108 protein-coding genes and 1 pseudogene (2 of these 109 running past the window's edge) are annotated in these 113,609 nt (G+C 72.1%); 43 read left to right on the forward strand and 66 right to left on the reverse strand.

What is annotated here, in order from left to right:
- Window positions 1–1,222, reverse strand: partial view of a glycoside hydrolase family 13 protein gene (locus K1T35_RS26160; protein ID WP_220254415.1) — the 5' portion only. It extends 413 nt beyond the left edge of the window; 1,222 of the gene's 1,635 nt are visible here — the first part of the coding sequence; the start codon lies at window positions 1,220–1,222; the stop codon falls past the left edge of the window.
- A 159-nt stretch (window positions 1,223–1,381) separates the two neighbouring features.
- On the opposite strand from K1T35_RS26160, the gene K1T35_RS26165 reads away from it, so the two are divergent.
- Window positions 1,382–2,857, forward strand: coding sequence for a glutamate-cysteine ligase family protein (locus K1T35_RS26165; RefSeq protein ID WP_255620751.1), 1,476 nt, complete (start codon window positions 1,382–1,384; stop codon window positions 2,855–2,857).
- 39 nt (window positions 2,858–2,896) lie between these two features.
- Here K1T35_RS26165 and K1T35_RS26170 read toward each other — a convergent pair whose 3' ends face one another.
- From K1T35_RS26170 to K1T35_RS26180, 3 genes are read right to left on the reverse strand one after another with little or no spacing between them, the layout of a single operon-like run.
- Window positions 2,897–4,039: an alpha/beta hydrolase-fold protein gene (locus tag K1T35_RS26170; protein ID WP_220254417.1), complete on the reverse strand. Its 1,143-nt coding sequence runs from the start codon at window positions 4,037–4,039 to the stop codon at window positions 2,897–2,899.
- Entirely contained in the window at window positions 4,036–4,944 is a 909-nt protein-coding gene (locus tag K1T35_RS26175; RefSeq protein ID WP_220254418.1) for a hypothetical protein, read from the reverse strand. Before K1T35_RS26175 ends, K1T35_RS26170 begins: the two co-directional genes overlap by 4 nt.
- Window positions 4,941–6,164, reverse strand: coding sequence for an acetyl-CoA carboxylase biotin carboxylase subunit family protein (locus K1T35_RS26180; RefSeq protein WP_220254423.1), 1,224 nt, complete (start codon window positions 6,162–6,164; stop codon window positions 4,941–4,943). The genes K1T35_RS26175 and K1T35_RS26180 overlap by 4 nt, the downstream gene beginning before the upstream one ends.
- A 24-nt stretch (window positions 6,165–6,188) precedes the next feature.
- Here K1T35_RS26180 and K1T35_RS26185 point away from each other — a divergent pair, with 24 nt between their 5' ends.
- The gene (locus K1T35_RS26185) at window positions 6,189–7,418 is read left to right on the forward strand and encodes a hypothetical protein (protein ID WP_220254425.1); all 1,230 of its coding nucleotides are present in this window, start codon (window positions 6,189–6,191) and stop codon (window positions 7,416–7,418) included.
- A 30-nt stretch (window positions 7,419–7,448) separates the two neighbouring features.
- Window positions 7,449–8,666 carry an acetyl-CoA carboxylase biotin carboxylase subunit family protein gene (locus tag K1T35_RS26190; protein WP_220254427.1) on the forward strand — a complete coding sequence of 406 codons (1,218 nt, stop codon included), beginning with the start codon at window positions 7,449–7,451 and terminating at the stop codon, window positions 8,664–8,666.
- A gap of 83 nt (window positions 8,667–8,749) precedes the next feature.
- Here K1T35_RS26190 and K1T35_RS26195 read toward each other — a convergent pair whose 3' ends face one another.
- The 4 genes from K1T35_RS26195 to K1T35_RS26210 all read right to left on the reverse strand — a co-directional run bounded on the left by K1T35_RS26195 (window position 8,750) and on the right by K1T35_RS26210 (window position 12,948).
- The gene (locus K1T35_RS26195) at window positions 8,750–9,994 is read right to left on the reverse strand and encodes a RimK family alpha-L-glutamate ligase (protein ID WP_220254429.1); all 1,245 of its coding nucleotides are present in this window, start codon (window positions 9,992–9,994) and stop codon (window positions 8,750–8,752) included.
- 16 nt (window positions 9,995–10,010) lie between these two features.
- The gene (locus K1T35_RS26200; protein ID WP_220254434.1) at window positions 10,011–10,760 is read right to left on the reverse strand and encodes an esterase family protein; all 750 of its coding nucleotides are present in this window, start codon (window positions 10,758–10,760) and stop codon (window positions 10,011–10,013) included.
- Complete coding sequence (locus tag K1T35_RS26205; protein WP_220254435.1) at window positions 10,757–11,587, reverse strand: CPBP family intramembrane glutamic endopeptidase; 831 nt, start codon at window positions 11,585–11,587, stop codon at window positions 10,757–10,759. The genes K1T35_RS26200 and K1T35_RS26205 overlap by 4 nt, the downstream gene beginning before the upstream one ends.
- Before the next feature lie 710 nt (window positions 11,588–12,297).
- Entirely contained in the window at window positions 12,298–12,948 is a 651-nt protein-coding gene (locus tag K1T35_RS26210) for a response regulator (protein ID WP_370645135.1), read from the reverse strand.
- An 87-nt stretch (window positions 12,949–13,035) separates the two neighbouring features.
- Between K1T35_RS26210 and K1T35_RS26215 the strand changes: the two genes are divergently transcribed.
- Window positions 13,036–13,389 (forward strand): LytTR family DNA-binding domain-containing protein, encoded by a 354-nt coding sequence (locus K1T35_RS26215; protein WP_220254437.1) that lies wholly within the window; start codon window positions 13,036–13,038, stop codon window positions 13,387–13,389.
- Window positions 13,386–15,155 (forward strand): sensor histidine kinase, encoded by a 1,770-nt coding sequence (locus K1T35_RS26220; protein WP_220254438.1) that lies wholly within the window; start codon window positions 13,386–13,388, stop codon window positions 15,153–15,155. The genes K1T35_RS26215 and K1T35_RS26220 overlap by 4 nt, the downstream gene beginning before the upstream one ends.
- Before the next feature lie 3 nt (window positions 15,156–15,158).
- On the opposite strand, the gene K1T35_RS26225 is transcribed toward K1T35_RS26220, so the two are convergent.
- Window positions 15,159–15,755, reverse strand: a complete 597-nt coding sequence (locus K1T35_RS26225; protein WP_220254440.1) for a hypothetical protein — start codon at window positions 15,753–15,755, stop codon at window positions 15,159–15,161.
- Window positions 15,756–15,916: 161 nt separating this feature from the next.
- Here K1T35_RS26225 and K1T35_RS26230 point away from each other — a divergent pair, with 161 nt between their 5' ends.
- A complete protein-coding gene (locus K1T35_RS26230) occupies window positions 15,917–16,468 on the forward strand; it encodes a hypothetical protein (protein WP_220254441.1) in 552 nt (183 codons plus the stop codon).
- 162 nt (window positions 16,469–16,630) lie between these two features.
- Here K1T35_RS26230 and K1T35_RS26235 read toward each other — a convergent pair whose 3' ends face one another.
- The 4 genes from K1T35_RS26235 to K1T35_RS26250 all read right to left on the reverse strand — a co-directional run bounded on the left by K1T35_RS26235 (window position 16,631) and on the right by K1T35_RS26250 (window position 24,254).
- Window positions 16,631–19,360, reverse strand: a complete 2,730-nt coding sequence (locus K1T35_RS26235; RefSeq protein ID WP_220254443.1) for an AAA family ATPase — start codon at window positions 19,358–19,360, stop codon at window positions 16,631–16,633.
- A 71-nt stretch (window positions 19,361–19,431) separates the two neighbouring features.
- Window positions 19,432–22,413, reverse strand: a complete 2,982-nt coding sequence (locus K1T35_RS26240; RefSeq protein ID WP_220254445.1) for a hypothetical protein — start codon at window positions 22,411–22,413, stop codon at window positions 19,432–19,434.
- 124 nt (window positions 22,414–22,537) lie between these two features.
- Window positions 22,538–23,542 (reverse strand): hypothetical protein, encoded by a 1,005-nt coding sequence (locus tag K1T35_RS26245; protein WP_220254446.1) that lies wholly within the window; start codon window positions 23,540–23,542, stop codon window positions 22,538–22,540.
- A 304-nt stretch (window positions 23,543–23,846) separates the two neighbouring features.
- Window positions 23,847–24,254, reverse strand: coding sequence for a hypothetical protein (locus tag K1T35_RS26250; protein WP_220254448.1), 408 nt, complete (start codon window positions 24,252–24,254; stop codon window positions 23,847–23,849).
- A 368-nt stretch (window positions 24,255–24,622) separates the two neighbouring features.
- Between K1T35_RS26250 and K1T35_RS26255 the strand changes: the two genes are divergently transcribed.
- A complete protein-coding gene (locus K1T35_RS26255; protein WP_220254455.1) occupies window positions 24,623–25,864 on the forward strand; it encodes an NAD(P)/FAD-dependent oxidoreductase in 1,242 nt (413 codons plus the stop codon).
- Window position 25,865: 1 nt separating this feature from the next.
- Here the strand turns inward: K1T35_RS26255 and K1T35_RS26260 are convergent, their stop codons facing one another.
- Complete coding sequence (locus tag K1T35_RS26260) at window positions 25,866–26,903, reverse strand: LacI family DNA-binding transcriptional regulator (RefSeq protein WP_255620753.1); 1,038 nt, start codon at window positions 26,901–26,903, stop codon at window positions 25,866–25,868.
- A gap of 31 nt (window positions 26,904–26,934) precedes the next feature.
- On the opposite strand from K1T35_RS26260, the gene K1T35_RS26265 reads away from it, so the two are divergent.
- The 10 genes from K1T35_RS26265 to K1T35_RS26310 all read left to right on the forward strand — a co-directional run bounded on the left by K1T35_RS26265 (window position 26,935) and on the right by K1T35_RS26310 (window position 35,381).
- Window positions 26,935–28,128, forward strand: coding sequence for an MFS transporter (locus tag K1T35_RS26265; RefSeq protein ID WP_255620754.1), 1,194 nt, complete (start codon window positions 26,935–26,937; stop codon window positions 28,126–28,128).
- Window positions 28,125–29,681 (forward strand): alpha-amylase family glycosyl hydrolase, encoded by a 1,557-nt coding sequence (locus tag K1T35_RS26270; RefSeq protein WP_220254456.1) that lies wholly within the window; start codon window positions 28,125–28,127, stop codon window positions 29,679–29,681. The genes K1T35_RS26265 and K1T35_RS26270 overlap by 4 nt, the downstream gene beginning before the upstream one ends.
- A 54-nt stretch (window positions 29,682–29,735) precedes the next feature.
- Window positions 29,736–31,307 (forward strand): AMP-binding protein, encoded by a 1,572-nt coding sequence (locus K1T35_RS26275; protein ID WP_220254458.1) that lies wholly within the window; start codon window positions 29,736–29,738, stop codon window positions 31,305–31,307.
- A 113-nt stretch (window positions 31,308–31,420) separates the two neighbouring features.
- On the forward strand, window positions 31,421–31,789 hold the full coding sequence (locus K1T35_RS26280; RefSeq protein WP_255620755.1) for a VOC family protein: 369 nt from the start codon (window positions 31,421–31,423) through the stop codon (window positions 31,787–31,789).
- A gap of 64 nt (window positions 31,790–31,853) precedes the next feature.
- Complete coding sequence (locus K1T35_RS26285; protein WP_220254461.1) at window positions 31,854–32,471, forward strand: dihydrofolate reductase family protein; 618 nt, start codon at window positions 31,854–31,856, stop codon at window positions 32,469–32,471.
- Between the two features lie 135 nt (window positions 32,472–32,606).
- The gene (locus tag K1T35_RS26290; RefSeq protein WP_220254464.1) at window positions 32,607–32,996 is read left to right on the forward strand and encodes an ectoine synthase; all 390 of its coding nucleotides are present in this window, start codon (window positions 32,607–32,609) and stop codon (window positions 32,994–32,996) included.
- 103 nt (window positions 32,997–33,099) lie between these two features.
- Window positions 33,100–33,744, forward strand: a complete 645-nt coding sequence (locus K1T35_RS26295) for a maleylpyruvate isomerase N-terminal domain-containing protein (protein WP_220254467.1) — start codon at window positions 33,100–33,102, stop codon at window positions 33,742–33,744.
- 104 nt (window positions 33,745–33,848) lie between these two features.
- The gene (locus tag K1T35_RS26300) at window positions 33,849–34,211 is read left to right on the forward strand and encodes a helix-turn-helix transcriptional regulator (protein WP_220254476.1); all 363 of its coding nucleotides are present in this window, start codon (window positions 33,849–33,851) and stop codon (window positions 34,209–34,211) included.
- Complete coding sequence (locus K1T35_RS26305) at window positions 34,195–34,716, forward strand: SRPBCC family protein (RefSeq protein WP_220254483.1); 522 nt, start codon at window positions 34,195–34,197, stop codon at window positions 34,714–34,716. The genes K1T35_RS26300 and K1T35_RS26305 overlap by 17 nt, the downstream gene beginning before the upstream one ends.
- The gene (locus K1T35_RS26310) at window positions 34,716–35,381 is read left to right on the forward strand and encodes a dihydrofolate reductase family protein (protein ID WP_220254489.1); all 666 of its coding nucleotides are present in this window, start codon (window positions 34,716–34,718) and stop codon (window positions 35,379–35,381) included. The genes K1T35_RS26305 and K1T35_RS26310 overlap by 1 nt, the downstream gene beginning before the upstream one ends.
- A gap of 123 nt (window positions 35,382–35,504) precedes the next feature.
- Here the strand turns inward: K1T35_RS26310 and K1T35_RS26315 are convergent, their stop codons facing one another.
- Together K1T35_RS26315 and K1T35_RS26320 are read right to left on the reverse strand one after the other, a co-directional pair.
- Complete coding sequence (locus K1T35_RS26315) at window positions 35,505–36,068, reverse strand: dihydrofolate reductase family protein (protein ID WP_220254491.1); 564 nt, start codon at window positions 36,066–36,068, stop codon at window positions 35,505–35,507.
- Window positions 36,069–36,546: 478 nt separating this feature from the next.
- Window positions 36,547–36,939, reverse strand: a complete 393-nt coding sequence (locus K1T35_RS26320) for a hypothetical protein (RefSeq protein ID WP_220254497.1) — start codon at window positions 36,937–36,939, stop codon at window positions 36,547–36,549.
- A 112-nt stretch (window positions 36,940–37,051) separates the two neighbouring features.
- Between K1T35_RS26320 and K1T35_RS26325 the strand changes: the two genes are divergently transcribed.
- From K1T35_RS26325 to K1T35_RS26345, 5 genes are all read left to right on the forward strand, one after another.
- A complete protein-coding gene (locus tag K1T35_RS26325; protein WP_370645136.1) occupies window positions 37,052–37,276 on the forward strand; it encodes a DUF397 domain-containing protein in 225 nt (74 codons plus the stop codon).
- Between the two features lie 75 nt (window positions 37,277–37,351).
- Window positions 37,352–38,320 carry a helix-turn-helix transcriptional regulator gene (locus K1T35_RS26330; RefSeq protein ID WP_255620756.1) on the forward strand — a complete coding sequence of 323 codons (969 nt, stop codon included), beginning with the start codon at window positions 37,352–37,354 and terminating at the stop codon, window positions 38,318–38,320.
- A gap of 22 nt (window positions 38,321–38,342) precedes the next feature.
- Complete coding sequence (locus K1T35_RS26335; protein WP_220262872.1) at window positions 38,343–39,308, forward strand: pseudouridine synthase; 966 nt, start codon at window positions 38,343–38,345, stop codon at window positions 39,306–39,308.
- Window positions 39,305–40,747 (forward strand): GH1 family beta-glucosidase, encoded by a 1,443-nt coding sequence (locus K1T35_RS26340; protein WP_255620757.1) that lies wholly within the window; start codon window positions 39,305–39,307, stop codon window positions 40,745–40,747. The genes K1T35_RS26335 and K1T35_RS26340 overlap by 4 nt, the downstream gene beginning before the upstream one ends.
- Before the next feature lie 166 nt (window positions 40,748–40,913).
- Window positions 40,914–41,855 carry a hypothetical protein gene (locus K1T35_RS26345; RefSeq protein ID WP_220254503.1) on the forward strand — a complete coding sequence of 314 codons (942 nt, stop codon included), beginning with the start codon at window positions 40,914–40,916 and terminating at the stop codon, window positions 41,853–41,855.
- A 123-nt stretch (window positions 41,856–41,978) separates the two neighbouring features.
- On the opposite strand, the gene K1T35_RS26350 is transcribed toward K1T35_RS26345, so the two are convergent.
- On the reverse strand, window positions 41,979–42,266 hold the full coding sequence (locus K1T35_RS26350; protein ID WP_220254504.1) for a hypothetical protein: 288 nt from the start codon (window positions 42,264–42,266) through the stop codon (window positions 41,979–41,981).
- A gap of 187 nt (window positions 42,267–42,453) precedes the next feature.
- Here K1T35_RS26350 and K1T35_RS26355 point away from each other — a divergent pair, with 187 nt between their 5' ends.
- Window positions 42,454–43,050 (forward strand): hypothetical protein, encoded by a 597-nt coding sequence (locus K1T35_RS26355; RefSeq protein ID WP_220254505.1) that lies wholly within the window; start codon window positions 42,454–42,456, stop codon window positions 43,048–43,050.
- 55 nt (window positions 43,051–43,105) lie between these two features.
- Here the strand turns inward: K1T35_RS26355 and K1T35_RS26360 are convergent, their stop codons facing one another.
- The 8 genes from K1T35_RS26360 to K1T35_RS26395 form a co-directional block, all read right to left on the reverse strand.
- On the reverse strand, window positions 43,106–43,405 hold the full coding sequence (locus tag K1T35_RS26360; RefSeq protein ID WP_220254506.1) for a hypothetical protein: 300 nt from the start codon (window positions 43,403–43,405) through the stop codon (window positions 43,106–43,108).
- 12 nt (window positions 43,406–43,417) lie between these two features.
- A complete protein-coding gene (locus tag K1T35_RS26365) occupies window positions 43,418–44,416 on the reverse strand; it encodes an RNA polymerase subunit sigma-70 (protein WP_220254507.1) in 999 nt (332 codons plus the stop codon).
- 29 nt (window positions 44,417–44,445) lie between these two features.
- Entirely contained in the window at window positions 44,446–46,137 is a 1,692-nt protein-coding gene (locus tag K1T35_RS26370; protein WP_255620758.1) for a cation acetate symporter, read from the reverse strand.
- Window positions 46,107–46,481, reverse strand: coding sequence for a hypothetical protein (locus tag K1T35_RS26375; protein WP_220254509.1), 375 nt, complete (start codon window positions 46,479–46,481; stop codon window positions 46,107–46,109). Before K1T35_RS26375 ends, K1T35_RS26370 begins: the two co-directional genes overlap by 31 nt.
- Window positions 46,482–46,494: 13 nt before the next feature.
- A complete protein-coding gene (locus K1T35_RS26380) occupies window positions 46,495–47,271 on the reverse strand; it encodes a LytTR family DNA-binding domain-containing protein (RefSeq protein WP_220254510.1) in 777 nt (258 codons plus the stop codon).
- Window positions 47,271–48,269, reverse strand: a complete 999-nt coding sequence (locus K1T35_RS26385; RefSeq protein WP_255620759.1) for a sensor histidine kinase — start codon at window positions 48,267–48,269, stop codon at window positions 47,271–47,273. The genes K1T35_RS26380 and K1T35_RS26385 overlap by 1 nt, the downstream gene beginning before the upstream one ends.
- 196 nt (window positions 48,270–48,465) lie before the next feature.
- Window positions 48,466–49,275, reverse strand: coding sequence for a mycofactocin-coupled SDR family oxidoreductase (locus K1T35_RS26390; protein ID WP_220262873.1), 810 nt, complete (start codon window positions 49,273–49,275; stop codon window positions 48,466–48,468).
- A gap of 56 nt (window positions 49,276–49,331) precedes the next feature.
- Window positions 49,332–50,159, reverse strand: coding sequence for an SDR family oxidoreductase (locus tag K1T35_RS26395; RefSeq protein ID WP_220254512.1), 828 nt, complete (start codon window positions 50,157–50,159; stop codon window positions 49,332–49,334).
- A 152-nt stretch (window positions 50,160–50,311) separates the two neighbouring features.
- On the opposite strand from K1T35_RS26395, the gene K1T35_RS26400 reads away from it, so the two are divergent.
- Window positions 50,312–51,037: a GAF domain-containing protein gene (locus tag K1T35_RS26400; protein ID WP_220254513.1), complete on the forward strand. Its 726-nt coding sequence runs from the start codon at window positions 50,312–50,314 to the stop codon at window positions 51,035–51,037.
- 8 nt (window positions 51,038–51,045) lie between these two features.
- On the opposite strand, the gene K1T35_RS26405 is transcribed toward K1T35_RS26400, so the two are convergent.
- On the reverse strand, window positions 51,046–52,029 hold the full coding sequence (locus K1T35_RS26405) for an MBL fold metallo-hydrolase (RefSeq protein ID WP_220254514.1): 984 nt from the start codon (window positions 52,027–52,029) through the stop codon (window positions 51,046–51,048).
- A 74-nt stretch (window positions 52,030–52,103) separates the two neighbouring features.
- On the opposite strand from K1T35_RS26405, the gene K1T35_RS26410 reads away from it, so the two are divergent.
- Entirely contained in the window at window positions 52,104–53,015 is a 912-nt protein-coding gene (locus tag K1T35_RS26410; RefSeq protein WP_220254515.1) for a LysR family transcriptional regulator, read from the forward strand.
- A gap of 202 nt (window positions 53,016–53,217) precedes the next feature.
- Here K1T35_RS26410 and K1T35_RS26415 read toward each other — a convergent pair whose 3' ends face one another.
- From K1T35_RS26415 to K1T35_RS26445, 7 genes are all read right to left on the reverse strand, one after another.
- Window positions 53,218–54,429, reverse strand: coding sequence for a lipase (locus K1T35_RS26415; protein WP_220254516.1), 1,212 nt, complete (start codon window positions 54,427–54,429; stop codon window positions 53,218–53,220).
- Between the two features lie 193 nt (window positions 54,430–54,622).
- On the reverse strand, window positions 54,623–55,552 hold the full coding sequence (locus tag K1T35_RS26420) for a type IV toxin-antitoxin system AbiEi family antitoxin domain-containing protein (protein ID WP_220254517.1): 930 nt from the start codon (window positions 55,550–55,552) through the stop codon (window positions 54,623–54,625).
- Window positions 55,553–55,780: 228 nt separating this feature from the next.
- Window positions 55,781–56,788, reverse strand: a complete 1,008-nt coding sequence (locus tag K1T35_RS26425; RefSeq protein WP_220254518.1) for a sugar phosphate isomerase/epimerase — start codon at window positions 56,786–56,788, stop codon at window positions 55,781–55,783.
- Window positions 56,788–57,969 (reverse strand): Gfo/Idh/MocA family protein, encoded by a 1,182-nt coding sequence (locus tag K1T35_RS26430; RefSeq protein ID WP_220254519.1) that lies wholly within the window; start codon window positions 57,967–57,969, stop codon window positions 56,788–56,790. The genes K1T35_RS26425 and K1T35_RS26430 overlap by 1 nt, the downstream gene beginning before the upstream one ends.
- A gap of 34 nt (window positions 57,970–58,003) precedes the next feature.
- The gene (locus K1T35_RS26435) at window positions 58,004–59,068 is read right to left on the reverse strand and encodes a substrate-binding domain-containing protein (protein ID WP_220254520.1); all 1,065 of its coding nucleotides are present in this window, start codon (window positions 59,066–59,068) and stop codon (window positions 58,004–58,006) included.
- A 35-nt stretch (window positions 59,069–59,103) separates the two neighbouring features.
- Complete coding sequence (locus tag K1T35_RS26440) at window positions 59,104–60,045, reverse strand: ABC transporter permease (protein WP_255622682.1); 942 nt, start codon at window positions 60,043–60,045, stop codon at window positions 59,104–59,106.
- A 169-nt stretch (window positions 60,046–60,214) separates the two neighbouring features.
- Complete coding sequence (locus K1T35_RS26445) at window positions 60,215–61,693, reverse strand: sugar ABC transporter ATP-binding protein (RefSeq protein ID WP_220262875.1); 1,479 nt, start codon at window positions 61,691–61,693, stop codon at window positions 60,215–60,217.
- Between the two features lie 219 nt (window positions 61,694–61,912).
- On the opposite strand from K1T35_RS26445, the gene K1T35_RS26450 reads away from it, so the two are divergent.
- Window positions 61,913–63,055 (forward strand): ROK family protein, encoded by a 1,143-nt coding sequence (locus K1T35_RS26450; protein ID WP_220254521.1) that lies wholly within the window; start codon window positions 61,913–61,915, stop codon window positions 63,053–63,055.
- A gap of 138 nt (window positions 63,056–63,193) precedes the next feature.
- On the forward strand, window positions 63,194–65,641 hold the full coding sequence (locus tag K1T35_RS26455; RefSeq protein WP_220254522.1) for a bifunctional diguanylate cyclase/phosphodiesterase: 2,448 nt from the start codon (window positions 63,194–63,196) through the stop codon (window positions 65,639–65,641).
- Between the two features lie 150 nt (window positions 65,642–65,791).
- On the opposite strand, the gene gcl is transcribed toward K1T35_RS26455, so the two are convergent.
- Genes gcl through K1T35_RS26505 form a run of 10 tightly spaced genes read right to left on the reverse strand, consistent with a single transcriptional unit; the run spans window position 65,792 to window position 76,858 of the window.
- Complete coding sequence (gene gcl / locus K1T35_RS26460; protein WP_220254523.1) at window positions 65,792–67,558, reverse strand: glyoxylate carboligase; 1,767 nt, start codon at window positions 67,556–67,558, stop codon at window positions 65,792–65,794.
- Entirely contained in the window at window positions 67,558–68,442 is an 885-nt protein-coding gene (locus K1T35_RS26465) for a 2-hydroxy-3-oxopropionate reductase (protein WP_220254524.1), read from the reverse strand. The genes gcl and K1T35_RS26465 overlap by 1 nt, the downstream gene beginning before the upstream one ends.
- Window positions 68,439–69,218, reverse strand: a complete 780-nt coding sequence (locus K1T35_RS26470; RefSeq protein WP_220254525.1) for a hydroxypyruvate isomerase family protein — start codon at window positions 69,216–69,218, stop codon at window positions 68,439–68,441. The genes K1T35_RS26465 and K1T35_RS26470 overlap by 4 nt, the downstream gene beginning before the upstream one ends.
- Before the next feature lie 24 nt (window positions 69,219–69,242).
- A complete protein-coding gene (gene alc / locus K1T35_RS26475) occupies window positions 69,243–70,217 on the reverse strand; it encodes an allantoicase (RefSeq protein ID WP_220254526.1) in 975 nt (324 codons plus the stop codon).
- Window positions 70,217–71,521: an allantoinase AllB gene (gene allB, locus K1T35_RS26480; RefSeq protein ID WP_220254527.1), complete on the reverse strand. Its 1,305-nt coding sequence runs from the start codon at window positions 71,519–71,521 to the stop codon at window positions 70,217–70,219. Before allB ends, alc begins: the two co-directional genes overlap by 1 nt.
- The gene (locus K1T35_RS26485) at window positions 71,518–71,886 is read right to left on the reverse strand and encodes a gamma-glutamylcyclotransferase (RefSeq protein ID WP_370645138.1); all 369 of its coding nucleotides are present in this window, start codon (window positions 71,884–71,886) and stop codon (window positions 71,518–71,520) included. Before K1T35_RS26485 ends, allB begins: the two co-directional genes overlap by 4 nt.
- A gap of 11 nt (window positions 71,887–71,897) precedes the next feature.
- A complete protein-coding gene (gene pucD / locus K1T35_RS26490; RefSeq protein WP_220254529.1) occupies window positions 71,898–74,186 on the reverse strand; it encodes a xanthine dehydrogenase subunit D in 2,289 nt (762 codons plus the stop codon).
- Window positions 74,183–75,520: an 8-oxoguanine deaminase gene (locus K1T35_RS26495; protein WP_220254530.1), complete on the reverse strand. Its 1,338-nt coding sequence runs from the start codon at window positions 75,518–75,520 to the stop codon at window positions 74,183–74,185. The genes pucD and K1T35_RS26495 overlap by 4 nt, the downstream gene beginning before the upstream one ends.
- Window positions 75,517–75,984: a (2Fe-2S)-binding protein gene (locus tag K1T35_RS26500; RefSeq protein WP_220254531.1), complete on the reverse strand. Its 468-nt coding sequence runs from the start codon at window positions 75,982–75,984 to the stop codon at window positions 75,517–75,519. The genes K1T35_RS26495 and K1T35_RS26500 overlap by 4 nt, the downstream gene beginning before the upstream one ends.
- A gap of 1 nt (window position 75,985) precedes the next feature.
- Complete coding sequence (locus K1T35_RS26505) at window positions 75,986–76,858, reverse strand: xanthine dehydrogenase family protein subunit M (protein ID WP_220254532.1); 873 nt, start codon at window positions 76,856–76,858, stop codon at window positions 75,986–75,988.
- Between the two features lie 94 nt (window positions 76,859–76,952).
- On the opposite strand from K1T35_RS26505, the gene K1T35_RS26510 reads away from it, so the two are divergent.
- A complete protein-coding gene (locus K1T35_RS26510; RefSeq protein ID WP_220254533.1) occupies window positions 76,953–78,488 on the forward strand; it encodes a PucR family transcriptional regulator in 1,536 nt (511 codons plus the stop codon).
- Window positions 78,489–78,575: 87 nt separating this feature from the next.
- On the opposite strand, the gene K1T35_RS26515 is transcribed toward K1T35_RS26510, so the two are convergent.
- A complete protein-coding gene (locus K1T35_RS26515) occupies window positions 78,576–79,484 on the reverse strand; it encodes an NmrA family NAD(P)-binding protein (protein ID WP_220254534.1) in 909 nt (302 codons plus the stop codon).
- A 237-nt stretch (window positions 79,485–79,721) separates the two neighbouring features.
- Between K1T35_RS26515 and K1T35_RS26520 the strand changes: the two genes are divergently transcribed.
- The 6 genes from K1T35_RS26520 (at window position 79,722) to K1T35_RS26545 (ending at window position 84,691) form a co-directional block, all read left to right on the forward strand.
- Entirely contained in the window at window positions 79,722–80,069 is a 348-nt protein-coding gene (locus tag K1T35_RS26520; protein WP_220254535.1) for a YciI family protein, read from the forward strand.
- A 20-nt stretch (window positions 80,070–80,089) separates the two neighbouring features.
- Window positions 80,090–81,349, forward strand: a complete 1,260-nt coding sequence (locus K1T35_RS26525; protein ID WP_220262876.1) for an RNA polymerase sigma factor — start codon at window positions 80,090–80,092, stop codon at window positions 81,347–81,349.
- Between the two features lie 163 nt (window positions 81,350–81,512).
- A complete protein-coding gene (locus K1T35_RS26530) occupies window positions 81,513–82,403 on the forward strand; it encodes a DUF4394 domain-containing protein (protein ID WP_220254536.1) in 891 nt (296 codons plus the stop codon).
- A gap of 295 nt (window positions 82,404–82,698) precedes the next feature.
- A complete protein-coding gene (locus K1T35_RS26535) occupies window positions 82,699–83,280 on the forward strand; it encodes a TetR/AcrR family transcriptional regulator (protein ID WP_220254537.1) in 582 nt (193 codons plus the stop codon).
- Window positions 83,281–83,309: 29 nt separating this feature from the next.
- The gene (locus K1T35_RS26540) at window positions 83,310–84,173 is read left to right on the forward strand and encodes an alpha/beta fold hydrolase (protein ID WP_220254538.1); all 864 of its coding nucleotides are present in this window, start codon (window positions 83,310–83,312) and stop codon (window positions 84,171–84,173) included.
- Complete coding sequence (locus K1T35_RS26545) at window positions 84,170–84,691, forward strand: GNAT family N-acetyltransferase (protein ID WP_220254539.1); 522 nt, start codon at window positions 84,170–84,172, stop codon at window positions 84,689–84,691. Before K1T35_RS26540 ends, K1T35_RS26545 begins: the two co-directional genes overlap by 4 nt.
- A gap of 87 nt (window positions 84,692–84,778) precedes the next feature.
- Here K1T35_RS26545 and K1T35_RS26550 read toward each other — a convergent pair whose 3' ends face one another.
- The 7 genes from K1T35_RS26550 to K1T35_RS26580 form a co-directional block, all read right to left on the reverse strand.
- A complete protein-coding gene (locus K1T35_RS26550; protein ID WP_220254540.1) occupies window positions 84,779–84,979 on the reverse strand; it encodes a DUF397 domain-containing protein in 201 nt (66 codons plus the stop codon).
- A gap of 21 nt (window positions 84,980–85,000) precedes the next feature.
- Window positions 85,001–85,822, reverse strand: a complete 822-nt coding sequence (locus K1T35_RS26555; RefSeq protein WP_220254541.1) for a helix-turn-helix transcriptional regulator — start codon at window positions 85,820–85,822, stop codon at window positions 85,001–85,003.
- A gap of 110 nt (window positions 85,823–85,932) precedes the next feature.
- A complete protein-coding gene (pucL, locus tag K1T35_RS26560) occupies window positions 85,933–86,778 on the reverse strand; it encodes a factor-independent urate hydroxylase (RefSeq protein ID WP_220254542.1) in 846 nt (281 codons plus the stop codon).
- A 3-nt stretch (window positions 86,779–86,781) separates the two neighbouring features.
- On the reverse strand, window positions 86,782–87,102 hold the full coding sequence (gene uraH / locus K1T35_RS26565) for a hydroxyisourate hydrolase (RefSeq protein ID WP_220254543.1): 321 nt from the start codon (window positions 87,100–87,102) through the stop codon (window positions 86,782–86,784).
- A complete protein-coding gene (gene uraD, locus K1T35_RS26570; protein ID WP_220254544.1) occupies window positions 87,099–87,581 on the reverse strand; it encodes a 2-oxo-4-hydroxy-4-carboxy-5-ureidoimidazoline decarboxylase in 483 nt (160 codons plus the stop codon). The genes uraH and uraD (K1T35_RS26570) overlap by 4 nt, the downstream gene beginning before the upstream one ends.
- Window positions 87,578–89,476 carry a 2-oxo-4-hydroxy-4-carboxy-5-ureidoimidazoline decarboxylase gene (uraD, locus tag K1T35_RS26575; RefSeq protein WP_220254545.1) on the reverse strand — a complete coding sequence of 633 codons (1,899 nt, stop codon included), beginning with the start codon at window positions 89,474–89,476 and terminating at the stop codon, window positions 87,578–87,580. The genes uraD (K1T35_RS26570) and uraD (K1T35_RS26575) overlap by 4 nt, the downstream gene beginning before the upstream one ends.
- 239 nt (window positions 89,477–89,715) lie before the next feature.
- Entirely contained in the window at window positions 89,716–90,318 is a 603-nt protein-coding gene (locus tag K1T35_RS26580; protein WP_220254546.1) for a TetR/AcrR family transcriptional regulator, read from the reverse strand.
- 71 nt (window positions 90,319–90,389) lie between these two features.
- On the opposite strand from K1T35_RS26580, the gene K1T35_RS26585 reads away from it, so the two are divergent.
- Together K1T35_RS26585 and K1T35_RS26590 are read left to right on the forward strand one after the other, a co-directional pair.
- Entirely contained in the window at window positions 90,390–91,058 is a 669-nt protein-coding gene (locus K1T35_RS26585; RefSeq protein ID WP_220254547.1) for a hypothetical protein, read from the forward strand.
- Between the two features lie 29 nt (window positions 91,059–91,087).
- Window positions 91,088–91,732 carry a hypothetical protein gene (locus K1T35_RS26590; RefSeq protein ID WP_220254548.1) on the forward strand — a complete coding sequence of 215 codons (645 nt, stop codon included), beginning with the start codon at window positions 91,088–91,090 and terminating at the stop codon, window positions 91,730–91,732.
- 553 nt (window positions 91,733–92,285) lie between these two features.
- Here the strand turns inward: K1T35_RS26590 and K1T35_RS26595 are convergent.
- Together K1T35_RS26595 and K1T35_RS26600 are read right to left on the reverse strand one after the other, a co-directional pair.
- Window positions 92,286–92,549, reverse strand: coding sequence for a hypothetical protein (locus tag K1T35_RS26595; protein ID WP_220254549.1), 264 nt, complete (start codon window positions 92,547–92,549; stop codon window positions 92,286–92,288).
- A 155-nt stretch (window positions 92,550–92,704) separates the two neighbouring features.
- Window positions 92,705–93,151, reverse strand: a complete 447-nt coding sequence (locus K1T35_RS26600; RefSeq protein ID WP_220254550.1) for a hypothetical protein — start codon at window positions 93,149–93,151, stop codon at window positions 92,705–92,707.
- On the opposite strand from K1T35_RS26600, the gene K1T35_RS26605 reads away from it, so the two are divergent.
- Window positions 93,139–94,335, forward strand: coding sequence for a hypothetical protein (locus K1T35_RS26605; protein WP_220254551.1), 1,197 nt, complete (start codon window positions 93,139–93,141; stop codon window positions 94,333–94,335). The two genes, K1T35_RS26600 and K1T35_RS26605, sit on opposite strands and share 13 nt — an antisense overlap.
- Window positions 94,336–94,340: 5 nt before the next feature.
- Here the strand turns inward: K1T35_RS26605 and K1T35_RS26610 are convergent, their stop codons facing one another.
- Entirely contained in the window at window positions 94,341–95,945 is a 1,605-nt protein-coding gene (locus tag K1T35_RS26610) for a peptide chain release factor 3 (RefSeq protein ID WP_220254552.1), read from the reverse strand.
- A gap of 40 nt (window positions 95,946–95,985) precedes the next feature.
- Entirely contained in the window at window positions 95,986–97,557 is a 1,572-nt protein-coding gene (locus K1T35_RS26615; RefSeq protein WP_370645142.1) for an MFS transporter, read from the reverse strand.
- Here K1T35_RS26615 and K1T35_RS26620 point away from each other — a divergent pair.
- A complete protein-coding gene (locus K1T35_RS26620) occupies window positions 97,556–98,182 on the forward strand; it encodes a TetR/AcrR family transcriptional regulator (protein ID WP_220254554.1) in 627 nt (208 codons plus the stop codon). The two genes, K1T35_RS26615 and K1T35_RS26620, sit on opposite strands and share 2 nt — an antisense overlap.
- Window positions 98,183–98,189: 7 nt before the next feature.
- On the opposite strand, the gene K1T35_RS26625 is transcribed toward K1T35_RS26620, so the two are convergent.
- Window positions 98,190–98,990, reverse strand: coding sequence for an alpha/beta hydrolase family protein (locus K1T35_RS26625; protein ID WP_220254555.1), 801 nt, complete (start codon window positions 98,988–98,990; stop codon window positions 98,190–98,192).
- Between the two features lie 133 nt (window positions 98,991–99,123).
- On the opposite strand from K1T35_RS26625, the gene K1T35_RS26630 reads away from it, so the two are divergent.
- On the forward strand, window positions 99,124–100,557 hold the full coding sequence (locus tag K1T35_RS26630) for an Nramp family divalent metal transporter (RefSeq protein WP_220254556.1): 1,434 nt from the start codon (window positions 99,124–99,126) through the stop codon (window positions 100,555–100,557).
- Between the two features lie 136 nt (window positions 100,558–100,693).
- Here the strand turns inward: K1T35_RS26630 and K1T35_RS26635 are convergent, their stop codons facing one another.
- The 5 genes from K1T35_RS26635 to K1T35_RS26655 all read right to left on the reverse strand — a co-directional run bounded on the left by K1T35_RS26635 (window position 100,694) and on the right by K1T35_RS26655 (window position 105,331).
- On the reverse strand, window positions 100,694–101,635 hold the full coding sequence (locus K1T35_RS26635) for a helix-turn-helix domain-containing protein (protein ID WP_220254557.1): 942 nt from the start codon (window positions 101,633–101,635) through the stop codon (window positions 100,694–100,696).
- Between the two features lie 66 nt (window positions 101,636–101,701).
- Window positions 101,702–102,430, reverse strand: coding sequence for an SDR family NAD(P)-dependent oxidoreductase (locus K1T35_RS26640; RefSeq protein WP_220254558.1), 729 nt, complete (start codon window positions 102,428–102,430; stop codon window positions 101,702–101,704).
- Window positions 102,424–103,464, reverse strand: coding sequence for an alcohol dehydrogenase catalytic domain-containing protein (locus K1T35_RS26645; protein WP_220254559.1), 1,041 nt, complete (start codon window positions 103,462–103,464; stop codon window positions 102,424–102,426). The genes K1T35_RS26640 and K1T35_RS26645 overlap by 7 nt, the downstream gene beginning before the upstream one ends.
- A 23-nt stretch (window positions 103,465–103,487) precedes the next feature.
- Window positions 103,488–104,801, reverse strand: coding sequence for an MFS transporter (locus tag K1T35_RS26650; RefSeq protein ID WP_255620760.1), 1,314 nt, complete (start codon window positions 104,799–104,801; stop codon window positions 103,488–103,490).
- On the reverse strand, window positions 104,798–105,331 hold the full coding sequence (locus tag K1T35_RS26655) for a 2,4'-dihydroxyacetophenone dioxygenase family protein (RefSeq protein ID WP_220254560.1): 534 nt from the start codon (window positions 105,329–105,331) through the stop codon (window positions 104,798–104,800). Before K1T35_RS26655 ends, K1T35_RS26650 begins: the two co-directional genes overlap by 4 nt.
- Before the next feature lie 184 nt (window positions 105,332–105,515).
- Here K1T35_RS26655 and K1T35_RS26660 point away from each other — a divergent pair, with 184 nt between their 5' ends.
- Complete coding sequence (locus tag K1T35_RS26660) at window positions 105,516–106,604, forward strand: acyltransferase (protein ID WP_220254561.1); 1,089 nt, start codon at window positions 105,516–105,518, stop codon at window positions 106,602–106,604.
- 51 nt (window positions 106,605–106,655) lie between these two features.
- Here the strand turns inward: K1T35_RS26660 and K1T35_RS26665 are convergent, their stop codons facing one another.
- The gene (locus K1T35_RS26665) at window positions 106,656–107,786 is read right to left on the reverse strand and encodes a class I SAM-dependent methyltransferase (RefSeq protein WP_220254562.1); all 1,131 of its coding nucleotides are present in this window, start codon (window positions 107,784–107,786) and stop codon (window positions 106,656–106,658) included.
- A 115-nt stretch (window positions 107,787–107,901) separates the two neighbouring features.
- On the opposite strand from K1T35_RS26665, the gene K1T35_RS26670 reads away from it, so the two are divergent.
- The gene (locus K1T35_RS26670) at window positions 107,902–108,459 is read left to right on the forward strand and encodes a dTDP-4-dehydrorhamnose 3,5-epimerase family protein (protein WP_220254563.1); all 558 of its coding nucleotides are present in this window, start codon (window positions 107,902–107,904) and stop codon (window positions 108,457–108,459) included.
- Window positions 108,460–108,596: 137 nt separating this feature from the next.
- Window positions 108,597–109,210 (forward strand): annotated as a pseudogene (locus K1T35_RS26680) (GH25 family lysozyme).
- A 1,291-nt stretch (window positions 109,211–110,501) separates the two neighbouring features.
- Here K1T35_RS26680 and K1T35_RS26685 read toward each other — a convergent pair.
- The 3 genes from K1T35_RS26685 to K1T35_RS26695 all read right to left on the reverse strand — a co-directional run bounded on the left by K1T35_RS26685 (window position 110,502) and on the right by K1T35_RS26695 (window position 112,495).
- Window positions 110,502–110,639 (reverse strand): hypothetical protein, encoded by a 138-nt coding sequence (locus K1T35_RS26685; RefSeq protein ID WP_220254566.1) that lies wholly within the window; start codon window positions 110,637–110,639, stop codon window positions 110,502–110,504.
- Between the two features lie 4 nt (window positions 110,640–110,643).
- Entirely contained in the window at window positions 110,644–110,886 is a 243-nt protein-coding gene (locus K1T35_RS26690; RefSeq protein WP_220254567.1) for a hypothetical protein, read from the reverse strand.
- Window positions 110,887–111,316: 430 nt separating this feature from the next.
- The gene (locus K1T35_RS26695; RefSeq protein WP_220254568.1) at window positions 111,317–112,495 is read right to left on the reverse strand and encodes an MFS transporter; all 1,179 of its coding nucleotides are present in this window, start codon (window positions 112,493–112,495) and stop codon (window positions 111,317–111,319) included.
- Between the two features lie 66 nt (window positions 112,496–112,561).
- Here K1T35_RS26695 and K1T35_RS26700 point away from each other — a divergent pair, with 66 nt between their 5' ends.
- Entirely contained in the window at window positions 112,562–113,086 is a 525-nt protein-coding gene (locus K1T35_RS26700) for a CGNR zinc finger domain-containing protein (protein WP_255620761.1), read from the forward strand.
- 39 nt (window positions 113,087–113,125) lie between these two features.
- Here K1T35_RS26700 and K1T35_RS26705 read toward each other — a convergent pair whose 3' ends face one another.
- A protein-coding gene (locus K1T35_RS26705; protein ID WP_220254570.1) for a cell wall metabolism sensor histidine kinase WalK crosses the window boundary here: on the reverse strand, window positions 113,126–113,609 show its final stretch. 758 nt of this gene lie beyond the right edge of the window; the window shows 484 of its 1,242 coding nt (coding positions 759–1,242); the start codon falls outside the window, past its right edge; its stop codon occupies window positions 113,126–113,128.

Raw genomic sequence — 113,609 nt, forward strand, 5'->3', positions numbered from 1 at the left:
TGCGGCCCGACCGCTCCCAGGTCGGGTCCTGCCTGGCCTCGTCGGGCAGGTCCTCGACCTCCCACAGGCCGAGCTCGTCGCCCTGGTAGACGTACGCGCTCCCGGGCAGGGCCAGCATCAGCAGCGCGGCCGCGCGGGCCCGCCGCGTGCCGAGGTCCCGGTCGAGCGTCTCCACCGGCGGCAGGTGGGCGAGCGAGTAGGCACCCGGGGTGAGCGGGCGGCCGAGCCGCGACACATGGCGCACCACGTCGTGGTTGGACAGCACCCACGTGGCAGGCGCGTCCACCGCGGCGACGGTGGCGAGCGACTCGTCGATGACCTTCCGCAACGCGTCGGCGTCCCACGGCGCCCGCAGGTAGTCGAAGTTGAACGCGGTGTGCAGCTCGTCGGGACGCAGGTAGCGCGCCAGCCGCTCGGGCGAGCGCACCCAGGCCTCCGCGACGAACACCGGCGGCTCGGGGTAGGAGTCGGCGACCCGGCGCCACGCCCGGTAGATCTCGTGCACGCCGTCGCGGTCCCAGTGCGGGTGGTCGGGGCGGTCGGCGGGCAGCAGCACCGCCTCCTCGTCGTGCGGACCGAGGTCGGGCAGGTCGGGCCGCTTGACCAGGCCGTTGGCCACGTCGATGCGGAAGCCGTCCACCCCGCGGTCGAACCAGAACCGCAGCACCGCCTCGAACTCGGCGCGCACGTCCTCGTGGTCCCAGTTCAAGTCGGGCTGCGAGGAGTCGAACAGGTGCAGGTACCACTCCCCGTCCGGCACCCGCGTCCAGGCGGGTCCGCCGAAGACGCTGCGCCAGTCGTTGGGCGGCTCGGAACCGTTGGCCCCGCGCCCGGGGCGGAACCAGTAGCGCGCCCGCTCCGGCGAGCCCGGCGGGCTCGCGAGGGCCGCCTGGAACCAGGCGTGCCGGTCGGACGTGTGGTTGGGGACGATGTCGAGGATCACCCGCATGCCGCGCGCGTGGGCCTCCTCGATCATCGCGGCGGCCTCGTCGGCCGTGCCGAACACGGGCTCGACGGCGCGGTAGTCGGCCACGTCGTAGCCGCCGTCGGCCATCGGCGACGGATACCACGGGTTGATCCACAACGCGTCCACGCCGAGGTCGCGCAGGTAGTCCAGGCGGGAACGGAGGCCGGCGATGTCGCCGGTGCCGTCGCCGTTCCCGTCGGCGAAGCTGCGGATGTAGACCTGGTAGACCACCGCGTCACGCCACCAGCCAGCCATGTAGCTCCCCTCGAATCGCCCGGTGCCGAGCCTAACCGCCGGGCGGAGCGGCGCTCACGACTCAGCTACCACTGGTGCAGGCGGCCTCCGGATGGACGCCGAGCTCCCGCGGGCCGACGATGGAGGTCGATACCCGCACGTCCGACGGAGGGGCATCCGGTGGGGCGCGACGTCGAGCACATGGTGTTCAGCAGGGAAGACCGGCGCAGGTTCCGGGACAAGACTCGCCGCAGCCTCGACGCGCTGGCCCAGATGCTGCGTGAGTCGCAGTTCGACTTCGATCGCCCGCTCACGGGCATTGAGATCGAGCTCAACATCGTCGACGAGCGCGGCGAGCCCGCCAACGTCAACGAGCAGGTGCTCGCGCTCGTCGCCGACCGCAGCTTCCAGACCGAGGTCGGCCAGTTCAACATCGAGATCAACGTCCCGCCGCGCGAGATCGGCGGGACCGGGCTCGTCTCGTTCGAGGAGACCGTGCGGGCCAGCCTCAACGCCGCCGACGAGCGCGCCCGGTCCGGAGATGCCCTCCTGGTGATGATCGGGATACTCCCGACCCTCATGCCACGCCACGTGAGCATCGACTCGATGAGCGCGAACCCGCGCTATGCCCTGCTCAACGACCAGATCTTCGCCGCGCGGGGCGAGGACATGGCGCTGTCCATCCAGGGCGTGGAGCAGCTGCGCACGTACACCGACTCGATCACTCCGGAGGCCGCCTGCACGAGCTTCCAGCTACACCTGCAGGTCAGCCCATCGGAGTTCGCCCAGTACTGGAACGCGGCGCAGGCGATCGCGGGCGTGCAGCTCGCGCTCGCCGCGAACTCGCCGTACCTGTTCGGCACGGAGCTGTGGCGCGAGACCCGCGTCCCGCTGTTCGAGCAGGCCACCGACACGCGGCCCGAGGAACTCAAGGAGCAGGGGGTCCGGCCACGGGTGTGGTTCGGCGAGCGCTGGATCACGTCGGTGTTCGACCTGTTCGAGGAGAACACCCGGTACTTCCCCGCGCTGCTGCCGATCTGCGAGGACACCGACCCGATCGAGCAGCTCGGGCGCGGCGAGGTGCCGAAGCTCGACGAGCTCTCCCTGCACAACGGCACGATCTACCGCTGGAACCGGCCCATCTACGCCGTCGTCGACGGGCGGCCGCACCTGCGCGTGGAGAACCGGGTGCTGCCCGCTGGGCCGACCGTCGTGGACGCCATGGCCAACGCCGCGTTCTACTACGGCCTTGTGCACACGCTCGCCCACCACGAGCGGCCGGTGTGGTCGCAGATGTCGTTCTCCGCGGCCGAGGAGAACTTCCACAGCGGCGCCCGCGACGGCCTCGACGCCTCGATCTACTGGCCCGGCCTCGGTCCGGTGCCCGCCGCCGAACTGGTGCTGCGCAGGCTGCTGCCGCTGGCGCACCAGGGCCTGGACGCATGGGGCGTCGACCCTGACGTGCGCGACCGGCTGCTCGGCATCATCGAGGCCCGCTGCGTCACCGGCATGAACGGCGCCTCGTGGCAGGTCGACACCGTGCGCGCGCTCGGCGGGAACCGGCTCATCGCGCTGCACGAGATGCTGGGGCGCTACGTCGAGTACATGCACGCGAACGAACCCGTGCACACCTGGCAGCGCGCCACCCCCTCGTGAGTGGATACGCGCGCTATAGCACGCGTATCCACTCACGAGTCATTCGTAGACGAGCTTCTGCGGCCCCGGGTAGACCCACGACAGTGCGTCGCGGAGGGTGTCGCGCCAGTTCTCCCAGTCGTGGCCGTCGCGCGTCTCCACGAAGCGCACGGTCATGCCCGTCGATTCGAAGGTGTGCACGATCGAGCGGTTGGGCATGATCAGCGGCTCGTACACGCCGCAGCTGACGAAGAGGCGATCGGCCACCCGCCGGGGGCGGTCCCGGTAGCGGTTCACGAACCGCACCACCGGGTCGAAGACGGGACCGCCGCCGTGGTCGACGGCGCCGATGTCGGTGAAGACGAACGAGCCGGACATCAGCACGAGCGAGCCGTAGACGTCCGCCGCCCGGTACGCCGTGGCCAGCGAGGCGACCGCGCCGAAGCTGGAGCCGAGCAGGCACCGCCCGGAGCGCTGCCCGACGAGCGGGAGCTCGGCCTCGAGGCGGGGTACCAGCTCGCGGGTGAGGAACCGCGCGTGCGCGGCCGAGTTCGAGTACTCGGCAAGCCGGTCCTGCGGGTGGACGAACGCGACCACGGTCTCGGCCACGTCGAGGCGGTGGATCAGGTTGTCCAGCACCGTCTTCGCCGCGGCGTACTGCAGGAAGTCACCGCCGTCGTGCACGACCAGCAGCGGGTAGGACGCCGTGTGCCGGAACCGCGCCGGCAGGTACAGGGTCACCCGGCAGTCGCGGCGCAGCGCGCGGCTCTGGAGCACCAGCTCGGTCAGCTCGCCGGACCGGGCGTCGGGGTCTGGCTCCGTCCAGTCCGGGGTGACGTAACCGTGGGCGAAGCACACCGAGGACGTGCCGACGGGGCTGTAGGACAGCTTCGGGTTGAGCGGGTCGTTGCCGCGCTCGGTGTGCTCGCCGCGGCGGACCTCGACCTGGTAGTTGATCCGCGATCCCGCCGGTAGCTCCAGCACCAGGTACCACAGGTCGGTGCCCCACAACCTGCGCAGCGGCAGCCGCTCGGGCAGTCCCACGATCCGCTGCACGAGGAACACCTCGTCGGCCTCGCCGCGCCACAGGAACGTGCACCGATCCCCTTCGACGATCGGCACCTCGTGCCGGGCGAGGAACCGGTCGATCGAGGCGGCGTCCGGCCTGCGCTCCTTGAGCCGGTTGATGGCGAGGCGGGTCACGCGAGGTCGCCGATCCGGCCGTCGGGGCCGATCGTCCGCGCGCCCGGCGGCAGCGCGCCGCGCTCGCCGAGGTCGAGCCGCACCCCGTCGTCGAGCACGACACAGCGGGCCGGGGCGGCCCGGCCGACGAGCTCGGCCATCCGTGCGGTGTCGTCGGTGCGCAGCCGCCTACGCGCGTGCGGGAGCAGCACACACCCGGGGATCCACCCGAGGCCTGCATCGAGGAACTCCGCGTGCGCCGGCCCGTGCGGTGCCTTGTCGTGGAACAGCAGCACCCGCTCGGTCAACGCCATCGCCCCCGCCGACCAGGCGATCACCACGGGCGCGGCACCGACCGCGAACAGCCGCAGCACGTGCAGCAGCACCCCCACGTGCCCGCCCGCGACGACCAGCCCGGCGGCCGCGTCCAGCACGTGGCGCACCTCGGTGCGGTGCCCGGCGGCCGCGAGCCGCTCCCCGGGGCGCCACCTGGCCTCGAACGCCTCCCGCGCCTCCCGCACGCGAGCCAGGTGCCGCTCGTCCACGAGCCGGACGACGGCCTCGGCGTCGGCGCACGCCGCGTCCCGGATAGGAGGGCGGCTACCGCCGTACCGCGCGACCTCGCGCAGGCCCCGCAGCGCGCCGTCGAGCTGCACGAGGTGCAGCTCCTGCAGCTCACGCAGCGCCGCCCGGTGCTCGAGCTCAGCGGCCGCGTACTCCGGGTCGCGGGTCAGTACGTCCTGCCAACGGGCGTGCAGCCGCAGGTTGGCGCTGCGGCCCCCGACCAGTGCGTCGAACTCCGCGTCGTCGGGCTCACGCTCCTGCCAGCCCGCGGTGACGGTGGCGATCGGGCCGCTCAGCTCGAGGCTGCGGACCACGGCATCGAGGGTGGGCCGGCGCTGCGGCCCGAGGACGATCACCCTCATGCAGCGTGGACGTGCACCGTGCGACCGACGTCGTCGAGCATCCCGCGCAGGACGTCGTAGTCGGGGTGGCGCATCCGCACGTAGGCGTTGGCCCAGTACCCCGCCTCGACCGGCTGGGTGGGCGTGCCGGGCGACGGCAGGTGCGCGTCGATCACCCACTCCCCCAGGCGCGCCTGCGCCTCGTCGACGCCCGAGTAGCCGCTGATGTGCCCGTCGCGGTCGGGCCGCAGCGCCACGATCCCGGTGGCGAACCGCCGCGACGGCCGGGTCGCGACGTGCCCGTGGACCACCGCGTTCGCCCACTCGCGGTAGATGTCGATGTCGTTGCCCGCCGAGTAGAGGTCCCACGCCCCGACGCCGGGCGGCCGACACCCGATCTCGGAGAACCGCAGCCCCTTGGGCCCGAAGAACCACTCCATGTGCGTGGCGCTCGTGCCGATCCCGAGCGCCGCATTGACCCGGGCGCCCATGTCGCGCAGGTCCTGGTAGTCCGGGACCGCGTCGACCCGGTTGGTCGAGACGAACTGCGGGGAGATCCACCGGGTGCGCATCGCCTCGAGGACGTTCGGGTAGTAGTGCGAGACGAAGTCCAGCGACGCGTTCCCGTCGACCGACACGGTGTCGTAGAAGCCCTCGTGGCCCTCCACGAACTCCTCGACCGCGATCGACTCGACGGCCTGGGCGCCGAACCGGCCGAGGGCCTCGTCCAGGCCGGCGCGGTCGTCGACGCGGATGGTGTCGAGCGCGCCCGCCCCGGTGCGCGGCTTGAGGATGATCGGGTAACCGACGGCGTCGACGAAGGCTTGGACCTCGTCGGCGGCGGTGACGGCGGCTGACGCGGCGGTGGGGACGCCTGCGGCGCGCAACGCCTCCTTCATCGACGGCTTGTCCCGGCACAGCCACGCCGTGCGCACCGACGTGCCGGGGATCGTGCAGTTCTCCCTGGCCTGCGCCGCGGCGAGCGTGTGCGACTCGATCGTGGCCTCGAGCCGGTCGACCCACACCTTGTCCTGGATCCAGCGGACCGTGTCGGTCAGGACGCCTGCGTCGATGACGGTCGGAACCTGGTGGTAATGGGCCATCCAGCCCTTCAGCTCGTCGTCCAACTGGTCGACGGGGCGCTCCCCCACGCCGATCACCGTGGCTCCGACATCGGCCAACGCGCGCACGAAATGGCGCTGCGTCGGCGGGAACGCCGGCTCGACATAGACAACGTTCACCCCAAGCAGGGTAGCTTCCGATGGATGACGGTCGCTGCTTTCGTCGCACCGTTCCTCATGCCGGCCACCGTGCGGTTCGTCGCCGCGGCGGCGCAGATCCCGGACGTCCGGCTCGGAGTGATCACCACGGTGCCCGCCGAACACGTACCCCCGGAGCTCGCCCGCCACCTGGCGGCGCACTGGCGCGTGGACGATCCGCTCGATCCACGCCAGATCGCCGAGGCCGCGAACGGGCTGTCCGGCCAGATCGGGCGGGTGGAGCGGCTGGTCGGGGCCCTCGAACAGCTGCAGGTGCCGCTCGCGTACGCCCGGGAGACCCTCGGAATCCCCGGCATGGACGTCGAGACCGCCTACAACGTGCGCGACAAATCCCGGATGAAGCAGGTGCTGCGCGCCGCGGGCGTGCCCTGCGCCCGCCACCAGCTCGTCACCGATCCCGGCGACGCGCTCGCGTTCGCGGACGCGGTCGGGTTCCCGCTGGTCGCGAAGCCGCCGGCCGGTGCGGGGGCGCAGGCGACCTACCGTCTCGACGACGCCGCCGCGCTGCGCAGCTGGCTCGCCTCGACCCCGCCGCGTGCGGAGGCACCCGGGCTGCTCGAGGAGTTCCTCGTCGGGGACGAGCACACGTTCGAGGCCGTCACGATCGACGGCCGCGTGGTGTGGGGGTCGGTGTCGGACTACGTCCCGCCGCCGCTCGACGTGCTGCGCAACCCGTGGATCCAGTGGACGGTGCTGCTGCCGCGCGAGCTCGACGGCCCCCGCTACGCCGGGATCGGCGAGATCGGGCCTGCGGCGCTGCGCGCGCTCGGCGTGCGCCACGGCCTGACGCACATGGAATGGTTCCGCCGCCCGGACGGCTCGGTCGCGGTGTCCGAGGTCGGCGCCCGCCCGCCCGGCGCGCAAGTCACGTCCATGCTGGGGTACGTCCACGACGTGGACTTCTACCGCGTCTGGACCGAGCTCATGATCCTCGACCGCTTCGATCCACCGGAGCGCAAGTTCGCGGCGGGCACCGCCTATCTGCGCGGCCAGGGGCGCGGCCGCGTCCGCGCGGTGCACGGCGTCGACGAGCTGCAACGCCGCATCGGTCATCTCGTCGTGGAGGCGCGGCTGCCCGAGCCGGGGCAGCCCGCGGCGTCGGGCTACGAGGGCGAGGGGTACGTGACCGTCCGGCATCCCGACACGGAGGTGGTGCGCGACGCCCTGCGCCAGATCGTCGAGGGGATCAGGGTCGAGATGGTGGAGGCCCAGTGATGATGGAGGCAGAGTGATGATGGAGCCACAGTGACCACCGTCGTGATGCTCTCCCCGGGCTTTCCCGCGGAGATGGCGTACTTCACCCGGGCGCTGGCGTCATCCGGTGCACGGGTGATCGGGATCGGCGACCAGCCACCCTCCGAACTGCCCGCGGCGGCCCGCGACGCACTGGCGCACTACGAGCACGTGTCGCTCGCCGACGAGGGCGCCGTGTTCGCCGCGCTGCACAGCCTCACCCGGCACGTCCGGTTCGACCAGGTCGAGTGCCTGTGGGAGCCGTACATGATCTTGGCCGCGCGGATCCGGGAGACGTTCGGGCTGCCCGGCATGAGCGTCCTGCAGACGGTCCCGTTCCGCGACAAGGAGCGGATGAAGCAGGTCCTCGACGCCGCCGGGATCCGCACGCCGCGCCACGTCAGCACGAGGACCGTCAAGGGCGTGTGGGAGGCGGCGGAGCGCATCGGCTACCCGATCATCGTCAAGCCCATCGCGGGCGCGGGTTCCGCCGACACCTACCGCGTCGACTCCTCGGCGGAGCTCTCCGAGGTCCTGCCGCTACTGCGCCATGTGCCGGAGGTGAGCGTCGAGGAGTTCGTCGACGGCGAGGAGTTCACGTTCGACACCGTCTGCGCCGACGGGAAGATCCTCTTCGAGAACGTCATGTGGTACCGCCCGCGGCCGCTGCAGATGAAGATGCACGAGTGGGTCAGCCCGGTGTCGATCGCGCTGCGCGATCTCTCGGCGCCCGATCTGCAGCCCGGGCGCGAGATGGGCGCCCATGTGCTCGCCGCGCTCGGGTTCCAGACCGGTTTCACGCACATGGAGTGGTACCGCACGGCGTCCGGCGAGGCCGTGTTCGGCGAGATCGCCGCCCGCCCTCCGGGCGCCCGCGTCGTCGACCTGATGAACTACGCCACCGACGGTGATCTCTACGTCGGCTGGGCGGAGGCCGTGCTCCACGGCCAGCTGCGCACCCCGCTGAGCCAGCGCCACAACGCCGGCACGATCTTCAAGCGCGCGCAGGGCTCCGGCCGGATCACCCACATCGAGGGGCTCGACGCGCTGCGCGCCGCGTACGGCGACGACATCGTGCTCGTCGACCTGCTGCCGATCGGCGCCCCGCGCCGCGACTGGCGCGCCCTGCTGATCAGCGACGGCTGGGTCGTGGTGCGCCACCACGAGCTGCAGCGGGTGATCGAGATGACGGAACGGTTCGCGACGGATCTCCGCCTCTACGCCGCCTGAGAAGACCGTGCACACCGGCCGGCGACCGTGCACACCGTCGACGGTGTGCACGGTTGCGCGGAGATGTGCACGGTGCGTTCGGTCTACGCCGGCTGGGTCGCTGCCTCGTCCCGCACCCACAGCCCGACCAGGCCGCGGAAGTGCGCGATGAACCGGTCGTGCTCCTCCGGCGGGTAGGTGTTGCGGACGGTATCGACGAGCAGCGCATCGAAGTCCGGGCTCTCGACCCACTCCAGCACGACCTCCCCGACGTGGCCCATCCTGCTCTCGCAGAAGTCGAGGTAGCGGTCGGTCTCGAAGTACTCGTCGGCGAGCTTGCGGTACCCGGCGAGCTTCTCGCCGTAGGACAGGTCGTCCCGGTCGGCGATCGCGAAGTAGTTCGCCATGCTCAGGTCGAGGCGCGGCTTGCGCCCCGTCACCAGCGAGAACACCGACCAGCGCACGAGTGCCGTCATCGCCCACGGGAAGTAGTAGTGCAGCGACGTCAGCGCCACGTCCGGGCAGGCGTTGGCGTAGTCGATCGGATAGACCTCGGTGCCGGAGACCAGGTTCTCGCAGGAGTTGAACTCCCAGCGGAAGAACGCGTTGATCAGCCGGGAGATCGTCACCACCTCGTCGCCCACCTCGGGTTCGAGGAACTCGTGGTCCACCGCGTAGCGGTCGTGCATGGGCAGCTCGGGGCGGAACTTCATCACCATCGTCTCCGCGCCGATCGAGAGCGACCGGGCGAACACGTCGTAGCCCTCCACCGCCTTCTGCAGGTGCATGAGCCGCTGGCCGGACGCGTCGTAGGCGGCGCGCAGGTCGGCCTCGTCGGTGATGCGGGTGACGCCGACCCACGCCCCTCCGTCGTATGGCTTCATGAACAGCGGATAGCCCATGCGATCGCCGATCGCCTCGAGGTCGAAGGACTTGTTGTAACGGGACGCGGTGTAGGCGAACTTGGCGTGCTCGGGCGGGTCCTTGAACGGCACGAGCACGGTGTCGGGCACCTTGAGCCCGAGCCGCATCATCGCGCAGTACGCGGCGTGCTTCTCCATCGACTGGAACGTGAACGGGCTGTTGAGCAGGTACACGTCGTCCATCAGCGCGATCTTCTTCAGCCACTCGCGCGGGACGTAGTACCAGTAGGCCAGCCGGTCGATGACCAGGTCGTAGCGGGGCTTGTCGCGCAGGTCGAACGGCTCGATGGTGATCCGCTCGACGTCGAAGCCGTGCTCCTCGCCCGCCCCCGCACGCACCGGGCCCATCCGACGCACGATCGTCTCGAAGGCGGTGGGCCAGTCCTCCTCTGTGCCGAGCAGCAGCCCGATCAGGTGTCGGTTCAACGGCCCCTCCTCTTCGCTAGCCACTGGTCAAGCGGTCCATGTGGTGCGCGAGCTGGCGGCGCCACCACGGCCAGTCGTGCGCCACGTCGTGCCCCCACACGTCCAGCTCGTGCGGGATGCCCTTCTCGGCGAGCAGGCCGGCGAGCCTGCGGGTGCTCGCCTCGGCACCGGTCGTGTCCTCCCACATCCCCTGCCCGACGACGAGCACGAGGTGCACCTGACCGCGCAGCCACTCCAGGTGGTCGCCGTGCAGGCCGCTGATGTACGAGGTGGGGATGTGGAAGTAGACGGCATCCCCCTCCTCGCCCCACCCGTACAGAGCGCGCGGGTCGTAGTTGCCCGACAGGCAGAGGGCCTGCGGGAACAGGTCACCGCGGCGGAGCGTGAAGTTCGCGGCGTGGTAGGCGCCCATGCTGGGTCCGGTGGTGAGGATCGGCTGCGGCCCGCCGCAGTCCTCGTGGATCCACGGCGCGACCTGCTCGACGATCCAGGACTCGTACGCGCCGTGCCGCCGCCCGCGCTCCTCCAATGCGATGGTCGGGTTCGACCACGACTGCGCGTCGAAGCTGTCGACGCAGTAGAGCTTGACCCGGCCGGCTTCGAGGAGGTCGGCGACCGCGTCGACCATGCCGTGCGACTCGAAGTCACCCGCGCGGCCCGCCTCGGCCGGGAACACGAGCACCGGGCGTCCCCAGTGGCCGTAGGCCATCACGGAGCCGGAGGAGCCGATCGCAGGCGACCACAGGTCGATGCTGCGCCGCCTCATCCTTCGGGATGGTAGACCGGGATCGGAGTCTTCGCGGGGCTCGCGGCGACGGCGGACGTGGGAGCGCGCCGCCAGGCCGCCCGGTCCAGGCCGATCAGGGCGATGGCGAGTGCGCACCACAGGGCGCCGGTCAGCCAGTCCATGCGGGCAGCGTCGGCACCGCCGAAGCCGAAGACCGCGTACCCCGTGCCCTGTGCGATGTGGAAGACCATGGTCATGAGCGCGCTGCCGCCGGTGCGGTTGAACAGCCAGACGTAGACCAGCGTGATCGCGACGGTCACGACGAGGGCGATCGGGGCGAGCTGCCCGGTCGCGACGAGCGGCAGGTGCCACAGCGCGACGGCGGGTGCGAGGACGAGCCCTGCCGCGAGCGGGGTCCGGTCGACCTGCAGCAGCGGGAGCGCGTAGCCGCGCCAGCCCGGTTCCTCGCCCAGCGGGCCGTCGAGCGGGTTCACGAAGCGCACGGCGAGGGCGACCGCGAGAGCTCCCCACGAGACGTCGGCCAGCACCGGCGCGGGTGCGCCCCAGACCGTCACGTTCGCCGTCGCGGCGAGAGCCATCACCGCAAGCGGGGTGCCGATCGCCACGCACCACCACACCCACCCCACCCGCCAGCGGATCATCCGGGCACCCAGGTCGCGGTAACCATGGCGCCCCTCGGCGACCCCGATGACGACGAGGGCGGCCACGAGCGGGCCGCAGGCGAAGAACGCCGTCGGCACCGCGCCCAGCGCGTAGAACGGCCAGGGCCACCAGGACAGGAGGAAGGTGAGCGCGAAGAACGCGATGAGCCGGTTCCGGCGGGTCCACTCGTTGATTGCCGACATGAGGCCACTGTCGTCGCGACCCGGCGCCGGCCGGTAGCAGGTGGACCCGGCGCCACGGGCAGGGTTATCCCTGGTGCCAAGTACTACAGCCGGATTTGTGATCATGGGTGTTCGGCGCCGTTGCCAGGCTCGTTCGGCGGTGGCCGCGTCCATGATCCGCAGTACCGGTTGCTCATGGCTGTGCAGACAGCCGTGTACAACCGATACTTGCGATCTTCCTGTCCATGACCTGGAGTTTCGGGTGCTCATGGTCGTGGCGACAACCATGGACAACCGATAGTTCGGATCATGCCCGTCGCCGGTCGGTCGGGCATCTGCCGGTGGGCGCGCCGCTCCCGGCTCCGGCCACCCGGCGCCCGCCCCGCGATCCGGGCCTCGCGCGTGGTCCCACCGGTTCGCCGTGACCGACGCGTGTCGGGTCGTGGGGGTGGCTGGGTTGGGTGCACTACCGTCCCCTGGGGTTGCGTGGACGGTAGTCCCCGACGCGGGGGCACGCCCGTTCGCGCGACCGGGCGATGATCAGCGGTTCAGTGCGAAAGCGGCCGCCCGGCGCCGGGAAGGCGCCGATCTGATGATCACAGGCTCACCCCGGGCCGGCCTGACGCGGCTCGTGTCGGCTGGCGCGCTCGTTCTCGGCTCGCGCACCCGGTCGACGGGGCGCCTGACCTACGACGGGGTGCGTCGACCGACACGGGGTGCGTCGGCGCCAACTAGCCGCGCAGGAACGCCAGCACCGCGAGGACCCTCCGGTTGTCGTCCGCGGCCTGGTGCAGGCCGAGTTTGGTGAACACCGCGCGCACGTACGCCTCGACGGTCTTCGGGCTGAGGTAGAGCCGATCGCCGATCGCCTGGTTCGAGCGTCCCTCCGCCATCACCGTCAGCACGTCGCGCTCCCGCTCGGACAGCGCGTCGAGGGGGTTCTGCACGCGCAGGCGGCCGACGAGCGCGGCGACCACGCTCGGGTCGACCACGAGCCCGCCTGCCGCGACCCGGCGGACGGCGGCGGTCAGCTCGTCGACGTCCGTCACCCGCTCCTTGAGCAGGTAGCCGGCCCCGGTGGCGCCCGACTCGACCATCTGGAGCGCGTAGGCCGTCTCGACGTGCGCCGACAGCACCAGGACGCCGATCTCCGGGTACCGCGACCGCAGGGTCCGCGCGGCCTCGAGCCCCTCCGTCGTGTGCGACGGCGGCATGCGGATGTCCACGACGGCGACGTCCGGCCGCTCGGCGCCGACGTGGGCCAGCAGCTCCCCCGCGGTACCGACCGTGGCCGTCACCGCGAACCCCGCGTCCGCGAGCAGCCGCGCGAGGCCCTCCCGGAACAGCACCGCGTCATCGGCGACAGCGACTCGCAGGGACATCCCGCCAACGTCGGGGCCGCGGCCACGGGTGTCAAGTAGCGGGCTGACCCTGTATCCGCCGGACCCGCCCGGTGCCAGCATCCTCGTGTGCCGATTCGGGTGCTCATCGTCGACGACCACGCCCCGTTCCGGGCGCTGGCCCGGCAGCTGCTGACGGTCGACGGCTTCGACGTCGTCGGCGAGGCGAGCGACGGCGCTGGCGCTCTCCGCGCGGCCCGCGACCTGCGACCCGACGTCGTGCTGCTCGACGTGCAGCTGCCCGATGTCGACGGGTTCGGCATCGCCGATGCACTCGCCGGCGCCCCGCAGGCGCCCCGCATCGTGCTGGTCTCCAGCCGCGCTCGCGACGACTACGGCCGCCTGGTCGCCGAGAGCGCGGCGCACGGGTTCATCGCCAAGGCCGAGCTGAGCGGCGACACGCTGCGGCTGGCGCTGACGTGATCGCGCCGAGCCGGCGGGTCCGGGCCCCGCTGGGCGCCGCGGGGGCGGCGGCCGGGATCGCCGCCGCGGCGGCGTTGATGTGGGGCGGCTACGACGTACCGGCCGAGCTCGCCGCGCCGACGCTCGTGCTGGATCTCGCCGTCGGCTGGTCGTTCATCGGCATCGGGCTGGTCGCATGGACCCGACGCCCCGACAACAGCACCGGCCCTCTCATGGTCGTACTGGGTTTCGCCTTCCTCGCGCGGTTCGCCGTCGCGGTCGACTCCGACGCGGGGTTCGCCGTCGGCGTGCTCGTCGGATCGGTCCACCTCAGCGTGTTCGTGCACCTGCTCGTGACCTTCCCGACCGGCCGGATCCGATCGTGGCCCCAGCGCGTGACCGTCGCCGTCGGCTACCTGCTCTCCGCCCCGCTCGACCTGGTGTTCCTGCTGCTCGGGGCGCGGCGCGGGGCAGGCACCGGGCTCCCGCCCAACGGGCTCGTGATCGTGCCGGTCCAGCCGGGCAGTCCCGAGCTCGTCGACGTGGCGGTCCAGGTGGTCGTGCTCGCGCTCTGCGGGTCGGTGCTCGCGATCGTGGGGGCGCGGTGGCGGCAGGCCGGTCCCGCGGAACGCCGGGCGATCGGGCCGGGGCTACTGGGCGGAGTGCTGATCGTCGTAGCGCTGATCGTGCAGCGCAGCGCCTTCGTGCTGGCCCTGCCGCCAGAGGTGCGCGCGGCGTTCACGTGGGGCGCCCGCACGATGCTCGTCGTGTTGCCGTTGGCGCTGCTCTTCGGGCTGTTCCGCAGCCGGCTGGACCAGTCGGGGGTCGGCCGCATGATCGTTGAACTCGGGGCGGGAGCACCCGCCCCGGAACGGCTGCGCGAGGTGCTCGCCCGCACGTTGCACGACCCGTCCGTCGTGGTGGCCTACCGGCTCACCGACCGCGAGATCTACGTCGACGCCCGCGGCAGGCCGGTCGCGGTCGAGCCGATCCCGCCCGGCAGGGCGGTCACCTACCTCGAACGGGGCGGATCGCGCATCGCCGCGCTCGTGCACGACCCCGCGCTCGCCGCCGAGCCGGAGCTCGTCGAGGCCGTCGCCGCAGGCGCGGGGATGGCGCTGGAGAACGAGCGCCTGCACGCCGAGGTGCGCGCGCAGCTGCGGGAGGTGCAGGCGTCGCGGGCCCGGATCGTCGAGTCCGCCGACGCCGCACGTCGGCGCGTGGAGCGCGACCTGCACGACGGGGCGCAGCAACGCCTGGTCACGGTCGCGCTCCTGCTCACGCTGACCCGCCGCAAGCTGGCCTCCGCGTCCGTCGAGGAGGTCGACGCCGCCCTCGCCCGGACCGGCGAGGAACTCGCGGGGGCGCTCGCGGAGCTGCGCGAGCTGGCGCGCGGGATCTACCCGGTGCTGCTCACCGACGCCGGGTTGGGACCGGCGCTGACCGTGCTGGCCGAACGCTCGCCCATCCCCGCCGTTCTCCGGCGCACGCCCACCGGACGCCTGCCCGAGCCGGTCGAGCAGACCGGGTACTTCGTCGTGTCCGAGGGCCTCGCCAATGCCGCGAAGCACTCGTCGGCCGGAAAGGTGGAGATCGACGTCCACGTGGACGGCGACACGCTCGTTCTCGACCTCGCCGACGACGGGGTGGGTGGCGCGAACCCGGACGGCTCCGGCCTGCGCGGCCTTGCCGACCGGGTCGCGGCGGCCGGTGGCCGGCTCGGGCTGACGAGCCCCGCCGACGGCGGGACCAGGCTGATCGCCGTGCTGCCCTGCAACGGCCGCTGACGCTCACGCGGCGAGCTCGACCGCCCGGCCGGCCCGGACCAGCCACGCACCGATCGCCGCGATCGCAAGCCCGAGCGGGACGCCGAACGGGGGCATCCCCGCCCAGAACCCGACGACTCCCGCCGCCAAGACGGCCAGCGCGAGCGCGCGCGGGACGATGCGGGCCCGCAGGCAGCCGATCCCGAACAGGACCCAGCCGAGTGCGAACAGCAGATAGCTCGAGTAGAACCCGAACTGCCAGATGAGCGCCTTCTCGACGGTCAGGACCTGGGGTACCGCCTCGACGAGCCACGGCACCGCGAACGCCTCGAACCACATGTTCGCGCCGAGGACGAACGTGCCGACGACCGCGGCGCAGAAGCCGACTGTGCCGGCCCTTCCCGCGGCGCTCCCCTGTCGTTCGTACAGCGCGACGATGGCGATCAGCAGGAACGGGAACGTGGCCGCGTAGGAGATGTTCGCGGCTCGGAAGGCCGGGTCGGCGGACATGGCGACGAGGTCGGTGCGGTCCATCACCGAGTAGAGACCGAGGTGGGTCGTGGCGAAGAGGGTGCCTGCCGTGGCCGCGACGGGGCCGGCGTGGCGCGCGAGAGGTGTCATGCCCGTCGAGTGTTCGCACCGGCGGTCCGGATCGGCATCGGGTCACCCCCGGGATCGCACCGGGTTATCCCTCGAACTTTGCCGGGATCTCCCCGTGGCCCCGGCCGCCGACGCGACCGACGCTGTGATTCGGCCAGTCGAGGCCGAGCCGAGGAGGGCCGATGCACGAGTGGCTGGCGGAGCTCGCAGCGTGGGCCTGGGAGCGCCATCACAACGTCCTGAGCTGGTACATCCGGCCGCTGTTCTTCCTGCCGTTCTGCTTCTTCGCCTATCGGCGCAGCTGGCCCGGCATCGTGGTGACGCTCCTCGCGCTCGCGACGTCGATGGCGTGGTTCCCCGCACCTGCCCGTCCCGAACCGGGCGTGATCCAGATGCTCCAGGTGGAACGCGACTACCTGCTCGGCGAGTGGACGGCCGCGAAGATCGCGATGTCGCTGCTCGTGCCGCTGATCTTCCTCGGCGTGGCCGCCGCCCTGTGGCGCCGCTCGTTCGGCTGGGCGATGGTCGTGATCAACGGTGCGTTCCTGTTCAAGATCGCATGGACGTTCTTCTACGACGCCGATGGATCGGGCGCCCAGGCGCACCTGCAGGCGGTCCTGATCGGGATGCTCCTGGTCGACGCCGGCCTGCTCGCCGGCGCCCGGCGGCACGCGTCCCGCTCTCGTGCTCGAATGGTCGCTCGACCACCCGAGGGCACGGCAGGTGCGCCATGACCGAACCGACCTCGCTGGTGGGGATCGGCTGCGACCCGGTCGCGGGCGACCACAGGTCGATGGTGCGCCGCGTCACTCTTCCGGATGGAAGACCGGGATCGCCGTCCGCGCGGAGCGCGCGAATCCCCTCAGGCCGCCGCCGGGTCGCCGCTCCCCCATGCGTCAGCGATTCCCGTCCGGCGCCGCCGTGGCGGCGAGGGCATCCCGCAACTGGGTTCTGCTGGTGATACCGAGCTTGGCGTACACGTTGGCGAGGTGCGCCTCGACCGTGCGCACGGACAGCACCAGCCGGGCGGCGATCTCCGCGTTGCCCCGCCCTGCCGATGCGTGTCGCGCGACCTCTTCCTCGCGCGACGTCAGATGCGGCATCGACAGCTGAACCAGCCCGGGAGTGCGGGGACGGCCGCAGGATCGGGCGAGCTTCGCCGCCTTCACGGCAGCGGCCGAGGCCCTCCGATGGTGCCGCGCGCGTCGGTGGGCTGCGGCCGCCACGGCGCTGGCGTCCTCCGCGGCGAGGTACGCGCCCACCCGTTCGTACTCCGCGACGACGGAGTCCAGTCGCCCACCCGATTCCTCCGCCGCTGCGTCGGCGTGATCGGCGTAGATCGAGACGAGCGTGTTGTCGAGTTGCGCGGCGAGCTGACGCAGTCGCCCTGCCACGTCGCCCGGCCGCCCGAGCTGGACGACGGCCTGCAGCACGGTCGCCTCGATCGCCCAGAGCCCCAGGTCGGCAGCGAGGCGAGCGGCCTCGAGGGCGATGTCCAGCCCTTCCCGCCTGTCCGTCGCCGCCGTGACCCACGCTCTGCCGAGCAGGATCAGCGGTTCGAACGCAGGCATCGCGCGGTCACGCACCGCGTCGACCTGCCCGAGCGCCTCGCGCGCACCCGAGTCGTCCCCGAGCAGGCTTCGCGTCTGGGCCAGCTGCGACGCACAGACCGGAAGCAGACCCATCGGATCCTGTCGCCGGAATCCGGCCATCGCCTCGGTGAGCCACCGCTTCGCCACCGAGACGTGTCCCGGCGCCAAGGCGGCCCATCCGATGTGCAGCGCGGCGACGGCGTCACCCGCCCAGTCAGGAGCCGTCATGCTCTGTTCGTGCAGTTCGACCGCCCGGCTGTGGAGATCGGCGAACCGGCCGGACAGCCACAGCGCCAGGAGCTCCCCTTGCGCGAGGGACAGCCGGACGAATGCCGCCTGGGACTCCGTGGGGGCGCCCTGCACCTCGGACCACCCGGTAGCCGCCACTGCGAGCGCCTCTTTGGTCCGCCCGGTCATCGCGAGGGCGCCGGCCGTCGCGGCTGCCGCGAGCGATCGGGCGAACGTGCGGTTCTCGAGGCGCGCCAGGACTCCGGTGCCGAGGTCCACCGCCTCCTCGGCCCGCCCTCTCAGGAAGGCGATCAGCGCCAGCGCCGCGATCAGCTCGTCTCGGGCCCGGAGGCCCGGCACGACCGCGGCAGTCTCGCGGAGCCGTGCCTCCGCGTCGGACGCCCGGCCGGCCCCGCAGAACGCGTTGAGTGCGCGCATCACCGCGAGCCGTGCACGTTCGTCGTCCGAGAGGGCCCACGTGGCAGCTGCGCGGGCGATCGCCTCAGCGTCCATGGACCTCCCCTGCCACTGCACGGACTCGAGCAGCGCCAGGCGGGCGGCGATGCCGCCGCCCGCATCCACGGCTGCCCGCGCCAACCGCTCGGCGAGGGGGTGATCGAGATTCTCGTTCGCGCACCCCGCGGCCTCGGTGAGCAGCGCAGCGTCCAGCGCCGGGCCGGCACCGTCCAACGCCATCCGGCCGGCACGCAGGAGCTCCTCCTTCGACCTGCTCCGCGCCCCGCCGTTTGCGAGCTGCTGACGGATCCGGATCGCGGCAGCCTCGGGCATCTGGGCCCGCACGACCTCCGCGTGGAGCGGATGCGTCATGCGCACCTGCGCTTGCTGGCCGGTCCCCTCGACGGCGGCCAGCCCGATCCGTTCCAGGCCCGCAACCGTCGCGGTCGTGCTCATCCCGAGCAGCGTCTCCAAGGAGACCTGCTCGCCGACGGCCAGAACCTCCAGCGCGGCCCGCTCCGCGACGTTCACATCGAGTTGGGCGTCAACGATCTCGACGAGGCGCGGCGACGGGGACATCTCCCCGGCCCAGCGCCAGCAACCGTCGCGGCGGCGCAGGTGTCCTGCGGCCAGGCCGCCCTCCACGAGCTCACGCAGGTACATCGGGTTGCCGCGGGTCAGTCGCCGCAGGCGCTCGCAGCTGCGCGTGTCGACGTCCCCGCCGAGTGCTGCCGCGACCAGCCGGTCCGACTGGTCCCGTTCGAGCGGCGCCAGATCGATCCGTTCGGCCGTGCCGTCCCGGCACAGGGCCGCAAGGCCCGGCGCGGTGGCCGTGCGGATCGTGATCACGACGGAGACGATGCCGCCGGTGGCGAGTTGCTGCACGAGCGTCTGCGACAGGTCGTCCAGCAAGTGGGCGTCGTCGACCACGAGCACGAGCGGACGCTCACCGCCCGCCGTGACGATGGTCGACATCGCCCGCTGCAGGAGCGCCAAGGGATCGAGCGCGGGTTCTGCCGGCGGGATCAAATGGGCCATCGCGCCCAGCGGAACCGCCGACGCCGCCGTCGTACCGGTTGCCGAGAGCGTGCTCCATCCGGCGTCGCGCGCAGCGACGAGTGCTTCCCTCGCCAGGCGCGTCCGGCCGACACCCGGATCGCCCGTGATGACGATGCAGTGCGGCGCTCCCTCGCTGAGCCGCTCGACGATGACGTGACGCTCTGCCTCACGCCCCGTCAACGTCCATGGGTCGCTCGATATCCCCTCGAGCAGCTGCATCTGGGTTGCTGTCCCCCCGTGCATTCGCCAGTAACCGAAGCATCGTGAAAAGCGCAACCATATTACTACCATCGCGTGACGCGCTTCGGTAGCATTCGCGTGCGGCTCGCAACCTTCTCATTGCCGACGGCCCAGACCGCTCGTCAACGAACGACAACGGTGTAGTGGACGGTCAGGACTCCACGGTCGACGGTAATGTCGGCGGGAAAGAGCGAAGGCAGGGCAACGAGCCGGCGCGCCACGAGTTCCGAGGTCCCGGCCGCCCGCACGAGCGTGCCATCGACGGCGGCGATCTGCATGATCCGGCGGGGCACGGTCGCCGGTTCGCCCTCGACCGTCGGAAAGGCGCTGATCCGGAGTTCGTGGGTCGACGCCAACCCGGCCAGCAGTGTGAGCAGCCGCGCATCGACCTCTCCCTGCCGCATCGTCTCGGCGGCCGCGGCGTCCAGGGTCAGTGCTGGGTTCCCGACCAACCGCGACCCGAGCCGAAGCCGCTCCTCCGCGTCATCGACGGTCGCCGGACCGTAAGCCTCGGTGACCCCGCCTCCCGGGCCGTCGGTCACGGTCATGAGCGGCCTCACGGCCGGCGGCGGCCCCGCCGGCATCGTGTCCGCAGGGGTCGTGACGACGGTGACCGCGCCCGGCATCGGCGGGTCCGTTGCGGGCCGCAACCGCTCGGCCGGGAGGCCGTCCCGCTGGAGCTGCGCCGCCGTGAGCGGGTCGGTCTGGACGACGGTTGCGGGACTCAGCTCGGTGCGGACCCAGTCGCTGACCCGGCCGGAAGCGGGTGCCGACGCGGCGGCGGCGTGCACCACCGGCCCGGACGTGGCGATCCCGGTGAGGAGCAGTGCCGCCGGCACGAGCCCGCTTCGCCATGAGCGCCACCGCCCGCCGGCATCCTCCAGGAGAGCCGCGGCCAGCACCCCGAGCGCGGGCAGGCCCAGCAGGATGGCGGTCGTGACGTGGGGACCGGGCTCGAAGACGATCATCAGGAACGCCATCCCACCGACGGCGATCGGCTGCAGCCGCGGGATCCGGTGGTAGGCCACGGCAAGCAGCGGAGCACCGATCGCGAGGAACGCTCCGCGCACGTCCGCGGGAGGCATGCCGACGCCCGACACGACCCACGGCCCGCTGCCGACGGAACGGACGGCTACGGCAATCGCGGCCATACCCAGCGCCACCGCACCGGCACACCGTGCCCACGGTGGCCAGCGGCCGGCGACGGACCCGATCAGCACGGCGTGCGCACCGCCGATCAGCAGCCCGACCGCGGCGAGCGGTGCGGTGAGCACCGCCGTCACCGTCGCAGCCACGGCCGCGACCATGGCCCACCGCCCTCGGCGGACCAGGCACGCCGCCGCGGTCAGCCACATCGCGGCCAGGCCACCGGCGTCCACCGACGCATGGAGCAGCACCAGCGGCGCAGGGAGACCGCAGAGGACCACGGCCATCGCCGCGGCCCGCGCCGAAAGCCCGAGCCGCCGCGCGAGCGGGAACAGCAACAGGCAGCCCACCGCGTTCACCAGCACGAAGACGGTCCGCGCCGAATCGATCACGGTCGGCGCGACGTCACCCATCAGCCGCTCGACGGCCGCGATCTGGTGCACGGCGACGACATCTGGCCACGAGACGGCCCCGAGGCCGCTCCCCGAGCCGAGCGCGGCCCCGGCCGCGACAACGGCCTCTCCCGCGGTCGCGGCCAGCTGGTCGGCCGCGCCGGCGGCCAGCAGACCGACCAGCGAGACGGGCACCGCGACGACGAGGAAACTCCGGAATGCCCGCCGCGATTCGGCGGGTACCGCGCGCGCGGGCCGGTGCGGCTTCCCCACGACCGCGCGGCCGATCCGGCGGCAGAGCGACCCGAGAAGCATCCCGACGCCGACCACCGGCAGGACCACGAACAAGATCCGGACCACGTCGAGGGATGCAAGGGCTGTGTCCCCGGACCGGATCGCCGCGGCGGACCTGGACAGGAGCATCAGCACCGTGTCCCACACCACAGGCAGCACCTGCGGCGCGAGCACCACGAACATCGCCAGGAAGAAGAGCATCAAGGGGACGACCAGCAGGATCCAGGCGATGATGATCACGCGGACGCCCGGCTTGAGCTCGGCGAGCTTGGGGTGCGGGGCACGGCCGGGAAGGACGCTCTTCAGCACCGGGCGGAGGAACATGAACAGGTCGGGCAGCCCGATCAGGTCGCTGAGGATGTAGTAGCCGTCGAGCCGGATCGACGGCAGGAACTGTCGGGATGTCTCCACGTGAAGGACGAGGATCGCGACAAGCAGCCACGGCGCGCCCGTCCAGAGGTAGGCCGCGCTCATGCCGGCGATGTAGATCGCGTTGAAGTACACCCCGCCCAGGTCGACGCGCAGCCGAGCGGTGCGGGAAAGCCGGTAGCTATCGGTGACGGTGCTGTAGAACGCCGGCCAGACCAGATAGATCCCGACGCCCATCGGACCGGGCCGCGCGCCCCCGTATCGGCATGCGGCGGCGTGCCCGAACTCGTGGAAGACACCGGACGCGAGCACGATCACGAGCAGCAGCAGGGCCAGCACCGGTTCCCGGGCCAGAGCGATCGCACCGGCCGTGACCTGACCGACCGCGCCGCTCAGCACGAGGACGACATCGAGCACGACGAAGGCGGCAAGCAGCGCGACGAGTACGGGCGGCCAGTACAGCGGCTGGAAGGCGCGGGCGACGAACGAGACCACGTTCGGGGGGACGACCCGGACGCGGTGGCGCAGCAGGAGCAGCGGATCCGGCCTGGGGCGCGCGACGGGGACGGCGGGGCGATCCGGGTCGTCGTCCTGCGCCGCGACGATCCCCGCGGGCCGGAGCTTCCTCTCCAGCAGGAGGACGACCTGCTCGGCGCTCAGCTGCCGTCCGGACTCCGCCTCGAGACGAGCGGCGAGCTCGTCGATGTCCCTGCGCCCGTCGACCGCCACCACGAGCTGGTACAGCAGCTCGGGGAGCTGGATGATCTGGCCGTCGTCGCGGCCCACGAGGTATTTCGGCTCCCGGTAGCCGGAGCCCTGGTACCGGCCGATCAGCTCCGTGCCCTCGACGAGGCGGGGAGCCGGCGCGCTGTTCGGTCTCTCCAGGATGCCGTGCTCAGTCACCTCGGGGCTCACTCACGTCACCGCTCCGCGGGGTCGGTCGCAACATGGGAAGGGGCGGCCGGTGGGGGTTCGGCCGCCCCTCGGGGGGTGGCTCCTTCATGCAGAAGGTCACCGATGGCGGTGACTACTCGCCGCCGCCGCTGTCACTGTCGTCGCCGCCGTCACCGCCGTCCTCGCCGCCGTCTTCGCCGTCGTCACCGGCGCCGCCATCGCCACCATCGGCGCTGGCACCGCCACCGTCAGCACTGGCATCGCCGCCGTCGCCACCGTCACCGCCACTGGCGTCCTGCGAGTTGCTCGTGTCACCACCGTCGCCACCGACGGACGTGCCGTTCAGCGCCTGGACGTTCAGGTTGGACCCGCCATCGCCACCATCTCCGCCGTCCCCGCCATCGGCCTCGCCGCCGGCGCCACCGGACGCGGACCCGCCGTCGCCACCGTCTCCACCGTCGCCATGGCCGGCACCGTCACCGCCGGAGCCGCCATCGCCACCGTCAGCGCTGGCACCGCCACCGTCAGCACCGGCATCGCCGCCGTCGCCACCGTCACCACCTCCGGCGTCCTGCGAGTTGCTCGTGTCACCACCGTCGCCACCGACCGACGTGCCGTTCAGCGCCTGGACGTTCAGGTTGGACCCGCCATCGCCACCATCTCCCCCGTCACCGCCATCGGCCTCACCGCCGGCGCCACCGGACGCGGACCCGCCGTCGCCACCATCTCCACCGTCGCCGCCGCCACCGTCAGCACTCGCACCGCCGCCGTCAGCGCTCGCACCGCCACCATTGCCACCATCACCGCCACTGGCGTCCTGCGAGTTGCTCGTGTCACCACCGTCGCCGCCGACCGACGTGCCGTTCAACAGCTGGACGTTCGCATTGGGCCCACCATCACCACCAGCGCCCCCGTCACCGGCGCCGGCCGCGCCGCCGTCCCCACCGGAGGCGTCTCCGCCGTCCCCGCCGGGTCCGCCGAGGGTCGACAGCAGCGTGCGAGCGGGCAGCAGCTCGACATCCAGCTCGTCGATTTGGTCGTAGTTGCGCTCGGACACGCGCGTCCCCTCCTGGTCGAATTCTGATCGAATGCTCTCGAATCGCTCGAAAAGCAGCACAAAGCGTCCGGCGAGACGCACTCCCGGGCGCTGTCCGCCTGTCTCTCGGCCCCAGCTTCCTGTTCGCTCCGGGGCAAGGCCACCTCACAGCCTGGTGAGAGAACACCTTGCACGCAAGATCGACTCTGCGTACATTTCCCGTGGCGAGTACTGAGATCCCGGCGGACGGTACTGAAAGTCGGAACAACCCAGTACCTAAGATCACCAAGGAGTACGTGGGGCACAGGGGCGAGCTGCCGCAACGACCGCGAGGGGCAGCCGCTGTTCGGCTGCCCCCCGCTTGACCCGTTTGCAGCAGCGTCACGCTGCCACGGGGGTGACGCTGTCAGGCCTCGTCATCGCCGCCTTCACCGTCACCACCGGAGCCGCCGTCGCCACCGTCGGCACTGGCGTCACCGCCGTCGGCGCTGGAGTCGCCCCCGGCACCACCGTCACCACCGCTGGCGTCCTGCGAGTTGCTCGTGTCGCCGCCGTCGCCGGACTCCGAGGTGCCGTTGCTGACCTGCTCGTTGGAGTTGGAGCCGCCGTCGCCACCGGCACCGCCGGCACCGCCGGTGGACTCGCCGCCGTCACCGCCGGTAGCGGTCCCTCCGTCGCCGGCGTCACCGCCGTCGCCGCCGGTGCCGTCGCCCCCGCCACCGAGGGTCGAGAGCAGGGTGCGGGCGGGAAGCAGCTCGACATCCAGCTCGTCGATCTCGCCGTGATCGGTCTGGTCGTAGTTGATCTCGGACACAGGCACCTCCTGACTCGGGTCACCCTCGGATTCGCGTGCAGCGCAGCACGAAGCGGCCTGCCGAGCAGGCTCTCGAGGATGTGTTTTGGGTCGACCGATCCCGCCACCTCTTTGCGGTCGGCGAACGGCCACGTCCCAGCTTGGTGACGGGTGAATCGACAATCAACATCAACGCTGCGTACCTTTGCGACCCCGGCTACCGAGATCCGAGCACGCGGCACCGATGAGCGGTCCGATCGCTACCTAAGATCATCCACAGGTCGCACCCTCGCAGGTTCGATCGCCCGTCCGAGCGGTCGCGGGTGGCACGCGCCGGGCTCCCGTGCTCGAATGGGTCGCCCGACCACCCGACGCACGGCAGGTGGGCCATGACCGGATCGACGGCACAGGACGACCCGACCTTCGTCATCGTCGGCGCGAGCCTCGCGGGCGCGAAAGCGGCGGAGACGCTGCGCGACGAAGGGTTCACTGGGAGGGTGGTCCTCGTCGGCGAGGAGCCCGAACCCCCGTACGAGCGGCCCCCGCTGTCGAAGGGCTACCTGCTGGGCAGCGACGAGCGCACCGCGGCGTTCGTGCACGACCGGGCCTGGTACGACAAGCAGAACATCGAGCTGCGCACAGGGGTGCGGGCCGAGGCGATCGACCCCGGCGAGCACACCGTCACGCTCGCGGGCGGCGAGCGGCTGGCCTACGACAAGCTGCTGCTGACGACGGGTTCGGTGGTCCGCACGCTGCCGGTGCCAGGCGCCGACCTGGCGGGCGTCCATTACCTGCGCCGCATCGAGCACTCCGACACGCTGCGGGGCGTGCTCGTCGAGGGCGCCCGGGTGGTCGTCATCGGCGGTGGCTGGATCGGCCTCGAGGTCGCAGCCGCCGCCCGCACGCACGGTGCCACCGTCACGCTCGTCGAGATCGACACGCTGCCGTTGCGGCGGGTGCTCGGCGACGAGGTCGCGCAGGCGTTCGCCGACCTGCACGCCGCACACGGCGTGGACTTGCGGCTCGGCACGGGCGTGCGCGAGATCGTCGGTGAGGGCGGCCGCGTCGCGTCGGTGACGCTCGACGACGGCTCCTCCGTGCCTGCCGATGCGGTAGTGGTGGGCGTCGGCATCACCCCAGCCGTCGAGCTCGCGCAGGCCGCGGGCCTCGACGTGGACGACGGAGTGGTGGTCGACGCCGCGCTGCGCACGTCCGACCCGGACATCTACGCCGCGGGCGACGTCGCCAACGCCGACAACCCGTTGCTCGGCAAGCACATCAGGGTCGAGCACTGGCAGAACGCCCTCGACGGTGGACCGGCCGCGGCCCGCTCCATGCTCGGCCACGACGTCGTGTACGACCGCGTGCCGTACTTCTTCACCGATCAGTACGACCTCGGGATGGAGTACACGGGTCACGCCGAGCCGGGTGGCTACGACCGGGTGGTGTTCCGCGGCGACGTCGCGAGCGGCGAGTACATCGCCTTCTGGCTCGCGGACGGGCGCGTGCTGGCCGGGATGAACGTCAACGTCTGGGACGTCGCCGAGGACATCGGCCGGATCGTCCGCTCCGGCGCGCGGGTCGACCCCGCCCGGCTGGCCGATCCCGCCGTGCCCCTGGCCGACCTGTAGCTCACCGGGTGCTCGTTCGCACCGTCGCGGCCCATGCGGCCTCGCGGCTCGGTGCGCGATCGCCGAGTGCGATCAGGGCACAGCTGCGCCCCTGGTCGAAGAGCGACTGGGCGATGGTGGTGAGGCCTTCCCGCTCCGCGTCGGGATCGTCGTCCCAGCCCGCGACCGCGACGTCGTCGGGCACGTGGAGCCCTCGCCGCCGGGCGGCCTCGAGGACGGCGAACGCGAGCTGGTCGCCCATGGCCACCACTGCGTCGGGCGCGCAGGAGTCGAACAGCACGTCGGCCATCGCCGCGGCCTCGCCGCGGTCGTTGCGGGCGACGACCGCAACCGGCAGGAGGCTCGGGTCGAGGCCCGCTTCCCGGCAGTGGTCGTAGATGCCGAGGAGGCGGTCGCGGGTGACCGGGAAGTCGACGCGTCCGGGGTCCGGCCCGATCTCCAGCCGGGGCCTGCGGTCGCGGCCGAAGGGCTGGCTGAGCACGGCCGGACGCCGGGCTCCCGGGAAGGTGCGTGCGGCGAGCTCCCGGCCGGAAGCGCGGTTGTCGATGCTGACGACCTGTGCGCCGTGCACCGCGGGACCGCCGTGGACGGCGACCGGCTTGCCGAGCCCGGTCACCACGGCGAGCACGGGGTCGGAGTCGACCGTGGTCCAGACGATGTAGCCGTCGACCGACGCCGCCCGCACGCGGTCGACGTCGTCGTCCGCACCGGTGGTCGGGATGAGGTTCAGCCCGACGCCGCGCTCGCGGCAGACCTCGGCGACGCCGGCCAGGAAGCGGCGGGCGCCCGGGTCCTCGAAGGCGTAGGTGAGGTGCTCGCCGAGCACGACACCGATCGCGCCGTTGCGGCGGCGGCGCAACGACCGCGCGGTCGGGTCAGGACCCTGGTAGCCCAGCTCGGCGGCGACCTCCCGGACCCGGCGCAGCGTGTCAGGGGCGACCCGGTCCGGCTGGTTGTAGCAGTACGACACGGTCATCGGTGAGACACCGGAGCGGCGCGCCACCTCGGCCATGGTGACGCGCGACCCCGTACCGGACATGGCCGAAGCCTAGCTGTGTATCGTTAAACAGATGCGTCCGAGGAACCCCTCCCGGGAAGCCGTGGCGCTTGCATCGCTCAGCGCCGCGTGCTTCGTGTCCGTGACGTCGGAGAACCTGCCCGTCGCCCTACTGCCCGACCTGGCGGCCGGCTTCGACGTGTCCGAGCCCGCTGTTGGCCTCCTCGTCACCGGGTACGCGGCCGTCGTCGCGGTCTCGGTGGTGCCGCTGGTCGCGCTGACCTCTCGCTGGGACCGTCGGACGGCCGCCGTTGCCACGGTCGCGACGATCACCGCGTCCAACCTGTTGCTGGCGGTGGCGCCGAGCTACGGCGTCGCGGTGGTCGCCAGAGTGGTCTCCGCGGTCGGCCACGGGGTGTTCTGGTCGGTGGTCGCGGTGATCGCCGCCCGGCTGGTCGGGCCGCACCGGGCCGGCCGGGCCACCGCGGTGGTATTCGCGGGGAACTCGCTCGCCTTCCTCGTCGGGCTCCCGCTGAGCTCGTGGCTCGGGGCGACGATCGGCTGGCGGCCCGCCGTCCTCGCCGTGGCGGGCGCCGCGGCGCTCTCGGCGGTGGCGATCCGCGCCACGGTCGACCCGATGCCGCCCGAGCACGGACGACAGCGCGGCCCGTCCTCGGTGCGACGCACCCTGACCGACCGGTCACTCGCCGCGGTGAACGCGACCACGCTGATCGTGGTGCTGGGCCACCTCACGGCGTTCACCTACGTCACGGTGATCATCGCCGACTACGTCCACCTCACCGGCCCCGCCACCTCGGGCCTCCTGCTCGCGCACGGGGCGGCGGGCATGGTCGGCCTCGTACTGATCGGCCGCGAGGTGGACCGCCGTCCGCGCGGCACCGCCCTGATCGTCACCGGCGGGTTCGCCGTGTGCATGCTCGCGCTGCTCGCCGCCGGCCCGGGCTCCGGCGTCGTCGCGGGAGCCGCGGTCGTGCTGTGGGCGGTGCCGGCCGGCGGGATGAGCGTGGTGCTGCAAGCCGCGGTCCTGCGCGTGGCTCGTGATCGGCCGGACCTCGCCTCCGCGGTGTACATCGTCGCCTACCAGGTCGGCATCGCCGCCGGTGCCGGGATCGGAGGCGTCCTGCTCGACGCGGGCGCCCTGGCCGTCGCGGTCGCGACCACGGCGGTGTGCGGCGTCGTCGGCACCGTCGTCGTCCGCAGGTCCACCGCATTCCGACGCTCGACCCGGTGTGGAGTGGCGCGATGAGCCGGCCGTGGTGGCAGGACGCCGTGATCTACCAGATCTACCCTCGCAGCTTCGCCGACTCGGATGGAGACGGGATCGGCGACCTGCCCGGGATCATCGAGCGGCTGCCCTACCTGCGCTCCCTCGGCGTGGACGCCCTGTGGATCTCGCCGTTCTTCCGGTCACCGATGGTCGACTTCGGCTACGACATCAGCGATCACACCGCCGTCGACCCGATCTTCGGCACCGACGCCGACGCGCAGGCGCTCATAGACGCAGCCCATGCGCACGGCCTGCGCATCCTCGTCGACATCGTGCTGCCGCACACGAGCGACCAGCACCCGTGGTTCCGCGACGCGGCCGCCTGCAGGGACGCCCCGACGCGGGACTTCTACGTCTGGCGCGACGGGCACCTGGACGGTGGCCCGCCGAACAACTGGGCCGCCGGTTTCCCGGCCGGCACATCGGCATGGACGTGGCACGCCGGCACCGCGCAGTGGTACCTGCACTCCCACCTGCCCCAGGAACCCGACCTCGACTGGTCCAACCCCGCGGTCCGCGCCGCGCAGCTCGACGTCGTGCGCTTCTGGCTCGACCGCGGCGTGGACGGCGTGCGGCTCGACTCGATCAACCGCCTCGGCAAGGACCCCGCGTACCGCGACAACGTCGCCGGTGAGCGGTCGCGCCAGCAGGACTGGCCGACGCTGCACGCGTACCTGCGCGAGGTCCGCGCGCTCGTGGACCGGTACCCGGACGCCGTCGCGGTGGGCGAGGTCTGGGAGTTCGACCAGCGCCGGATCGTGCCCTACCTCGCCCCCGACGAGCTGCACCTCGCCCACAACTTCGTGTTCGCCCGGTCGCGGTTCGACGCCGCGGAGATCAGGCGGACGGTCGAGGAGTTCACCGGCATGGCCGGCCCGGGCACCTGGCCGGCGTGGTTCCTGGGCAACCACGACGAACCGCGGAGAGTGACCCGCTGGTCGGCGCCCCGCGACGACGACGAGACCCGCGAGGCCCGTGGCCGCCTCGCCGCGATGCTGCTGCTCACCCTGCGCGGCACCCCCTTCCTCTACCAGGGCGAGGAGCTGGGGCTGCCCGACACCGAGCTCCCGGAGGGGGTCGGCGAGGACGGCAACGGCCGCGACCCGCAACGCACGCCGATGCCATGGGCCCCACCGTCGACGGCCGGTCCCGGCGCCGGGTTCACCACCGGCGAGCCATGGCTGCCCGTCGGCGGCACCGCCGAGCGGCTGAACGTCACGACGGAGCTCCAGGACCCCGGCTCGGTGCTCGCCCTCTACCGCACCCTGCTCGCGTTGCGCCGGGCCCGGCCGTCCCTGCGAGCCGGGAGCCAGGCGTTCCTCGACGCTCCGCCGGATGTCCTCGCCTACGTCCGTGCGGACGGCGGAGAACGCACGCTCGTGATCCTCAACTTCGCCGCTACGACTCGCCGCATCGATATCGGGACGCCCGCTCTCCTGCTGCTGGTCTCGACCGGAGACGCCGCATGTTCTGGCTCTCCGATCGTCATGGGCCCGTTCAGCGGCGTCGTCCTCGAGGCCGTAGCTTCATAGCGAAGTCTTGACTCTCGTCAGCAAAGCGCCATACTTTCTCGCGGGAGGTTCGCCATGGCCAGCGCCCACACGGACCCGTTCTGCCGCGATCATCTGCCGCCCCGCGACCAGTGGCCCGAGCTCACGTTCGAGCTGCCGGAACTGCGCTACCCCGAGCAGCTCAACGCTGCCCGCGAGCTGCTCACCGGCCCGCCCGGCGAGCGCCCGTGCGTGAGCGGGTCCGGCATCGCGTGGACCTACGGCGAGCTGCGCCACCGCGCCGCCCAGGTGGCCGCCGCGCTCACCGACGACCTCGGCCTCGTGCCGGGCAACCGCGTGCTCCTGCGCGGGCCGAACGAGCCGTGGCAGGTGGCCTGCTGGCTGGGAGTGCTGCTCGCGGGCGGGGTGGCGGTGGCCACCATGCCGATGCTGCGCCGCACGGAGCTCGACACGATCACCGGGCTCGCACGGCCGTCGCTCGCGCTCGTCCACCACGGCTTCCTCGATGACGTGCCGCCGGAGCTGCGCACCGTCTCGTACGGGGACGACAGCGAGCTCACCGGCATGATCGCGACCCACGACGGCGACTTCAGCCCCGTGGACACCGCCGCCGACGACGTGGCGCTCCTCGCGTTCACCTCCGGCACCACCGGGCGCCCTAAGGCGACGATGCACTTCCACCGCGACGTGCTCGCGATCGCCGACACGTTCTCGCGCCACGTCGTGCGGATCCAGCCATCCGACGTCGTGACCGGCACGCCACCGATCGCGTTCACGTTCGGGCTCGGCGGGCTCGTGGTCTTCCCGCTCCGCGCCGGGGCGAGCTCGGTGCTGCTGGACCGGGTGACGCCGCCCCAGCTCGCCGACACCGTGGCCGAGCAGGGCGTCACGGTGCTGTTCACCGCGCCCACCGCGTACCGGGCGATCCTCGCGACCGGCAAGGCCGACCGCCTCGCGGGCGCGCGCCGCCTGGTCTCCGCGGGCGAGACGCTGCCCGCGAGCGTGTGGCACGCGATGCACGACGCCACCGGCCTGCGGATCATCGACGGCATCGGGTCCACCGAGATGCTGCACGTGTTCATCTCCGCCGCCGACGACGACATCCGCCCCGGCACCACGGGGCGCGCCGTGCCCGGCTACCAGGCCGCCGTGCTCGACGACGACGGGCAGCCGGTGCCCGACGGCACACCGGGCAACCTCGCTGTGAAGGGCCCCACCGGCTGCCGCTACCTGGACGGCGATCGACAGACCACCTACGTGCGGCACGGCTGGAACTTCACCGGCGACACCTACGTGCGCGACGCCGACGGCTACTTCACCTACCTCGCCCGCAGCGACGACATGATCGTCTCGTCGGGCTACAACATCTCCGGCCCCGAGGTGGAGCAGGCCATGCTCGGGCACCCGGACGTCGTCGACTGCGCGGTGGTGGCCACGCCCGACGAGGAGCGCGGTTCGCTCGTCACCGCGTACGTCGTGCTGCGGGATGGCGCCGTGCCCGACGCGGCGGCGCTGCAGGACCACGTGAAGCAGACGATCGCGCCCTACAAGTACCCGCGACTCGTCGAGTTCGTCACCGAACTCCCCCGCACGAGCACGGGCAAGTTGCAGCGCTTCGTGCTGCGGGAGCGGGCCGCCGAGCGCTGACCCCACTCACAGAGTGGATGTGCGAGCAGGTCGAGGCCGTGCTCGCACCGCACCTTGCCCGTGGAGCGTGAATTCGGCGGTGCGGCGCGCCGGCCGCTGGCAGCATGGCCGCCATGTCTGGAATCGCGAAGATGCGAGCGGTCGTCCTCGACAGCCCAGAGCCACGTGCACTGGCCGAGTTCTACCGGGAGCTCGTCGGAGGCGACATCATCTACGCCGACGAGGAGTGGGTCAGCCTGCGCGACGGCGACACCGTGCTGCTGAGCTTCCAACTGGCCCGGGACTACCAGCCACCGATCTGGCCCGAACCGGACCGTCCCCAGCAGTTCCACATCGACGTCACGGTGGCGGCATCCCAGCTCGACGAGGCGGAGCAGAAGGTGCTCGTCCTCGGAGCGACCAAGCACGAGCTGCAACCCGGCGACAACTGGCGGGTGTACCTGGACCCCGCCGGCCACCCGTTCTGCCTCTGCTGGGACTGACCTGCTCCGGGCCGCCGGGGACCGGCTCATCTCGGCTCGAAGAGGACGAACGGAGGCATGTGGAATGCGGGAATTGGTCTACTACGTCGGGGTCAGCATCGATGGCCGCATCGCGGGGCCCAACGGGGAAGTCGGCTTCTATCCCGCGGGTGACGAGACCCAGGCAGCCGCCTACAGCGCGTGGATCAACGCGCAATACCCCGAGACCGTCCCGACCGCCCTGCGCGCCGCCCACGGCCTCGCGGACGTACCCAATCAGCACTTCGACACCATGCTGATGGGACTCGGGAGCTACCGAGTCGTACTGGACGCGGGTATCACCAGCCCGTACGCCCACCTGCGCCAGTACGTGGTCTCGAGCACGCTCGGCGCCAGTCCCGATCCGGACGTCACCGTGGTCGGCAACGACCCGCTCACCCTGGTCCGCACCCTCAAGCAGGAGACGGGGCAGGACATCTGGCTGTGCGGCGGTGGCAGGCTGGCGGGTGCGCTGCTGCCCGAGATCGACAAACTGATCATCAAGAGCTACCCGGTAGTCGCGGGATCCGGCGTCGCGGCGTTCGACGGGAGGTTCGACCCCACGGCCTTCACGGTCACGGACCGCAAGTCGTTCCCCAATGACGTCACGATCACGTGGTTCGCGCGGCACGGGAGGAGCATGGCGGAGTCTTTGCGACAGTAGGCGTTCCTGCCACTTTTGGGACTCTCTGTCCGCGGCCAGGATGTTTGCTGTCGTAGCAGCCACCGGGCCTGGAGATCATCGCCGAGCCGGTGCGCACGGCCCCGCCTGAGCGCGAAACAGTAGGAGACGTACTCCATGATCGTCCATTCGCTGCAAGGGATCATCGGCACCGAACGGGAGGTGAAGGGCCCCACGTGGACGAGCCGTCGCCTGGTGCTCGCCGAGGAGAACGTCGGATTCTCCCTGAACGACACCGAGGTGCCGGCGGGCGCGGAGATCAAGATGTGGTACGCCAACCACATCGAGGCCGTCTACGTCATCGAGGGCCACGGCGAACTGGTCGACGACGAGACCGGTGAAACGCACCGTCTCGAGCCCGGCGTGATGTACCTGGCCGACGCACACCAGCGGCACACGCTGCGCGCCCTCACCCCGTTCCGCGCGGCCTGCGTGTTCAACCCGCCCCTCACCGGCCGCGAGGTCCACGACGAGAACGGCGTCTTCCCGCTGCCGACCGGGGAGTGACGAGGCTTTGCCCCTTTCCCGACCCCGCAGGTCGAATAGCACAGGGCCCAACGATGATCAAGCTCTGCACGGCGGCGCGGGCCCGGTCTGCCATGCTGGCCGAATGCACGAGCTCGTCGATCAGCACGACCGCGCATTCCCGAGCGCCGCGTCGATCGCCCTGGAGCTCATCCGGCGTCAGGACGTCTCCGATGGTTGGTCGCAGCGGAGTGCGCTGCCGAAGATGTCGATCGGCGCTCTCGCCTGCCACCTGGGACGTCAGATCTCCCACGCGGCCGAGTTGCTGCAAGCTGACGCGGCTCTACCGACGCTGGAGTCTGCGGACGCGCACTACGCGCGGGCCGCATGGGTGACCGCGACCTCACCTGACGATCCGGTCAACGATCGCAGCACGGACGACGCAGAGGCCGAGCTCGGCCCATCGGCGCTGCGGAATCGCGCAACGGCGGCGCTGCAGACGGCACGTGACCTGCTCGTCGCCGGTGGCGCCCGCGATGTTGTGCCCATTCCCTGGCAAGGCTGGTCGCTGCGACGCCACGACTTCCTGCTGACTCGACTTCTGGAGATCGTGGTCCACTCCGACGACCTCGCGGTGAGCCTCGACCTGCCCACACCCGAGTTCCCGGACGAGGCCTTCGCACCCGTGCGAGATCTCCTCGTGCGCCTCGCGGTGCGGCGCCACGGACAGTCTGCGTTGGTCAGCGCCCTGACCCGGCGGGAGCGCGCCCGCCCGATCAACGCGTTCTAGCCGACGAGCTCCGCGACGGGGTAGCGCTGTGACGTGGGGCGAGGTCCGCCCCGCTCGCGATGCGGATCGTTGACACTTTCCGATATAGGCATACGATCGCCGCCATGGCACGAGCGGCGACGACCTCGGACGCGTTCAACGCGATCGCCGAGCCGCAGCGGCGGGAGATCCTGGTCCTGTTGCGGGGCGGCGAGCGGCCGGTGACCGAGCTGGCACGGGATCTGGGGATGAGCCAGCCGCAGGCGTCCAAGCACCTGCGGGTGCTCCGGGAGGTCGGGCTGGTGCGGGTCCGCGGAGCGGGCAAGCAGCGGCTGTACGACCTGGACGCCCGCAGGCTGCAGCCGGTGCACGAGTGGCTGGGCGGCTTCGAGCGGTTCTGGAGCGGGAGCTTCGACCGGCTGGACGAGTACGTGCAGGACCTGACACGAGCGAGGAGGGAGGAACCACCGGATGGCGACGACCAGTAGCGGCGGCGAGCCCGAACACGCGACCGCGGACCGCGAGATCGTGATGTCCCGGGTCATCAGCGCACCACAGGCGCTGGTGTTCGAAGCGTTCACGCAGGTCCGGCACCTGTCGCGGTGGTGGGGACCGGAGGGGTTCTCCACCACCACGCGGTCCTTCGAGTTCCGCGTCGGCGGGGCATGGGACTTCGTGATGCACGGGCCGGACGGGACCGACTACCAGGAGTGGATCACCTGGCGGGAGATCGTCCCGCCGGAGCGGATCACGATGCTGCACGGCGAGTCCCGCGACGACCCCAACGCCTTCGAGTCGGTCCTGGCCTTCGAGCCCGCCGGCGACGAGACCCGGATCGTGATGCGCACGGTGTTCCCCACCAAGGAACTCCGCGACGAGGCGGTGGAGAAGTACCACGCGATCGAGGGCGGCGAGCAAACCCTGCACAACTTGGCGGTCTACGTCGCCGAACTCAGCCCGAACGAGACCACACCGATCGGAACGGAGAGCTGATGGCCGGGAAGGTGTTCTTCAGCGTGACGATGTCGCTCGACGGTTTCATGGCACCCGAGGCCGTGCCGACCGAGGATGCCTTCTCGCCTGAGAAGCAGGACGACCCGGGCGTCAGGCGCTGGATGTCGAAGTGGGCGGAACTGCAGGCGTGGGCGTTCCCGCAGCGCTGGTTCCGGGAGAACCTCAAGCTCGGCGAGGGCGGCGAGGAAGGCATCGACAACGACATCGCACGGGCGACGTTCGAGCGCACCGGCGCGAGCGTCATGGGCAAGCGGATGTTCGACCTCGGCGAGCAGGCATGGCCGGAGGAGGCCCCGTTCCACACGCCGGTCTTCGTCGTCACTCGCGCCGAGCGTGACCCCTGGGAGCGGCCGGGCGGCACCACCTTCCACTTCGTCAACGACGGCATCGAGAGCGCGCTCGACCAGGCCCGCGAGGCCGCCGGCGAACGCGACGTCCGCATCGCCGGCGGCAGCGAGACGATCCAGGAGTACCTGGACACCGGCCTGGTCGACGAGTTCTCGGTCACGCTTGCGCCCGTGCTGTTCGGCACCGGCATCCGCCTGTTCGACCGCGTGGACCCCGACCGCCTGGCCCTGAACCAGGTCCGCGCCGCCGCCTCGACGCGGGTGACCCACCTGACCTACACCGTCGGCAAGCGATAGCCGGCGAGAACGTTGCGCGACGGGGGTCAGCTCCAGCCGGCGACGATGGCGTGGTGGCTCGCCCTTCGTCCAGGCCGTCTCACGGCATCAGCGCAGGTCGCGGGGACGATCTACGGTGTAGCACTAGCGTGCTGGTCGGAAGCGGACATCGAGCTCCGCGTTCGGGGCGCCGTCGTGCACGCGGTCGAGGCGCACGGGTGCGCCGCCGGGGTTGTCGAACAGCCGGATGCCGTCGCCGAGCAGGACCGGCGCGATGTGCAGGTCGATCTCGTCGATCAGGCCGCGCTCGATCAGCTGTGCTCCGATCGAGGCCGAGAGCACCTCGACGTTCTTGCCGTCCGCGGCTTCCAGTGCGATCCGCACGGCCTCGGCGACGTCGCAGGTGAGGAACGTGACGCCGGCGGTCGGCGTGGCGTCCTCGGGGTGGTGGGTGAGGACGAAGATCGAGCCCTGCCAGGCGTCGCTGTAAGGGCGGGATCCGGAAAACGCGTCCCAGCCGGCGCGGCCGCCGAGCACGGCGCCGGTGGTCGCGATGTACTCCTCCTCCAGCCCGGGCCTGCCCGAGATCCCGGACATCCAGTCCATCTCGTGGTTCGGCCCGGCGACGAAGCCGTCGAGCGACATCGTGAAGTGCCAGAGCACCTTGCCGACTGCGGTCTGCGGTTCTGGGAGGGGTGTGGTGTTCATGCGCGGTATGACTGCTTTCGGCGGCGGGACTCATCGGGGGCGGCCGCACCCTGGGCAGCCCACCCTGGGCGGCCACACTCGGGGCGACGATGGATCAGAGCGTCCAGCCGGTGGCCTGGGCCCAGTCGGCGGCCCGGCTGATCAACGAGCGCACAAAAGCGGTATCCCGAGACGAAGTGGACCTCAGGCACGCGACCAGGTCCCGGAGGATCGTCGCGTGCGCCCGTGACCTTTGTGACTCTGTCTTGGTGGGCAACGAGGGCTTGGCCCCAGAAGAGCAGCAACACACGATCATGGCGAGCGCACTCCGCGAGCACACCTCGCCCATCGGGTGGAGCACGACCGCGGACCGGCTGCGCTGACGATCCGCGGCCGCGGATCAGGGGGATACCCGCGGTGGCGCCCGGCACCCGGCACTCGTGGTGGCCGCCGGGGCGGGGTCCGGGCGCGGGGCGGGATACCTGCGCCTGCGCGGGTCCTAGGAGGCCGCGCGCCCGCGCTGGGTGTCGTAGGTGCGGCGAGCCATGTCGGCGATCCCGTGGATCACGCATGGCCAGGGTGTGGTGGGCAGCCCGGTGCCGCCCTTGGTGCAGGTGCGGCAGCGCCCGGCGCGGTCGGGGACGTGCTGGGCGAGCAGCCGCTGCCACACCTCCACCATCGGCGCCAGCTCGTCGGCGACCCGCTGCTGCTCCGGCATCGCATCGTCGACGACCTCCGCGGGGCGGCCGCCGGGACGAGCACCCTGGAGCGGCCCCGGGACCTCGACCGATCGGTGTGGCGCGCCGGCGTCGTTGACGGTGGCTCCCGACCGATCGAGCGCGACTCCTGCCGCGCGCGCCGAGCCGTAGCTCGCCCCCCAGGAGTAACTCATGGCGGTCCCCCGTTTCGCTGCCGACGCACACCCGGGTGGGTGGCGCGTGTCGCACCCTGATCGTGGCCTGCCTAACTTGCATTCGCAAGTGCCAGTGCATGAGCATCTGCACGTGCAACTTGCTTTGACAGAGAACTACGAGACCGTGCAGTGGCGCAAGAGCACGGCGAGCAACCCCAGCGGAAACTGCGTTGAACTCGCAGAACTCGCAGGTGGGAACGTCGCCCTGCGCAACTCACGCTTCCCGGCCGGCCCGGTGCTCGTCGGCACCCGCGCCGCAGTCGCGGCCTTCGTGCTGGCCGCGAGGAGCGGCGAGCTCGACGACCTCGCCTGCTGAACGCGCATTTGCGCACGCTTGCCGTACGTGCCGATGCACGGCAGAGTGAGAGTGCTCACTACAGTGCGCATGCACGTGAACGCGACCAAGACACACTGCCGGGGGAACCTGATGATCGTCGTGCCCGACGACGCGGAAGCCGGGTCGTTCGACCAGTCCGCTCTCGACCGTGCCGGCGGTCGCGCTCCGAAGGGGGCCCCGACAGGCCCCACCGTGCTCCGCATCGGGCTCGGTGGGGCGCTGCGACGCAAGCGTGAGGCCGCGGGCATCACCCGCGAGCACGCGGGCGAGGCGATCCGCGCCTCGCCCGCCAAGATCAGCAGGCTCGAGCTGGGGCGCGTCGGGTTCAAGGAACGCGACGTCGCCGACCTGCTCACCTGCTACGGCGTGCGTGACACGGCCGAGCGGGCGCAGTTCCTCGATCTGGCCCGGCAGGCGAACACGCCCGGCTGGTGGCACCGCTACTCCGACCTGCTGCCGAGCTGGTTCGAGACGTACCTGGGGCTCGAGCAGGCCGCGTCGGTGATCCGCAACTACGAGCTGCAGTTCGTGCCGGGGCTGCTCCAGACGCGCGACTACGCGCGTGCCGTCACGATGCTCGGCCACACCGACCCGGTGGAGGTCGAGCGGCGCGTCGAGCTCCGCATGCTGCGCCAGGCGTTGCTCACCGGCCCCAACGCGCCCACGCTGTGGGCCGTGGTCGACGAGGCGGCTCTCCGACGCTCGTTGATCGGGCCGGAGCAGAGCCGCGCCCAGCTCACCCACCTCATCGAGATGAACGAACTGCCCAACATCTCACTGCAGGTGGCGCCGTTCTCCTACGGTGGCCACGCCGCGGCGGGTGGGCCGTTCGCGATCCTGCGCTTCGCGGAGCCGGACCTGCCCGACATCGTCTACCTCGAGCAGCTCACCAGCGCCCTCTACCTCGACAAGCGCACCGACGTGGAGCATTACGCCGCGGTGATGGACCGGCTGTGCGCGCAGGTGGAACAGCCGGAGCGCACCGAGGAGATCCTCACCCGGATCCGCGCCGAGATCTCGTGACAGGGCGGCACGGGGGCACTAGATCAGAAGGAAGTTGAAGTCGCCGCTTCCGCAGCGGCACGGGCTCGACGCGGTGCGGCTGCGGACGCCGGCGGAATCGTCGTGGGCCACGATGCGTGACCACCTGGTCGAGCGCCTCCCCCGGGTCGATCCGGCGCGGATCGACGCCATGCTGCTCGAGGAGCGCATCGTCGGGCGCAACGGGCCGATCACGCTGGACGCACCGTTCGTGCCGGAAGAGTTCCTGTGGTTCCACCGGGACCTCCCGGACGAGGCACCGGTGCCGTTCGAGATCGGCATCGTGCACCGCGACGACGAGCTGGTCGTCGTCGACAAGCCGCACTTCCTCGCCACGATCCCGCGCGGGAGTCACATCCTCGAGACGGCACTCGTACGCCTGCGCCGGGACCTGGATCTGCCCGCGCTCTCTCCCGCCCACCGGCTGGACCGGCCCACCGCGGGCCTGCTCATGTTCGTGGTGCGGCGAGAGCGGCGCGGCGCGTACCAGACGCTGTTCCGCGACCGGCGGGTCCGCAAGACCTACGAGGCGGTCGCCCCCCACGACCCGGCCCTCACCCTGCCACACACGGTGGAGAGTCGGATCGTCAAGGAACGCCGGGTGATCCGCGCGTACGAGGAGCCGGGCCCGACCAACGCGGTCACACACGTCGAGCTGCTGGCCCACCGGAACGGGCTCGCGCGCTACCGGCTCGTGCCCGAGACGGGCCGCACCCACCAGCTGCGCGTGCACATGAACGGGCTGGGCATTCCCATCCTCGGCGACGACTTCTTCCCCGAGCTCACGGAGAAGCCGCTCGACGACTTCAGCCGTCCCCTGCAGCTGCTGGCGTCCACGCTGGAGTTCCGCGATCCCTTCAGCGGCACGATGCGGCGGTTCACCACGCGCCGCGACCTGCAAGCATGGACCTCCTACGAGGAGTGGGCATCGCAGCAGTGGACGTCATCGCGAACGGAAGGACGGACGTGACCGCCACCCAGGCCAGCACCGCGACCGGCGCAGTCCGGTTCCCCCAGGGGTTCCTGTGGGGCTCCGCCACCGCCGCCTACCAGATCGAGGGGGCAGTCGCTGCGGGCGGGCGCACGCCGTCGATCTGGGACACGTTCTCCCACACGCCGGGACGCGTCGCCGGTGGGGAGACCGGGGACGTGGCCGTCGACCACTACCACCGGTACCGCGACGACGTGGCCCTGATGGCCCGGCTCGGGCTCACCTCGTACCGGTTCTCCGTGTCGTGGCCCCGGATCACCCCCCAGGTCACCCCCGACGAGCTCGGCCCCGTCAACGCCGAGGGGATCGGCTTCTACTCCGACCTGGTGGACGAGCTGCTCGCACACGGGATCAGCCCGTCGATCACGCTCTACCACTGGGACCTCCCGCAGGCGCTCGAGGATGCGGGCGGCTGGACGGCGCGGCACACCCCGGAGCGGTTCGGCGAGTATGCGGAGGTGGTGGCCGCGGCCCTCGGCGATCGGGTGCCGCTCTTCATCACGCTGAACGAGCCGTGGTGCAGCGCGTACCTCGGCTACGCCAGCGGAGTGCATGCCCCGGGCCGCACCGACGACGCCGCCGCGCTGACCGCCGTCCACCACCTCAACCTGGCCCACGGGCTGGCGACGGCGGCGATCCGCCGCGCAGCGCCCGACGCCCGCGTCGCGATCACACTGAACCTCGCGTGGGTGCGACCGGAGAACCCCGCCTCGGACCTCGACGTCGACGCCGCACGCCGCGTCGACGGCCTGCAGAACCGGGTGTTCCTCGACCCCGTGCTGCACGGGCGCTACCCCGCGGACGTCCAGGCCGATACCGCGGGTGTGACCGACTGGTCGTTCGTACGCGACGGCGACGTCGACGTCATCTCGGCGCCGATCGACGTGCTCGGCGTCAACTACTACTCCCCCACGCCGGTGCGGCACTGGACGCGCGAGCGCCCCAAGGAGAACGCCGACGGCCACGGCGACGGTGCCGCCAGCCCGTGGATCGCGTGCGACGACGTCGAGTTCCCGATTCAGCACGGTCCCAAGACCGACATGGGGTGGAGCATCGACCCGCGCGGACTCACCGAACTGCTGGTTCGGGTTGCCCGCGAGGCTCCCGGCCTCGAGCTGCTCGTCACCGAGAACGGCGCCGCGTTCCCGGACGTGGTCGGGCCCGACGGGCGGGTCGTCGACATCGACCGCGTCGAGTACCTGCGCGGTCACCTGGCGGCCGTGCACGCGGCGATCGAGGCCGGAGCACCCGTCAACGGGTACTACGTCTGGTCGCTCCTGGACAACTTCGAGTGGGCATGGGGCTACGCCAAGCGGTTCGGGATCGTCCACGTCGACTACGCGACGCAGGTCCGCACGCCGAAGGACAGCGCCCACTTCTACGCCGAGGTGATCCGGCGTAACGCACTTCCCGGGTAGCACGCAAGGGGCCTTCTGGCCCGAAAGTGGGCCGAAATCCCGCGAGCGCGAAACATCGGGCGGCTCGCGAACGACTCTTCACTGGACTCCCCGGGACGCGACGGCCACCGGGGTAGTCTGTCGCCGGTTGCCCGGCCGGCACCACCCACGAGAAACGGAGGTCGGGGTGCGGCTCGGAGACGAGAACGATCTCCCCGACGGGGGCGGCACCGAGAACGGTGGTTCGCTGCCCCAGGACACCGAGCATCCCCTCGACGTCGCCGCCCTGCGCGCCGACAACGAGTTCATCGAGCAGCTCGCCGCGGGTCTCGTCGCCCCGCGCGACGTGCCTGCCTCCGCTCGGGGTACCGAGGACGAGCTCGTCGCGATGCTCGCCGCATGGGTGGCCGAGGTTCGGCCCGAGGCGCTTGCCGGTGGCTCGTCGTCCGGACCCACGCCCTCTGCAGGCCTTATCGCCGATACAGCCGTCGACGTTTCCGATCCCGACGACACCACCGGTGCCCCCGCCGGTGTCACCCCCCTGCGGTCCGGCCGGCGCCGGACATTCAGCCCCTACGCCCGACGGCTCGCGATCGCGGCCGCCCTCGTCGCCCTCGCGACATCAGGGGTCGCGGCCGGTGCCTCCGACGCCGAACCAGGCAGCGCCCTCTGGCCCGTCTCGAAGGTGTTCTACGCCGAGCGGGCGCGCTCGGTCGAAGCCGCGATCACGGTCAACGACCACCTCGAGCAGGCGCGTGCGGCGTTGCGCGCCGGCCGCCCGGACGAGGCCGCCCGCCAGATCGACGCCGCCGCCGCGAGCCTGCCCGGCGTCCGGCCCGCCGAGGGCCACGACGACCTCGCCCGCGTGCAGCGGCAGCTCGCCGACTCGATCGGCACGGGGCGTCCCGCCGATCCGGAAGAGCCGGACATCGGGCCGGCCCACCGATCGCCCCGGCGACGAGAGCATCCTCGCTTCGCCGCCGTTCCCCGGAGAGGACGAGGGCGGTGCGCCTGGGGCTCCGGGCGAGCAGGGCCCGTCGGCCGAGCCCGGTTCGGAACCCGGCGCCACGCCCAGCGGGCCGGATACCGCGCCCCAGACGGCCGAGCCCCAGAGTCCGTCCGCGAGTGATCAGAATCCTGCCCCGGCCACCGGGAGCGACCCGGGTACCGAGCCGAGCGGCGAGGCCCAGCCGCCTGGCCAGCCGCAGACCCCGGAACCCCAGAGCCCCGAGCCTCAGAGCCCGACCGAGCCTCAGAACGAGCCGGAGCCGGAGGAGCCCTCCGGCGGCTCGGGCAGCGGCTCCAGCGGCTCCAGCGGATCCGAGGGCGAGCCGAGTACCCAGTCCGACGACGACTCCGGCACCGGGGCGGACGAGCCCGACACCACAGACGACTCCGACACTCCCGGCGAGTCCGACAGCTCGGGCGGCTCCGGCACCTCCGACGAGTCCGGCACCTCCGACGAGCCCGGCTCCGACGAGCCCGAGGAGGCCGGCGACACCGCGGAGGAGCCCGAATCCGGCGCGGCAGGTGCCGACACGCCCGACGACGTATCGGCGGCACCAGCCGAAGGCGACGAGGGGCAGGCGAATGCCGCGCCCGCCCCGGTCCCCGCCGAGGACGAGGCACCCGACGAGGCCACCCCGGCCGAGCCCGGCCCGGCCGCGGGCGGGGAGGACGGCGGCGCTCCGGCCGAGCAGGCCGGCCCCGAAGCGCCGATCATCGACGTGCCCCCCACGGACGACGCCGCGGAGCAGGCGGCCGAGGAGGCCGCGGCGGATGCGGCCGAAGCCGCCGAGGACGCCGTCACCGAGGCCCCCGGCGGCGCCGACGAGCCGGACACCGACGAGCCGAGCACGTCCAGCTCCGGCTCGGGCAGCGACAGCGGTGACAAGGCCGAAAGCAAGAAGGCCGAAAGCGACAAGGCCGAAAGCGACGAGAAGGACAGCGGCAAGGCCGACGACGAGGCCGACCGCGAAGACAAGTCCAGCAAGGACAAGTCGGACGAAGACGACGACTCGGACGAGGACAAGTCCGACAAGAAGGACAGCAACAAAGAAGACGGCGACAAGGACAGCAGCGACAAGGACAGCAGCGACAAGAAGGCCGAGTCCGACGACTCGAGCGACTCCGAGGACTCCGACAGCAAGGACAGCAAGGACTCGTCCGACGAGAAGTCGAGCGAGAAGGACTCGAGCGACGGCGACTCCGGCGACGAGGACTCCGACGACGGCGACTCGGCGGTGTCCCGCGTCACCGATGCCGTCGGGTCCGTGGCGAGGGCTCTGACTTCTGTCGTCACCTCCTTCACCCACCGTTTCTAGCGGGGCGAACGGCACTTCGGGTTGTTGGATGCGACCGAAGGCGCCGCTCGGCCCGTTACTCGGCGCCATCGGCCCTCTGTCGGGATACCGCGACGAGCACGGCGCTCTCCTGTCCCTCGTTGTGCAGCGCTCGGACGCCCATCCCGGTGAGCCAGAGGACGTCTCCTGCCCCGAACGCCCTGCGGCTGCCGGCGTGGCCCTCCACCACCACCGCGCCGCACTCGACGACGACCAGTGCGTCCCGCCACTCGCCCTCCTCGTAGGGCCGGGTGCCGCCGGGACGGATCGTCACGGTGCGGGTCCGGAACGAGGGCCCGAGCGGCCGACCGAGGAACGTGACCGGCTCGGCGTCCACGTCTCCTCCCCGCTACCGGGAGGCCGGGAGGTCGAGCAGGTCGAAGACGGGGAACGTCTCCGTGTGCTCGAACGACAGGATGTCCGTGATCGACCCGTCCTCGACGCGCAGCACGTCCACCGCCAGTGCGCGGAACTCCGAGTCGCCGGGCCGGCGCACGTAGTTCGCGACGGCGGGCTGGTGGTTCATCCACACCGGCACCAGGAGGAGCTCACCGAGCGCAGACGTCCCGGCCAGCGCGGGGGCCCAGAGCTCGACGATCGCATCCCGGCCGTGCGTCACCTCGGGCTGCGGCGGCATCGAGAAGACCGCGTCCTCGCGCATCAGCGATGCGAGCGCGGGCATGTCGGCGCGCTCGCACGCCTCCATGAACCGCTGCAGGACGGAGCGCTCCTCATCGGTCGGTCCCGCGGGCGACCACTCCGAGCGCCGCTGCGGCAGGTGCTCGCGAAGGGTCGCCCTCGCCCGCTGCAGGGCGCTGTTCACCGAGGCGACGCTCGCGTCCAGGACGGCGGCGCTCTCCGCGGCCGACCAGCCGAGCACGTCGCGCAGCATGAGCACCGCCCGTTGCCGGGGCGGCAGGTGCTGCACGGCGACGAGGAACGCGAGCTCGATCGTCTCCCGCGCCACGACCACCGCGTCCGGCTCGGCATCCGAGGGCGCGGCCTGCTCGAGCAACCGGTCCGGGAACGGTTGCAGCCAGGTGACCTCGCCGTCCCCACCAGGACGGCGCGGATGGCGCTCCAGGTGGTCGAGGCACGCGTTCGTGGCGATCCGGTAGAGCCACGCGCGGAACGTCGAGCGGCCGGCGTAGGTCTCGCGGCGGCGCCATGCCCGCAACAGGGTTTCCTGCACCATGTCCTCGGCGTCCGTGAAGGAGCCCAGCATCCGGTAGCAGTGCACCTGCAGTTCCCGCCGATGCGGCTCGGCGAGCGCCGCGAACGCCGCCTGGTCGCCCGACCGGGCCGCGGTCAGGGCGTGGGAGTTCTCGGGATCCGTCGCCACCGTCATGCTGTTGAGACCGCCACGGGGCCGGAAACTCATCGGCGGCCGGGCTCGGTCTCGTCCAGGTGCAGCCGCAGCATCGCCGCCGCCGCCCACGCGGGCGGTCGGCCCCGCAGCGAGACCAGCACCATCGTCGCGAACGCGAGCGGCACCGACCACAGCGCGGGCTGGCCGAGGAGGATCCCTGCGAGTCCCGGCGGCACACCGAGGAACAGGTCGATCCCGATCACACCCGCCGATGCAAGCAGGCCGGTCGTCATCCCGACGATCGCGCCGCGCGCCGTGAGCCGCGGCCACCAGATCCCGAGCACCAGCAACGGGCAGAACGTGGATGCGGCCACCGCGAACGCCGAGGTCACGAGGACACCGACGTCGAGCCGTGCCGCGGGGAGGGCGAGCAGCACGACGACGAGCGCCGCGACGAGCGGGGTGAACCGCAGACGGCGCAGCGTGCTCGGCACGAGGTCGTGGGACAGTGCCCCGGACACCGCGAGGAGCAGGCCGAGCGAGGTGGCCAGGAACGCCGCGAACGCCCCTGCGGTGAGCAACGCGGTGAACAGCGTGCCCGCGAAGCCGTCATCCACCCTGGCGGGCAGCGCGACGACCACGGTGTCGGTGCCCCCTGAGAGGTACAGCTCGGGCAGTAGCGCCGCGCCGAGCAGGCCGTACACCGCGGGGAACAGGTAGAACACGCCCAGCAGGGCCACGGTGATCGCGGCCGTGCGGCGGGCGCCGCGCCCGTCGGGGCTGGTGTGGAACCGGATGAGGATGTGCGGCAGCCCCATCGTGCCGAGCACCGTGGCCACCAGCACCGACCAGGTGGCGAGCACCGGGTGGCCTGCGGGGTCGAGCAGCGGGCGCGCCCAGTCGGGGCCGCCCGGTGGCCCGGCGCCGACGTGCGGCACCGCGGCGCCCGCGTCGAACTCCCACGTCTGCCCCGCCTCCACGGGGTACTCGCCCGGCGCGAGCACCTCCGGCGCTCCCCCGCCCACCCGCACGGGAGTGGGTTCGGTGAGGGTGAGGGTGGTGTCGAGCCGGAACTGCACCGGGGTGGCCGACTCGAAGCGGCTGAACTCGACCGGGGTCAGCGCGTCGCGTCGCGTGTCCGGGCTGACCTGCAGCACCAGCCAGATCGCCGGCACGATGAACAGCGCGAGCTTCAGCACGAACTGGAACGCCTGCACGTACGTGGCCGCCCGCATGCCGCCCAGCGCGAGCGTGATGCTGACGGCGGCGCCTGCGATCACCACGCCCACCCAGTACGGGCTGCCGCTCACGACGCCCAGCACCTGCCCGGCCGCGGTGAACTGCGGCACCAGGTAGAGGCAGCCGATCACCAGCACGACCACCGCCGACAGCTTGCGCAGGCCCGGCGATCCGAGCCGGGCCTCGGCGAAGTCGGGCACGGTCAGGGCGCCGGTACGGCGCATCGGGGCGGCGACGAGCGCGAGCATCGCGACGTAGCCCGCGGCGAAGCCGACGGCGTACCAGAGTGAGCCGACGCCGTCCTTGACGACGAGGCCGGCGATCCCGAGGAACGACGCCGCGGAGAGGTACTCGCCGGACACGGCGGCCGCGTTGACGGTCGGGGAGATCCGGCGCGACGCCACCAGGAAGTCCGACGTGGTGCGCATGGCCGCGACCCCGCGCGCGCCGATCAGCAACGTGATCAGCAGTACCGGGACGATCGCGAGGATCACCGCAGCACTCGCCGCCGAGCCGGCCACGAGCGCTCCACACGCTCGGCCTTGCGCAGCTGCCACCCGGCGAGCAACGCCATCAGCGGGAACGGCAGCACCGCGACAGCCAGCCATGAGACGGGGATCCCGGCCAGCCGCACCACGTCGAGCGCTGGGACGCCGGCGAGTACGAGGGGCAGGCCCAGCAGGAGCGCACCCAGCAGCGCGAGCGCCGTGAGGGCGTAGCGCAGCTGCCGGTCGTGGATCCGCCGGGCGCGCTCGGCGTCGGCCGGGGCGAGGTGCGGCGGCGCCACGGGCGCGCCGCTGCGCCGGCCGGCCAGCGCCACCCGGGTCTGTGGGCTCGTCACCGCGACGCGGCGCTGCTGTTTCATCCGCACAGTTGTTTCATCGGGCCCGCTGGGCGGGCGGTTCAAACGCGCCCCGCGTGGCTGCTTCGAGGAGGTGCTCACGCAGCTCGCGGGCGTGCCGGCGGCTCACCGGCACGTCGCCGACGTCGGTGTGGGCCAGCAGGCCGCCGGACAGGTCGCTGCGCAGCTCGCGGACGGCGGGCACGGCGAGCAGGTAGCTGCGGTGCACGCGGCTGAAGCCCGCGTGCTGCCAGTGCTCCTCGAGCCGCGAGATGGGGATGCGCACGAGGTGCGCGCCGGAGGGGGTGTGCAGGCGCACGTAGTCGCCGTGCGCCTCCACGAAGCGCACGTCGTCGCGCCGCACGAATCGGGTGCGCCCGGCGAGCTCCACCGGCACGGCGGGGAGCGCGTCGACCGGGGCGGGGGCCGGCGCGGTCTCCGCGGCGCCGAACCGCCGCACCCGGGCGAGCGCGGCGGCCAGCCGCTCGGCGCTCACGGGCTTGAGCAGGTAGTCCACCGCACCGATCCCGTACGCCGATGCCGCATGCTCCTCGTACGCGGTGACGAAGACGACCACCGGCGGGTCGGTCATCCTGGCGAGCAGCGATCCGAGCTCGAGCCCGTTCATCGCGGGCATCGAGATGTCCAGGAACACAGCGTCGAGCGGGCCCGCCTGGATCAGGCGCAGCGCGGTGATCGGGTCGCCTGCCTCGGCCACGTCCCCGACGTCCGGCGACTCCCGCAGCATCCGGCTGAGCTCCGCGAGCGCCGGCGCGACGTCGTCGACGGCGAGCACCCGCATGCGGCGGGTCATCACACCACCACCCCAGGTTGGAACCGGGGCAGGCGCAGCAGCACCCGGGTGCCCGCGCCCACCCCCGTCTCGATCACGAGACCGTAGCCGGGCCCGAACACCGTGCGCAGCCTCCGATCGACGTTCACCAGACCCATGCTGCCCGGCGAACCCTGCCCGGCGAGTACCGCGGCCGCGTACTCGGGGTCCATGCCCGGGCCGTCGTCCTCGACCGCGATCACGCATTCCGTGCCGTCCGCTTCGCCGCTCACCTGCACGAGGCCGCTGCCACCCGGCAGCTCGACACCGTGGCGCACGGCGTTCTCCACAAGCGGCTGGAGCGCGAGGTAGGGCAGCGCGACGGGCAGGATCTCCGGGGCGATCCGCACCTGCACCGTCAGCCGCTCCCCCAGCACCGCCCTGGCCAGCGCCAGGTAGGCCTCGATCGCCCTGAACTCGCCCGCCACCGTGGTGTAGTCGCCGTGGCGGGCAAGGCTGTGGCGCGTGTACTCGGCGAAGTCGAGCATGAGGTCGCGCGACCGCTCCGGGTCGGACTTCACGAACGACGCGATGGCGGTGAGGCTGTTGTAGACGAAGTGCGGCGAGATCTCCGCGCGCAGCGCTCGCAGCTCGGCCTGCTCGGCCACGGCCGCGCTCTCCTCCAGCCGGGCCCGTTCCAGGGCCTCCCCCAGCCAGAGCGCGGCCTCCCGCGCGGCGGCGACCGCGACCGGCCCCGCGACGACGAGCACACCCGCCAGCTCGTCGCGGGCGTGTACCGGGAGCGCGACGATCCCGCGGGCACCCGCGCGGGCGTCGCTGCTCAGCACCGCGTCGGCGAGGGCGTCGGCGTCGTCGGGCGGTCGCCCGGCCCACACCGGTACGCCGTGCAGGCCACCGATCCCCACCGCGTCTGCGTCGAGCATCCGGCGCAGACCGCGCGCCGCCCCGCCCGCGTCGGGTCCGCCGAGCCCGCCGCTCACCGCGGCAGCGACCCGGCGGGCATCCGCCAGGGTGGCCATCGACTCCGCGCCGCCCCGGCCACGACGCCACCGGCGGCGCGAATCATCGGGCGCGGCATCTGCCTCCACTGCAACCATTGCCGCCTCCGTCGCCGAACAGGACGACGTTAGGACACAGCACCCGCCGCGGCCAACCGCCGTTCGACACGGGGACGGAATCGATATCGAAAGATCGGGAGGACGTGCGGCGCGCTCGTCATCTCTGGAGCATCCCGGCATCGACCGGCAGGGAGACACCGGTGACGTAGCGGCCCTCGTCGGAGGCGAGCCAGACGATGGCGTTGGAGATGTCCACGGCCTCGACCATCTCGACGGGCAGGAGGTTCTGCATGTTGCTCTGGCCGTCGTCGGTCGCCGTGAACTGCGCGGTGAAGTCGTTGACCACCATGGGCGTGTTGACGCCCGTCGGGTGGACCGTGTTGACGCGGATGGAGTGCGCGGCGAGCTCCACGGCGAGCGTGCGCATCAACCCGACCACCCCGTGCTTGGCCGACACGTAGTGGCCGATGCCCGCCATGCCCTTCACCCCGGCCGTCGAGCTGGTGAGCACGATGCACCCGCCGTTACCGGCCTCGATCATCGCGGGCGCGGCGGCCCGCACCGTCTTCCACACCCCGGTGAGGTTCACCGCCAGCATCTCGTCCCACTGCTCGTCGGTGAGCGACCACGCGTTCTCCGCGAACGTCACGATGCCGGCGTTGGCACACACAACGTCGAGGCGCCCGAACTCGCGCACGCCGTCGTCGACCAGCGCCCGCACGGCGGCCGCGTCCCGCACGTCGGCCTCGCGGGCGAGGATCCGCCGGTCGAGGTTCTCGACCAGCTTGACCGTCTCCGCGAGATCGTCGGGCGTGGCCAACGCGTAGGGCACGGTGTCGAGCTGCCGGCACACGTCGAACGCGATGACATCGGCGCCCTCCTCCGCCAGCCGCACCGCGTGCGAGCGGCCCTGCCCCCGAGCCGCACCGGAAACCAACGCGACCTTGCCCTCGAGGCGTCCTGCCATTTTTTTCCTCCTCATCGGATCCGCGGCTGTGCCGACGATCGCCACACAAACTCCGCTCAGCGAGCCAGCGCGCCCCCGTCGACGGCCAGGCAGTGGCCGGTGACGTGCCGTGCCGCGTCGCTGAGCAGCCACAGCAGCGCCCCGGTGACCTCGTCGGACGTGATTACCTCGTTCAGCAGCTGGTCGTGCAACCAGCGCTTGTGCACGTCCGCGGGGGTGAGGCCGAGCTCGTCGGCGAGGCCCGCGAGCATGGGTGAGTCGACGGCGCCGGGCAGGATCGCGTTGACCGTGACGTTCGCGCCCGCGAGCTCGATCGCCATGGCCCGGGTGAGGCCGACGACACCGTGCTTGGCGGCCACGTAGTGCGCGAACTCCGGCACCGCACGCACGCCCCCGGTGGAGGCGATGTTCACGATCCGCCCGCGCGGGGAGCGGCGCAGGAGCCCGACGGCGGCGACCGTGGTGCGCCACACGCCCGACAGGTTGGTGTCGACGACGGCCGACCACTGCGCCTCGGACAGCTCCCAGAACGGCGCGCTCGTCACCACGGCCGCGTTGTTGACCAGCACGTCGAGCCGGCCGAACGCCTCCTCGACCGTCTCCCCGGCAGAGGCCACCTCTCCCGGGTCCCGCACATCCGCGACCAGCGGTAGCGCGCGGCGGCCGAGGCCCTCGACCGCGGCCACCACGTCGTCGAGCTCGGTGCGGGTGGCGAGCGGGTAGCTGGGGACGTCGAGGTCACGGCAGACGTCGAGTGCCGCGATGTCTGCCCCGCACTCGGCGAGGGCGATGCAGTGGGAGCGGCCCTGGCCGCGCGCGGCCCCGGTGACGAGGGCGACCTGACCGGTGAGATCGGGGACGGCCGCGCTGCGTGGATCGAGCACGTCACCCCCGGCCTGAACCGGCGGAACCGTCCAGAACCGCGAAGAAGTGGGGGCGGGCGCCGCCGTTGACCGCCCGCCATGTGAGGAGTACCACTCGTTCAGGTGACGACTCAAATCGTCTCGGATCAGCTCAGTCAGATCGGAGGACGGACGTGGCGGTTGGACGTCGGCTCACGGTGAGCGAGGCGGGCCGGGTGCTCGGGTTGAGCCGCACCACGCTCCTCGCTGCCGAGGAGGCCGGACTGCTCACCGCGCTGCGGACGCCCGGCGGCCACCGGCGCTACGACCCCGCCGAGCTGCGCCGCTACGCCGAGCACGCGGGCGCGGCCGGATGGGAGGAGGCCTCGGCCGCCCCGACCGACGCCGGCGGCGCGGTACCGGAAGCGCCCACGATCACGGCCGCGGCACGGGCCGCCCTGCGGCCGCTCGCCCAGGCGATCGACGCCGAGAGCACCGGGCTCTACCTCCTGGTCTCGGGCGAGCCCCACTTCACCGCGGCGTTCGGCGTGCCACGCTGGCTGGCCGACCGACTCACCGCGGCATCGCCGCCCGCACCGATCCTCGCGGCCCTCGACGCCCGGCGCCCGTGCCCGTTCGACCCGGCGGCCACCGGCTTCCCGGAGCCGCGCTCCGCCGGGAACGGTGTCGCGGTCGCCGTGCACCGGGACGGCGAGGCGCTCGGCGTGCTGTTCGCCGTGAGCCGGCGGGACATGCTCGCGGCGGAGATCCGGTTCGTGGAGGCGTTCGGCGACGTGCTCGCCATGCTGGTCGCGGACGAGCGCCGGATCGTCGAGCTGGAGCGGCGCATGGAGGCGATCGGCGCGCTCACCCGCCCGGAGCCCACGGCCGATGACCCCGAGCGCAGAGCCGCTCGTTGATCACCGGCTCAGCGGCACACGAGCGGGGTCGAGAGCGGGTCCTCGGCGCGCAGCTCGCCGGCCACCGCGGCGATGTTGAGCTCCTGCAGGTTGGGCAGCGAGGCGACAAGCGGGAAGTCCGGGTACTGCCGGTCGAGCTCTGCGACGATCGACCGCAGCTCGTCGGGCGCGACGTCGGCGCCCGCCGCCGACTCGGCCAGCGTCGCCGGCCGGACCATGCCACGGAAGGTGCGCAGGTAGGCGTCCTGCTCCGCGATCTGGGAGGCCGACTCGTCGGGTGAGCCGTGTCCTGGGTAGGCGGTCAGGGCGTCTGGGAAGCGCTGCGCGAGCCGCTCCAGGTTGGTCAGCCAGCCGCAGCTCCGTCCCTCCAGCAGTGCCGGGGTGACGTGCTCGCCGGTGAGGTCGCCGGAGAACAGGATGCGGCTCGCGGGCTCGTAGTAGGCGGTCGCGGTCTCCGACTCGCCGGGCCCGAACTGGGCGGTGTGCAGCTGCACTCCCCCGATGTCCAGTACCTGGTCGGCGGGGAACGTGCGGTCCGGGTAGGTCAGCTGGGCAGGGAAGTCGGGATCCGCCTGCCGGGCCAGCGGGTAGAAGCCGAGCGGATCGGCGCGCATCCAGGCCGCCGTCGCCTCGGAGGCGTACATCGGGACGTCCGGGAACTCCTCCCGCAGCGCGCCCGCCCCGCCCACGTGGTCGGGATGCGGGTGCGTGATCAGGATCGCCACCACCGGCTTCCCGGTCTGCCTGATCGCCGCCGCGGCCCGGTGTCCGCCGCTGACGTTCCGCCCCGTGTCGATCACCAGCAAGCCGTCTGGAACCGACATCCAGTACGTGTTCACCGATCCGGGGTTGTCGGAGGCGAACCGGCCGACCGCTTCGTCCGCGGCGGGCGGCGAGGGCGGTGCCGCCGGGGTGGTGCTGCCGGCGCACGCGGTTGCGACGACGGCGCTGGCGAGCACGCTCAGCAGCAGGTGAGCGCTACGTCTGGTCATGCAGTGAGGGTTGCGGGCAACGGCCAGTTGATCAACCGACGATCGCTCATCCCAGCGAGTAGCCTTGCTCATCGATGTGGGAGTCGGTCGAGCTGCGCGAGATCCGGGTGTTCCTCACCCTTGCCGAAGAACTCCATTTCGGCCGCACCGCGCAGCGACTGGGGCTCACCCAGTCCCGGGTCAGCCAGACCCTTCGGCAGCTCGAACGCAAGATGGGCGGCCAGCTGCTCTACCGGACGAGCCGCCGGGTCGAGCTGACGCCGTTCGGCGAGGGTTTCCTCGAGCGGGCCGGCGCGGCGTACGGACAGCTCGCCGATGCGCTCCGGCACAGCCACCGGACGAGCGGGAGACCGTCCGGCACGCTCCGTTTGGGCACCTTCGAACCATGCTCCGCCGGGCCGCACCTGACCTCGATCATCAGTGCCTTCGAGGCCGAGCATCCCGACTGCGACGTCGAGGTCAGCGAGATCACGCACGGCACGGACCCGCTCGAGACGTTGCGCAGTGGAGCCGTGCAGCTGATGGCCATCCGCCTCCCGCTCGATGCCCCCGACCTGGCCATCGGACCCGTGCTGACCCGCGAGCGCCGGGTCCTCGCGGTGGCGCGAACCCATCCGCTCGCCGGACACGCCTCGGTCACCCTCGACGACGTCGCCGAGCACCGGGTCACCGACTGCTTCGGCGTCCCTCCGACGATCATGCGTGCATTCGTCCCGACCAGCACGGCGAGCGGCCGCGCTCTGCGGCGGATCGAACGCAGCCCGGTGAAGCCGTTCGAGGTCGCTTCGCTGGTGGCCCGCGGCAAGATCGTGCACCCGACGGTGCCGTCGTTCGCCGACTTCTTCGGTCAGCCCGAGATCACCTACCGGCCCATCGCAGACCTGCCGCCGCTGGAATCGGGGCTGGTCCACCGCCGAAGCGACCAGGACCCCCGGGTGGCTGCGTTCGTCCGGGCGGCCGAGGCCGTGCTGACGAGGGCGGGCTGACGAGGGCGGGCTGACGAGGGCGGGCTGACGAGGGCGGGCTGACGGGGGTGGGCCACCCCGGCACCGGTTGCTGACCTCGAGTTCGACCCGGCGGCCACCGGCTTCCCGGAGCCGCGCTCCACCGGCAGCGGTGTCGCGGTCGCCGTGCACCGGGACGGCGAGGCGCTGGGTGTGCTGTTCGCCGTGAGCCGGCGGGACCCGCTCAGCTGGCTGCGAACTGGTCCAGCACTAGTGGCAGCGCCGCGCCCATGGAATCGAGGTGCTCGATGTCGCCGAGCGCGACCACCTCGGCCGCCGCGCCGCGTTCCGCGAGCGCACGACGACAGAACTCGGCGTTGGCCACGGGGACGTCGAGGTCACTGGCGGCGTGGTAGATCCGCACGGGCACACTCGGCACCCAGTCGCAGGTCGCGTCTGCGGCGTTGAGCGCGTCGCGCAGCGCGCCCGTCGGGTGCTGGAGCTGGTCGAGGAACGCAGGGGTGAACAGCTCCGCCGGCGTCGCGGGGAGCTTCGGCTCGATCTCCTCGAACGGGTGAGTTCCGTCGAAGAGCGCTTCGATCGTGCGGTCGTACGGCGGACGGAACGCCTCGGCGGGGTCGCCGTAGAGGTGGTGGAGCCGGTTCCACGCGACGGTCAGGTACCCGAGGTACCCGGTGGCATGGGCGATTCCCCCCGGCGCTGCGACAGCGACCGACCCGGTGAAGTCGTAAGGACCGGCGATCGGCGCGAGAGCCCCGACCTGGAACGCCGGTTCCGCGCCGTCGTCCATTGCCCTGCCCAGCGCCATCGCAGCCGGCCCGCCCTGCGAGAAGCCGCTGATCAGCACCCTTGGGTCGAGCTCTCGGTCGACGAGCCCTGGCACCGTACGCGCGGCACGCAACGCGTCGACCGACGCCGTGACGGCCGAGTCGTGGTGGTTGTAGGGGTGGGCGCCCGGCCCGACCCCGAGGCCCAGGTAGTCCGGTGCCGAGACGACGTGGCCGGCCGCGGCGAAGAAGTAGGCGGCGGCGCGGTCGGAGCTGTCGACGGACACGGACGCGGCCGCGGCCTTGTGCGCGGTGGTTCCGTGCTGCCACGACACCAGCCGCAACCTCCCGCCGGGTGTCGCTTCCGGAACCGCGACGAGCGAGCTCGCCGTGGTCGGGGCGCCGTCGGGATCGACGGTGCGGTACTCGACACGGAACGCCCGCACGCCGCCCGTCACGCGCCCGGTGTCGATCCCGAACTCGCGCAGGCGCGCGGCGACGGCCGGTGCGTCGAGCTGTTCGAGTGGGGTGACCGAGACGACGTCGCCTCGCGACGGCGCCGACGTCGCTGGCGGCGCCGACGTTGTGGCCGCTCCGGCACCGCAACCTGCGAGAACGAGCACGACACACCCAGCGACGAGACAGCGCATGAATGAGATCGGTTCCATGTATTGACGGTCTCTCTGACAGGGCGCCGACCACATCACGGCAACCCCCACAACGCCGCGTAGGGAATACCCCCATGCGAGGCGCACGGTCCGGTGAAGGACGCTGATGACCACCGTGCGGTCACACACCAACTGTGGTGCTCGCACATGAACTCCAGTTGCGGTGCGAGCGCCGGTGTTGGTGTGTGAGCCGTCAGCGGCGCCAGGCTGCGCCGGCCGGCGAGGCGGCGAAGGCGCGGCGCAGGCGTCCGGCCACCGGGTCGAAGTCGTCGATCTCCGGCCAGATCCAGCGGACCACGCGCAGGTCGAGGTCTCGGATCTCGTCCTCGCGCAGCTTCTCGGCCACGACGACGTCGGCGGGATCCTGGCCCGGCTTCAGCAGCCGCCCGTACTTGAACAGCCCGTCGAACTCGCCGACGGTGTGCAGCTCGGGCCAGCCGAAGTCGACCTCGAAGACCCGCCCGTTGCCCTCCACCTTCCACTGCAGCACGGGCGCAGGCAGGCCGGCCCGCTGGATCGCCAGCCGGCTGCGGGACTCGCCGACGCTGTCGCTGTCGCCGTCGGCCAGGGCGACGACCCGGCGGGCTTGCAGTGCGCCGGGCCATCCGGTGCAGCGTCGGGCCGCACGCGCGAGCTCGTCGGGGTCGGCGAGATGCTTGTGCAGGGCGCTGTCGGCGACCGCGACCGCGGCTTCGAGCCCGGCGGTCCGAGCGATATCGATCACCGTGCGGGCGGGTGAGGTGACGAGCAGTCCGCCGACCTCGGCGACCTCGTCAGGCGCGAGCGGCGCGGCGTACACGTGCACGCCCTCGCCGACCCGTCCGCCGGTGCGCCGGTCACGGGTGCGATGGATGCGGTCGAGCGGCAGCCCCCATGTCGACAGGCCGTGCAGCACCGCAGCGGAGACGTGGGAGAGCACCCCGTCCGCAGACTGGCGCTCGTCGCGTACCGCCGCGAGCAGTGCGTGGCGGACCTCGAACCGCGGCGGCGCTCCGGGAGCCGGCAGGTAGGAACCCCGGCCGAGCCGGACGAGTTCCCCGGACCGCAGCTGCCGACGCAACTCGTGATCGGTCCACCCTGCGGCGAGCAGCTGGCGCCGCACGACAAGACGCGGAATGTCCACCCGAGGAGCATCGCGTCTCGACGGTTGCCGCGGACCGAAACGAACGAATTCCGCGCTCGCACACCAACATGCGCGCTCGCACAGCAACTGCAGTTCGTGTAGCAGCCCAGATGTTGGTGTGTGACCGGCCGGCGCTCGCACAACAACTGCAGTCGCGCCGGCGTTGCGGCGAAGCCACCCCACGCCACGAGATGGCGTGAAAGTGGCTTCGCCGCAGTCGGGAGAGCGTTACGAGCCGCTGCTGAACGCCGCGTCGAACGCCGCCGATGGCGGGTCGAACGCCGTGCGCTTCACGAAGGCCAGCGCGTCCGGTGCACCGACGAGACGGTCCATGCCGGCGTCCTCCCACTCGACCGAGATGGGGCCGTCGTAGCCGATCGTGTTGAGCATCCGGAAGCACGCCTCCCACGGCACGTCGCCGTGGCCGGTGGAGACGAAGTCCCAGCCGCGCCGAGGGTCGGCCCACGCGAGGTGGCTGCCCATCCGGCCGTTGCGGCCGTTGCCGACCTGGCGCTGCGCGTCCTTGCAGTCGACGTGGTAGATCCGGTCCTTGAAGTCCCACAGGAACCCGACCGGGTCGAGGTCCTGCCACACGAAGTGGCTCGGGTCCCAGTTGAGGCCGAACGCCTCCCGGTGCCCGACGGCCTCGAGCGCCGCGACCGTGGTCCAGTAGTCGTAGGCGATCTCGGACGGGTGCACCTCGTGGGCGAACCGGACGCCGACCTCGTCGAACACGTCGAGGATCGGGTTCCAGCGGTCGGCGAAGTCGCGGTAGCCGTCGTCCACCATGGACTGCGGCACCGGCGGGAACATCGCGACGGTCTTCCAGATCTTCGACCCGGTGAACCCGACGACCGTCTTGACACCGAGCTTCGCCGCGGCGCGGGCGGTGTACTTCATCTCCTCCGCGGCCCGCTGCCGCACGCCCTCCGGGTCGCCGTCGCCCCAGACGCGCGGGTGCACGATGCCGCGGTGCCGCTCGTCGATCGGGTCGTCGCAGACGGCCTGGCCGTTCAGGTGGTTGGAGATCGCGAAGACCTGCAGGCCGTACTTGTCCAGGATCTCCCGGCGGCCCGCGATGTAGGAGTCGTCCTCCACGGCGGCCCGGACGTCGAAATGGTCGCCCCAGCAGGCGATCTCCAGCCCGTCGTAGCCCCACTCCCCCGCCAGGCGGGCGACCTCCTCGAACGGGAGATCGGCCCACTGGCCCGTGAACAGCGTGATCGGTCGCGCCATCAGTCCTCTCCTGCGATCGGTACCCAGCCGCTGCCGGACTCGGCCGAGCGGGCCACTGCGTCCAGCACCTGCTGGACCTGCAGCCCGTCGGCGAACGACGGGGTGGGGTCGGTGCCAGCCGCGAGGTCGCGAACCAGGTCCACGATCTCGTGGGTGAACGAGTGCTCGTAGCCGAGCCCGTGGCCGGGTGGCCACCACGCGCCCGCGTACGGGTGGGTGGGCTCGGTGACGTAGATCCGGCGGAACCCGGCGGTGTCGGCGTCCTCGCTGCCGTCGTAGAACGACAGCTCGTTCATCGATTCGAAGTCGAACGCGACCGAGCCCTTGCTGCCGTTGATCTCCAGCCGCAGCGCGTTCTTGCGACCGGTGGCGAACCGGGTGGCCTCGAACGTCGCGACCGCCCCGCCGCCGAAGCGGCCGAGGAAGAGCGCGGTGTCGTCGACGGTGACCTCACCGCGTTCCGTGGAGCCGGACGCCGACAGCCCGCTGGACGCCTCCGGCAGCGGGCGCTCCTTGACGAACGTCTCGGTGAGCGCGGAGACGCCGCTGATGCGGTCGCCGGTGACGAACTGGGCCATGTCGACGATGTGGGCGCCGATGTCGCCCAGCGCGCCCGAGCCGGCCTTGTCCTTCTGCAGCCGCCAGACCAGCGGGAACTCCGGGTCGACGATCCAGTCCTGCAGGTACACCGCGCGGACGTGGCGGATCTCGCCGATCCGGCCCTGCTCCACCAACCGCCGGGCAAGTGCAACCGCGGGCACCCGCCGGTAGTTGAACGCCACCATGCTGCGCACGCCGTTCGCCTTCGCCGCCGCGGCGGCCGCGACCATCGCCTTGGCCTCGTCGACGGTGTTGGCGAGCGGCTTCTCGCACAGCACGTGCTTGCCGGCCTCCAGCGCGGCGATCGCGATCTCGGCGTGCGTGTCGCCGGGCGTGCAGACGTCAATCAGCTGCACGTCGTCGCGGCCCAGCAGCGCCTTCCAGTCGGTCTCGGTGTGCCGCCAGCCCATCCGCTGCGCGGCGGTCGCGGTGGCCTCGGGATTGCGCCCGCACAGCACCGCCATGTCCGGCTGCAGCGGGAGGTCGAAGAACCGCCCCGCCGTGCGCCATGCCTGGGAGTGGGCCGCGCCCATGAAGGCGTAGCCGATCATGCCGACGCCCAGCGTCGAGGATGCTGTCATGATGCCGCCTCCGCGGAGGGGAGTACGTCGGCGGTCACGATTCGAAGCCAAGGGGCAGGTAGTCGGCCACGTTCTCCCTCGTGATGGTCGCGGATGCCAGTGTGATCGACGCGGGCACGTCGCGTTCGGCAAGATCGCTCATGCCCCGACCCTGCGCCACGAGCCGCGCGAGCGCAACGGCCGACGAGGCCATCGACGGCAGGTAGGTCACCGTGGCCTTGAGCACACTGGTGTCGGCCTGGATCTCGCGCATCGCGTTGGCCGATCCGGCCCCGCCGACCATGAAGAACTCGTTGCGGCCGGCCTGGTTGATCGCGGCGAGCACGCCGATGCCCTGGTCGTCGTCGTGGTTCCAGACGGCGTCCAGCCGGGGCGCCGCCTGCAGGAGGTTGGCGGTGACGCGCTGCCCGCCCTGCGCGGTGAAGTCGGCGGCCTGGCGCGGGCCCACGGCGAAGCCGTACGTGGCCAGCGCGTCCGCGAAACCGCTGCTGCGCTGCTGGGTGAGCGGCAGGTTGTCGATGCCCGCGATCTCGCCGATGATCGGGTTGGCCACGCCCGCGTCGCGCAGCCGGCGGCCCATGTAGTGGCCCGCGCTCACGCCCATGCCGTAGTTGTCGCCGCCGATCCATGTGCGGTAGGCGAGCGGCGAGTCGAAGATCCGGTCCAGGTTGATCACCGGAATGCCGGCGTTCATCGCCTGCTGTCCCACGCGCGTGAGCTGGCTGCCGTCGTTGGGCAGGATCACGAGCGCGTCGACGCCTCGGTTGATCAGGGTCTCGACGGCCGCGATCTGCTGCGCGATGTCGTTGGTCGGGTTGACCGCCTCGAACGTGACGTCCGGGTACTGCTCCGCCTGCGCCTGCGCGTTGTTCGCGATCGCGGCGATCCAGCCGTGGTCGGCGGCGGGCGCGGAGAACCCGATGGTGACCGGTGTGCCGGGCTCGGAGCCCCCGGCGGCGGGTGCGGGCGCGACGGCTGGGCCGCCGCCCCCGCCGGCAGGCGCGTTGCTCGTGCACGCGGTGAGCGCCGCGCCTGCGCCGACGCCGAGCGCGCCGGTGAGGAACCTGCGACGGTGCAGGCCCCGGGTGGGGTCGGACATGTTCATCCCTCCAGTGGGTTCAACCAGCCGAAAGATCAGGTGGAGGCCGACGAGCGCTGGGCGCGAGCCTGGATCAGCACAGCGACGACGATGATCGCGCCCTTCGCGATGTTCTGGACCTCGGTGGCCAGGTTGTTGAGCACGAACAGGTTCGTGATCGTCGTGAACACGAGCACGCCGAGGATCGAGCCGATCAGCGTGCCCCGGCCGCCCGAGAGCAGGGTGCCGCCGATGATCACCGCGGCGATCGCGTCCAGCTCGTAGAGCGTGCCGTGGGTGCTCGATCCGGTCGTGGTGAGCGAGGCGATCATGATCGCGGCGATGCCGCAGCACAGGCCGGACACCATGTACAGCAGGATCGTGTGCCGCTTCACGTCGAGCCCGGCCAGGCGTGCGGCCTCCGGGTTGCCGCCGATGGCGAACGTGCGCCTGCCGAACGTGGTGCGGTTGAGCACCACCCACCCGACCGCCACCACGGCCGCGAAGAAGTAGACCAGCAGTGGGATCCCGAGCAGCCGCGTGTTGGCGATGCCGGCGATCACCGGGTCGGTGACGATCTGGCTGCGCCGCCCCGAGATCCGCTCGGCAAGGCCCTGCGCGGAGATCAGCATGGCGAGGGTGACGATGAACGGCACGATCCGGCCGTAGGCGATGAGCAGGCCGTTGACGAGCCCGGCGCCCACGCCCACCGCGATCGCGCAGAACACCATGACGGCGGGTCCGTAGGACTGCGTCGCGACGGTCGTGGCCCACACCGAGGCCAGCGCCATCACCTTGCCGACCGACAGGTCGATGCCCCCACCGATGATCACGAACGTGACGCCGACGGTGAGCACGCCGATGATCGACGCCTGAGTCAGGACGGTCAGCAGGTTCGCCGTGGTCAGGAACGTGTCGGTGGTGACGACGCCGACGATGGCCAGCAGCACCATCACGGCGACGAGGCCGAAGTTGCGGCCCGCCCCGCTGTCGAGCAGGCGGCTCCACGACGAAGCCGCCGGCTCTGCCGCACGTGCGGCGTCCTCGACCCGCGCGTGCTCGTCGGCGGCGGGGATGGTGGTCCGCTCACTCACGGCGACTCCTCGCTGACGCTCGTCGGCGCCATGAGTGGCACTGCCGTGTCTGATGGTGATCCCGCAAGCTCGATCACGCCCTGCTCCCTTCCATCACCAGGTCGAGCACGCGCCCCTCGTCCAGCTCGTCCGCGGGGGCCTCGTGGACCACCCGGCCCTCCCGCACGACGAGCACGCGGTGCGCGAGCCCGAGCACCTCTGGCACCTCGCTGGACACCAGCACGATCGCCGCCCCCTCCGCGGCGAGCCGGTGGATCAGCGCGTAGATCTCGCTGCGGGCACCGACGTCCACGCCGCGCGTGGGCTCGTCGAGCAGCAGCACCGTGCAGCCCTGCAGCAGCCAGCGGGCCAGCACGACCTTCTGCTGGTTGCCGCCCGACAGCGTGCGGACCGGCCGGGTGGCGTCCGCGGGCCGGACGTCGAGCTGGGTGGTGACGCCCGCCGCCGCGTCCAGGTCGGCCTGCGGGCCGAGGAAGCCGCCACGGGCGTAGCGCCCCATTCCCGGGAGCGAGACGTTGCGGAACACCGGCTCGGCGAGCAGGAGTCCCTGGCTCTTGCGCTCCTCGGGGGCGAGGCCCATCCCGGCGCGAACCGCGACGGGCACGGAGCCCGGCCGCAGCGTCCGGCCACGCACCCGGACCGTGCCAGCGGTGGCCTTGCGCGCCCCGTAGACGGTCTCCATGATCTCCGAGCGCCCCGACCCGACGAGCCCGGCCAGCCCGACGACCTCGCCCGCCCGCACCGTGAACGAGACGTCCGCGAACTCACCGGCGCGCGAGAGTCCCTCGACCTCCAGCACGACCTCGTCGGAGGGCCGGTTCCGCTCCGGGAAGACGTACTCGATGGTGCGGCCGGTCATCAGGCGGATGACGTCGGCGGTCGGGGTGTCGCGCGCGGCCAGGTTGCGGGCGACGGTGCGGCCGTCCTTGAGCACGGTGACGCGGTCGCCGATCTCGCGGATCTCCTCGAGCCGGTGGGAGATGTAGACGACCGCGACGCCGTCGGCGGTGAGCTCGCGGATCACCCGGAACAGGTTCTGGACCTCCTCCGGGTCCAGGACGGCCGACGGCTCGTCCATCACGATCAGCCGGGCGTCGCGGGCCAGCGCCCTGGCCATGCTCACCACCTGCTGGCCGGCGGCCGAGAGCCGGCCCAGCTCGCGCCGTGGCGGGATCTCGGGGTGCCCGAGCCGGGCCAGCAGCTTCCGCGCGATGTCCTCGGCGGCGCGCGGCCGGCTGAACCCCAGCCGGGACGGCTCGTGCCCGAGCACGATGTTCTCCGCCACCGACAGGCCCGGCACCAGGTCCAGCTCCTGGTAGATGGTGGCAATGCCGGCGGCATCGGCGGCCTGCGGCGCCGCGAACACCACCTGGCGGCCCTCCCAGACGATCTCGCCGGCGTCCGGGCTGTGCGCCCCGGCCAGCACCTTGATCAGAGTGGACTTGCCGGCACCGTTCTGGCCCAGCAGGCAGTGCACCTCGCCGGCGGCGACGTCCAGATCGACGCCGTCGAGCGCGCGCACCCCCGGGAACTGCTTGACGATGCCCCGCATCGCCAGCAGTGGCTCTCCAGTCAATTCCTCACCTCGTTGTGCGCCCCCGCCGCGCAACCTAGGAGGATTGACCAGTGCCGTGCAACGACGGAATAATGCCACTTTCCGTCAGTTTTCCGTCGATATCGGACCGTGATGCTGCCACCGTCTCCGCTGCCACCGCTTCGGTTGTCCGCCGCACGAACCGGACGAATCGATGCCGCGGTCACGCTGAGCACCGTGGCCCGGCTCGTCGCATCCGGGGCCGCCGTGAGCAAGGCCGATCTGGTCGCCGCGGCCGGGTTGGCACGCACCACCGTCAGCACGGCGGTGGACGAGCTGCTCGACCGCGGCCTGCTGCAGGTCGACGGCACCCGCCCGACGGTCGGCCGGGGCCGGCCTGCCGACCGGCTCGCGCTCTCACCGCGCGGCGGCCACGTGCTGCTCGCCGACGTCGGCGCGAGCAGCGCGCACCTCGCCGTGGTCGACCTCAGCCAGCGGATGCTCGCGCGCACCGAGGTGCCCGTCGACATGACCGACGGCCCCGACGCGGTACTCCGAACGGTCGAGACGCAGCTCACCCACTTGCGCGAGACCGTGCCGGCGGAGGTTCCGGTGCGCGCCGTCGTGATCGGGCTGCCGGGGCCGGTGGACGGCACGCACGGCGTCCCGATCCGGCCGCCGATCATGCCCGGATGGCACGCCTACCCGGTGGCCGCGCGGCTCTCCCAGACCTTCGACTGCCCCGCCGTGCTGGAGAACGACGTCAACCTCCGCGCGCTCGGCGAGGCACGCGCGTTGCCCGCCGACCAGGTGCCGCTGCTGTTCGTCAAGGTCGGCACCGGCATCGGCGGCGGCCTGGTGAGCCGGGAGGGGACGCTGCACCACGGCGCCGACGGCGCGGCTGGCGACATCGGGCACGTCCGCGTGCGCGGCGCTCCCGACGAGCCCTGCGTCTGCGGGAACGTGGGCTGCATCGAGGCGGTGGCGTCGGCGGGCGCCATCGCGCGCCGGCTCGGCGCGCCGGGCCCGCCGGTCCCGACCGCGGAGGTGCGGGCTCTGCTCGCGCGCGGCGACGCCACCGCGGTCGCGGCCGTTCGCGAGGCGGCCGCACTGATCGGCGAGCTCGTCGCCACGCTGGTGCACTTCTACAACCCCGCCCGGGTCACAATCGGCGGCGGCCTCTCCGCCGCGAGCGACGAGCTGCTCGCCGGCGTGCGCAGCGTCGCCTACCAGCGCGCCCTGCCGCTCGCCACCCGGAACCTGGTGCTGACCAACAGCGTGCTCGGCGAGTACGCCGGGCTGGCGGGCGCGGCGGTGCTGGGCATCGAGCGCGCGCTGTCGACGGAGTCGATCGGACTGCTCCTCGCCCAGCGCGCGTGACCCGCGCCACTCCTGCGTCGTCACGGGATCGGGTGAATAAGGGGACCCCGATGACACGCGCCGCGGCAGGCCGGATTCACTAGTGCCCTGGCCAGGGCACTCGGTTACTGGTCACGGATCCGGACGGAACGGACGTCGATGAGCCTCACGTCGAGCCCGCTGCCGCTCGCGGCGGATCGCCCGCGCGGCGCGGGCGCCGCCGCGGCGGCGGCCCTGGCGCTGCTGACGCTCGCGGGGCTCGGCGCCGTGCTCGACGGTGACGCACGACAGCTGGTGGCCAATCTCGGTGTGCTCGGGCTCGCCGCGGGCGGTGGGCTCGGCTGCTTCGGTGCGGCCCGGCGCACCGGGGGACGCATCCGCCGCGGATGGGGTGCCCTCGCCGTGGCCTGCTGGTCGTGGGCGGCCGGGCAGGCGGCGTGGACGGTGTACGAGAACGTGTTGGGCATCGCCGCCCCGTACCCGTCACTCGCCGACCTCGGCTATCTGGGCTTCCCCGCCGCCGCGCTCGTCGGGCTGGCCTTCCTCGCCCCTCCGGGCTCCGGCCTCGCCACGCCGCGCCGCGTGCTGGACGCGCTCCTCGTCGGCTGCGCCGTGGGACTGGTCGCGTGGGTGACGGTACTCGACCCGGTGATCGGCACCTCCGGCGACTCGATGCTGCACGCCGCCGCGTCGGTCGTCTACCCCGTCGCGGACGCGGTGCTGCTCTCCGTCACGGTCCTGACGCTCGCCCAGACCCGGGACGCGCCGCTGCGCTGGGGCCTGCTCGGCGCCGCGGTGCTCGCGATGGCCGCGTCCGACGCCACGTTCGCCTATCAGATCGCGGTGGGCACCTACGCCACCGGTTCGGCCGTCGAATGGGGGTGGCGGATCGCGTTCTGCCTGCTCGGGATCGCAGGCACGCTCGTGCGCGGCGGCCAGCAGGCGGAGCTGCAGAGCGTCCACGAGCCTCGCGAATCCGTCCGCGCCGGGCTGCTGCCCTACCTCCCGCTCGCGGCCGCCGCCGTGCTCGTGGCCCTGGAAGCCGCGGGTGGGGTTGGCCTCGACGGCGTGGAGGTCGCGTGCATCGCCGCGCTGGTGCTGCTCGTCCTCGTGCGCCAGTACGTGACGATGCGGGAGAACCAGGAGCTCACGCGCGCCATCCAGCAGCGCGAGGTGGAGCTGCACCACCTCGCCTTCCACGACCCGCTCACCAGCCTCGCCAACCGGGCGCTGTTCCTCGACCGGCTCAAACACGCCCTCGACCGGGCCGAGCGCACCCGGCAGCCGGTCTCCGTGGCCTTCGTCGACCTGGACGGGTTCAAGGCCGTCAACGACACGCTCGGGCACGCTGCGGGCGACGCGCTGCTGATCGAGGTGGCCGGCCGCCTGCGCGGGGCACTGCGCAGCGCCGACACCCTCGCCCGCCTCGGCGGTGACGAGTTCGCCGTGCTGGTGGAACAGGGTGACGATGCCACGACCGCCGCCCGGCGGCTGCTGGGCACGCTGAAGGACCCGTTCCACGTGCACGGCCGGTCGGTGGCGGTATCGGCGAGCATCGGCGTCGCCACCGTCGAGGCGGGGCAGGACATCGGCACCGACGCCGCCACCCGCGCCGCCACCCTGGTGCACCGCGCCGACGTCGCTATGTACGCGGTGAAGGCGTCCGGCAAGGGGGACGTGGCCGCCCACACCGCCGCGCTCGACGGCGAGCCGGCCGACAGGGCCGAGCGGCACGCGGTGCGCCGGGTCCGCCCACCGCTGCCCGAGGCGTTCGCCGACGCGCTGCACCGCGGCGACGTGCAGGCCATCTACCAGCCGGTGGTGGACCCGGTGTCCGGCCGGATCTCCGCCATGGAGGTGCTTGCCCGCTGGACGCACGAGGGCGAGCCGGTGTCGCCTGCCACGTTCATCCCGGCCTGCGCGGCGGCGGGCCTGTCCGGCCAGCTGACCGCGCTCATGCTGGAGCAGGGGTGCGCCCAGCTCGGCCTGTGGAACGCCGGTCTCGCGCACCGGCGGCTGCGGATCGCGGTGAACGTCGACCCCACCGAGTTCGGCGACAGCGGCCTGCCCGACCGGGTGGCGGGGGTCATGCGCCGCTACGGCATCTCCCCCGGCCAGCTGGCGCTGGAGATGACCGAGATCGCGGTGAACAACCGGCCCGCGAACGCCGTCGACGTGATGCACCGGCTGCGCGAGCTCGGCGTCCGGATCGCGCTCGACGACTTCGGAACCGGCTACTCCACGCTGGCCAGGCTCTCCCGCACCCCCGTGGACACCGTGAAGATCGACAGGTCCTTCGTGGCCCACATCGACCACGACGAGCAGCAGCGCTGGTTCCTGCGCGGCCTGCTCGACCTCGCCCGCCACTTGGGCCTGCGGACCGTCGCCGAGGGCGTCGAGCGGGCCGGGCAGCTGCACGAGCTGCGCAGGCAGGGCTGCGACCTGGTGCAGGGCCACTTCATCGCCCGGCCCGCCACGGGTGCGCAGCTCACCCCCGCCGTGCTCGCCGACCTGCCGATCCTCGCCCCCCACCTGCGCGGGATGCGGGCGAGCGAGACGCGGCTCGCCGCGGGCCGCTGGTTCCGCCCGGCCTCCGAACCCGGCTGATCAGGAACCCGCAACCCCCTCGTCCGGTGGTCGAGTAGCGCCGGCCCGCCAGGGCCGGCGCGTATCGAGACCACATGCCGGTCTCCGAGGTTGGTGGTCTCGATACGGGCCGGCGCTGGGGCGCCGGCCCTACTCGACCACCGGGGTTGGTCAGGCCGGGAGTGGGATCGTTGCGGTCGGGGCGTGGGACCGGGTCGTCGCGAGCTCCTCGAACTCCTGCACAGCGTCGATCTCGGTGCCCATGGCGATGTTGGTGACCCGCTCGCAGATCGCCTCCACCACAACGGGCACGCGGTGCACCGCCATCAGTTGCCGAGCCCTGGTGAAGGCGCCTGCGAGCTCGCGCGGATCGGTCACGCGCAGGGCCTTGCAGCCGAGGCCCTCTGCGACCGCGACGTGGTCGACGCCGTACTTGCCCAGGCCGGGCGCGTTGACGTTGTCGAAGCCGAGCTGCACGCAGTAGTCCATGTCGAAGGCGCGCTGGGCCTGGCGGATCAGCCCCAGGTAGGAGTTGTTCAGCACGAGGTGCAGGTAGGGCAGGTTGAACTGCGCCCCGACCGCGAGCTCCTCGATCATGAACTGGAAGTCGTAGTCACCGGAGACCGCCAAGACGAACGCCTCGGGGTCTGCGACGCGGACGCCGAGCGCGGCAGGGGCGGTCCAGCCCAGCGGGCCGGCCTGCCCCGCGTTGATCCAGTGCCGCGGGCGCTGGACGTGCAGGAACTGCGCGGCCGCGATCTGCGACAGCCCGATGGTGCTGACGTAGCGGGTGTCGGGGCCGAACGCCCGGTTGCACTCCTCGTACACCCGCTGCGGCTTGATCGGCATGTCGTCGAAGTGGGTGCGGCGCTGCATCGTGCCCTTGCGGCGGGCGCACTCGCGCACCCACGCGCTGCGGTCCGGATGCGTCCGCCCGCCGGCGGCGGCGAGCATCTCGCGCAGGAAAGCCCCGGCGTCCGACACCACGCCGTAGTCGGGCGCGAACACGCGCCCGACCTGCGTCGGCTCGATGTCGACGTGCACGAACGTGCGGCCCGCGCGGTAGACGTCGAGGCCGCCGGTGTGCCGGTTGGCCCAGCGGTTGCCGATGCCGAGCACGAGGTCGGACGCGAGCAGGGTGGCGTTGCCGTAGCGGTGGGACGTCTGCAGCCCGGCCATGCCGGCCATCAGCGGGTGGTCGTCCGGGATGGCGCCCCAGCCCATCAGCGTGGGCACGACCGGCACGTCGAGGAGCTCGGCCAGCTCCACGAGCTCGGCGCAGGCATCCGCGCCGACGATCCCGCCGCCCGCGACGATGATCGGCCGTTCCGCGGCCGATAGGAGGTCCAGGACCTTCTCGGCCTGTGCCCGGGTGGCGGCGGGCCGGTGCACCGGCAGGGGCTCGTAGGTGTCGATGTCGAAGGCGATCTCGGCCTGCTGGACGTCGACCGGCAGGTCGATCAGCACCGGCCCGGGGCGCCCGGAACGCATCAGATGGAAGGCCTGGGCGAACACGCCCGGCACCTGGCCGGGCTCGCGCACCGTGACCGCCCACTTGGTGACCGGCGCGGCGATGGCGGCGATGTCGACGGCCTGGAAGTCCTCCTTGTGCAGCCGCGCCACCGGGGCCTGGCCGGTGATCGCGAGCAGCGGCACGGAGTCGGCCGCCGCCGCGTAGAGGCCGGTGACCATGTCGGTGCCGGCCGGGCCAGAGGTGCCGACGCAGACGCCGATGTTCCCGGCGGCCGTGCGGCTGTACCCGTCGGCCATGTGCGCGGCGCCCTCGACGTGCCGGGCGAGCACGTGCTGCAGCCCGCCATCCCGGCGGACGGCGTCGTAGAACGGGTTGATCGCCGCACCGGGCACTCCGAACAGGTGCGACACGCCCTCGCGGCGCAGGATCGCGACGGCGGCGTCGACGGCGCGCATGCGTTCCATCAGGTTCCACCCCTCCCGGACAGCCTCTCGACGAGCAGCAGCAGCGCGCTGTGGTCGAGGTCGCCGTGCCCCATGGCCCGCAGCGCCCCCACGAGCTGGGCGACGTGCGCACCGAGCGGGATCGTGACGCCGGCCTCGCGGGCGGCGGCGGTGACGATGCCCAGGTCCTTGTGGTGCAGGTCAATCCGGAAGCCGGGCGCGAACTCGCGCGCCCGCATACCGGCGGCCTTGCGCTGCAGCACGGTGCTGCCGGCGAGCCCGCCGCCGAGCACCTCGGTGGCGGCCGCGGTGTCGACGCCGTGCGCCTCGAGGAAGACGAGGGCCTCGGCGAGCAGCTGGATGTTACCGGCGACGATCAGCTGGTTGGCGGCCTTCACGGTCTGGCCCGCACCAGCCGGGCCGACGTGCACGACGGTGCCGCCGACCACGTCCAGGTATGGCCGCGCCGCCTCGACGTCCTCGGCCGCACCGCCGACCATGATCGAGAGAGTGCCCTCCTTCGCGCCGGCCTCGCCGCCGCTGACGGGCGCGTCGACGACGCGGATGCCGCGCTCGTTCCCCGCCTCGGCGATGGCGCGGGCGACGTCCGGGCGGATCGTGGAGCAGTCGACGTGCAGGGTGCCGGGCTTCGCGGTCGCGTAGATACCGTCCTCACCCAGCGCGACATCCTCGACATCCGGACTGTCCGGCACCATCGTGATCACGACCTCGGCGTCGCGCACCGCGTCGGCCACGCTGCTCGCGGCCCGGCCGCCGCGCTCGACGAGCTTGTCGACGGCGGGGCGGGAGCGGTTGTAGCCCACCACGTCGTGGCCGGCGTCGATCAGGTGCCCGGCCATGGGGGCACCCATGATGCCGAGGCCGATGAAGGCGATGGTCGTCACTGCTCTTCCTTCCGGAGCCAGTCGAAGGCGTGGTCGCTGTCGGTGGACGGCACGTACTCCAGCCCGATCCACCCGGTGTAGCCGGCCGCGGTGAGGGCGGAGAGGTGCGCGTCGAAGGGGATCTCGCCGGTGCCGGGCTCGTGGCGGCCGGGGGCGTCGGCGATCTGGACGTGCCCGATCCGGGCGGCGTGGTCGCGGATCACCGCGGCGACGTCGTCGCCGTTGACGGTGAGGTGGTACAGGTCGGCCAGCAGCGCGACGTTCGGCACGTTGAGCCGGTCGGCCACGGCGAGGGCGTCGGTGGCGGTGCGCAGCGGGTAGCGGTCGGCACCGGAGAGCGGTTCGAGGACCACGGTGCCGTCGAGCAGGGCCGCCGCGCGGGCGAGGTTCTGCACGGCGAGGTCGTCCTGGTCGCGCGGGTCGGCGCCCTCGACGCGGTTGCCGTAGAGCGCGTTGAACACCCGCGTGCCGAGGCGTTTTCCGATCGCGGCTGCGATGTCGATGCTGTCGCGGAACTCGGTCTCCCGCCCCGGCCACGACGCAAGCCCGCGGTCCCCGTTCGGCATGTCGCCCGCGGCCAGGTTGAGCCCGGTGAGCTGCACACCGGCGTCCTCGATCGCGCGCACGAAGGTGTCGACCTCGGCGTCGGAGGGCGCGGCGGTGGGGAAGGGCCACCAGAACTCGACGGCGTCGAACCCGGCGGCCTTCGCCGCGGCTGGCCGTTCGAGCAGGGGCAGCTCGGTGAAGAGGATCGAGCAGTTGACGGTGTATCTCACCGATGAGACCTCCGGTTCGGGACACTAGGACCAGCGGGCAGCCAGTTCCGTGCGGCCTTTCGGCGTGAGCGCGCCGTGTAGCCGTAGGCGGGCCATGCCGCCGTCGGGGAAGACGTCCATCCGGACGTGGGTCACCGCGGTGGCGGGAACCCGGAAGCGGTGTCGCGTGTCGGGCTGCAGCGCGGTGCGGCGCAGCAGCTCGACCGTGCCGCCGTCGGCGGTGCGGCCGGTGAGCGCGGCCCAGCCGGGCGCGTTGTGCAGGAACCAGCTCGTGTCGAGCTCGGCCAGCACCAGCTCGGCCTCGGCGACGAGCGCAACCTCGACCCAGTCGTTGCCGTCGTCGCGGCGCCGGGCGTTCTCCCAGCCCTCGCCCATGGTGCGGGCGGGGCCGGGCAGCAGCAGGTTGTTCGGGGAGCCGTAGAACGCGTTCGAGCAGGCCACCACCCGGCCGCCGTGTTCGAGGGCGGCGAGGTCGGCGGTGCCGAGCACGTCCAGGAGCGAGGGGTCGGGCAGCGCCTCGCCGTGCACCCGCAGCCGCGCCACCCCGCCGTCCGGGAAGATCCGCAGCCGGACGTGGGTGACCCGGCGCGGGTTCTCGACGGCGAACGCGTTCTCGCTGTCACCCGACACGGCCGAGCGGGGCACGAGCGGCTCCCACTCGAGCGCGGCCACGTCGGCGAGCCCGTCGGCGCATGCGCCGTCCACCCCGATCTCGGGCGGGTAGTTGCCCGTGAACCAGGCCGTGTCGACCACGACCCCGTGCACCACCCCGGACGCCCCCAGCCGCACGATCGCTTCGTCGTGCCCCGGCGAGCGCCTGCGACGCGTCTCCCAGCCGTCGTAGACCTTGCCCTGCGAGCCGAACGTGGTGGGGTCGAACACCGGCCGGCCCGGGGTGATCAGGTTCTCCTTCGCGGCGAACGCGTCGTCGTTGGCGTACACGACCGCGCCGCCCAGCGAACGCAGCGCGAGATCGGGCAGCTCCCGGAAATCTGCCATCAGCTCTCTCCTCGTCGCAGCAGCCGCCCGCGCGGCGTCCCGCCGGCCGGCGCGCCGCGCAGCCAGGTCTGGCGCACCACGCCCTGAAGCTCCCGGCCGGCGTACGGGGTGACCGCGTGCCGGTGGTGCAGCTCCCCCACCGTGTAGGGCTCGTCCGGCGCGAAGACGACGAGATCGGCGTCGGCACCGGCGGTGATCCGGCCCTTGTGGTGCAGCCCGACGCGCGCGGCGGGCGCGTGCGCCATCCACTCGACGACGTCGGTGATCCCGTGCCCGCGCCGTCGGGCCTCGGTCCACACGACCGGCAGCCCGACCTGCAGCGACGCGATGCCGCCCCACGCGGTGCCGAAGTCGCCGGTGTCGAGGTGCTTGAGGTCGGGTGGGGACGGCGAGTGGTCGGAGACGATCATGTCGAGCACGCCGTCGGCGAGGCCCTGCCACAGCGCGTCCCGGTTGGCCGCCTCCCGCACCGGCGGGCAGCACTTGAACCGGGTGTCGCCGTCGGGCACCTCCTCGGCGGTGAGCGCGAGGTAGTGCGGGCAGGTCTCGACGCTCACCGGGAGCCCTTCGGCGCGGGCCGCGGCCAGCAGCGGCAGCGCGGACGCCGCCGACAGGTGCACCACGTGCACGCGCGCCCCGGTCTCGCGGGCCAGCCGCAGGAGCATCGCGATCGCCCCGTCCTCCGCCTCCGGGGGCCGGGAGGCCACGAAGTCGGCGTACCGGCGGCCGGCCGCGGGCCGGATCGCTTCGCCGTCCTCGGCGTGGGCGATCAGCAGCCCTTCGTACTCGGCCACCGCGGAGAGCGCGGCCTTCAGCCCGTCGGCGTCGAGCGGCGGGAATTCCGGCACCCCGCTGTCGAGCAGGAAGCACTTGACGCCGAAGACACCCTCGGCGTGCAGCTTCGCGAGCTCGCCCGCGTTGCCGGGGATCGCCCCGCCCCAGAACCCGACGTCCACAGCACACTGCCCGTCGGCCGCCGCCCGCTTGGTCTGCAGGGCCGCCACGTCGACGGTCGGGGGCAGCGAGTTGAGCGGCATGTCCACGATCGTCGTGACGCCGCCCGCCGCGGCAGCCCGGGTGGCGGTGGCGAAGCCCTCCCACTCGGTGCGGCCCGGCTCGTTGACGTGCACGTGGGTGTCGACCAACCCGGGGAGCAGCACCTCGTCGTCGGCGAGGACCACGTCCCGCGCGTCGACCGGGAGGTCGAACGGCAGCACAGCTTCGATCCGCTCACCGGAGACCAGCACGGCTGCGGGCTGTTCGACGCCCTCGACGACGGCCCGCCGCGCCCGGAAGACGATCACTGCTTCTCCTGGAAAGCCCGCCAGCTCGCGAGCCCCGAGATGTCCTCCAGCGGCGGGAGCTGCGGATACTCCCGGCGCAGGATCATCGCCAGTGACCCGCTTCCGTCGGCCAGCTCGACCACGCCCAGCTCCAGCCCGTCGGGCTCACCGGGGAGCAGCACCTCGCGCAGCTGCTCGTAGGACAGGTCGTAGACCTCGCCCTCGACGGCCGCGCCGCCCTCCCCGACGTCTTCCAGGGCCGGGTACTTCCCGCCGACGGCGTGGAAGCGGTAGCGCGGCGCGGTGGTGGTGCGGTCCACCAGCGGAGCGTCGCCCACGAGGTGGTGATCGGCGCCGCCCGACATGGCGGTTCCGTTGAGGAACATCCGTGGCACTGTCAGACCCCCGTGATGTGTTCGGGCCGGATCGGGACGCGGCGCAGGGCGCGCCCCGTCGCCTCCCGGATCGCGGCCGCGACGGCGGGGCCGCTGGAGATCGTCGGCGGTTCGCCGACCCCACGCACACCGTAGGGGGCGTGGGGGTCCGCGTACTCGAGAACCTCGATCTTCATCGGGGGCATGTCGAGGATCGTCGGGATCAGGTAGTCGGTGAACGACGGGTTCTTCACGATCCCGTCCGCCACCACGATCTCCTCCATCAGCGCGAGGCCCATGCCCTGCGCGCTGCCACCCTGGATCTGCCCGATCACGGCGTCCGGGTTGATCGCCTTGCCGACGTCCTGCGCCGTGTCCAGCGCGACGACCTTCACCAGGCCCAGCTCCACGTCGACGTCCACGACCGCGCGGTGCGCGGAGAACGCGTACTGCACGTGGGCCGTGCCCTGGCCGGTCTCGGGGTCGACGGGGTACGTGGGCCGGTGGCGCCACTCGACGGTCTCCTCGACGACCTCGTCGCCGAGCACCTCCACGAGGTCGGCGAGCACCTCGCCGCCGACGTCGACGATCTTGTCGCCGTCCAGCCGGAGGCCGGAGCGGCCGAGCAGCGTGGCCGCCCGTCCGAGCACCGAGGCCCGCACCGCCTCGCAGGCCGCTTTGACCGCGCCACCGGTGACGTAGGTCTGCCGCGACGCCGAGGTGGAGCCACCGGAGCCGACGCTGGTGTCCTTCGGCGCCACGACGACGCGGTCGACGCCCAACTCGGTGCGCACGATCTGTTGCTCGACGGTGATGAGGCCCTGTCCCACCTCGGCGGCCGCCGTGAGGACGGTGGCCACCGGCTCCCCGCCGGTGACCTGCAGCCGCACCCGCGCGGTGGAGTAGTCGTCGAAGCCCTCGGAGAACCCGACGTTCTTGTAGGTCACGGCGTAGCCGACCCCGCGCACCACGCCCTCGCCGTGGGTGGTGTTGGAAACCCCGCCCGGGAGCTCCCGCAGATCGCGCTCGGTTCCGGGCTCGGGAGGCAGGGGCAGGTCGCGCACCTTGCGGATGAGCTCGGCCACCGGGGCGGCGGAGTCGATGAGCTGGCCGGTGATGTTGTGGTCGCCCTCGCGCATGCCGTTGCGGGCGCGGATCTCCACCCGGTCGACGCCGACGGTGTCGGCGAGCTCGTCCATCAGCGCCTCGTGCGCGAACGCGGCCTGCACGCAGCCGAACCCGCGCATCGCGCCGCAGGGCGGGTTGTTCGTGTAGACGCCGCGCGCGTCGACGTGCACGTTGGGGATCCGGTACGGGCCCAGCCCGAGCGTGCCGCCGTTGCCGACGACCGCGGGCGTGGACGAGGCGTAGGCGCCACCGTCGAAGAGCAGGTCGGCCTTCGCGTAGACGAGGGTGCCGTCGCGCTCGGCGCCGAACTCGTAGTGCAGCCACGCGGGGTGGCGGTGCACGTGCCCGAAGAACGACTCCTCGCGGTTGTAGCTCATCTTCACCGGCTTGCCGGTGTGCTGCGCGAGCAGGCAGGCGTGGACGTGCATCGAGAGGTCCTCACGCCCGCCGAACGCACCGCCTACCCCGGCGAGGTGCAGCCGCACCTTCGCCGGGGCCATCCCGAGCGCCCGGCAGACCTGGCGCTGGTCGACGTGCAGCCACTGGGTGGCGACGTAGAGGTCCAGCCCGCCGTCCTCCGCGGGCACGGCGAGCCCGGACTCGGGCCCGAGGAAGGCCTGGTCCTGCATGCCGACCTCGAAGTCGAGCGCGACCACGACGGGTGCGCTCGGGTTCTCCTCGCCGCGGCGGACCTTGAGGTGCCGCACGAGGTTCCCGCCCGGCTGCACCTGAGGTGCGTCCGGGTCGAGAGCCTTGCGCGGGTCGGTGAGGGCGAGCAGCGGCTCGTACTCCACCACGATCCGCTTCGCGGCCCGCCGCGCCGTCTCGGGGTGGTCGGCCGCTACCAGGGCTACGGGCTCGCCCTGGTAGCGGACCACATCGCCGGCCAGGACCGGGGTGTCCTGGTGCTCCAGCCCGACGGAGTTCTCCCCCGGCACGTCGCCTGCCGTGAGCACGGCGGTCACGCCGGGCACGGCCAGGGCCTCACCGATGTCGATCGACAGGATGCGGGCGTGCGGATGCGGGCTGCGCAGGGTGACGCCCCAGGCCATGTCGTCGTGCCACAGGTCGCTGGCGTACGCGAACTCGCCGGTGACCTTCAGCGTGCCGTCCGGGCGCAGCGGGCTGTCCCCGATCCGGCCCGAGGTGCGGGTTCCGGCGGGTGATGTCTCGGTACTGGTCATGCTTTCTCCAGCAGTTCGCGGTGGACGGCCTCGGCCTCGCGGGCCAGCGCGTCCGCGTCGACGGTGAGTACCCGGTCGCGCTCGACGACCGCGCGCCCGTCGACGAGCAGCAGTTCCAGGGGCGGTGGGGCGCCCAGCACGAGCGCTGCTACGGGGTCGGCGATGTCGGCGTGGGCAGGGCCGTCGATCCGCCAGAGCGCGAGGTCGGCCAGCTTGCCGACTTCGATGGAGCCCAGCTCGTCGGTGCGTCCGAGCACGGCGGCGCCGCCGAGCGTGGCGAGCTCGAGGCCGTCGCGCACGGTGAGCGCGGTGGGGCCGCCGACGGCGCGGGCGAAGAGCACGGCGTGCCGGACCTCCTCCAGGAGGCTGCCGGCCTCGTTGCTCGCCGCCCCGTCCACGCCGAGCCCGATCCGGGCGCCCGCGTCGCGCAGGTCGCGGGTGCGGGCGATGCCGGCGCCGAGCCGGGCGTTGGAGGACGGGCAGTGCGCCACGCCGGTGCCGGTGTCGCCGATCTTCTTCACGGCCGCGTCGTCGAGGTGGATCGCGTGGGCGAACCAGACGTCCTCGCCGGTCCAGCCGAGGCTCTCGGCGTACTCGAGGGGGGTGCAGCCGAACCGCTCGCGGCAGAAGTCCTCCTCGTCGAGCGTCTCGGCGAGGTGGGTGTGCAGCCGCACGCCGCGCCGTCGGGCGAGCTCGGCCGCCTCCCGCATGAGCTCGCCGGTCACCGAGAACGGCGAGCACGGCGCGAGGCCGATCCGCAGCATCGAGCCGGGCGACGGGTCGTGCCAGCGGTCGATCGCCTCCTCCGAGGCGGTGAGGATCGCGTCGCGGTCCTCCACGACGTGGTCGGGAGGGAGCCCGCCGTCGCGCTGCCCGAGGTCCATCGAGCCGCGCGTGGGGTGGAAGCGCAGGCCCACCTCGCGGGCCGCGGCGATCTCGGCGCCGAGCAGGTCTCCGCCCTCGCGCGGGAAGACGTAGTGGTGGTCGGTGCTGGTGGTGCAGCCGGTGCGCGCGAGCTGGCCGAGGGCCCCGCTCGCGCCGACGTGCACCGCGCGCTCGTCGATGCCGGCCCACACCGGGTAGAGGGTGGTGAGCCACTCGAAGAGCGTGGAGTCGACGGCGAGGCCGCGGGTGACCCACTGGTAGAGGTGGTTGTGGGTGTTGACGAAACCCGGGGTCAGCAAGCAGCCGCGACCGTCGACGACCACGCCCGCGCGCTCCGGCACCGGCCCCGCGCCGACGGCGGTGATCCGGTTGCCCTCCACGACGACGTGCCCGTCCGGGTACTCGGCACCGGAGACCGTGACGACGTGCGCCCCCTCGATGACGATCATTCGGCACGCTCCGCCGCGGCGGTCCGCACGGCATCCATGATCTTCTCGTAGCCCGTGCAGCGGCACAGGTTCCCGGCCAGTGCCTCCCGGATCTCCGGGTCGGACGGCTGCGGGTTGCGCTGTAGCAGGTCGTGCGTGGAGACGATCAGGCCCGGCGTGCAGAAGCCGCACTGCACGGCCCCCTGCTCCAGGAAGGCCTGCTGCACGGGGTGCAACTCCTCCCCGGAACCGAGCCCTTCGACGGTGGTGACCTCGCGCCCGTTGGCCTGCCCGGCGGCCACGAGGCACGAGCAGACCGGGGTGCCGTCGAGGTAGACGGTGCAGGAGCCGCACTCGCCCTGCTCGCAGGCGTTCTTGGAGCCGGGCAGGCCGAGCCGCTCGCGCAGGGCGTAGAGCAGGCTCTCGCCCTCCCACACGTCGTCGGCCTCGCGGCGCTCGCCGTTGATCGTCAGTTCGATCTTCATGTCAGGCGGCCCTCCGGTAGTCGTCCCACGCCCAGGTGGCGGCGCGCCGCGCCATCACCGAGAGGGAATGCAGGCGGTACGCGGCGCTGCCGCGCACGTCGTCGATGGGGGCGGCGGCGTCGCGGACCTTCCGCCCGAACTCCACGGCGAGGCCCTCGGGCAGCGCGCCGCGGGACGCCCACAGCCCAGCCGCGGCCAGCTCGCCGGCCAGGAAATCCGCGGCGGCGACGGCTCGGCGTGGAGTGGGGGCCGCCGAGCCGATCCCGGTGCCGACGGCCTCCCGCTGCGGGTGCAGTGCCAACCCGAACGCCGACACCGCGATCACCATCGCGTTCCGGGTGCCGATCTTGCAGAACTGCTGCGGCCCGGCGGCCGCCGGGATGAGGACGGCCGCGATCAGCTCGTCCGCGGCGAGGGCGTTGCGCTTGACGCCCGTGTAGAACTCCGCGGCCGGGATGCGCCGGACCCCGCGCAGCGAGGCGACCTCGATCTCGGCATCGGCCGCCAGCAGCGGCGGGTGGCTGTCCCCGGCGGGCGATGCCGCCCCGAGGTTGCCGCCGACCGTGCCGCGGTTGCGGATCTGCGGCGATCCGACCGTCCGGGCGGCCATCGCGAGCCCTGGCAGCCGGTCCCCCAGCTCGTCGATGATGCGGGTGTAGGTGACGCCGGCCCCGAGCCGCACCCGCCCGTCGTCCTGGATGTCCCATTCCTGCAGGTCGGGCACGCGGGTGAGGTCGAGCAGGGCGGCCGGGCGCCGGTGGTCGAAGTTGATCTCGACCATCACGTCGGTGCCGCCCGCCACCGGCACGGCGTCCGGCTGCTCGGCCTTCGCCGCGAGGGCGTCGGCCCACGTCGTCGGCGCGAGGAAGTCCATGCCGAGAAGTAGAGCCCTTTCCCGCGACACGCAGAAGTCGCCGCGGTGACGAATCACCCGACCCCGGACCCCGGACGGGTTGTAGGTTCCTCCAATGCAGCTGCGCGACCTGCTCGCCCACCCCGCACTGGGGCTGCGGCTGCTGCATGCGGGCAGCGCCCCGGACACGCTCGATCGGCCCGTCCGTTGGGTGTACACGACGGACCTGATCGACCCGGCCCGCTACCTGTCCGGTGGCGAGCTGGTGATCAGCGGGCTGGTCTGGCGACGGAAGCCGGCCGACAGCGAGCGGTTCGTCGCCGCCGTGGCCGGCGCGGGGGCCGTCGCACTCGCCGCCGGCGAGGCGGTGTTCCACGGCATCCCGGACGACCTGGTGGAGGCCTGCCGCCGCCACGACCTCCCCCTGCTCGCCGTGCCGGAGGAGGTGTCGTTCGCGGCGGTCACCGAGCTGGTGGTCGGGGCGCTGACGGCCGCACGCGGCGACCGGCTCGCGCACACCCTCGGCCGGCAGCGGCGACTGCTCTCGGCGGTCGCGGGTGGGCTCGGGCTCGACGAGCTGGCGGCCGAGGTGTCGGCGGCCACCGGCGTGGCGATCCGGGTGCTCTCCGCCACGGGACGGGCCGTCGTGGCGGGGCCGGCGCCGCTCACCGGCGACGACCTGGACGCCGCCGTCACGACGTTCCTCACCGCGGATCGGCTTCCCGCGGTCGTACCGGGTGCAGAACGGTCGGTGTTCCCGGTGGGCCCCGCGTCGGAGGAGCGGATCACGTCGTGGTTCGTGGCCGCCGACGGCGACTGCACCAGCTGGGACACCGAAGTCGGCGACACCGTTGGCGAGCTGGTCGCGATCACCGCGCTCGACCGAGCCCGCCGTGGCGAGGGCCTGCGGCTGGCCCGTGAGATCGCCGAGGACGCGATCGGACTCGTGGCGGCGGGCTCTGCGCACCGGCCGGAGGTGGCGGTGCGGCTGCGGCAGGCGGGCCTCGACCCGGACGTGCCGCTCGTCGTCGCCGTGGCCGGGTTCGGGACGCCCGAGCGCGTGCAGACGGCCCGATCCGTGCTCGTCGACGCCGCGACGCACGTCGGACCACCCGCGGTCGGCGTGCACGACAGGCTCGCGGTGGCGCTGCTGCCCGCGGGACCGGCCGACACACCCGCCGTGCTCGGTGCCGCCCTGCACCGGCTCGCTCCCGGGCTCGGGACGGACCGGCTGACGGTCGGCCTGAGCCGTCCCGCGCCGATCGAGGCCCTCTCCGGCGCGCTGCAGGAGGCCCGGCACGCCCGCGAGCTGGCCGCCCGTCGTCCCGGCGCGGTGCACGTCGTGACCGGTGGCGAGGTCACCTCGCACGTGGCACTGCTCGCCGCCGTGCCCGACGAGGTGCGCCGCGCGTTCGCGGTTCGCGTGCTGGAGCCCGTGCTGGACTACGACGCGCGCACCGGCGCCGGCCTGCGCGAGACCCTGGAAGCGTTCCTCGAGTGCTCCGGGTCGTGGAGCCGGGCAGCCCAGCGGCTGCACCTGCACGTCAACACCGTCCGCTACCGGATCGGCCGAGTGGAGGAACTCACGGGCCGCAACCTGGCGGAGCTTCCGGACCGGGTGGACGTGTACCTCGCGCTCCGCTCGCTCTAGTGTCCCGAAGAGCTCTGGCCGTAGCGAGCGGAGTCCAGGTGGTGTCCTCGACCCGGGCATCTCCGGTATGCGCGGGCTTCGGTGCGTTCAGGCCGTGGTGGGCTCGAAAGCGGCGCGGTTGTCACGAATGAATGTTTCGAGGGATTTTGGTGGTGTGCCGCCGACTGTCTCGACGACGTCGGTGACCATGTCCTGTTCACCGTGTTTGTGGGTTTCGGCTACATGGCAGAGGTGCTTGACCAGCAGTGAGGGGGCTCCGCCCTGGGACAGGGCCCGTCGCCAGTTCTCGACGGGAATGTCCACGTACTCTATCGGGCGGTCGAGTACGCGGCTGAACGTGTCGGCTTGTTCGGACATGGACATTGACACCGGGCCGGTCGCAACATAAGTCTTACCGTGGTGTCGGCCGGGATCGATCAGGACTCCCACGGCTACGCGGGCGAGGTCTTCGCCGGCGACCGGGGCATGTCTGCCATGGCCGTAGGGCAGGTAGATCTTGCCATCGGCTCGGATGGCTGCCGGGTTGGCGATGGTGAGTAGGTTCTCCAGGAAGTAGGGCGGGCGAATGTGGGTTACGCCGATCCCGGACCAGTCGAGTGCGCGCTCGGCAAGCCAGTGTCCGCGGGCGGCCGGGCTGGCGTGATCCGGGCGGGCGGTCATCTGTGACATGTTCACGATCGACTCAACGCCCGCTTGTCTTCCGGCGGCGGCGAACGTTGTTGTCGCCGCGAGGAGGCCGTCGGCGAGTGGATAGGTGAAGTAGGCACGCCGCACGCCTTCGAGGGCGGCACGTACGGCGTTGAAGTCGCCGACGTCACCGACAACGATCTGCGCGCCCAGCGCCTTGAGCGCGGCAGAGCGGTCATCGTCGTGATGAACAAACGCTCGAACGGGTAGCCCTTTTGCCAGCAGCTGTCGGGCGACGTGGTTACCCGTCGCCCCATGACTCCCACCCGCGCCAACAATCAAATACGCCGTCGAACTTGTCTCGGTCATTGCGGTCTCCCTCGTCGTCGGGCTGGACGCGGTCGGGTTGGGCGAGATGCTGGCCGGCACTCGCCGTGACCGGGTCTCACCTCTGCCGACGCCCGGCAGTAGCCGGGATCGACAGCGCGCCCGGAGAATCTCGGCGAGGAGGATTTTCGGCGCGGCGTCGATGTCGATGCGGTCCCTGCTCGCGCGTCGAGGTGAGTGGAGGGCCCGAGTGGCGGGCACGACGGGAAGGATGAACCGATGGCCCAGTACCTGGTGTTGATCTACGACGACGAGAGCGCGCTGGCCGGCGCCGGCCAGGAGGAGTCCGGGAGACTGCTGGCCGACCACCAGCGGTTCATGGCCGCGCAAGAGACGGCGCTGCACGGCGGTAACGCCCTGCAGTCCACCGCGACCGCCACCTCGATCCGCCCGGACGGCGGAGGCGGGTTCAGCGTCACCGACGCCCCGTTTGCCGAGACCAAAGAGGCGCTCGTGGGCTACTACCTCATCGAGGCCGACGACCTCGACCGGGCCGTGGCCATCGCCAAGCAGGTTCCGACGTTCGCCGGCGGGGTCGAGGTCCGGCCCGTGCGCACCTTCGACTGACCACCCGAGGACGCCGCGTGATGACAGTGGACCCGCGGGTGGGCGCCGCGGTCGTTGACGCGCACCGCCGCGAGTGGGCCTTCGTGCTCGCCGCGACGGTGCGCGTCACCCGCGACCTGGATCTGGCCGAGGAATGCGTCCAAGACGCCTACGCCAAAGCCCTGGCCACCTGGGCCACTGACGGCGTCCCCCGCAACACCGGGGCCTGGTTGACCACCACCGCGCGCCGCCGCGCGCTGGACCTGCTGCGCCGCCAGGCCACCGCGGCCCGGGCGTTGCCCCTGCTCGTCGAGACCAGCACCGACGAGGGACTCGACCAGGGACATGAGGAGCGGCTCGGTGGGGCCGAGATCGGCGATGAGCGGCTGCGGCTCGTGTTCACCTGCTGCCACCCCACCCTTTCCCGCGACGCTCAGGTGGCACTGACCCTGCGGCTGCTGTGCGGACTGTCCACCGCCGAGGTGGCCCGCGCTTTCCTGGTCAGCGAGTCGACCATGGCCGCCCGGATCACCCGCGCCAAGAAGAAGATCACTCAGGCGCGGATTCCGTACCGGGTGCCCGCGCGTGAGGAGCTGCCCGACCGCGTGGCGTCGGTGTGCGAGGTGGTGCACCTGCTGTTCACGACTGGCCACGCCGCGCCCGCCGGCGCCGAGCTGATCCGCCGCGATCTGGTCGAGCGCGCCCTCGACCTGGCCCGGATGCTGCGCACCCTGCTACCCGCCAACACCGACATCGCCGGGCTGCTGGCGCTGATCCTGCTCACCGACGCCCGCCGTGGCGCCCGTCTCGACGAACACGGACAGCTCGTGCTGCTCGCCGACCAGAATCGGGCCCGCTGGGACCACGACGCGATCACCGAGGGAATGGCCCTGGTCCGCGAGGCCCTGCGCCGTCGGCCTCCAGGGCGGTTCGCGTTGATGGCCGCCATCGCCGCAGTCCACGACGAAGCCGAGAGCTGGGACACGACCGACTGGCGCGAGATCGTCGGGCTCTACGACCTGCTTGTGGCCCTGTGGCCCTCACCTGTCGTCGCGCTCAACCGCGCCGTCGCGGTCGGGTTCGCCGACGGTCCCGCCGCCGGCCTCGATGCACTCGACCCACTCACCATCGAGCCCCAGCTCGCCGGTTACGGCTACCTCGCCGCCGCCCGCGCCGAGTTCCTCGCCCGCCTCGGGCGCACCCATGACGCCCGCACCGCCTACGAAGAAGCGCTGCTCCTGACCGAGAACACCATCGAGCGCGACTACCTCACCCATCGCCTCGATCAACTCCAGATGTGAGCTGCAGGCGGGCCGAGGCGACGGCCCGTTCATGTCCTGGGTCCCAGGCCGCCGGGCGCGCGGGAACGTCCCTTGAGCGGCGCGCTCCCCCGTTTCGTGAACGCGTGACAGCTCCCTTCCGTACCCACCGGAGAGATCCGCTCCCCGACACCTGGAGATCTCCATGCGCACATCGTGGAAGACCACCCTGATCGCCGGCGCGGCCCTGGTCGCGACCGCCTCGTGCGCCGGCAACACCCCGAGCACCCCCGCGGCGGCCGCGACCCCCGTCGGCGACCCGTCCAGACCCGCCGCCGGCGCCGCCGCCGCTGCCGTGGACGTCGTCGGCCTGGTCGACGGAACCTCGCTGGTGCGCTTCACCACCGCCGACCCCGCGCCCGTCGGCGAGCCCGCGACGGTGTCCGGCATGGCCGGGGATGCCCGGCTGGTCGGCATCGACTACCGAGTCCAGGACGGCCTGCTCTACGGCGTCGGGGACGAGGGCGGGCTGTACTCGATCACCGAGACCGGCTCCGCCACCAAGGTCGGCGAGCTGTCGGTGCCGCTGGACGGCGAGGTGTTCGGCGTCGACTTCAACCCCGCCGCGAACGCGCTGCGGATCATCAGCGACACCGGGCAGAACCTCCGCCAACCGTTCGCGACGACACCGCTGCCGAACACCGTTGCGGACACCAAACTCAGCAACCCGGCCCAAGCGCCCGCCACCGGCACCGTGCCGGCCAACGGAGTGGTGTCCGCCGCCTACACCAACAACGACACCGAGGACACGACCGCGACGTCGCTGTTCGTGCTCGACGCCGCGGCGGGCCGGATCTCGCTGCAGGCCCCCGCCAACGGCGGCACGCTGTCCCCGACGGGCAGCCTCGGCGTCGATGCCGACGCCGGGTGGGGCTTCGACATCCACACCGACGCGAACGGTGTCAACACCGGCTACGCCACGGTGCAGGTCGGCAGCGGGTACGAGCTGCATTCGGTCGACCTCCTCACCGGCCGGATGACCCGGATCGACCGCCTCGACGGCACCATCACCGACATCGCCGTGGCTCTGTCGTAGTAGCGGCGTCGTCGTCGGAGTAGCGCATCCTCATTCCGCTCGCGCACCCCGTCTGCGCCGACGCGTCCCGTCGACGGGACGGGCGCGCGCGAACGGGATGCGCCACCCGTGACGGGGTGCGCGGGCGACCGCCCGGCCATGCACCCCGTGCGGCGACACACCTCGTCTCGGTCCGCGCGCCCCGTCGACGGGTGGCGTGGACCGAACCGGGTTGCGGGAGCGCGCGGCGGCCCCTGGCGCGCCCTTTCTGCATTCCTCCTGGACCGATACGAACGGTCGTGCTAAAAATGTGATCGTGAGCAAGGGAGAGGCGACCCGCGGGGTCATCCTCGGCGAGGCGAGCCGACTGGCGCGCCGTATCGGACTGGGCGGCCTCACGATCGGATCGCTCGCCACCCAGACCGGGATGAGCAAGAGCGGCCTCTTCGCGCACTTCGGCTCGAAGGAGTCGCTGCAGCTGCAGGTGCTCGAGCACAGCACGGAGCGGTTCGTCGACGAGGTCATCCGGCCCGCGGTCAAGGCCCCTCGGGGCGTGCCACGGGTGCGCGACCTGTTCGAGCGCTGGCTCGAGTGGGACTCCGTCGAGGGCGGCTGCCCGCTCGCCGCCGCCTCGTTCGAGCTCGACGACCAGCCCGGACCGGTGCGCGATCACCTGGTCCGCGTGCAACGGGACTGGGCCGACACGCTCGCCACGGTCTTCACGAGCGGCATCGGCGAGGGCCACTTCCGACCCGACACCGACCCGCGGCAGTTCGCCCAGGACGTGCTCGGCGTGATGCTCGCCTTCCACCTGGCGAGCCGCCTGCTCGCCGACCCTTCCGCCGCCGACCGCGCCCGCCGCGCCCTCGACACGCTCCTCGCCGCCGCAGCCGACTGACCATCCATGCATCCGGAGGGATCGCACACGTGTCGCCGAAAAAAAGCACGATCGTTCGTATCATTACGTGGGGCGAGCACTGGGCCCCGTCCGTCGCGGTCCGGCTCGCGACCAGGGCGTGGTTCACGATCCCACCGCCGATCCCGCGCGACCGGCTGCCCGCGCTCCCGCCGGGCACGGCCGCACCGGTGGAGCTGCACGGACGGACTCTGCACGCGATCACCTGGGGCACCGGAGAGCCCGTCTACCTCGTGCACGGCTGGGGCGGGCGGTCCGAGCAGCTGGGCGGGTTCGTCGCGCCGCTGGTCGCGGCCGGGCTCCGGGTGATCGCCTTCGACGGGCCCAGCCACGGCGCCTCACCCGCAGGCTCCTACGGGCCAAGCTCGACCGCGATCCCGGAGCTCGCCGACGCGATGCGTGCCGTGGTCGCCGAGCACGGCACGCCGCAGGCGGTGATCGCCCACTCGATGGGCGCGTCGGTCGCCGCCCACGCCGTGCGGGGCGGGCTGCGGCCCCGGTCGCTCGTGCTGCTCGCACCGGCGGCGGACCCGCGCTGGGTTCTCGACCACTTCGTGCGGCAGCTCGGCGCGGGTCCGCGGGTGCGGGCCGGACTGGAGCGGGCGGTGGTGAGACGTGTCGGGCTGCCGTGGGAGGCGTTCCACGTCCCGTCCCTGCACCGCTCGACGCCCGTGCCGCCCACGCTCGTGGTGCACGACGCGCAGGACCGGGAGGTCGAGCCCGAGCACGGCCGCGCGATCGCCGACGCATGGCCCGGCGCCCGGCTTCTGGAGACCGAGGGCCTCGGCCACCGCAGGCTGCTCCGCGACGCAGGTGTGATCGACGAGGCCGTCCGGTTCGTGACCGACGCACGCAGCGCCCGGCGGCCGGCATGAGCGCCCCCGTCGTCCAGCCGCTGGACCGCGCCCGGGCCGAGGCCGCCGTCGACGCCGTCTTCGCGGGCCTGTCCCCGCGAAGCCGCTACCTGCGCTTCCACTCCCCCGTGCCGCGCCTGCCCGAGTCGGTGCGGGCCCGGCTGGTCGACATCGACGGCATCCGCCACGCGGCCGTCGTCGCCGAGGCCCGCGATCTCGGGCCGATCGGCATCGCCCAGGTCTTCGGCGCGGGGAACGGCACCGCCGACGTCGCCGTGGCAGTGGTGGACGCCTGGCAGCGGCGCGGGATCGGGAGGCGGCTGCTCACGTCCGTCGCCGCCCTCGCCGAGGAGATCGGCTACACGGAGCTGCGGGGCTCGATCCTGCCGGAGAACGTGGCGATGCAGCGGCTCGCCCGCAACGTCCTGCCATGGGCTCGGCCTTGGTTCGACGGGGAGACGGTGCAGTTCGTCGCCGCCATCGGCCCGGCGGCCTGGACCGTGACGCACGAGGACCTGCTGGCGGACCTGATCCGCTGACCTGCCCATGATCGCGCCGAGAAGCACACCAACGCCGCCCGAGCGACGCTCATGATCGTCTCGGAATGATCATCCGAGGCGGCGACGTCAGTGCCGGGTGAACTCGCCCGCCCGGACGCCGGACAGGAACTCCGCCCACGAGTTGGTCGAGTAGCGGTGCGGGGCCAGGGTGCGGTCCTTGGTGTCGCGCACCGCCACCACGCCGGACAGGAATGCCACCTCGACGCACCCCTCGCCGCTGCCGCCGCTGAAGCTGCTCGTGAACCAGCGGAGCTCGTCGTCACCCACGGCCTTCTCCTTCGGACGGGCTCACCCCCCAGCCAGCCTGCGCACCAGCGACAGGGACTCGGTCGGGTCGAGCGCGGCGGACAGCACACGCTCGAAGGCAACCTTAGCCCGCGCCACATCGCCGGCCTTGTCGAGAATCATGGAACCCAGAGAGTGCTCGACGTAGGCCATTTCCGGTTCGCCAAGATCCGCGAAGCTGAGGATCGTGAACCCCGAAGCCAGCCCGGCGTGCGCGCCTGCCGATGCCGGCAGGACGTGCAGCGTCACCGTGTCCAGCCCGGCGAGCCTGGCGAGATGCTCGAGCTGCGCTCGCAGGACATCGGGTCCGCCCACGGTCCGGTGAAGGGCGGACTCGTCGATCACAGTCACCAGCTCCAGGGAGTTGTCCGCCGAGGTCAACCGCTGCTGGCGGTAGACCCGCGCGGCGACCTCGTTGTCGAGTTGCTCCGCGGTGCGCTCCACCGGCACGGCGACCATCAGCGCTCGGGCGTAGTCGGCGGTCTGCAGCAGTCCGGTGACGTAGCCGAGGCCGAAGATCTGCACGCGCGTCGCCTCCGTCTCGAAGGCGACGTAGCTGGTGTCCCCAAGTCCGTAGGCCTTCCACCACCCGGGCTGGTTGGACTCCCGCGCCAGCTCCACTAGCTCGGTCCACCGATCGCCGCCGACGTCGTACAGGTCGAGCATCCCCCGGACCCAGTGCACGTCGATGCGGACCTGGGCGTTCTCGATGCGGCTCAGCCTGCTCACCGAGAAATCGAGTTGGGGCGCCGCCTCCTCCAGCGTGAGCCCGGCCTGCTCGCGCAGCAGCTTCAGCTGTTTGGCCAGCATCCGCCGCCTGACCACGGATCCCTCGTGCCACCCCACGTGACCCCCCGCTCCGACTCGATCACGCATCGTGGCACGCGAGAACTCGGGAGCGGGAATCCCGCTCCCGCGCTTCCCTGCGGATCGGGTCAGGAGCGCGTGACCGTCGCCTCGATCAGCCCGTACGGGCGGTCGGCTGCGTAGAAGACCTCGTTGGGGTTCTCCAGGCCGAACGGCGACAGGTCCACGGTGAAGTGGTGCTTGTTGGGCGCCTGCAGGCTGATCTCGGCGATCTCCGGATGTGCCTCGAGCACGCCGCGGCCCATCTCCCACAGCGTCTGCTGCAGGGCGAGCGAGTGCACGGTGGCGAACTTCTCCAGGAGGATCCGCCGGGCGTCCGCCCAGGTCTTGTCCCAGTCGACATCCAGCCCCGAATACCGCCACTGGGCGACGAGGGCGGTCGACATGATCCGGTCGTCGGTCTCCGGGAGGGTCGTGTAGCGGTCGGTGAGGAAGCCGTGGAACTCCGAGCCGGTCGACTTCAGCAGCACCAGGTCGCGCAGGCCGGAGACGACCTCGGTGCCCTCGTCGGAGACGTCGACGACGGTGGTGCGCACCTCGGGGCCGCGGCGTACCCACGTGTGGTCGTGGCCCTCGCCGCCGACCGGCACGCGCTCCCACGCGTGCTCGTCCACGGAGATCCGGGCGCCGCGCACCGGCTCCACGTCGTCGACGAAGTGCCGGGCCAGCGTGAGCGCGTACTCCTCGATCGCGCGCAGCCCGTGCTCCTTCGCGAACGCGTAGGCGGTGTTCTTCTGCGTGTCGGTGGGCAGCACCTTGGCCTGGTCGCCGTGCAGGTGGGCGTCGGCGAAGTCGCCGCGCAGCGCGGTGGACACGGTGACGTCGCGGATCTCGTGCCGCGCGGTCTCCCGGTAGATCCGGACGAGGCGGTTCTCCGCCTTCCCGTACTGGTTGGCGCCGAGGACGATGCCCATCTTTCAGCTCCCGCGGTAGGTCGAGTAGGCGTACGGGGACAGCAGCAGCGGCACATGATGATGCTGTCCCGGGTCGGTGACGGTGAAGGTGACCACCACCTCGGGGTAGAAACCCTTCTGCCCGTTCGCCGCGAAGTACTCCCCCGTGGCGAACGTGAGGCGGTAGTCGCCAGCAGGGAGCTCGGCGGCGAGCTCCCGGACGCGCCCGTCGGCGTCGGTGACGGCGGAGGCGAGCTCGTGGCCGTCCGTGGTCGCGAGCCGGACGGCGACACCGGTGGCCGGCGTTCCGCGGGACGCGTCGAGGACATGCGTCGAAAGTGTCATGCGGCATCCTCCGCGAACAGGCGCGCGATGCGCAGCCGGTTGATCGCCGCCAGCTCGGCGAGCGCCACGGCCCGCTCGGTGGCGGGGTCGTTGCCGAGGCGGGCGCGCAGGATGTCGAGCATCTCCTGCGCGCTGCGGCCGGTGGCGCACACCAGGTAGACGTGCCCGAAGCGCTCCTCGTACGCGCGGTTGCCGTCGGCGAGCGCGGCCAGCAGGGCCGCGTCGGCACCGGCCACGCCGCTCTGCTCGCGCCGCGACGCGCCACCCGCGTTCCGGTCGCCGATCCGCGGGTGGCCGGCCATCGCCTCGTCCAGGTCGGCGTCGGTGAGCGCGACCTCGGCCGTGGCCTGCAGCGACGCCACGTCGGGATACGGCCGGCTCGCCACCACCTCCCGCGCCCAGCGGGGCGCGGCGCACACCAGGCGCAGCTCCCGCTCCGCGTCGGCGGCGTCGAGGGCGTTCCACTCGTCGAGCTTCATCCGCCGAACGCCCTCGTGCGCGCGGTGGCGATCGGGTTGGCGTTCGCAACGAGGTTGGCGAAGCGGTGGTTGGCCACCTTCGCGATCTCGATCAGCGCCGCGGCGTGCTCCTGGGCCGGGGAGTTCGCCAGCCGCTGCCGGCCCTCGGCGAGCACCCGCTCCCGGGAGCCCGAGTCGCGCACGCACACGATCAGAGGGAACCCGAACCGCTCCCGGTACGCCGCGGTCAGCTCCGCGAACTCGGCGTGGTCCTCGTCGGCGAGGCGGGTGAGGCCTGCGCTCGCCTGGTCACGGGCGGAGTCCTCGCCCTCCTCGCCGTCGGCCACCCGGTCGGCCCCCAGGTCCGGATAGGCGGCCATCAGGGCGCTCTGCTCCTGCGCCGGCGCGGAGAAGAGCGCCTCCTGGAACGCGGCGCGCAGGTTCGACGTGTCGACGAAGGGCCGCCGGTCGTAGGCGCGGCCCACGATGTCCGAGCTGCCCTGGAACAGGCGCCCGAACGTGGCCACGAACTCGTCGCGGCTCATCCGGTTGACCTGCTCGAGCCGCACGGCCCCTGCGCCGGGCGCGCCCGCCACGGCCGGCCCGCGGCCGCGGCCGACGTGGTGGAACGCCACGTTGAGCACGATCGCGGTGAGGCTGCCCAGCGTGATGCCGGAGCCGAACACGATCTGCGCCCAGCCGGGCACCGCGGTCGCCACGTCCGGTTGGGCGGTGACGAGCATGGCGAGCCCGACGCTCGTGCCGACGATCACGACGTTGCGGTGGTCGTGGAAGTCGACGCGGGCGAGCGTCTGGATGCCGACCACCGCCACCGTCGCGAACATCGCCAGCGCCGCCCCGCCCAGCACCGGGTGCGGGATGCCGGCGACGACGGCCCCGGCCTTCGGCAGCAGCCCGAGGGCGATCATGAACCCGCCGGCCGCGACCACCACCCAGCGACTCTTGACCTGGGTCAGCCGCACGAGGCCGACGTTCTCGGCGAAGCAGGTGTACGGGAAGGAGTTGAGGACGCCGCCGATCGTCGTGGCGAGGCCGTCGGCGCGCAGGGCGCGGGTGACGTCCTCGCGCCCGACGCGCTTGTCGACGATCTCGCCGGTGGCGAACACGTCCCCGGTGGTCTCCACCGCGGTGATGAGCATGACCACGATCATGGACACGATCGCGGCGAAGCTGAACTGAGGCCACCCGAAATGGAACGGGGTGGTAACACCGAGCCAGGCCGAATCGCCGACCGCGTCGAAGTGCGCGTCGCCGAGGAGCCACGCCACGACCGTGCCGAGCACCAGCCCGATGAGCACGGCGACCGTGGCCATGAACCCGCGGAAGAGCCGCTGGATCGCGACGATCACGGCGAGCGTCCCGAGGGCGTAGGCGAGGTACCGCGGGTTGCCCGGCTGCGGGTCGGACCCGCCGCCGACGGCGTCCAGCGCGGCCACCGGCAGCAGCGCCAGGCCGATGATCAGGATGACCGACCCGGTGACGACCGGCGGGAAGAATCGGATCAAGCGACCGAAGAACGGCGCGATCAGGAACGTGGCGAGCCCGGCGACGATCACGGCGCCGTAGATCACGAGCAGCCCGTCGGTCCCGCCACCCGCCGCGAGCCCGATCGCGATCATGGGCGACACGGCGGTGAACGTGACGCCCTGCAGCAGCGGCAGCCGCACGCCGATCTTCCAGAACCCGGCGGCCTGGATGATCGAGGCGATCCCGCACGTGAACAGGTCGGCGTTGATCAGGTGGATGAGCTCACGGTCGGACAGGCCGATCGCACCTGCCAGCAGGATCGGCACGATCACCGCGCCGGCGTAGAACGCGAGCACGTGCTGGAACCCGTACACGGCGAGCTTGCCTGCTGGCAGAACTTCGTCGACGGGATGGGTACGTCGCGGCATGGTGCACCTCGCTGTGCGCGGCGGCGGGGACGGGACCACGATCGCCGCCCCGGTGTGGCGGCGGACACCCACGGAACCGACGAAACAGCTCGGCGACCCGGGCCGGCGACTTGTGCGATCCGCCAGCCCCTTTCCCGGTGGTCGAGTAGCGCCGGCCCGCCAGGGCCGGCGCGTATCGAGATCACATGCCGGTCGCGGGGCTCGTGGTCTCGATACGGTCCGGCGCTGGGGCGCCGACCCTACTCGACCACCGAGGAAACCAGGCTGTCGAGATGACGCGCGAGCACCTGGCGCAGCGTCGAGGGGTCCGCGCGGGCCGGGCGCAGCACGCCGTGCACGAGCAGGCCGTCGACCAGCGCGTGCAGCCGGGCCGCCTCCGCATCCACGTCGAGATGCGGCGCCAGCACGCCGGCGTCGGCGAAGCGGCGGACCAGGTTCTCGCAGACCTCGCGCAGCAGGTCCCAGCCCGCGTCCCGGAGCGCCCTGAGCGCGGGGTCGACCATGGCTCGCGCGGTGAAGGCGAGCCAGACCTCCGACTCGGCCCGCCGATCCGCGTCCAGGGGGAGCATCTCCTCGAGGACGCCGATGGCCCGGCGCCGCGGGTCCCCCGTGGCGGGCAGCGCCTCGACCCGGGCGCGGATGCGGTCGGTGACCTGCTGCATCGCGAAGACGTGCAGCTCCGACTGGCTCGGGAAGTAGTGGCGCAAGGACCCCATCGACAGGCCCGCCTCGCCGGCGACGGCACGGACCGAGGCGCCCTCCAGGCCGTCGCGGCGCACGACGCGCCAGACCGCCTCGGCGACGTCGGTTCGACGGGTGGACGGCTCCACGATGCGCGGCACGACCCTTTCTAGCACAGCCGTGCTATCGTCTCGGAACTAGCACGACTGTGCTACTACCGACAGGGGGAGCAATGCCGGACGCCGTGGCGCGCCGGGCGGGACGCGTGATCGTCACCGTGCTGGCGGCCGTACTCACACTGGCCGGGATCGCCGCGCTCGGCGCGCACGCCGCGCAGGAGGCGGAGGGCGGCTATTTCAGCACCTCGACCGCGACGTTCTCGACCCCGACGTCGGCCCTGGTGACCGACGAGATCCTCGTGGAGGCGGGACGGCCGGGCGACTCCCCGACCGACGTCGGAGACCTGGGCGAGGTGCGCATCCGGGCCACGCCGACCGAGCTGGGGAGGGCGCTGTTCGTCGGCATCGGGCCGAAGGCCGAGGTCGAGGCCTACCTGCGAGGTGTGGCGCACGACCGGATGGCGGGCTTCCAGCTCGACCCGTTCACCGTGCGGTTCGACCGCGCGCCGGGCGGGCCGGGTCCCGTACCGGCTGCGCAGCCGTTCTGGGTGGCCACCACGAGCGGCGACGGAACCCAGGCACTGCATTGGAGCAAGGAGCGCGGGGCGTGGTCGGCGGTCGTCATGAACGCCGACGGCAGCCCCGGCGTCGAGGTCAGTGCCGACGTCGGCCTACGGTTCGGCATCCTGGCGCCGCTCGGCGTCGCGCTGCTGGCAGCGGGGCTGCTGGCAGCAGGTACCGCGGTGCTGCGCCGCTGGTCCGCGGCCACATCGCTCCCCTAACCTGGCGTGATCAAGTGGCAGGGGGGCACGTGAGCGACGAGCAGGCCGCGTCACCGGGCTATGCCTGGGCACAGCTGGGGCGCGCGCTGCGGCGCGCGACGGACGACGAACGGACGCACGCGAAGGTCGCGCAGTGGGAGGCCGTCCTTCGGGGCATGAGCGACGGCACTCTGTGCATCGGTTCCCGCGCCCCGATCGCGGACACTCCCGTGTGGGTCACGCCGGAGGTGGTGGACGGCGGGTTCGCGACCGGCCGGCTGCTCGCCGAGGCACCGCTACGGGACGACGAGGCGGCCCGGGTCGCGGCGCTGCCCGCGGACGCGCCGGGGCGCACCCACCGCGAGCGGCTCAACCTCTGGCACCTGGGCGACAGCGGCCACGCCGAGCTGATGGCCGCGCTCAACGCCGGTGAGTACGACATCGAGCTCCCGGAGGACGCCGCGCTGCCGGTGGTCGCCCTGCTGCTCGACGCCGGGCACGACGAGGCCGCCCTCGACCTCGTGGCCGAGCTGTGGCCGCACATGCACCGGCTGCGCATGACCCCGCGCTGGCAGGCCGGGTCCTCAATGATGGCGGGCAACGCCCAGATCCTGATGGCGTCCTCAAGCGCGGCTGTGAGCTCAGTGGGATCCGGCCCATCGCCGCCGATGCTCATCGGGGTCCTCCTGTCCTGAGCCACGTACCGCCGCCGCGCCAGTGTGGCTCACCGGGGTGGCTGGGTGTCGTGAATCGACGACGTTCTGGGAGCTGCTTTGCGGGTGCCCCGCTCGGCCGCGAACTGCGCGCGAAGCTGCGCACGACGGGCCTCGCTCGTCGCCGGGACGAACTCGTCCTGCCGAGGTGCGCTGGGCTGGCTCCTTGACGCCTCGCGCGGGCGGCGGAGGAGGTAGTTCCCCGGCACGCCGACGAGCGCCGCAGGCAGCTCGTGAAGTCGTCCTCGCCAGGGGCGCAGGCGTGCGCCCAAGACCCGCAGCGGGTCCCGGGCACCGCGCAGGAGATCGCCGCAGTGCTGATCCGGCCGGTCGGGGTGGTGATGCATCGCCCACTCCAGCGCGCGTGGGCATGCTTCGGCGTCCCACCACGAACGGAGCAGAGCCCGGGTGCGCCACAACGGCACCCCGGAGAGCTACGCCTCGCCCACCTCGGCCGGCCCCCCACCCGGACCGGCCGTCGGCGATGGCGGCGCTCCGGGAAGCGGTCGCGCCCGGCCCGGATCGCTGACGGCGCTCACGACGACCCCCGCGCGAAGCGTGCGCGCCGCCTCACTCCGACGAGCTGGACCAGCGCATACGTGCCGAACAGCACCCCCGGCCCGACGAGGTACCACGGGAACATCTGCCCGTCATCGAAAGAGCCACGAGGCCCACCGGAAAGATGGTTCACCTGTGCGTCCCACCAGGCGAGCGTCACGATGGCCGACATGACGAAGCCAATGAGCGCGAGCACGCCCCACATCCGGCCCAGCCGCTTCGCCAACTCGGCGTGTGTCATGCCGCCACCCACCCCGCTTCCCTCGTCGTGGTCGGCGCCCGGCGACGCCTCGGCGCGAGCTTAGTGATCACCATGATGATCATTGCGTACGGCAGCCCACACCGCCGGCCTACGTCGCCGAGCCTGCCATCAGCGCGCTGATCTTCCCGGGGTGGCTACCGGCTCCGGCTCGCTGCCAGTGGCAGTCGTGCGCCGACGACGTCACCGCGGAGGCCGGCGGCATGAAGCTGGGCCGCGCGGTCGCCCGAGTCGAGCTGGATTGAGCTCCCTACGAGCATCGCGACGTAGCCGCGCTGCCGCAGGCCGATGTGCCAGCCCTCCGGGGCGTCGTGGAGGTCGCCGTCGTAGAAGACTCCGCCGGGTTCGCGGATCTGTAGCAGCCGCCCGCTGCGGGACTGCTGGACCTGCCAGTGGGGCAGCAGCGGGAGCGCCGAGAGATCGGCGAACTCGATCCCGGTGACAAGGGCGAAGCCCCACCGCAGGAGCGACGAGACGATGAGGTCGACCGGTTCGGCGCGGGGATGCTCATCGTGGGTGTGCACGCTGACGGACGGCACCATGACCAGGATGGCCAGCGGAGGCTGTCCCAGTGCCCCGCCCACCGGGCTCCCTCGTGCGACTCGAGAACGTGGGCGCCGTCGTCGGCGCGCTGTGGGCGGTCCGGGTGCCCGCGCAGATCGCCGCCATGCAGGAGACCCTGCGCGTGTGGCACCCGCTCTACGACCGCCTGGTCGCCCTGTGGTGCGAGACGGTCGAGGGGGACCTGCCCGCGCTCGACTCCGGCGCGATCACCGGTGGCCGGCCGTGCCGGATCCAGCCAGCGGGCTGGCGCGAGCGGCGGAAGCGGTGGCTGGCCGACTACCGCGCCGCGAGCACCGAGCATCACCTGTCCGGCGCCCACCGGCGGCCGCGGAGCAACTTCTTCCGGCTGCGGAATGCGGTGGAGCGATGCGGCGCCGACGGGCGAGCCCTGACGCGCGGCGACGAGAGCCGGATCCGCTTCACCCTCGCCGCCACGATCACGGCGCACGGCGCGCCGGGAACCGAGCGGCGCGCGGCCTTCCGCGCGATGCAGGCCGCCGACGCCGCCCACCCCACGCACGCCGAGCTGGCCCGGGTGCTCGCACGGCGCCTCGACCGGTACCCGCGGGACGGCGGGATCCCGGCGCTCGAACCGGTCGTCGGCGACGTCGCCCGGGACGAGGCGACGGACGCCCCGGAGGGGCATCCGATACCGGCGCCACTGGTCGCGAAGGTGGCACGGGCGCTCGAGGGCACGGTCGAGGAGCTGGTGGAGCGTGATCTCATCACCTCGGGTGAGGTGCTGGCCACGCTCGTACCGCAGATGACGGCGGGACTCGCGGCGGCGAGCTTCGCCGATGCGCGCCTCGGCACGCTCTACGCCCAGTGCTACGCGGCGTTCCGGCGCCGCCGCAGCCTCATGCTGCTCAACCTGGAACACCAGATCCGCTTCGAGGAGCTGCCGTGGATCGCGGCGCTCGAGCCGCTGCGCACCCGGCAGCCCGACACGGCCGCCCCCGCCCGGGAGGCCCTGCGCCGCACCACGCTCCTCGCGCTGCACGCCTTCCCGCAGGCGATCCTGCCCAACCCGCTCGTGCGGGAGCTGGGCACGCTCGCGAACCGGGCCCAGCTCCCGATGCCACTGGTCGAGGAGGTGGCGGCCGATATCACCCACGTTCTCGACGAGGGCCGGCTCGGCCGGGACGGGCCAGGGCGCCGGTTCCTCGGCTGGTCGGTCGGGCCGCACTGGTTCCTGCGCGCCTGACCCGGTCAGCGGACGATGCCCGCCGGCAACGGCTCAAGCACCAGGTCCTCGAACTTGCGGCGCACGGTCTCCATCCGCCACTTGTTGCTGAACACCGCGAGCAGGGCGCCGTCGGCGCGGCGGGTGAGGACCTCGACCTCGCTCTGTCCCTTGAGGAGCTCGGCGCCTGCCTCGTCGGTGCGGCGGGTGACCGTGTAGCCGAGGTGCTCCAGGGTGACGGGCGCGCGGAACTCCGACTCCAGCCGCGAGGTGACCACCTCGAACTGCAGCGGCCCGACCGCGGCGAGCACCGGGGCCTGGTCGCCGCGCAGGTCCGAGACGAGCACCTGGATGACGCCCTCGCTGTCGAGCTGCTCGATCCCGCGGCGGAACTGCTTGAAGGCGCCGGAGTCGGCGCCGCGCACCACGGCGAAGTGCTCTGGCGCGAAGCTCGGGATCGCAGGGAAGTGCACCGGGTCGGTGGAGTAGAGGGTGTCACCCGGCCGCAGGGCGCCCGCGTTGACGAGGCCAACGATGTCGCCGGGGAACGCCTCCTCCACGGTGGTGCGCTGCTGGCCGAACACCGCCTGCGCGTACTTGGTGGCGAACGGCCTGCCGGTGGCGGCGTGCGTGAGCACCATGCCGCGCTCGAACCGGCCCGAGCACATCCGCACGAACGCCATCCGGTCGCGATGGGCGCGGTCCATGCCTGCCTGCACCTTGAACACCAGGCCGGAGGCCGGGGCCTCCAGCGGGCGCGGGTTGCCGTCGGCGTCCTCGCGCGGCTCGGGGGCGGGCGCGAGGTCGACCAGCGCGTCGAGCAGGCGGGCGACGCCGACGCCCGTGAGCGCGGCGCCGAAGAGAACGGGCGTGGCGATGCCGGCGAGGAAGTCCTTCTCCTCGAACCCGGCACCGATCTCGGCGAGCAGCGCGATCTCGTCCTGCGCCGCCGACCAGAACTCCGGCTCCGCCGCGGCGATCTCCGCCTCGGGCACCGGCTCGGCCTCGGCCCGGGTGGCCCCGCCCGCGGTGCGGGAGAACCGGGTGAACTCCCCCGTCGCGACCTCGACCAGCCCGCGCAGCTCACCTGCGATGCCCACCGGCCACGTGAGCGGCATCGGGCGCAGCCCGATCGTCTGCTCCACCTCGTCGAGCAGCTCGAGGGCCTCCCGGCCGGGCCGGTCCCACTTGTTGACGAACGTGAGAACCGGGATCCCCCGCGAGCGGCAGACGTCGAACAGCTTGAGCGTCTGCGGCTCGAGCCCCTTCGCGGCGTCGAGCAGCATCACCGCGGCGTCGACGGCGGCGAGCACCCGGTAGGTGTCCTCGGAGAAGTCGCCGTGGCCTGGGGTGTCGAGCAGGTTGATCACGCAGTCGCGGTAGCCGAACTGCAGCACAGCGGACGTGATGGAGATGCCGCGCTTGCGCTCCATCTCCATCCAGTCCGACGTGACGCCGCGGCGGCCGGCCTTGCCGTGGACGGCGCCCGCCGTGTCGATCACCTCGGCGTACAGCGCGAGCGCCTCGGTGAGGGTGGACTTGCCCGCGTCCGGGTGGCTGATCACGGCGAACGTGCGGCGCCGTCGCGCCTCGGCCGGCACCCGGGCCGGCTCAGCAAGGACCTCTGACATCAGGCCTCCAGCCTAATCCGCCCGCCGTTCGCGCTCGCGGTCAGTGCGACGCGCGCCGCAGCAAGGCCGGAGCCGCGAGCGCGGCGGCCAGCGCCAACGCTGCGCCCACCCAGGCAGCCAGCTGCATCCCCGCGACGAACGCTTCGGTGGCCACAGCCATCAGCTCGGCCCCGGCTGCCGCGGGCAGCCCGGCCGCGGCGTCGTATGCGCCCGCCAACGTGTCGGCGGCAGCGGCCGCTTCCTCCGACGACAGCTGGACCGGCAGGCCGCCCCCCATCGCGCCGCGATAGACCGCAACGCCGACGCTGCCCAGCAGCGCGATGCCGAGCGCATTGCCCAGCTCGTTGCCGGTCTCCGAGACCGCGGACGCGGCGCCCGCCCGCTCCGGCGGCGCGGAGCCGATGATCAGGTCGACGCTCAGCGTGGACGCCGGTGCCGCGCCGATCCCGAGCACCGTCAGGCCCGTGACGACGAGTGCCAGGTCCGGCTCGCTGCCGACCTGCGCGAGCACGAGCAGCCCGACGGCCGCGACGGCCAGGCCGCCGCTCACCACCCGGGGCGCGGGGATGCGCCGCACCAGCACCGGGGCCAGCAGTGACCCGGCGATGATCCCGGCCGTCGGCGGGATCGTCCACAGGCCGGCTTCGAGGGGGCTCATCCCGAGCACGAGCTGCAGGTACTGGGCGACGAACAGGAAGATGCCCGCCAGCACCACGCCGATCAGGATGTTGATCATCGCCGAGGTGCGGAACGGCACCGAGCGGAACAGCCCCACGTCGAGCAACGGGTGTGCGATCCGGCGCTGCCTGCGGACGAACACCACGCCGACGGCGGCGCCCACGAGGAGTGCGGCGAGCGCCGTCGGGTCGGCGCCGGCCTCGGCGACCCGCTTCACGCCGTAGATCAGCGCCAGCAGGGCGAGCACCGACAGCGCGGCGCCCGGCAGGTCGAACGGTCCCGGCGCGGGGTCGCGGACCTCGGGCAACAGCCGCGGCCCCACGATCAGCAGGGCCACCATCACCGGGAGGTTCAGCAGGAACACCGAGCCCCACCAGAAGTGCTGCAGCAGCACACCGGCGACGAGCGGGCCGACCACGGTGCCGGCCGAGAAGCTGGTGACCCACAGCCCGATCGCGAACCGGCGCTGCGCCTCGTCGACGAACAGGTTGCGCAGCAGCGCCAGTGTGGACGGCATCAGGGTAGCGCCCGCGATCCCCAGCAGCGCCCTGGCGAGGATCAGCAGCTCGGCGGTCGGGGCGAACGCCGCGAGCAGGCTGGCCAGCCCGAACGCGGTGGCCCCCGCGAGCAGGAGCCGTCTGCGGCCGATGCGATCGCCGAGGGTGCCCATCGTGACGAGCGATCCGGCGATGAGGAAGCCGTAGACGTCGGTGATCCACAGCAGCTGCGTGCCGCTGGGGTGCAGCGCCTCGCTCAGCGCGGGCGTCGCGAGGATGAGGACGACCAGGTCCATCGAGATGATCAGCGTGGGCAGCACGAGCGCGCCGAGTGCGGTCCACTCGCGGCGCCCGGCGCGGACGGGGTCGGTCGCGGTCATCGACAAACTCCTTTCGTTCCATGCCGGAACGTAACAGAAGGTTAGGCTGGACGCCATGCCCACCGGCCGCCCACGGAACCCCCAGATCGACGCCGCCGTGCTCGAGGCGACGCTCGCCGTGCTCGACGAGGCCGGCTACGGGCGCCTCACCATCGAGGAGGTGGCGCGGCGGGCCGAGGCCACCAAGCCGGCGATCTACCGGCGCTGGCCCACCCGCCAGCACCTCGCCCTGGCCGCGCTCGCGTCCCGGCTCGGCGACTCACCGGCGCCGGACACCGGGTGCACGCTGTGCGACCTCGACGAGGGGATCCGCGTCTTCCTCGTGGCCTTCCGGCGCATCCGGCCGGGCGTGCTCGCTGCGCTCTTCGCCGACTGCGCCGCGGTCCCCGAGCTGCGCGTCGCGTTCCTCGCCACCCTCTTCGACCCGCCGCGCGCCGCCGTCGGGCAGATGCTGGAGCGCGCGGTAGCGCGCGGCGACCTCCGCGCAGATATCGACCGCGGCCTCGTGCTCGACATGCTCTCGTCCGTCGTCCACTACCGCGCCCTCTTCGGGCACGCCACGACCACCGACCACGAAGTCCAGCAGGCGGTGGAGGCGCTGCTGTCCGGGATCGCCGTCGACTACCCGCGACTGGTCGCCCACAGCCGGGCGCTCACCGAAACCCACCACGCCCACGCGTGACGGGGGCTCACCCGCCGACGCCGGCATCGGTTCGTCGCCGCGTGCGCAGCGGCAGCCAGTCCAGGACGTCCTGGATCCGAGCGTCCCAGTAGGCCCAGTCGTGGGCGCCCGGTGAGAACTCGGAGCGCAGCGGCACCCCGGCGCCCGCGCAGGTGTCCCGGAACGCCTCGTTCTCGCCGAGCAGCGGATCCTCGGTGCCGCAGCACAGGTACAGCGGGGGCAGCGCGGCCGGGTCGGCCGCCCGCAGCAGCGTGTGGAGGTCGTGCGGACTCCCGGCGACGTCCTCGTCGCCGAACACGCGCTCGAACAGGCGCGGGTCCTCGGGGCGCGGCCTGCGGCGCGCCGCGAGGTCGAGCGCGCCGGACAGGCCGGCCGCCGCCGCGAACCGCTCCGGGTGCCGCAGCGCCCAGCGGAACGCGCCGTAGCCGCCCATCGACAGACCGGCCACGAACGTGTCCTCGCGCAGGGGCGAAACCCGGAAGAAGTCCCCGACCAGCGCGGGCAGCTCCTCGGACAGGAAGGTCCAGTAGCGGCCGCCGTAGGCCTGGTCGGCGTAGAAGCTGCGGTGCACCTGCGGCATCACCACCGCGAGGCCGAGCGGCGCGACGTAGCGCTCGATCGACGTACGCCGGACCCAGATCGTGTCGTCGTCGGAGAGGCCGTGCAACAGGTAGAGCACGGGCGGCGGCCCGTCGTCCCCACCGCCCGCCATGCCGATCTGGGTCGTGGTCCGCTGCGGCAGCAGCACGGTCATCGACGTGGAGAGGCCCAGCACGTCGGAGAAGAAGTCGCATCGCAGGTGTGCCACATCGGTGATCCTGCCGGTCGCGGCTCCGGCCAGCACTTGACAGCGCTTACCGCGACTGTTGCGATCTAGCCCACTCACGGACGGGTGACCAGGGGGCGGTCGCGACCACCCCCTCGACGCGCAAGGAGGCGCGGTGGCCGACCAGAGCCGTACATCACTTCCGAGCAAGTACCTGCCACCGGTCGAGTTCAGGGACCTGCCGGAACCGGTGCCGCTGCGGAAGGTCTCCGGGGCGAGCGTCATCATCCTGGCCACCGCCATCGGGTCCGGGGAGATCGTCCTCTGGCCCTACATCACCACGCAGGTCGGCTTCATCTTCATGTGGGCCGCGGTCGTCGGGTTCGCGATCCAGTTCTTCCTCAACATGGAGATCGAGCGCTACACGCTCGCCACCGGGGAGACCGCGATCACCGGCTTCGCCCGGTTCTGGAAGCCGTGGTGGTGGCTGTTCATCATCTTCGCGCTCTGCCAGAACTTCTGGCCCGGCTGGGCGACCGGCGCATCCACCGCGCTGACATTCGTGCTCGGAATGGGCGAGGGCGCACCGATCGTTCCGATCACCATCGCGGCGCTCGTTGCCATCGGCATCACGCTCACCCTCTCCCCCGTTGTCTACCAGACGGTCGAGAAGATCCAGTTCGTGCTGGTCGCACTGATCATGCTCTTCGTCATCGTCGCGATCCCGGTGGCCACGACGGGCGAGGCCTGGGGCGCGCTCTTCACCGACGGCGTCGGCTTCCCGGTCGGGCAGGCCGGGCTGGACATCGCGCTGCTCCTCGGCGCGCTGGCATTCGCCGGCGCGGGCGGTGCGAACAACCTCGTGCAGAGCAACTACATCCGGGACAAGGGCATGGGGATGGGCAAGCACATGCCCAAGATCGTCTCCCCCATCACAGGGCACGAGGAGGCGAAGCCCTCACTCGGGTACATGTTCCCGACCGACGCCGAGAACATGCGGCGGTGGCGCGGCTGGTGGAGGGTCGCCAACTGGGAGCAGTTCATCACCTTCTTCCTCGTCGGGCTCCTGTCGCTCGTCATCATGGCGGTGCTGGCGTACTCGACGCTTCCGGTCGGCCAGGTGACGGAGCAGAACCTCGCCTTCCTGCGTCTCGAGGGACAGGCCCTCCAGGAGACCGTGGCACCGTGGTTCGGCACCGCCTTCTGGTTCACCGCGGTCATCACCCTGTTCTCGACCAACCTCGGGATCCTCGACTACACCAGCCGCCTGATCGCCGACCAGCTCAAGATCAACGCGCTGAAGGACAGCACGGTCTGGACCGAGAGCAGGATCTACGCCACCACCGTCTGGCTGATGATCATCGTGGGCTCGGTGATCCTGCTCTCGGGTGTCAGCCAGCCCTTCCTGCTGCTCGTGATCTCGTCCTCGATCGCGGGCGTGCAGATGTTCATCTACTCCGCACTGCTGATCCAGCTCAACCGCAAGGCGTTGCCGAAGGAACTGCAGATCGGAGGCGTGCGGCTGGCGGTGCTGGCCGTCTCGTTCCTCTTCTTCGGGTTCCTGTCGGTGCTACTCGTCCTCGACAGCCTCGGCGTCAGCATCGGATGATCCGTGCTCAAACGGCTGTGGCTGCGCATTGTGGTGGCGCTCGCGATCTGGATGGTGCTGCTCGCCCTCATGTGGGCGGTCGGCATCATCGGTTGATCTCGTGAGCGGTTGATCTCGCGGCGGTCGATCTCACGTGTCAGGTCTGGCGCACCTGCGTCGGTGTGCAACCGAAGCGCGCACGGAACGCGCGGGTGAAATGTGCCTGCGAAGCGAACGCCCAGCGGCTGGCGATGTCGGCGATGCGGTGCTCCGCCATGTGGGGAGACGTGAGATCGGCCCGGGCGCCGTCGAGCCGCCGGTCGTGGACGTACTGCGACACCGTCGTGCCCTCGGCCGCGAAGGCCCGGTTGAGATGGCGGGAGGTCACCCCCACGGCGCGGGCGACCTGCTCCGTGCACAGTGAAGGGTCGGTCAGATGCTCCGCCACGAACATCTTGGCCGCCATCAGCCGACTGGTGCTCACGACGGTCCCGCTCCCCGTCGTCATCATCTGCAGGAGGTCGAGTATCTGGTCGGACATGCCCTCCGAGTAGGTGGCCACATCCTCCACCGTCCGTGACAACGTGGTGCGCAACGTCCGCGCCACCAGCGCGGCAGACCCCGGACCGGAACCGGCGATCCGCAGCGGCCGCCCGAGATCGACCCGGCCGCACCGCTCCACCCACAGCGCCCGCGGAACGTCGAGCAGCAACTGACGCATCCCGGACCCGAAGCCGAACAGGTAGGGCTGGTCGGTGTCGTAGACCACGACGTCGCCCGCGACGAGCGGCACGCACTCCCCGGCCTGGTAGAAGAACGCATCTCCTTCGAGAAGCAGCGAGGCGAAGGTGGCGTCCTTGGGGAACTGCCGGACCGTCGTGGGCGCCCGCTCGATCACGTGGGCGTTGCCCGCGATGTCGGCCAACCGGTACCCGCCCAGATCGAGGTTGAGCTCCTTCGCGACCAAGCCCTCCGGAGCGTAGGTCGAGCAGGTGAGACCCACGAGAGCGTCGGCGTTGTGCTGCTCCCAGAAGGCCACCCTGTCCGCTGGCTCGACCACCGAGGTGGACGCCGACGACACCACCACGGGTAGGGGCACGACACCTCCATTGGCCGTTCTCGCGCCCGGCGACCCTACCCGACGCCGCTTCGCCCCGGGAGGGTTTCAGGTGGTCAGATAGCCTCCGTCGACGGGCAGCACCACCCCGGTCACGTAGGACGCCGCGGGAGAAGCCAGGAACACCACGACCTCGGCGACGTCGTCGGGGCTGCCCCAGCGACCGAACGGCATCCGGCCGAGGATCGTCGCGCTCGCGGTGGCGTCGGCCTGCAGGCCCTGCGACAGCGGGGTGTCGATCCAGCCGGGAGCCACCGAGTTGACCCGGATCCCTTCTTTTGCGTACTCGGCGGCCAGCGACCTGGTCAGCTGTACGACGCCGCCCTTGCTGGCGCTGTACGCCGGCCGGTCAGCGGCTCCGAAGAAGCTGTACATGGACGCCGTCGTCACGATGCTGCCGCCGGTCCGGGCGAGCAAGGGGCGCGCGGCCTCGGCGGCGCGCATCGTGGCTACGAGGTTGACCGCGATGACTCCGGCGAAGTCGTCGAGGTCGTACTCACTACGGTCCCGGCTGATTCCGGCGCAGCAGAACAGCACGTCGAGCGCGGGCAGGACGGCGATCGCCGCGCGGAACGCCGCATCGTCGGTCACGTCGACCTCGGTGACCGTCACGCCCTCGTGATGCGGAGCATGCGGGCCGTCCGCGGCCAGACCCAGCGCGTGCACGGTCGCGCCGAGCCGGGCGAATCGCACCGCGGCCGCAGCTCCGATTCCGGACGTGCCACCCGTGACCACCACGGTCTTGCCTGCAAACAGGCCCGGCTGCCAGCTCAACATGCCTCCCCGCCGCAGCGCACAAGCGTCTTGACCCCGCGGCCGCCTTCGGTCGCCATCCGCAACAGCGCCGCCGGGGCGTCGGCCAGCGCCACCACATCCGTGACGAGTGCGCCCAGATCGAGCCGGCCTCCCGCCAGCAGTCCGATCAGCTCGTCGTGGCAGTCCCGGTAACCGACGCTGGTCGAGATCCGCAGCTCGGCGTTGACCATGTCCAGCGCCGGCACGCACAACCGGTCGGCCAGGCCGAGCAGCATCAGCTCACCGCCAGGCCTCAGGCAGGCCAGCGCCTGGTCGAACGCGGCCTGGGCCCCGACGACCTCGAAGGCCACGTGCACGCCGCCGGACAGCCTGCGGACCGTGGACACCACGTCCTCGTCCGGACCGAGCACCGTGGATGCGCCGAACCGGACGGCGAGCTCCCGACGCGCCGGCACCGGATCGATGCCGACCACGAGCTCCACACCGGCTTCCCGCAGCATCGCGCACACGAGGATCCCCACCGGACCCAGCCCCACCACGAGCGCCGACGACCCCGCGTCGACGGTCGAGCGCCGCACCGCGTGAAGCGCCACTGCCGCGGGCTCCAGCACCGCGGCGGCGGCGAGATCCGTGCCGTCCGGCAGGGGATGCACCATGTAGGCGGGCACCAGGACGTACTCCGCGAGCCCTCCGTCGCCCATCAGACCCGCGAAACCGAAGCCGTCGCACACCTCGTAGCGGCCCTCCCCGCACGCGACGCACCTCCCGCACCTGTAGTTGGGCTCCACGGCCACCGGGGTACCAACCGCGACATCCGCGGCCGCGCCGACCGCGACAACCGTGCCCGAGAACTCGTGGCCCAGTGTCAACGGCGCCACTGCTCCCGAGATCGGGTGCGGCCGCGAGACCGGGATCCCGTGCGGGCCGTCCTTCACCTCGTGCAGATCGCTCCCGCACACCCCGCAGTAGGCGACGGCCACCAGTACCTCATCGGGGGCCGGCGACGGGAGCTCGACGGTCTCCAGCCGGACATCACCCGGACCGTGCCATCGCACGGCCCGAGTCCGCGACGGGCGGCTCACGCGGTCGCACCCCGCCGCGCACGCCGTTCCAGCACCGCCGGTGCCGTTTCCACCAGCAGGAGGCTGAGCAGCACGACGACGACCGCAGCGCCGGACGAGACGAGCATCGAGGCACCGAGCCCGAAGCTGTCGGACAGGACTCCCGCGAGCGACGGCGCCACGAAGCCTCCGACGATCTCACCGGTGCCCATGATCAGGCCGAGCGCCGTGGCCATGACCCCGCGCGGAACCGTCTCCGCGGGAATGGTGGCCATGAACAGCGTGAAGCAGCCCAGGCCGGTGTAGGTGACGACGAGCGCGGCGAACAACAGCGCCGGTGAGGCGATAGCGATGATCGCCAGCGGCGACAGTGCGGCCAGCAGCGAGAACACGATCATCGCGGATCTGCGGCCGATCCGGTCCGAGATGCCGGGAACCAGCGCACCCCACAAGACCCACGCGACGCCGACGCCGCTCAGCACGAAGCCGAGCTCACCGGGCCCGAAGCCCTTCACCTCCGCGAGGTAGAGCGGCGTGAACGTCTGCGTCGTCGTGAACCACGTCAGGTAGAACACGGCGATGATCAGACACACCAGCACGTTCCGGCTGCGCAGCGCCGCCAGGCGGCCACCGGCCACCCGGATGTCCGGCACGTCGGCGTCCATCGCGGCGGTTGCCGGATGGCGCAGCCGCAGGTCGCGCACGAGCCTGAGCACGAGTACCGCCATGATCAGCCCGGGGATCACGGTGGCGTAGAACGCGGTCCGCCAGCCGAACGACTCCGCGAGCCACACCGTCACGATCGGCCCGACGATCCCGCCGAGCAGTCCCGCGGACGACCCCTGCAGGAGGCCCATGTTCAGGCCGCGCCGATGCGGGGTCGACGAATGCAGCATCATCGGCTGCGACAGCGGCAGCACGGCGCCCTCGGCCGCCCCCATCAACGCGCGGAACAGCAACAGGCTCGCGAGGCCGCCCACGATTCCCGACAGCGCCGAGAAGAGCGTGAACATCACGATGGCCCCGAGCAGCAATGGCTTGCGCCGGTCGATCCGGTCCGACAGGAACCCGATCGAGATGCCCGCGATGGCCCAGGTGAGGGCCGGGACACCGCCGAGCAGGCCGACCTGGGCGTTGTTCAGCCCGAGCTCGTCCTTGAAGAACGGGGTCAGGAAGTTCAGCGCGAGCCGGTCGAAGAACACGAATCCGAAGGTGCTGAACAGCACCGCCAGCAGGACGTTCTCGTAGTGGCCGCCACGCGGCGGCGGCTGATAGTCCGCGGTGTCCGTCGTCCCCTTCTGCATGGCGATCACCGGCTCCTCGGCCGTCATCGGATGAGCCCGTCGATGTAGTCGGCGCCGATGCCCACCTCGTCGTAGTGCTCGCGGCACAGTGCGAGGTAGTCGTGCACGTCGAAGTAGCCGTTGCCGTTCCCGTCCTCGTCCAGCCAGACCAGCGGGCCCTTCACGACGAAGAAGCAGCGCATCGGCTCCTCCGACTCGTACGCGACGAGCGTGTGGCCCTCTCCCGGGGTCTCGTAGACGAACGAGCCCGCCGTGGCGGTCCAGGGCTGCTCGAGGTAGCCCCAGTTGCCGCTGATCGTGTAGGCGAACACCTCGTGCGGGTGGTAGTGCCGGTTCACCAGGCCGGCCGAGCGGGCCCACAGCACGTCCGCCCACCGGTTGTCCCGGGGCGAGATCCACAACGGCCGGGAGCCGACGGTCGGGCTCAACGGCGCGTAGTAGCGCTCGTCGTCGACGGGGGCGAACTGGTGGAAGACCTCCGGCTGCGCGTCCGGCTTCAGCGCGTTCGCGATCGGCTTCAGGTCACGCCAGAACTCGGTGCCCGGTTCGTTCGGCATGTGCTCGACTCCTTCGGTGAGCTGGGCGGCGGTCGGCATCCCACGCGGAGTCAAGCCGAGGGCCGAACCGCTCGTCTTCCTCGCACCGGACACGCCCTTTGCCTAATCCGGACGCTCTCAGCGTCGGTTCAGCGATCCGGTCGCAGTGTGGGTGTCGCCCACCGCACTGCGACCGGAAGGACCCATGCCGACCCTGCAGGCCCGCTTCGACCCGCGGCGCAACGGCTTCGACGCGCTGCGGGTGCTGTTCGCCGTGCTCGTGGCGCTCGGCCACGGCATCTCCGCCCACGCCGGTGCGCAGCCGCGGATCGGTCAGTCGGGGATCGGCGACTTCGCCGTCGACGGGTTCTTCGTCCTCAGCGGATTCCTGGTCACGCGCAGCTGGTTGCGGCTGGAGTCGTTCCCGCGCTTCGCATGGCACCGGTTCCTGCGGATCATGCCCGGCTTCTGGGTGTGCCTCGTCGTGGTCGCGTTCGTCGCGGCGCCGGTCGCGGCCGTGCTGCAGGGCATGTCACCGCTGCAGGCATTCACCGGAACGCCGTCGGCGTGGAACTTCGTGTTCCAGAACGCCGGCCTGCTGATCGTCCACTTCGACATCGCCGGCATCCTCGCCGACCTGCCGAAGGAGAACAGCTTCAACGGGGCGTTGTGGACGCTCGTGTTCGAGGCGTTCTGCTACGCGATCGTCGGTGTGCTCGGCGCGCTCGGGCTGCTGCGCCGCAGGCCGGCGCTCGTGCCGGTGGCCGCCGCCGTGCTCCTCGCGCTCACGGCGATGCAGGAGGCCGGGCTCCCGGTACTGCTCAACGACCGGGTGATCCGGCTCGTCCTGATGTTCCTGCTGGGTGCCGCCGCGTACCTGTACGCCGACCGCATCCCGCTGCGCGGCGACCTGGCGGCAGGCGCGGTGGGCCTGTTCCTGGTGAGCCTGGCGCTGTTCGACGACTACCGGGTGCTGGGCGCGGTGCCGTTCGGCTACCTCTGCCTGTGGCTCGGCACGCGCTTCGCGTGGCGGATGCGCGCGGACCTGTCGTACGGCATCTACATCTACCACTGGCCACTGCAGCAGATCCTGGTGCTGACCGCGCTGGGCACCGCTCCCGCGGCGGTGTTCGTGCCGGCCTCGATCGCGCTCGCGCTGCTGCCCGCAGCGGCGTCCTGGTATCTGGTGGAGCGACCGGCCCTGCGCCACAAGGACAGCCCGCTGCCCGACCGCCTCGCCGAGCACCTCGTGACGGCGCTCGCACCCACCCCGGACCGCCTCCGGCGGTCGTGAGTGGATACGCGCGCTATGGCTCGCGTATCCACTCACGACCCCGGAGGGGCGTCAGCGGCCCGCGCCGGCGTCCACCCAGGTGCCGCCGCGGCGCTCGATCTCGGGCAGCGCCGCCTTCGCCTCGGCCACGAGCTCGGAGACGAACACGAGCACGACGTCCGGCTCGGCCGCGACGAGCTCCTCCGGCGGGATGATCGGGATGTCGGTACCGGGCATGCGCCGCTCCTGCTTGCCCGGCGAGGCGTCGGCGACACCGCGCAGGAGGCCCGCGTCGAGGTCGGCGAGGCGTAGCAGCGACACCGCACGTGAAGCCGCCGCGTACCCGTACACCCGCCGCCCCGCTGCCCGCTGCGCGACGAGCATCTCCCGCAGCGACCCGGCCGTGCGCCGCACCGAGTGCTGCAGGCCACCCACCTTGCCGGGCCGCAGCATGCCCGCGGCGAGCTCGGGCGCGACCACGGCGTCGACCGCGGCCGTGTCCACGGCTGGCGACTCGGACGTGCGGCCGGCCACCAGCGCGATCGTGCCCCCGTAGAGGGGGAACCGGCGGGCGGAGGTGACGGTGAACCCGGCCCGCCCCAGCATCCCGATCATGGCGGGGGTGGAGTAGTAGGCGTAGTGGCCCAGCCGCAGCGCGTTCCACTGCGCGCCGGCCACGATCGCGTGCAGCGAGTGGAACTGCACCACGAGACGGCCGCCCGGCCGCACCGCCGCGGTGCGCTCCAGCAGGGCCGTGTCCTGGTCACGCTCGTGCATCACCCCGAAGCAGCCGTCGATCACCAGGTCGGCGCCGGTGAATTCGCCGCCCTCGCGGGGCACCGCGGTGAAACCGTGCCCGGCCAGCAGGTCCAGCCACGTGCCGCCGTGCGGGCTGGGGAACTCGGCGGCGGTGCCGCCGTCCGGGAGTGCGCCCGCCGCCACGAGCTCGCGCACGGCGTCACCCCGCTGGGCGGTGAGCGCCGCGGGCTCGGCGCCCGCAACCTCCTCCGGAACGTCGGCGTCGTCGGCCAGCTGGGCCAGCCCGCAGCCCGCGCACAGCCACATCCGCAGCGGGAACAGCTCGTCGGGGCCGGGATCGTCGATCTTCGGGAACAGTTCGGACGAGGGCTGCTCGCCGAGGTCGAGGACGATGTCTCCGTCGGTGCGGTGGCAGGAACGGCAGGCAGGGCTGGCGATCACCATCGGTCTCCCGGATCGGTCCGGCGCGGAAAAGGCACGGCTGTAAGGTCGGCCCGAAGGCCGGGGACGTCACCCAGGCACTTCGAACCGTGTCACGAACAACGCCGGTGGAGGCAGCATGCACGTCCGCGAGACCGGGATCGCCGGCCTCCTGGTGTTCGAGCCGTCGCCGCACCGCGACGAACGCGGCTGGTTCAGCCGCACCTTCGACGCCGACGTGGCGCGAGGCGCTGGCGTGGACCCGCACGCGTTCCTGCAGGACTCCCAGTCGCGCACGGTACGCGCCGGGCTGCGCGGGCTCCACGGCCGGGTCGGGCGCGGCGAGGCGAAACTGGTGCGCTGCGCGCGGGGCGCCATCTTCGACGTCGTCGTGGACGCGCGGGCCGACTCACCGACGCTGGGCCGCGTCGAGTCGTTCCGGCTCGACGACGAGAACATGACGAGCATCTACATCCCGCGCGGCTGCCTGCACGGCTTCCAGGCGCTCACCGAGGCCGACACCTGCTACCGCATCGACGCCCCACACGACCCCGCCGAGGACGTCACCGTCCGCTACGACGACCCGGACCTCGCGATCGACTGGCCGCTGCCGGTGTCGGTGATGAGCGAGAAGGACAAGGCCGGGCGCTCGTGGACCGACCTCACCCGGATGCTGGACGCCGCGGTCGGACGCTGACCGTGCGCGCCGCGGCGGGCCGCCCCGCGAGGTGGCGGTGGGCGGCGGCGTCCCTGTTCGTGGTCGTCGGCGCCCTCGCGGTCCTCGTGTTCCACGGGATCGTCTGGCCCAACCGCATCTTCGCCGCCGGGTACGAGGTGAAGGGTGTCGACGTCGCCCACTACCAGGGCGAGATCGACTGGGAGAAGCTCGCGAGCCAGAGCATCGACTTCGCGTGGATCAAGGCGACCGAGGGCTCGTCCACGTCGATCCGCGGTTCACGGAGAACTGGCGGCGCGCGGGAGAGGCCGGGCTGCTCGTCGGCGCGTACCACTTCATGAACTTCGAGAGTTCCGGCAGCACCCAGGCCGAGCAGCTCGCCACGCACGTGCCGGCCACGCCCGGAACCCTCCCGCCGGTCATCGACCTCGAGTTCTACGGGTCTCACGTCGCCGATCCACCGGCGCCGGAGCAGGTCCGCGGCATCCTCGACGACCTCGATGCCGGCATCGCGAGGCACTACGGCACGAGCCCCGTCCTCTACGTCACCGGGGAGGCGTACGACCGCTACGTCGCGGGGCGGTATCCCCAGCTGAAGATCTGGATCCGGTCGATCGCCCTGCCGCCGAGCCTGTCGGACGGGCGCGACTGGACGTTCTGGCAGTACTCCCCTCGCGACCGGCTCGACGGGTACGACGGCATCGAGCCCTACATCGACATGAACGCCTTCGCGGGCACCCGCGCGGAACTGGAGTCGATGACGCTTCGCTAGTGGTCTCGACTAGTCCTACAGCCGGATTTGTGATCATGGCTGTTCGGCGCTGCTGCTGGGTCCCGTTCGGTGGTGGCCGCGCCCATGATCCGAGATATCGGGTCGCTATGGCTGTGGCGATAACCATGAGCACCCGCTACTTGTGATCTTCGCGTCCATGATCTGAAGTTTCGGGTGCTCATGGTCGTGAGAGCAGCCATAGGCACCCGATAGTTCGGATCTTGCCCGCCGCCGGTCCGGGCGCCTGGCGGTCGGGGTGCGATCGGGTCGGTCCATCGGGGTCGGTCTGGTCGGGCATCTGCCGGTGGGCGCGCCGTTCCCGGCCGTGGCCGCCCGGCGCCCGCCTCGTGGTCCGGGCTTCGCGTGGGTGTCCGCCGGCTGCCTCGCACTCCTTCGCTTTGCGGGTGGCTGGGTTGGGTGCACTACCGATTAGTGGGGTTGTGTGGGCGGCCGTCCCCGACGCGGGCACAGGCCCGTTTCGACGAGACCGTCCTGCCGGGTGCCACGCGACTGGCTGTGGTCCCGACCCTCCACACCCCTGCCCCTCCCCTGGATGATCACGGCCAGACCACCCCACGGACAGGGCCCCACGCACAGATCCATGATCAGCAGGAATGGGACACCAACTGCAGGGGTCTCTCCCCGGTCAGAACACACCGGCTGCCGGGGTGCAGCCCAGGTCCCGATTTCGCTGATCACACCCCAGATTCCAGGGGTGGCCAGGGGGCGAGGACGGGACCACAGCCAGATGCGTTGCACCCAAATCGCGGTGGTCTCGTCGAGGACGGGCGTGCCCCCGCGTCGGGGACGGCCGCCCACACAACCCCACTAATCGGTAGTGCACCCAACCCGGCCACCCGCAAGGCGAAGGGAGTTGAGGTGAACCGGTGAGAACACGCCGGCAGCCCTCGGCTGGTGGGTGAGGCCAGGGGGCTATCCGGTGCCGGGTACGGCGCGCCCATGAAAGCGTCCGGCACCCGGCCGCACCCCCAGGGGAGGCGTTCCGCGGAACGCACCCGCGACCCAGGCGCTGATCAGCGGCTCGGCGCGAAACCCGACACCTCGCGTCGGGAAAGGCGCCAAGCCTGATGATCACAGACTCGCCGACCGGCCCGACCCGGACCGTGTGTGGCCCGGCGCGCTCGTTCTCAGGCGGCGCGCCCGGTCGACGGGGTGTCTGACCTGCGACGGGCTGCGTCGACCGACACGGGTTGCGCCGGCAGCTCCGCCGTACCGAGATGCGGCTCGAGCCCTGCGATCAGAGGAATGATCACGAAGTCCGGCTGCAGTACTAGGCCGTGCCCTGTAGGCCAGTGCGCAGCCACAACACGATTGAGGCGATGATGATCTCGGCGCGGTAGTAGGCGGCGCGTTTGGCGTAGCGGGTGGCCAGGTCCCGGAACTTCTTGAGCCGGTCGGGCCTTGACACGGGGTCATGGCACGGTCAGATCCAGCAGTACGGCAACGGTCCGCAGTTGCTCCCTTCCTGGCGTGAACGGCTCTCTGCCATCGCCGAATATCAGCGATTTCGCGGCTCGAGCGACGTCGAAGACGGTGAGGGTTCCCGGGACCGACTCGAGTGTGTCCGGGCCGGCGAGCCGCTGGTACTCGGTCGCCAACCGGATGCGTTGGACGGTCCCTGTGACCCTCGGGGCGGCTTCGTGCACGGTGCCCACGAGGCTGCCCCGCACAACCGCGCGGCCGGGCTCCGGCGGCGGGCCGTTGCGCACGCACCATTGCGCGGATACCGCGCGTCGAGCAGCCACGTCGAGCAGCCGCGGTGCTCCACCTGCCATGCACGATCGCGGTCGAACTGCTCCAGCGACCCGGCCGATCGGCTGCTGAACGTCAGGGCCCAGCTCGCGAGCTCGCCCACGACAGGGATGGGCGCGCAGCAATCGATCTCCCACAACGGGAGGGACACCTCGATGTGGTTGCGGCCATTCAGGGTGGTAGGTGTCAGTTCGGTGAACTGGTGCGGCATCTGCACGGCCCGCGCACTCGGAAACGTCCGGAGCGCGAAGGCCCCGGGCGCGGGCTACCCGTACCTACGACGCTAACCGATCCGACCTCGCGTGTGCACAGCCCACGTCCACCGACGAGCCGTCAGCCGGTGCGGGTCGCGTCGCCGATGCGGATGATCGCGCTCGCCTGCACCGCCACAGCGGCGAGCAGCACCGCGATCGCCGCGGTGTAACCGGCGGTCAGGTCGATCAGCACGCCCATGACGAACGGCCCGATACCGGCGACGGTGTAGCCGACGCCGAGGGCCATCCCGCTCGTGGCAGCGCTCGCCGCGGCATCAGGGGTGCGCCAAGCGATCACAGTGAGCCCGAGCGCGAAGTTGGCGCCGCCGATTCCGAGCAGCGCCGCCCACAGCCACGGCCCGACGATCGGCGCCAGCGGTGCGAGCAACAGGCCGAGCGTGCCGATCGCGGTGCTGGCGGACGCGACGCCCGACCAGAACCGCCAGCGCCCGGTGCGCTCGGCCAGCGCCGGAATCGCCAGTGCGCCCGGCACCTGCGCGGCGGCCCACACGCCCAGCACCAACCCCGCGTCGCGCGGGCTCCAGCCCTGGCTCGTGAGGTAGGGGGCGAGCCACGTCATCCAGCCGTAGACGAGCAGCGAGGCCGTGGACTGGTGGGCCGCGGCGAGCCGGGCGAAGCGGTCGCGCCACGGAAGGCGGGTGCGCTCGGCAGGCGCGGGAGGCTCGACCGCGCGAGCCACCGGAACCCACGCCGCGATGGCGAGCACCGCAGGCACCGCCCATACGGCCAGCGCGAGTGACCACCCACCGACCGCCGTGGCGAGCGGGACCGCGACCACGCTCGCCACGGTGGAGGGGATCACCATCGCGACGACGTACGCGCCGGTGACCGCCCCGGCATGGTCTGCGAGGTGCTCCTTCACCACGCCGGTGAGCAGCACGCCCGCCACGCCGATGCCGAAACCGATCAGGAGGCTTCCGGCCACCAGCGGCACGGCGTCGGGCTCACCGCGCACGAGGCTGCCGAGCGCCACCAGCCCGACCGCCCCGACGAGCGCGCGCTCCGCTCCCCCGCGCCGCGCGACCGCAGGGCCCGCGAGCGAGCCGACCGCCATCATGAGCACCGCTCCGGTCTGCACGAACCCCGCCGTACCCGCGGAGAAGCCGAGATCGGCGCGGACGGCGTCGATGAGGGGCGGGTATCCGGCCAGTGCGGTGCGCAGGTTCAGCGCCAGTGCCAGCAGCCCGACCAGCACCACACCGGGACGGACCCGTACAGGGGTGTAGGATCGGTTCATCCATTACACGATAGGGGAGGCTTGTAAGGGATGCAAGTCCAACTAGACGATTACCGGGCGGGTGCCATGTTGACGACCGACCTCGTCAACACGGCCCCAGAGGTCATGCTGAGCACCGGCGACACCCTCCCCGACCCGGATGCGCTCGCCCGCTTCCTCGCCGACCACGACCTGCACCCGGGCACCCCCACCGCCGCCGACCTCGCCGCCGTGCGCGACCTGCGGCAGGCGCTGCGCGCACTGCTGGAGGAACCCGACCCGACGCGCGCCGCCGCGCTCACCACAGCGGCCGGCGGCCTGGAGCTACGCCCGGACCCCGACGGCCACTGGCAGTGGCAGGTCCGCGCCCGACCCGGGGCGGCGCTGGCCGACGTGCTCGCCCTACTCGCAGGCACGGCGCTGCTCGGTGTGCTCCGTGCGCTGGGGCCCGACCGGTTCCGCCACTGCGCCGCCCCGACCTGCGACGGCATGTTCGTCGACACCAGCCGCGCCGGCCGCCGCCGCTACTGCGTGCCGGAGGTGTGCGGCAACCGCGTCAACGTCGCCGCCCACCGCGCCCGCCGCCGGGCCGGAACCCCGGTGGTCGAGTAGGGCCGGCCCCGGGGGGCCGGCGCTACTCGACCACCGGGGTCAGGACGGCACCGCGGAGCCGGCGGCCAGCGGGTCCACGGATGGCGGCCGGGGCGTCCGCTCGGTGACCCCGGCCCCGCGCATCGGGAGCCAGAGCACGAACGTGGCGCCCTCGCCCGGCGCGCTGTGGACGGCGACGGTGCCGCCGTGGCTCTCCACGACCTGCCGGACGATCGCGAGCCCGAGGCCGGTGCCCCGGTCACGACGGCGGGTGCCGTCCGGCCCTCGCCAGAACCGGTCGAACACCCGCTCCTGGTGCTCGACTGAGATGCCGGGGCCGTGGTCGCGCACAGCCAGCCAGGCCCAGCCGCCGTGGCGGCCGGTGGCGAGCACGATCTCCTCCCCCTGCGGGGACACCCGCACGGCGTTGGACAGCAGGTTGTCCACGGCCCGGCGCAGCGCCTCGGCGTCGCCGATCACGCCGAGGCCCGGCGTGGGGCGGCGTTCCACGCGGAGGCCGTCGCTGTCGGCGAGCAGCGCGAAC

It is taken from the genome of Pseudonocardia sp. DSM 110487, assembly GCF_019468565.1.
Lineage (GTDB): Bacteria > Actinomycetota > Actinomycetes > Mycobacteriales > Pseudonocardiaceae > Pseudonocardia.

What these genes read in the sequence shown, in the direction of transcription:
- K1T35_RS26175 (WP_220254418.1), bottom strand. Translation starts at nt 4,944, where the DNA reads ATGAGGGTGATCGTCCTCGGGCCGCAGCGCCGGCCCACCCTCGATGCC.
- K1T35_RS26185 (WP_220254425.1), top strand. Translation starts at nt 6,189, where the DNA reads ATGACGGTCGCTGCTTTCGTCGCACCGTTCCTCATGCCGGCCACCGTG.
- K1T35_RS26200 (WP_220254434.1), bottom strand. Translation starts at nt 10,760, where the DNA reads ATGAGGCGGCGCAGCATCGACCTGTGGTCGCCTGCGATCGGCTCCTCC.
- K1T35_RS26205 (WP_220254435.1), bottom strand. Translation starts at nt 11,587, where the DNA reads ATGTCGGCAATCAACGAGTGGACCCGCCGGAACCGGCTCATCGCGTTC.
- K1T35_RS26210 (WP_370645135.1), bottom strand. Translation starts at nt 12,948, where the DNA reads ATGTCCCTGCGAGTCGCTGTCGCCGATGACGCGGTGCTGTTCCGGGAG.
- K1T35_RS26225 (WP_220254440.1), bottom strand. Translation starts at nt 15,755, where the DNA reads ATGACACCTCTCGCGCGCCACGCCGGCCCCGTCGCGGCCACGGCAGGC.
- K1T35_RS26230 (WP_220254441.1), top strand. Translation starts at nt 15,917, where the DNA reads ATGCACGAGTGGCTGGCGGAGCTCGCAGCGTGGGCCTGGGAGCGCCAT.
- K1T35_RS26235 (WP_220254443.1), bottom strand. Translation starts at nt 19,360, where the DNA reads ATGGTAGTAATATGGTTGCGCTTTTCACGATGCTTCGGTTACTGGCGA.
- K1T35_RS26255 (WP_220254455.1), top strand. Translation starts at nt 24,623, where the DNA reads ATGACCGGATCGACGGCACAGGACGACCCGACCTTCGTCATCGTCGGC.
- K1T35_RS26260 (WP_255620753.1), bottom strand. Translation starts at nt 26,903, where the DNA reads ATGTCCGGTACGGGGTCGCGCGTCACCATGGCCGAGGTGGCGCGCCGC.
- K1T35_RS26265 (WP_255620754.1), top strand. Translation starts at nt 26,935, where the DNA reads ATGCGTCCGAGGAACCCCTCCCGGGAAGCCGTGGCGCTTGCATCGCTC.
- K1T35_RS26270 (WP_220254456.1), top strand. Translation starts at nt 28,125, where the DNA reads ATGAGCCGGCCGTGGTGGCAGGACGCCGTGATCTACCAGATCTACCCT.
- K1T35_RS26275 (WP_220254458.1), top strand. Translation starts at nt 29,736, where the DNA reads ATGGCCAGCGCCCACACGGACCCGTTCTGCCGCGATCATCTGCCGCCC.
- K1T35_RS26280 (WP_255620755.1), top strand. Translation starts at nt 31,421, where the DNA reads ATGTCTGGAATCGCGAAGATGCGAGCGGTCGTCCTCGACAGCCCAGAG.
- K1T35_RS26285 (WP_220254461.1), top strand. Translation starts at nt 31,854, where the DNA reads ATGCGGGAATTGGTCTACTACGTCGGGGTCAGCATCGATGGCCGCATC.
- K1T35_RS26290 (WP_220254464.1), top strand. Translation starts at nt 32,607, where the DNA reads ATGATCGTCCATTCGCTGCAAGGGATCATCGGCACCGAACGGGAGGTG.
- K1T35_RS26295 (WP_220254467.1), top strand. Translation starts at nt 33,100, where the DNA reads ATGCACGAGCTCGTCGATCAGCACGACCGCGCATTCCCGAGCGCCGCG.
- K1T35_RS26300 (WP_220254476.1), top strand. Translation starts at nt 33,849, where the DNA reads ATGGCACGAGCGGCGACGACCTCGGACGCGTTCAACGCGATCGCCGAG.
- K1T35_RS26305 (WP_220254483.1), top strand. Translation starts at nt 34,195, where the DNA reads ATGGCGACGACCAGTAGCGGCGGCGAGCCCGAACACGCGACCGCGGAC.
- K1T35_RS26310 (WP_220254489.1), top strand. Translation starts at nt 34,716, where the DNA reads ATGGCCGGGAAGGTGTTCTTCAGCGTGACGATGTCGCTCGACGGTTTC.
- K1T35_RS26315 (WP_220254491.1), bottom strand. Translation starts at nt 36,068, where the DNA reads ATGAACACCACACCCCTCCCAGAACCGCAGACCGCAGTCGGCAAGGTG.
- K1T35_RS26320 (WP_220254497.1), bottom strand. Translation starts at nt 36,939, where the DNA reads ATGAGTTACTCCTGGGGGGCGAGCTACGGCTCGGCGCGCGCGGCAGGA.
- K1T35_RS26365 (WP_220254507.1), bottom strand. Translation starts at nt 44,416, where the DNA reads ATGACGGTGGCGACGGATCCCGAGAACTCCCACGCCCTGACCGCGGCC.
- K1T35_RS26375 (WP_220254509.1), bottom strand. Translation starts at nt 46,481, where the DNA reads ATGAAACAGCAGCGCCGCGTCGCGGTGACGAGCCCACAGACCCGGGTG.
- K1T35_RS26380 (WP_220254510.1), bottom strand. Translation starts at nt 47,271, where the DNA reads ATGACCCGCCGCATGCGGGTGCTCGCCGTCGACGACGTCGCGCCGGCG.
- K1T35_RS26385 (WP_255620759.1), bottom strand. Translation starts at nt 48,269, where the DNA reads ATGGCCACCCTGGCGGATGCCCGCCGGGTCGCTGCCGCGGTGAGCGGC.
- K1T35_RS26390 (WP_220262873.1), bottom strand. Translation starts at nt 49,275, where the DNA reads ATGGCAGGACGCCTCGAGGGCAAGGTCGCGTTGGTTTCCGGTGCGGCT.
- K1T35_RS26405 (WP_220254514.1), bottom strand. Translation starts at nt 52,029, where the DNA reads ATGACCAGACGTAGCGCTCACCTGCTGCTGAGCGTGCTCGCCAGCGCC.
- K1T35_RS26410 (WP_220254515.1), top strand. Translation starts at nt 52,104, where the DNA reads ATGTGGGAGTCGGTCGAGCTGCGCGAGATCCGGGTGTTCCTCACCCTT.
- K1T35_RS26415 (WP_220254516.1), bottom strand. Translation starts at nt 54,429, where the DNA reads ATGGAACCGATCTCATTCATGCGCTGTCTCGTCGCTGGGTGTGTCGTG.
- K1T35_RS26425 (WP_220254518.1), bottom strand. Translation starts at nt 56,788, where the DNA reads ATGGCGCGACCGATCACGCTGTTCACGGGCCAGTGGGCCGATCTCCCG.
- K1T35_RS26430 (WP_220254519.1), bottom strand. Translation starts at nt 57,969, where the DNA reads ATGACAGCATCCTCGACGCTGGGCGTCGGCATGATCGGCTACGCCTTC.
- K1T35_RS26435 (WP_220254520.1), bottom strand. Translation starts at nt 59,068, where the DNA reads ATGTCCGACCCCACCCGGGGCCTGCACCGTCGCAGGTTCCTCACCGGC.
- K1T35_RS26445 (WP_220262875.1), bottom strand. Translation starts at nt 61,693, where the DNA reads ATGCGGGGCATCGTCAAGCAGTTCCCGGGGGTGCGCGCGCTCGACGGC.
- K1T35_RS26455 (WP_220254522.1), top strand. Translation starts at nt 63,194, where the DNA reads ATGAGCCTCACGTCGAGCCCGCTGCCGCTCGCGGCGGATCGCCCGCGC.
- gcl (WP_220254523.1), bottom strand. Translation starts at nt 67,558, where the DNA reads ATGGAACGCATGCGCGCCGTCGACGCCGCCGTCGCGATCCTGCGCCGC.
- alc (WP_220254526.1), bottom strand. Translation starts at nt 70,217, where the DNA reads ATGGCAGATTTCCGGGAGCTGCCCGATCTCGCGCTGCGTTCGCTGGGC.
- K1T35_RS26485 (WP_370645138.1), bottom strand. Translation starts at nt 71,886, where the DNA reads ATGTTCCTCAACGGAACCGCCATGTCGGGCGGCGCCGATCACCACCTC.
- pucD (WP_220254529.1), bottom strand. Translation starts at nt 74,186, where the DNA reads ATGACCAGTACCGAGACATCACCCGCCGGAACCCGCACCTCGGGCCGG.
- K1T35_RS26495 (WP_220254530.1), bottom strand. Translation starts at nt 75,520, where the DNA reads ATGATCGTCATCGAGGGGGCGCACGTCGTCACGGTCTCCGGTGCCGAG.
- K1T35_RS26500 (WP_220254531.1), bottom strand. Translation starts at nt 75,984, where the DNA reads ATGAAGATCGAACTGACGATCAACGGCGAGCGCCGCGAGGCCGACGAC.
- K1T35_RS26505 (WP_220254532.1), bottom strand. Translation starts at nt 76,858, where the DNA reads ATGGACTTCCTCGCGCCGACGACGTGGGCCGACGCCCTCGCGGCGAAG.
- K1T35_RS26510 (WP_220254533.1), top strand. Translation starts at nt 76,953, where the DNA reads ATGCAGCTGCGCGACCTGCTCGCCCACCCCGCACTGGGGCTGCGGCTG.
- K1T35_RS26515 (WP_220254534.1), bottom strand. Translation starts at nt 79,484, where the DNA reads ATGACCGAGACAAGTTCGACGGCGTATTTGATTGTTGGCGCGGGTGGG.
- K1T35_RS26520 (WP_220254535.1), top strand. Translation starts at nt 79,722, where the DNA reads ATGGCCCAGTACCTGGTGTTGATCTACGACGACGAGAGCGCGCTGGCC.
- K1T35_RS26525 (WP_220262876.1), top strand. Translation starts at nt 80,090, where the DNA reads ATGACAGTGGACCCGCGGGTGGGCGCCGCGGTCGTTGACGCGCACCGC.
- K1T35_RS26530 (WP_220254536.1), top strand. Translation starts at nt 81,513, where the DNA reads ATGCGCACATCGTGGAAGACCACCCTGATCGCCGGCGCGGCCCTGGTC.
- K1T35_RS26545 (WP_220254539.1), top strand. Translation starts at nt 84,170, where the DNA reads ATGAGCGCCCCCGTCGTCCAGCCGCTGGACCGCGCCCGGGCCGAGGCC.
- pucL (WP_220254542.1), bottom strand. Translation starts at nt 86,778, where the DNA reads ATGGGCATCGTCCTCGGCGCCAACCAGTACGGGAAGGCGGAGAACCGC.
- uraH (WP_220254543.1), bottom strand. Translation starts at nt 87,102, where the DNA reads ATGACACTTTCGACGCATGTCCTCGACGCGTCCCGCGGAACGCCGGCC.
- uraD (WP_220254544.1), bottom strand. Translation starts at nt 87,581, where the DNA reads ATGAAGCTCGACGAGTGGAACGCCCTCGACGCCGCCGACGCGGAGCGG.
- uraD (WP_220254545.1), bottom strand. Translation starts at nt 89,476, where the DNA reads ATGCCGCGACGTACCCATCCCGTCGACGAAGTTCTGCCAGCAGGCAAG.
- K1T35_RS26585 (WP_220254547.1), top strand. Translation starts at nt 90,390, where the DNA reads ATGCCGGACGCCGTGGCGCGCCGGGCGGGACGCGTGATCGTCACCGTG.
- K1T35_RS26595 (WP_220254549.1), bottom strand. Translation starts at nt 92,549, where the DNA reads ATGACACACGCCGAGTTGGCGAAGCGGCTGGGCCGGATGTGGGGCGTG.
- K1T35_RS26610 (WP_220254552.1), bottom strand. Translation starts at nt 95,945, where the DNA reads ATGTCAGAGGTCCTTGCTGAGCCGGCCCGGGTGCCGGCCGAGGCGCGA.
- K1T35_RS26620 (WP_220254554.1), top strand. Translation starts at nt 97,556, where the DNA reads ATGCCCACCGGCCGCCCACGGAACCCCCAGATCGACGCCGCCGTGCTC.
- K1T35_RS26615 (WP_370645142.1), bottom strand. Translation starts at nt 97,557, where the DNA reads ATGGCGTCCAGCCTAACCTTCTGTTACGTTCCGGCATGGAACGAAAGG.
- K1T35_RS26640 (WP_220254558.1), bottom strand. Translation starts at nt 102,430, where the DNA reads ATGTTGAGCTGGCAGCCGGGCCTGTTTGCAGGCAAGACCGTGGTGGTC.
- K1T35_RS26650 (WP_255620760.1), bottom strand. Translation starts at nt 104,801, where the DNA reads ATGACGGCCGAGGAGCCGGTGATCGCCATGCAGAAGGGGACGACGGAC.
- K1T35_RS26655 (WP_220254560.1), bottom strand. Translation starts at nt 105,331, where the DNA reads ATGCCGAACGAACCGGGCACCGAGTTCTGGCGTGACCTGAAGCCGATC.
- K1T35_RS26660 (WP_220254561.1), top strand. Translation starts at nt 105,516, where the DNA reads ATGCCGACCCTGCAGGCCCGCTTCGACCCGCGGCGCAACGGCTTCGAC.
- K1T35_RS26665 (WP_220254562.1), bottom strand. Translation starts at nt 107,786, where the DNA reads ATGGTGATCGCCAGCCCTGCCTGCCGTTCCTGCCACCGCACCGACGGA.
- K1T35_RS26670 (WP_220254563.1), top strand. Translation starts at nt 107,902, where the DNA reads ATGCACGTCCGCGAGACCGGGATCGCCGGCCTCCTGGTGTTCGAGCCG.
- K1T35_RS26695 (WP_220254568.1), bottom strand. Translation starts at nt 112,495, where the DNA reads ATGAACCGATCCTACACCCCTGTACGGGTCCGTCCCGGTGTGGTGCTG.
- K1T35_RS26700 (WP_255620761.1), top strand. Translation starts at nt 112,562, where the DNA reads ATGTTGACGACCGACCTCGTCAACACGGCCCCAGAGGTCATGCTGAGC.